The sequence below is a fragment of the Sphingobium cyanobacteriorum genome (assembly GCF_030580935.1).
Classification (GTDB): domain Bacteria; phylum Pseudomonadota; class Alphaproteobacteria; order Sphingomonadales; family Sphingomonadaceae; genus Sphingobium; species Sphingobium cyanobacteriorum.
This window is the reverse complement of the sequence record NZ_JAUQOM010000005.1, coordinates 112457-226085: the sequence shown is the minus strand read 5'-3', so window position 1 is coordinate 226085 and position 113629 is coordinate 112457. Positions and strand designations below refer to the sequence as shown.

General features: G+C 64.6%; 102 protein-coding genes and 1 tRNA gene (2 of these 103 cut by a window edge). 57 read left to right on the top strand and 46 right to left on the bottom strand.

All coding sequences use genetic code 11. The features are described 5' to 3' along the window. Nucleotides 1–1963, bottom strand: partial view of a ligase-associated DNA damage response DEXH box helicase gene (locus Q4610_RS12420; RefSeq protein ID WP_304536262.1) — the 5' portion only. 449 nt of this gene lie to the left of the window's left edge; only the first 1963 of its 2412 coding nucleotides appear in the window; it begins with the start codon at nucleotides 1961–1963; its stop codon lies off the left edge, out of view. Between the two features lie 158 nt (nucleotides 1964–2121). Between Q4610_RS12420 and Q4610_RS12415 the strand changes: the two genes are divergently transcribed. From Q4610_RS12415 to Q4610_RS12405, 3 genes are all read left to right on the top strand, one after another. Further along, entirely contained in the window at nucleotides 2122–2319 is a 198-nt protein-coding gene (locus Q4610_RS12415) for a hypothetical protein (RefSeq protein ID WP_304536261.1), read from the top strand. A gap of 146 nt (nucleotides 2320–2465) precedes the next feature. After that, entirely contained in the window at nucleotides 2466–3791 is a 1326-nt protein-coding gene (locus tag Q4610_RS12410) for a cystathionine gamma-synthase family protein (RefSeq protein ID WP_304536260.1), read from the top strand. 4 nt (nucleotides 3792–3795) lie between these two features. Further along, nucleotides 3796–4731: a 2-hydroxyacid dehydrogenase gene (locus Q4610_RS12405; RefSeq protein ID WP_304536259.1), complete on the top strand. Its 936-nt coding sequence runs from the start codon at nucleotides 3796–3798 to the stop codon at nucleotides 4729–4731. Nucleotides 4732–4887: 156 nt separating this feature from the next. On the opposite strand, the gene Q4610_RS12400 is transcribed toward Q4610_RS12405, so the two are convergent. Beyond that, entirely contained in the window at nucleotides 4888–5613 is a 726-nt protein-coding gene (locus Q4610_RS12400) for a hypothetical protein (RefSeq protein ID WP_304536258.1), read from the bottom strand. A gap of 232 nt (nucleotides 5614–5845) precedes the next feature. On the opposite strand from Q4610_RS12400, the gene Q4610_RS12395 reads away from it, so the two are divergent. The 6 genes from Q4610_RS12395 to Q4610_RS12370 all read left to right on the top strand — a co-directional run bounded on the left by Q4610_RS12395 (nucleotide 5846) and on the right by Q4610_RS12370 (nucleotide 13240). Next, nucleotides 5846–6292, top strand: a complete 447-nt coding sequence (locus tag Q4610_RS12395) for a DUF3576 domain-containing protein (protein ID WP_304536298.1) — start codon at nucleotides 5846–5848, stop codon at nucleotides 6290–6292. Between the two features lie 99 nt (nucleotides 6293–6391). Beyond that, nucleotides 6392–8920, top strand: coding sequence for a leucine--tRNA ligase (gene leuS / locus Q4610_RS12390; protein ID WP_304536257.1), 2529 nt, complete (start codon nucleotides 6392–6394; stop codon nucleotides 8918–8920). A 69-nt stretch (nucleotides 8921–8989) separates the two neighbouring features. Beyond that, on the top strand, nucleotides 8990–9487 hold the full coding sequence (lptE, locus tag Q4610_RS12385) for an LPS assembly lipoprotein LptE (RefSeq protein WP_304536256.1): 498 nt from the start codon (nucleotides 8990–8992) through the stop codon (nucleotides 9485–9487). Then, a complete protein-coding gene (holA, locus tag Q4610_RS12380) occupies nucleotides 9484–10512 on the top strand; it encodes a DNA polymerase III subunit delta (RefSeq protein WP_304536255.1) in 1029 nt (342 codons plus the stop codon). Before lptE ends, holA begins: the two co-directional genes overlap by 4 nt. A gap of 31 nt (nucleotides 10513–10543) precedes the next feature. After that, nucleotides 10544–10948 carry a peptide-methionine (R)-S-oxide reductase MsrB gene (msrB, locus tag Q4610_RS12375; RefSeq protein ID WP_304536254.1) on the top strand — a complete coding sequence of 135 codons (405 nt, stop codon included), beginning with the start codon at nucleotides 10544–10546 and terminating at the stop codon, nucleotides 10946–10948. A gap of 189 nt (nucleotides 10949–11137) precedes the next feature. Then, nucleotides 11138–13240 (top strand): transglycosylase domain-containing protein, encoded by a 2103-nt coding sequence (locus tag Q4610_RS12370; protein WP_304536253.1) that lies wholly within the window; start codon nucleotides 11138–11140, stop codon nucleotides 13238–13240. 6 nt (nucleotides 13241–13246) lie between these two features. Here the strand turns inward: Q4610_RS12370 and Q4610_RS12365 are convergent, their stop codons facing one another. Next, on the bottom strand, nucleotides 13247–14245 hold the full coding sequence (locus tag Q4610_RS12365; protein WP_304536252.1) for an aspartyl protease family protein: 999 nt from the start codon (nucleotides 14243–14245) through the stop codon (nucleotides 13247–13249). A 264-nt stretch (nucleotides 14246–14509) separates the two neighbouring features. Between Q4610_RS12365 and rho the strand changes: the two genes are divergently transcribed. Genes rho through Q4610_RS12350 form a run of 3 tightly spaced genes read left to right on the top strand, consistent with a single transcriptional unit; the run spans nucleotide 14510 to nucleotide 16788 of the window. After that, complete coding sequence (gene rho, locus Q4610_RS12360; RefSeq protein WP_304536251.1) at nucleotides 14510–15766, top strand: transcription termination factor Rho; 1257 nt, start codon at nucleotides 14510–14512, stop codon at nucleotides 15764–15766. Nucleotides 15767–15778: 12 nt separating this feature from the next. Then, entirely contained in the window at nucleotides 15779–16069 is a 291-nt protein-coding gene (locus Q4610_RS12355) for an antibiotic biosynthesis monooxygenase family protein (protein WP_304536250.1), read from the top strand. Continuing rightward, nucleotides 16066–16788 (top strand): YjbE family putative metal transport protein, encoded by a 723-nt coding sequence (locus tag Q4610_RS12350; protein WP_304536249.1) that lies wholly within the window; start codon nucleotides 16066–16068, stop codon nucleotides 16786–16788. Before Q4610_RS12355 ends, Q4610_RS12350 begins: the two co-directional genes overlap by 4 nt. 232 nt (nucleotides 16789–17020) lie before the next feature. Here the strand turns inward: Q4610_RS12350 and Q4610_RS12345 are convergent, their stop codons facing one another. Both Q4610_RS12345 and Q4610_RS12340 read right to left on the bottom strand, forming a co-directional pair. Next, entirely contained in the window at nucleotides 17021–17971 is a 951-nt protein-coding gene (locus Q4610_RS12345; protein WP_304536297.1) for a quinone oxidoreductase family protein, read from the bottom strand. A 14-nt stretch (nucleotides 17972–17985) separates the two neighbouring features. After that, a complete protein-coding gene (locus Q4610_RS12340) occupies nucleotides 17986–18684 on the bottom strand; it encodes a dienelactone hydrolase family protein (RefSeq protein ID WP_304536248.1) in 699 nt (232 codons plus the stop codon). 152 nt (nucleotides 18685–18836) lie between these two features. On the opposite strand from Q4610_RS12340, the gene Q4610_RS12335 reads away from it, so the two are divergent. The 7 genes from Q4610_RS12335 (at nucleotide 18837) to pepN (ending at nucleotide 27344) form a co-directional block, all read left to right on the top strand. Continuing rightward, a complete protein-coding gene (locus Q4610_RS12335) occupies nucleotides 18837–19088 on the top strand; it encodes a DUF6489 family protein (RefSeq protein ID WP_304536247.1) in 252 nt (83 codons plus the stop codon). Between the two features lie 5 nt (nucleotides 19089–19093). Beyond that, nucleotides 19094–20386, top strand: a complete 1293-nt coding sequence (gene mnmE / locus Q4610_RS12330) for a tRNA uridine-5-carboxymethylaminomethyl(34) synthesis GTPase MnmE (protein ID WP_304536246.1) — start codon at nucleotides 19094–19096, stop codon at nucleotides 20384–20386. A 59-nt stretch (nucleotides 20387–20445) separates the two neighbouring features. Then, nucleotides 20446–22296: a tRNA uridine-5-carboxymethylaminomethyl(34) synthesis enzyme MnmG gene (mnmG, locus tag Q4610_RS12325; protein ID WP_304536245.1), complete on the top strand. Its 1851-nt coding sequence runs from the start codon at nucleotides 20446–20448 to the stop codon at nucleotides 22294–22296. Further along, a complete protein-coding gene (rsmG, locus tag Q4610_RS12320) occupies nucleotides 22293–22937 on the top strand; it encodes a 16S rRNA (guanine(527)-N(7))-methyltransferase RsmG (RefSeq protein WP_304536244.1) in 645 nt (214 codons plus the stop codon). Before mnmG ends, rsmG begins: the two co-directional genes overlap by 4 nt. Next, nucleotides 22934–23716, top strand: a complete 783-nt coding sequence (locus Q4610_RS12315; RefSeq protein ID WP_304536243.1) for a ParA family protein — start codon at nucleotides 22934–22936, stop codon at nucleotides 23714–23716. The genes rsmG and Q4610_RS12315 overlap by 4 nt, the downstream gene beginning before the upstream one ends. After that, nucleotides 23713–24642 carry a ParB/RepB/Spo0J family partition protein gene (locus tag Q4610_RS12310; protein ID WP_304536242.1) on the top strand — a complete coding sequence of 310 codons (930 nt, stop codon included), beginning with the start codon at nucleotides 23713–23715 and terminating at the stop codon, nucleotides 24640–24642. Before Q4610_RS12315 ends, Q4610_RS12310 begins: the two co-directional genes overlap by 4 nt. Before the next feature lie 101 nt (nucleotides 24643–24743). Beyond that, entirely contained in the window at nucleotides 24744–27344 is a 2601-nt protein-coding gene (pepN, locus tag Q4610_RS12305; RefSeq protein WP_304536241.1) for an aminopeptidase N, read from the top strand. Nucleotides 27345–27386: 42 nt separating this feature from the next. On the opposite strand, the gene Q4610_RS12300 is transcribed toward pepN, so the two are convergent. The 4 genes from Q4610_RS12300 to Q4610_RS12285 are packed head-to-tail and all read right to left on the bottom strand — an operon-like array spanning nucleotide 27387 to nucleotide 30975. After that, complete coding sequence (locus Q4610_RS12300) at nucleotides 27387–27998, bottom strand: ABC-type transport auxiliary lipoprotein family protein (protein ID WP_304536296.1); 612 nt, start codon at nucleotides 27996–27998, stop codon at nucleotides 27387–27389. A gap of 17 nt (nucleotides 27999–28015) precedes the next feature. Continuing rightward, nucleotides 28016–28978: an MlaD family protein gene (locus Q4610_RS12295; RefSeq protein ID WP_304536240.1), complete on the bottom strand. Its 963-nt coding sequence runs from the start codon at nucleotides 28976–28978 to the stop codon at nucleotides 28016–28018. A 3-nt stretch (nucleotides 28979–28981) separates the two neighbouring features. Continuing rightward, the gene (locus tag Q4610_RS12290; RefSeq protein WP_304536239.1) at nucleotides 28982–29866 is read right to left on the bottom strand and encodes an ABC transporter ATP-binding protein; all 885 of its coding nucleotides are present in this window, start codon (nucleotides 29864–29866) and stop codon (nucleotides 28982–28984) included. Further along, on the bottom strand, nucleotides 29866–30975 hold the full coding sequence (locus Q4610_RS12285; protein WP_304536238.1) for an ABC transporter permease: 1110 nt from the start codon (nucleotides 30973–30975) through the stop codon (nucleotides 29866–29868). The genes Q4610_RS12290 and Q4610_RS12285 overlap by 1 nt, the downstream gene beginning before the upstream one ends. A 98-nt stretch (nucleotides 30976–31073) precedes the next feature. Here Q4610_RS12285 and Q4610_RS12280 point away from each other — a divergent pair, with 98 nt between their 5' ends. Beyond that, nucleotides 31074–31751: an HAD family hydrolase gene (locus tag Q4610_RS12280; protein ID WP_304536237.1), complete on the top strand. Its 678-nt coding sequence runs from the start codon at nucleotides 31074–31076 to the stop codon at nucleotides 31749–31751. A 31-nt stretch (nucleotides 31752–31782) separates the two neighbouring features. Here Q4610_RS12280 and Q4610_RS12275 read toward each other — a convergent pair whose 3' ends face one another. Beyond that, on the bottom strand, nucleotides 31783–32331 hold the full coding sequence (locus Q4610_RS12275; protein ID WP_304536236.1) for a thiamine phosphate synthase: 549 nt from the start codon (nucleotides 32329–32331) through the stop codon (nucleotides 31783–31785). A gap of 23 nt (nucleotides 32332–32354) precedes the next feature. Between Q4610_RS12275 and Q4610_RS12270 the strand changes: the two genes are divergently transcribed. Further along, nucleotides 32355–33092: a YggS family pyridoxal phosphate-dependent enzyme gene (locus Q4610_RS12270; RefSeq protein ID WP_304536235.1), complete on the top strand. Its 738-nt coding sequence runs from the start codon at nucleotides 32355–32357 to the stop codon at nucleotides 33090–33092. On the opposite strand, the gene Q4610_RS12265 is transcribed toward Q4610_RS12270, so the two are convergent. From Q4610_RS12265 to pdeM, 3 genes are read right to left on the bottom strand one after another with little or no spacing between them, the layout of a single operon-like run. Then, a complete protein-coding gene (locus tag Q4610_RS12265; RefSeq protein WP_304536234.1) occupies nucleotides 33070–35877 on the bottom strand; it encodes a TonB-dependent receptor in 2808 nt (935 codons plus the stop codon). The genes Q4610_RS12270 and Q4610_RS12265 overlap by 23 nt on opposite strands. Further along, a complete protein-coding gene (locus Q4610_RS12260; RefSeq protein WP_304536233.1) occupies nucleotides 35874–36014 on the bottom strand; it encodes a hypothetical protein in 141 nt (46 codons plus the stop codon). Before Q4610_RS12260 ends, Q4610_RS12265 begins: the two co-directional genes overlap by 4 nt. A gap of 51 nt (nucleotides 36015–36065) precedes the next feature. Next, entirely contained in the window at nucleotides 36066–36725 is a 660-nt protein-coding gene (gene pdeM, locus Q4610_RS12255; protein WP_304536232.1) for a ligase-associated DNA damage response endonuclease PdeM, read from the bottom strand. A 65-nt stretch (nucleotides 36726–36790) separates the two neighbouring features. Between pdeM and trhO the strand changes: the two genes are divergently transcribed. Further along, nucleotides 36791–37615 (top strand): oxygen-dependent tRNA uridine(34) hydroxylase TrhO, encoded by an 825-nt coding sequence (trhO, locus tag Q4610_RS12250; RefSeq protein WP_304536231.1) that lies wholly within the window; start codon nucleotides 36791–36793, stop codon nucleotides 37613–37615. On the opposite strand, the gene Q4610_RS12245 is transcribed toward trhO, so the two are convergent. Genes Q4610_RS12245 through Q4610_RS12230 form a run of 4 tightly spaced genes read right to left on the bottom strand, consistent with a single transcriptional unit; the run spans nucleotide 37612 to nucleotide 39662 of the window. After that, on the bottom strand, nucleotides 37612–37872 hold the full coding sequence (locus Q4610_RS12245) for a hypothetical protein (RefSeq protein WP_304536230.1): 261 nt from the start codon (nucleotides 37870–37872) through the stop codon (nucleotides 37612–37614). The genes trhO and Q4610_RS12245 overlap by 4 nt on opposite strands. A 5-nt stretch (nucleotides 37873–37877) precedes the next feature. Beyond that, a complete protein-coding gene (locus Q4610_RS12240) occupies nucleotides 37878–38612 on the bottom strand; it encodes a M48 family metallopeptidase (protein WP_425262561.1) in 735 nt (244 codons plus the stop codon). Continuing rightward, complete coding sequence (locus Q4610_RS12235; protein ID WP_304536228.1) at nucleotides 38569–39006, bottom strand: YcgN family cysteine cluster protein; 438 nt, start codon at nucleotides 39004–39006, stop codon at nucleotides 38569–38571. Before Q4610_RS12235 ends, Q4610_RS12240 begins: the two co-directional genes overlap by 44 nt. Further along, complete coding sequence (locus Q4610_RS12230) at nucleotides 38994–39662, bottom strand: SCO family protein (protein WP_304536227.1); 669 nt, start codon at nucleotides 39660–39662, stop codon at nucleotides 38994–38996. Before Q4610_RS12230 ends, Q4610_RS12235 begins: the two co-directional genes overlap by 13 nt. Nucleotides 39663–39703: 41 nt before the next feature. On the opposite strand from Q4610_RS12230, the gene Q4610_RS12225 reads away from it, so the two are divergent. Continuing rightward, complete coding sequence (locus Q4610_RS12225) at nucleotides 39704–40318, top strand: ankyrin repeat domain-containing protein (protein ID WP_425262563.1); 615 nt, start codon at nucleotides 39704–39706, stop codon at nucleotides 40316–40318. 126 nt (nucleotides 40319–40444) lie between these two features. On the opposite strand, the gene Q4610_RS12220 is transcribed toward Q4610_RS12225, so the two are convergent. The 11 genes from Q4610_RS12220 to Q4610_RS12170 form a co-directional block, all read right to left on the bottom strand. Beyond that, on the bottom strand, nucleotides 40445–40939 hold the full coding sequence (locus Q4610_RS12220; RefSeq protein WP_304536226.1) for an MmcB family DNA repair protein: 495 nt from the start codon (nucleotides 40937–40939) through the stop codon (nucleotides 40445–40447). Between the two features lie 116 nt (nucleotides 40940–41055). Further along, nucleotides 41056–41718 carry a cell wall hydrolase gene (locus Q4610_RS12215; protein WP_304536225.1) on the bottom strand — a complete coding sequence of 221 codons (663 nt, stop codon included), beginning with the start codon at nucleotides 41716–41718 and terminating at the stop codon, nucleotides 41056–41058. 180 nt (nucleotides 41719–41898) lie between these two features. Beyond that, nucleotides 41899–42240, bottom strand: coding sequence for a DUF1491 family protein (locus Q4610_RS12210; RefSeq protein WP_304536224.1), 342 nt, complete (start codon nucleotides 42238–42240; stop codon nucleotides 41899–41901). Beyond that, a complete protein-coding gene (locus tag Q4610_RS12205) occupies nucleotides 42230–42769 on the bottom strand; it encodes a PaaI family thioesterase (protein ID WP_425262560.1) in 540 nt (179 codons plus the stop codon). The genes Q4610_RS12210 and Q4610_RS12205 overlap by 11 nt, the downstream gene beginning before the upstream one ends. Then, a complete protein-coding gene (locus Q4610_RS12200) occupies nucleotides 42678–43145 on the bottom strand; it encodes a PTS sugar transporter subunit IIA (RefSeq protein WP_304536222.1) in 468 nt (155 codons plus the stop codon). The genes Q4610_RS12205 and Q4610_RS12200 overlap by 92 nt, the downstream gene beginning before the upstream one ends. Before the next feature lie 125 nt (nucleotides 43146–43270). After that, nucleotides 43271–43873, bottom strand: a complete 603-nt coding sequence (gene hpf / locus Q4610_RS12195) for a ribosome hibernation-promoting factor, HPF/YfiA family (protein ID WP_304536221.1) — start codon at nucleotides 43871–43873, stop codon at nucleotides 43271–43273. A gap of 74 nt (nucleotides 43874–43947) precedes the next feature. Then, on the bottom strand, nucleotides 43948–44640 hold the full coding sequence (gene dnaQ, locus Q4610_RS12190) for a DNA polymerase III subunit epsilon (protein ID WP_304536220.1): 693 nt from the start codon (nucleotides 44638–44640) through the stop codon (nucleotides 43948–43950). A 32-nt stretch (nucleotides 44641–44672) separates the two neighbouring features. After that, the gene (coaE, locus tag Q4610_RS12185; protein ID WP_304536219.1) at nucleotides 44673–45266 is read right to left on the bottom strand and encodes a dephospho-CoA kinase; all 594 of its coding nucleotides are present in this window, start codon (nucleotides 45264–45266) and stop codon (nucleotides 44673–44675) included. A gap of 13 nt (nucleotides 45267–45279) precedes the next feature. Continuing rightward, entirely contained in the window at nucleotides 45280–46107 is an 828-nt protein-coding gene (gene aroE / locus Q4610_RS12180) for a shikimate dehydrogenase (RefSeq protein WP_304536218.1), read from the bottom strand. Beyond that, nucleotides 46104–46709 carry a Maf family protein gene (locus Q4610_RS12175; protein ID WP_304536217.1) on the bottom strand — a complete coding sequence of 202 codons (606 nt, stop codon included), beginning with the start codon at nucleotides 46707–46709 and terminating at the stop codon, nucleotides 46104–46106. The genes aroE and Q4610_RS12175 overlap by 4 nt, the downstream gene beginning before the upstream one ends. After that, nucleotides 46706–47536 (bottom strand): pyruvate, water dikinase regulatory protein, encoded by an 831-nt coding sequence (locus Q4610_RS12170; RefSeq protein WP_304536216.1) that lies wholly within the window; start codon nucleotides 47534–47536, stop codon nucleotides 46706–46708. Before Q4610_RS12170 ends, Q4610_RS12175 begins: the two co-directional genes overlap by 4 nt. A 293-nt stretch (nucleotides 47537–47829) precedes the next feature. On the opposite strand from Q4610_RS12170, the gene hemE reads away from it, so the two are divergent. Next, nucleotides 47830–48885: a uroporphyrinogen decarboxylase gene (gene hemE, locus Q4610_RS12165; protein WP_304536215.1), complete on the top strand. Its 1056-nt coding sequence runs from the start codon at nucleotides 47830–47832 to the stop codon at nucleotides 48883–48885. A gap of 12 nt (nucleotides 48886–48897) precedes the next feature. After that, the gene (locus tag Q4610_RS12160) at nucleotides 48898–49338 is read left to right on the top strand and encodes a CopD family protein (RefSeq protein ID WP_304536214.1); all 441 of its coding nucleotides are present in this window, start codon (nucleotides 48898–48900) and stop codon (nucleotides 49336–49338) included. Nucleotides 49339–49481: 143 nt separating this feature from the next. On the opposite strand, the gene panC is transcribed toward Q4610_RS12160, so the two are convergent. Then, the gene (panC, locus tag Q4610_RS12155) at nucleotides 49482–50327 is read right to left on the bottom strand and encodes a pantoate--beta-alanine ligase (RefSeq protein ID WP_304536213.1); all 846 of its coding nucleotides are present in this window, start codon (nucleotides 50325–50327) and stop codon (nucleotides 49482–49484) included. 108 nt (nucleotides 50328–50435) lie between these two features. On the opposite strand from panC, the gene Q4610_RS12150 reads away from it, so the two are divergent. From Q4610_RS12150 to Q4610_RS12095, 12 genes are all read left to right on the top strand, one after another. Further along, a complete protein-coding gene (locus tag Q4610_RS12150) occupies nucleotides 50436–51242 on the top strand; it encodes a division plane positioning ATPase MipZ (protein WP_304536212.1) in 807 nt (268 codons plus the stop codon). Beyond that, nucleotides 51242–51676 (top strand): J domain-containing protein, encoded by a 435-nt coding sequence (locus tag Q4610_RS12145; protein ID WP_304536211.1) that lies wholly within the window; start codon nucleotides 51242–51244, stop codon nucleotides 51674–51676. Before Q4610_RS12150 ends, Q4610_RS12145 begins: the two co-directional genes overlap by 1 nt. Then, complete coding sequence (gene pgmG, locus Q4610_RS12140) at nucleotides 51673–53055, top strand: phosphoglucomutase/phosphomannomutase PgmG (RefSeq protein ID WP_304536210.1); 1383 nt, start codon at nucleotides 51673–51675, stop codon at nucleotides 53053–53055. The genes Q4610_RS12145 and pgmG overlap by 4 nt, the downstream gene beginning before the upstream one ends. A gap of 423 nt (nucleotides 53056–53478) precedes the next feature. Further along, nucleotides 53479–54867, top strand: a complete 1389-nt coding sequence (locus tag Q4610_RS12135; protein WP_304536209.1) for an OmpP1/FadL family transporter — start codon at nucleotides 53479–53481, stop codon at nucleotides 54865–54867. Between the two features lie 180 nt (nucleotides 54868–55047). Then, nucleotides 55048–56208 carry a flavodoxin-dependent (E)-4-hydroxy-3-methylbut-2-enyl-diphosphate synthase gene (ispG, locus tag Q4610_RS12130; RefSeq protein ID WP_304536208.1) on the top strand — a complete coding sequence of 387 codons (1161 nt, stop codon included), beginning with the start codon at nucleotides 55048–55050 and terminating at the stop codon, nucleotides 56206–56208. Nucleotides 56209–56289: 81 nt separating this feature from the next. Further along, the gene (locus Q4610_RS12125; protein WP_304536294.1) at nucleotides 56290–57132 is read left to right on the top strand and encodes a DMT family transporter; all 843 of its coding nucleotides are present in this window, start codon (nucleotides 56290–56292) and stop codon (nucleotides 57130–57132) included. Continuing rightward, nucleotides 57129–57623 (top strand): GNAT family N-acetyltransferase, encoded by a 495-nt coding sequence (locus tag Q4610_RS12120; RefSeq protein ID WP_304536207.1) that lies wholly within the window; start codon nucleotides 57129–57131, stop codon nucleotides 57621–57623. Before Q4610_RS12125 ends, Q4610_RS12120 begins: the two co-directional genes overlap by 4 nt. Nucleotides 57624–57857: 234 nt before the next feature. Next, complete coding sequence (locus Q4610_RS12115; protein WP_304536206.1) at nucleotides 57858–60176, top strand: FtsK/SpoIIIE family DNA translocase; 2319 nt, start codon at nucleotides 57858–57860, stop codon at nucleotides 60174–60176. Nucleotides 60177–60556: 380 nt separating this feature from the next. Further along, the gene (locus Q4610_RS12110) at nucleotides 60557–61198 is read left to right on the top strand and encodes a LolA family protein (protein WP_304536205.1); all 642 of its coding nucleotides are present in this window, start codon (nucleotides 60557–60559) and stop codon (nucleotides 61196–61198) included. 248 nt (nucleotides 61199–61446) lie between these two features. After that, nucleotides 61447–62244, top strand: a complete 798-nt coding sequence (locus Q4610_RS12105; protein ID WP_304536204.1) for an exodeoxyribonuclease III — start codon at nucleotides 61447–61449, stop codon at nucleotides 62242–62244. Between the two features lie 8 nt (nucleotides 62245–62252). Beyond that, nucleotides 62253–63329, top strand: coding sequence for a GTP cyclohydrolase II (gene ribA / locus Q4610_RS12100; protein ID WP_304536203.1), 1077 nt, complete (start codon nucleotides 62253–62255; stop codon nucleotides 63327–63329). 10 nt (nucleotides 63330–63339) lie between these two features. Further along, the gene (locus Q4610_RS12095; RefSeq protein WP_304536202.1) at nucleotides 63340–63843 is read left to right on the top strand and encodes a L,D-transpeptidase family protein; all 504 of its coding nucleotides are present in this window, start codon (nucleotides 63340–63342) and stop codon (nucleotides 63841–63843) included. A 36-nt stretch (nucleotides 63844–63879) separates the two neighbouring features. On the opposite strand, the gene Q4610_RS12090 is transcribed toward Q4610_RS12095, so the two are convergent. Both Q4610_RS12090 and mutS read right to left on the bottom strand, forming a co-directional pair. After that, complete coding sequence (locus Q4610_RS12090; protein ID WP_304536201.1) at nucleotides 63880–66642, bottom strand: [protein-PII] uridylyltransferase; 2763 nt, start codon at nucleotides 66640–66642, stop codon at nucleotides 63880–63882. A 9-nt stretch (nucleotides 66643–66651) separates the two neighbouring features. After that, entirely contained in the window at nucleotides 66652–69300 is a 2649-nt protein-coding gene (mutS, locus tag Q4610_RS12085; protein ID WP_304536200.1) for a DNA mismatch repair protein MutS, read from the bottom strand. Nucleotides 69301–69437: 137 nt separating this feature from the next. Between mutS and Q4610_RS12080 the strand changes: the two genes are divergently transcribed. From Q4610_RS12080 to Q4610_RS12065, 4 genes are all read left to right on the top strand, one after another. Further along, nucleotides 69438–71699 carry an NADP-dependent malic enzyme gene (locus tag Q4610_RS12080; RefSeq protein WP_304536199.1) on the top strand — a complete coding sequence of 754 codons (2262 nt, stop codon included), beginning with the start codon at nucleotides 69438–69440 and terminating at the stop codon, nucleotides 71697–71699. Between the two features lie 116 nt (nucleotides 71700–71815). Further along, nucleotides 71816–72310, top strand: a complete 495-nt coding sequence (locus Q4610_RS12075) for a flavin reductase family protein (protein WP_304536198.1) — start codon at nucleotides 71816–71818, stop codon at nucleotides 72308–72310. Between the two features lie 160 nt (nucleotides 72311–72470). Continuing rightward, entirely contained in the window at nucleotides 72471–73451 is a 981-nt protein-coding gene (locus Q4610_RS12070; RefSeq protein WP_304536197.1) for a polysaccharide deacetylase family protein, read from the top strand. Continuing rightward, nucleotides 73448–74662: a carboxylate--amine ligase gene (locus Q4610_RS12065; RefSeq protein ID WP_304536196.1), complete on the top strand. Its 1215-nt coding sequence runs from the start codon at nucleotides 73448–73450 to the stop codon at nucleotides 74660–74662. The genes Q4610_RS12070 and Q4610_RS12065 overlap by 4 nt, the downstream gene beginning before the upstream one ends. Here Q4610_RS12065 and Q4610_RS12060 read toward each other — a convergent pair. After that, nucleotides 74631–75182: an arsenate reductase/protein-tyrosine-phosphatase family protein gene (locus Q4610_RS12060; protein WP_304536195.1), complete on the bottom strand. Its 552-nt coding sequence runs from the start codon at nucleotides 75180–75182 to the stop codon at nucleotides 74631–74633. The two genes, Q4610_RS12065 and Q4610_RS12060, sit on opposite strands and share 32 nt — an antisense overlap. A gap of 494 nt (nucleotides 75183–75676) precedes the next feature. After that, nucleotides 75677–76456 carry a class I SAM-dependent methyltransferase gene (locus Q4610_RS12055; protein ID WP_304536194.1) on the bottom strand — a complete coding sequence of 260 codons (780 nt, stop codon included), beginning with the start codon at nucleotides 76454–76456 and terminating at the stop codon, nucleotides 75677–75679. A gap of 87 nt (nucleotides 76457–76543) precedes the next feature. On the opposite strand from Q4610_RS12055, the gene Q4610_RS12050 reads away from it, so the two are divergent. From Q4610_RS12050 to Q4610_RS12040, 3 genes are all read left to right on the top strand, one after another. Beyond that, a complete protein-coding gene (locus tag Q4610_RS12050; RefSeq protein ID WP_304536193.1) occupies nucleotides 76544–76987 on the top strand; it encodes an Rrf2 family transcriptional regulator in 444 nt (147 codons plus the stop codon). 407 nt (nucleotides 76988–77394) lie between these two features. Further along, the gene (locus Q4610_RS12045) at nucleotides 77395–77859 is read left to right on the top strand and encodes a nuclear transport factor 2 family protein (protein WP_304536293.1); all 465 of its coding nucleotides are present in this window, start codon (nucleotides 77395–77397) and stop codon (nucleotides 77857–77859) included. Between the two features lie 44 nt (nucleotides 77860–77903). Continuing rightward, nucleotides 77904–78437: a TetR/AcrR family transcriptional regulator gene (locus Q4610_RS12040; RefSeq protein WP_304536192.1), complete on the top strand. Its 534-nt coding sequence runs from the start codon at nucleotides 77904–77906 to the stop codon at nucleotides 78435–78437. An 829-nt stretch (nucleotides 78438–79266) separates the two neighbouring features. On the opposite strand, the gene Q4610_RS12035 is transcribed toward Q4610_RS12040, so the two are convergent. Continuing rightward, nucleotides 79267–81207 carry a glycoside hydrolase family 3 protein gene (locus Q4610_RS12035; RefSeq protein ID WP_304536191.1) on the bottom strand — a complete coding sequence of 647 codons (1941 nt, stop codon included), beginning with the start codon at nucleotides 81205–81207 and terminating at the stop codon, nucleotides 79267–79269. Nucleotides 81208–81295: 88 nt separating this feature from the next. On the opposite strand from Q4610_RS12035, the gene Q4610_RS12030 reads away from it, so the two are divergent. Continuing rightward, on the top strand, nucleotides 81296–82786 hold the full coding sequence (locus tag Q4610_RS12030; RefSeq protein WP_304536190.1) for a sulfatase family protein: 1491 nt from the start codon (nucleotides 81296–81298) through the stop codon (nucleotides 82784–82786). 103 nt (nucleotides 82787–82889) lie between these two features. Continuing rightward, complete coding sequence (locus Q4610_RS12025) at nucleotides 82890–83939, top strand: LacI family DNA-binding transcriptional regulator (protein ID WP_304536189.1); 1050 nt, start codon at nucleotides 82890–82892, stop codon at nucleotides 83937–83939. Between the two features lie 7 nt (nucleotides 83940–83946). On the opposite strand, the gene maiA is transcribed toward Q4610_RS12025, so the two are convergent. The 5 genes from maiA to Q4610_RS12000 form a co-directional block, all read right to left on the bottom strand. Further along, a complete protein-coding gene (maiA, locus tag Q4610_RS12020) occupies nucleotides 83947–84582 on the bottom strand; it encodes a maleylacetoacetate isomerase (protein WP_304536188.1) in 636 nt (211 codons plus the stop codon). Next, a complete protein-coding gene (locus tag Q4610_RS12015) occupies nucleotides 84575–85270 on the bottom strand; it encodes a fumarylacetoacetate hydrolase family protein (RefSeq protein ID WP_304536187.1) in 696 nt (231 codons plus the stop codon). Before Q4610_RS12015 ends, maiA begins: the two co-directional genes overlap by 8 nt. Beyond that, complete coding sequence (gene gtdA, locus Q4610_RS12010) at nucleotides 85267–86331, bottom strand: gentisate 1,2-dioxygenase (protein WP_304536186.1); 1065 nt, start codon at nucleotides 86329–86331, stop codon at nucleotides 85267–85269. Before gtdA ends, Q4610_RS12015 begins: the two co-directional genes overlap by 4 nt. 11 nt (nucleotides 86332–86342) lie before the next feature. Then, nucleotides 86343–88022, bottom strand: coding sequence for a glycoside hydrolase family 3 protein (locus Q4610_RS12005; protein ID WP_304536185.1), 1680 nt, complete (start codon nucleotides 88020–88022; stop codon nucleotides 86343–86345). Nucleotides 88023–88139: 117 nt separating this feature from the next. After that, nucleotides 88140–90515 (bottom strand): TonB-dependent receptor, encoded by a 2376-nt coding sequence (locus tag Q4610_RS12000; protein WP_304536184.1) that lies wholly within the window; start codon nucleotides 90513–90515, stop codon nucleotides 88140–88142. A gap of 337 nt (nucleotides 90516–90852) precedes the next feature. On the opposite strand from Q4610_RS12000, the gene Q4610_RS11995 reads away from it, so the two are divergent. From Q4610_RS11995 to Q4610_RS11960, 8 genes are all read left to right on the top strand, one after another. After that, nucleotides 90853–92112, top strand: a complete 1260-nt coding sequence (locus tag Q4610_RS11995; RefSeq protein ID WP_304536183.1) for a spinster family MFS transporter — start codon at nucleotides 90853–90855, stop codon at nucleotides 92110–92112. Nucleotides 92113–92137: 25 nt separating this feature from the next. Then, nucleotides 92138–93625, top strand: a complete 1488-nt coding sequence (locus Q4610_RS11990) for a sulfatase family protein (protein ID WP_304536182.1) — start codon at nucleotides 92138–92140, stop codon at nucleotides 93623–93625. Further along, the gene (locus tag Q4610_RS11985; RefSeq protein WP_304536181.1) at nucleotides 93625–95367 is read left to right on the top strand and encodes an arylsulfatase; all 1743 of its coding nucleotides are present in this window, start codon (nucleotides 93625–93627) and stop codon (nucleotides 95365–95367) included. The genes Q4610_RS11990 and Q4610_RS11985 overlap by 1 nt, the downstream gene beginning before the upstream one ends. 79 nt (nucleotides 95368–95446) lie before the next feature. Beyond that, complete coding sequence (locus Q4610_RS11980; protein WP_304536292.1) at nucleotides 95447–97135, top strand: sulfatase family protein; 1689 nt, start codon at nucleotides 95447–95449, stop codon at nucleotides 97133–97135. Next, a complete protein-coding gene (locus Q4610_RS11975; RefSeq protein WP_304536180.1) occupies nucleotides 97132–99039 on the top strand; it encodes a sulfatase-like hydrolase/transferase in 1908 nt (635 codons plus the stop codon). The genes Q4610_RS11980 and Q4610_RS11975 overlap by 4 nt, the downstream gene beginning before the upstream one ends. 28 nt (nucleotides 99040–99067) lie before the next feature. Next, entirely contained in the window at nucleotides 99068–99985 is a 918-nt protein-coding gene (locus tag Q4610_RS11970) for a formylglycine-generating enzyme family protein (protein ID WP_304536291.1), read from the top strand. Nucleotides 99986–101069: 1084 nt separating this feature from the next. Beyond that, nucleotides 101070–102011, top strand: coding sequence for a transglutaminase family protein (locus Q4610_RS11965; protein WP_304536179.1), 942 nt, complete (start codon nucleotides 101070–101072; stop codon nucleotides 102009–102011). Nucleotides 102012–102699: 688 nt separating this feature from the next. Beyond that, nucleotides 102700–103059 carry a hypothetical protein gene (locus tag Q4610_RS11960; RefSeq protein ID WP_304536178.1) on the top strand — a complete coding sequence of 120 codons (360 nt, stop codon included), beginning with the start codon at nucleotides 102700–102702 and terminating at the stop codon, nucleotides 103057–103059. A gap of 99 nt (nucleotides 103060–103158) precedes the next feature. Here the strand turns inward: Q4610_RS11960 and Q4610_RS11955 are convergent. Next, nucleotides 103159–103250 (bottom strand) — tRNA-Ser (locus tag Q4610_RS11955). A gap of 230 nt (nucleotides 103251–103480) precedes the next feature. Here Q4610_RS11955 and Q4610_RS11950 point away from each other — a divergent pair. Then, on the top strand, nucleotides 103481–104287 hold the full coding sequence (locus Q4610_RS11950; protein ID WP_304536177.1) for a DUF1134 domain-containing protein: 807 nt from the start codon (nucleotides 103481–103483) through the stop codon (nucleotides 104285–104287). A gap of 86 nt (nucleotides 104288–104373) precedes the next feature. On the opposite strand, the gene dinB is transcribed toward Q4610_RS11950, so the two are convergent. From dinB to Q4610_RS11935, 3 genes are read right to left on the bottom strand one after another with little or no spacing between them, the layout of a single operon-like run. After that, the gene (gene dinB / locus Q4610_RS11945; RefSeq protein ID WP_304536176.1) at nucleotides 104374–105456 is read right to left on the bottom strand and encodes a DNA polymerase IV; all 1083 of its coding nucleotides are present in this window, start codon (nucleotides 105454–105456) and stop codon (nucleotides 104374–104376) included. Nucleotides 105457–105501: 45 nt separating this feature from the next. Continuing rightward, the gene (locus tag Q4610_RS11940; protein WP_304536175.1) at nucleotides 105502–106044 is read right to left on the bottom strand and encodes a YceD family protein; all 543 of its coding nucleotides are present in this window, start codon (nucleotides 106042–106044) and stop codon (nucleotides 105502–105504) included. After that, a complete protein-coding gene (locus tag Q4610_RS11935) occupies nucleotides 106041–106580 on the bottom strand; it encodes a ubiquinol-cytochrome C chaperone family protein (RefSeq protein ID WP_304536174.1) in 540 nt (179 codons plus the stop codon). Before Q4610_RS11935 ends, Q4610_RS11940 begins: the two co-directional genes overlap by 4 nt. 165 nt (nucleotides 106581–106745) lie before the next feature. Between Q4610_RS11935 and Q4610_RS11930 the strand changes: the two genes are divergently transcribed. Further along, a complete protein-coding gene (locus tag Q4610_RS11930; RefSeq protein ID WP_304536173.1) occupies nucleotides 106746–107258 on the top strand; it encodes an outer membrane protein assembly factor BamE in 513 nt (170 codons plus the stop codon). 305 nt (nucleotides 107259–107563) lie between these two features. Here the strand turns inward: Q4610_RS11930 and Q4610_RS11925 are convergent, their stop codons facing one another. The 3 genes from Q4610_RS11925 to Q4610_RS11915 all read right to left on the bottom strand — a co-directional run bounded on the left by Q4610_RS11925 (nucleotide 107564) and on the right by Q4610_RS11915 (nucleotide 111382). After that, nucleotides 107564–108019, bottom strand: coding sequence for a MarR family winged helix-turn-helix transcriptional regulator (locus tag Q4610_RS11925; protein WP_336622868.1), 456 nt, complete (start codon nucleotides 108017–108019; stop codon nucleotides 107564–107566). A gap of 172 nt (nucleotides 108020–108191) precedes the next feature. After that, complete coding sequence (locus Q4610_RS11920; protein WP_304536172.1) at nucleotides 108192–108494, bottom strand: hypothetical protein; 303 nt, start codon at nucleotides 108492–108494, stop codon at nucleotides 108192–108194. A gap of 23 nt (nucleotides 108495–108517) precedes the next feature. Further along, nucleotides 108518–111382, bottom strand: a complete 2865-nt coding sequence (locus tag Q4610_RS11915; RefSeq protein ID WP_304536171.1) for a M16 family metallopeptidase — start codon at nucleotides 111380–111382, stop codon at nucleotides 108518–108520. A 220-nt stretch (nucleotides 111383–111602) separates the two neighbouring features. On the opposite strand from Q4610_RS11915, the gene clpB reads away from it, so the two are divergent. Beyond that, a protein-coding gene (gene clpB / locus Q4610_RS11910; protein WP_304536170.1) for an ATP-dependent chaperone ClpB crosses the window boundary here: on the top strand, nucleotides 111603–113629 show its 5' portion. It continues 553 nt past the right edge of the window; 2027 of the gene's 2580 nt are visible here — the first part of the coding sequence; its start codon is at nucleotides 111603–111605; its stop codon lies off the right edge, out of view.

Sequence of the window (113629 nt, the reverse complement as noted above, 5' to 3'; positions counted from 1 at the left end):
GATCGGTGACAGGCTTCACGCCATAGACCGCCAGCGCATAATCGTTGGACACGAAACCCAGCGGCATCAGCCCCTGGCTCTCCATCCGGCGGGTGAGCAGCATCCCCAGCGACTGGTGCGCGTTCCAGCCTTCGAAACTGTAGCAGACGAGATAATGGCGGCCTTCATGCGGGAAGGTTTCGATCAGGAGCTGGCCCGGCCGGGGCAGGGCGGAGCGCAACTTCTGCATCTCCAGCCATTCGCGCACATCGGCGGGGAAGCGGTGCCATTCCCCCGGTTCGGCCAGGAAATGCCGCACCCGGTCGGCCAGCCGGGTCGACATGGCCATGCGGGTGCCGCCCCAACTGGGAATGCGCGCCTGTTTCGACGTGGCCCGCACGGTCAGGTCGGACGTGTCCATCCGCACCACCTCCAGCGCCATGCCGGAAAAGAAGAAACTGTCGCCGGGGCGCAATTGCGCGGCAAAGCCTTCCTCCACCGTGCCGAGCTTGCGGCCATTGGCGAAACGGACGGCGAGCGCAGGCTGGTCGACGATGATGCCGGCGTTCAGGCGATGCTGCTGGATGAAGCGGGGATGCGACACGCGCCAGCGTCCGTCCGTGTCCTGGGTCAGCCGCTTGAACCGATCATAGGCGCGCAGGGCGTAGCCGCCGCCTTCGATGAAGTGCAGGACATGGTCGAACGCTTCGGCGCTCAGCCCGCTATAGGGGGTGGCGGACCGGACCTCTTCCAGCAGTTCCTCCGCCCGGAACGGCCCGGCGCAGGCCAGTCCCATGACATGCTGGGCCAGCACGTCCAGGCTGCCGGGGCGGAAATCGTCGGCGTCGCGCTCCCCCGCCTCGACCGCGTCCAGCGCCGCCCGCGCCTCCAGATATTCGAAGCGGTTGCCGGGGATCAGGATCGCCTCGCTCGCCATGTCGAGCCGGTGATTGGCGCGGCCGATGCGCTGGAGCAGGCGCGAGCTGCCCTTGGGCGCCCCCATCTGGATCACGCAATCGACATTGCCCCAGTCGACACCCAGGTCGAGCGAGGCGGTCGCCACCAGCGCGCGCAGCTTGCCCGCCGCCATCGCCGATTCCACCTTGCGCCGCGCCTCGATCGACAGGCTGCCATGGTGGATGGCGATCGGCAGATTGGCGTCATTGACGGACCAGAGTTCCTGGAAGATGAGTTCGGCCAGGCCCCGCGTGTTGCAGAAAACGAGCGTGGTCTGTCGCGCCTCGATCTCCGCCATGACCTGTTTCGCGGCATATTTGCCCGAATGGCCGGACCAGGGGACGCGGCCTTCGGGAATGAGGATGGCGACGTTCGGCGCCGCGCCGGCTTCGCCCAGCACCGGCGTTACCGTGTCGATATCGCCATCGGGCGCGAGCCAGGCGCGATAGGCATCGACATCGGCGACGGTCGCGGACAGGGCCACCCGGCGCAGCGCGGGGTTGATCGCCTGCAACCGCGCCATCGACAGGTTGAGCAGGTCGCCGCGCTTCTGCGTGGCGAAGGCGTGAACTTCATCGACGATCACGGTCCGAAGGTCCGAAAAGAGCAGGGCGGCGTCGGGATAGCTCAAGAGCAGCGACAGCGATTCGGGCGTGGTCAGCAATATCTGCGGCGGGCGCACCCGCTGCCGCGCCTTGCGATCGGACGGGGTATCGCCGGTGCGCGTCTCCACGCTGATGGGCAGGCCCATTTCCTCGATCGGGGTCAGCAGGTTGCGGCGGACATCGACCGCCAGCGCCTTCAGGGGCGAGACATAGAGGGTGTGCAGCCGATCGGTCGGATGGTCGATCAGGTCGGCCAGCGTCGGCAGGAACCCCGCCAGCGTCTTGCCCGCGCCGGTTGGCGCGACGAGCAGCGCATGTTCGCCACGTTTTGCCGCCGCCAGCATATCTATCTGATGCCGCCGGGCCCGCCAGCCTCGTGCCGCGAACCAGCTTTCGATCAGAGTGGGAAGGCAAGCGGGCATAGGGACGATGTAGGGAGCCGGAGCGTCGCTGTCACGGTCTGCGCTTTGCCATGACCTTGCAGCCATGATAGACCGGTGCATCTTCGTTCAGAACCCGCGCAACCCCGTAAGGGATCAGGCGTATAGTCGCCGCGCGGCCCAGCGCATGGAGAATCGCCATGACCCAGACAATCAGCACCCAGCCGATGCCCGACGTCTTTTTCGACTTTTGGTTCATGCCTGCTGTCTTTTGGACCCAATGGTGGGCATTTTATGCCGAGACATTGAATGTCGGCCGCTTTTGCATGTCGCATGATTTGGGCGGGCAGGACCAGGCGCCGGTCGAGGTCGAAGTAGAGGAGGGTTTGGTTGCCTGAAGCGCATCACCGAAGCCGCAGAATAATCATATAGCGGCATGAAATAATCTTACATGCCCCTCTGGCTCTTCGCTGCCGCCCTGCGTTACACTCCCGCCCATGACAGCGGCGCACCAGACGCCGCCGCACCGAGCAGGAGAAACGATATGACCGGCGAAACCGAAGCCGAGCTGACAGGGGTGGAAGTCCCTGGCAATCGCCGCCGCCCCAAGGCTCCGATCATGGAGATTGACGGCCGCAAGCTCAAGCCCGCCACCTTGATGATGGGCCATGGCTATGATCCGACCCTGTCCGAAGGATCACTCAAGCCGCCGATTTTCCTGACCTCTACCTTTGCCTTTGAAAGTGCAGCGGCGGGCAAACGCCATTTCGAAGGTGTGACCGGCATCCGCCCCGGCGGGTCTGAAGGGCTGGTCTATTCCCGGTTCAACGGTCCCAATCAGGAAATTTGCGAGGATCGCTTGTCGGTGTGGGAGGAGGCGGAGGACGCGCTGCTTTTTTCCAGCGGCATGTCGGCGATCGCCACCACATTGCTGGCGCTGGTGCAACCGGGGGATGTGATCGTCCATAGCGCGCCGCTCTATGCTGCGACCGAATCGCTAATCGGCCGGATATTGGGCAAGTTCGGGGTGCAATGGCTCGATTTCCCCGCCGGCGCGAGCGCACAAGAGATTGGTGCGGTAATCGAAAAGGCCAAAGGGCTGGGCCGCGTCGCCATGCTCTATCTGGAAAGTCCGGCCAATCCGACCAATGTGCTGGTCGATGTGGAGGCCGTGGTTGCGCAGCGCGACTTGCTGTTCACCGGTGAGGCGCACGTTCCGCCGATCGCGATCGACAACACCTTTCTGGGACCATTGTGGCTCAAGCCGCTGGCCCATGGCGCAGACCTGGTCATCTACAGCCTGACCAAATATGCTGGCGGCCATAGCGATCTGGTCGCGGGCGGGGTGCTGGGGTCCAATGCGCTGATCACCACCATAAGGCTGATGCGCAACACGATCGGCACGATCCTTGATCCGCATAGCGCCTGGATGCTGCTGCGGTCGCTGGAGACGCTGGAATTGCGGATGAGCCGGGCGGGCGAGAATGCGCAGAAGGTCTGCACCTGGCTCAAAGACCAGCCACAGGTCGAAAAGATCGTCTATCTCGGCTTCCCCGAAACCGAGCGGCAGGCGGATATCTACCGCCGCCACTGTAGCGGCGCGGGATCGACCTTTTCGCTCTATCTGAAAGGGGGCGAGGCGGAAGCGTTCGCCTTCCTTGATGCGCTCAAGATCGCCAAGCTCGCGGTCAGCCTGGGCGGGACCGAGACGCTGGCCAGCCATCCTGCCGCCATGACCCACTTGTCGGTGCCGGCCGAGCGCAAGAACGCTCTGGGGATTGGCGACAATATGGTCCGCATCTCGATCGGGTGCGAGGATGCCGACGATCTGATCGCTGATTTCGCTCAGGCGCTGCGGCAGATCGGCTAAAGCCATGGCGCGTCCCCTCTTGTTGGTGGGCCAGCCATTGCTGGCCCCGCTGCTGCCGCTGCTGCGCGTGGATCATGACGTCATCGCCCTGTGGGACGGGCCAGGCCCGGATGCACTGGCGGCCGTCGACGCGCTGATATGGGCGGGCGAGTTTCCGCTGGAGCGCGCGTTGATGGACGCGATGCCGCGGCTGACGCTCATCGCCTGCTTCACGGTGGGCTATGATGGCGTCGACCTGGCGCTGGCCCGCGCGCGCGGCATCGCCGTCGCCCATGGCGGCGCGGCCAATGCGGAGGATGTCGCCGACCATGCGATCGGCCTGATGATCGCACACCAGCGCTGGATCGTGGGGGGCGACCGTCATCTGCGGGGCGGCGGCTGGACGATCGAGGCCAAGACGCGGACCCGGTCGATGGCCAGTGCGCGGCTGGGCATCGTCGGGATGGGCGCGATCGGCATCGCCATCGCCGAACGGGCAGCAGTGATGAAGATGCCGATCGGCTGGTGGGGACCGCGCGAGAAGCCGGGATTGCACTGGCCACGCGCGGAGTCGCTGGCGGCCCTGGCGCGGGACAGTGACATATTGCTGGTGGCTTGCCGCGCGAACGAGGCGAATCGGGGCATGATATCTGCCGCGATCATCGACGCGCTGGGACCGGACGGATTGCTGGTCAATGTCGCGCGCGGCCAGTTGGTGGACGAGGCCGCGCTGATCGACGCGCTCAAGGCCGGGCGTCTGGGCGGCGCGGCAATCGACGTGTTCGATCCCGAACCGACCGATCCGGCGCGCTGGGCCGATGTGCCCAATTGCGTGCTGACGCCCCATACCGGCGGCGCGACCGAGGAAGCGGTGGGTCGCATGGCGGCGATGTTGCAGGCCAATTTGCAGGCACATTTCAGCGGCGCACCACTGCCATCGCCGGTGCCGGAGCTGGCATAGGATGGATGCGTGCGCGCTGATGCGGCGCCGTAGAGAGGCTGTTTCAAGGGGCGGGACGAGACAGGCACACAGGCGCGCTGCATATCGGAGCGCGCCTGATTGCCGCCCACGCCTTCCCAGGCGCAAGCGAACCGCGACGATCAAGCCGTCAACGCATCAGAATTTGAAGATGGTGCCCAGATAGACGGCCTGGCTGTCCTGCCGTTCGTCGGTCATCGGGGTCAAGCGGCCGGCCAGACTGTTATTATAGCGCACGCCCGCCGTGACGTTCAGGTTGCGCGTCAGCGAATAGGAACTGGCCAGATCCAGCGAATAATCCTTGTCCGCGGACGGATTGCGCACGGTCGCCGTGGCGCCGGGGTCGCGCCGTGTTTCCAGCAACACCTTGGTGCTGAAGCGGTCTTTGCGGCCTTCATCCAGCGCAAAATTCTTCGCGTCGACCATGGTTTCGACCGGCACCGGGTCCAGCGCCTTGCGGCCGACGGCATCAGGCAGGGCAAATTTGCGCCAGTTATGCGCACCGTTCAGGCTGAAGGCGACAGGCTTGATATCCACCGGCGTCGGCGCGCCGATCAGGCGATCATTGCTGGCACGGACCATGATGGTGATCGAGCGCTGGCCGCTCAGCGACCCGCTGGTCGGCGTGAAACGGAAACCCTGGCTGCCTGCCCGCGCCGCGACCCTGGCATAGGCCGCTGCAAGCTGCGGGTCCTTGATCGTCGGGGTGAAGGAAGAGATGCTGCCCAGCGCACCCAAGGACACGGGCGCTTCCGTGCGCAACCGAACGAAATCGGTTGCCGCGCCAATGGCCGGAGACAACATGAAGCCGGTCACGGCTGTCGCCGCACTTGCCCATGCCATATATCCCCTGCTCACACGCATGATCCCGACTCTATCCCCGCACACATATATTTGATCAACGCATTACACCCATAAAGCCGCCACTGGCTAGGGGCCGAACGCCTTTTTGTCGAAGCTGTTGCATCGAACACACAGGATTCATCGCCCCGTCGATCGTCCGCCCGTCGCGTCCCCCATCCGCGCCCCCTTGCCCCACGCGGCACGACCACTATAGAAGCGGGCAGTTTCTCGTTTTTCCCAGCTAGGACATGCCCTGATGGTCCGCCTTCCCGCCTCCCTTTCGTCCGGCCTGCTGCTGGCCGCCCTCCTGCCGCTTGCGGCCTGCGGCGGCGGTTCCAAGGAGCGGCCCAAGGCGGATATTGCCGCATCGAAAGTGACGACGATCGGCGTCAACGCCTATCTGTGGCGCGCTTCGCTCGATACCCTGTCCTTCATGCCGATGGTGCAGACCGATTCGAACGGCGGCGTCATCGTCACAGACTGGTATGCCAATCCCAACAGCCCCAATGAGCGGATGAAGCTGACCGTGTCGATCCTGGACCAGGATCTGCGGGCCGACGCGGTGCGCGTCGCCGCCAGCCGCCAGGTCAACCAGGGCGGCCAGTGGGTCGATGCCCCGGTCGCCGCCGCGACGGTGCAGAAGCTGGAGGAGATCATCCTCACCAAGGCGCGCGACCTGCGCCGCTCGGCGATCGGCTGAGCCACTTAACGTGTAGCGGGCGTTGCTGACGCCTGTTTTTACCGGAATCGGGGCTGGGCTTGGAAAGGCCCAGCCCGCTCGCATTTGTAAGGACATGACATGCAAAGGCGTTTCAACCCGCTGGAGGCCGACGCCCGCTGGCAGGCGACCTGGGACGAACGGCAGAGTTTCAGGGCGGACGACGCCTCGACCAAGCCGCGCAGTTACGTGCTGGAGATGTTCCCCTATCCGTCGGGGCGCATCCATATCGGCCATGTCCGCAATTACTCGATGGGCGACGTGCTGGCGCGTTTCCGCCGCATGACGGGCCATGAAGTGCTGCACCCGATGGGCTGGGACGCCTTCGGGATGCCGGCCGAAAATGCGGCGATGGAAAAGAAGGTCCATCCCGGCGCCTGGACCCGCGACAATATCGCCAACATGCGCGCGCAGCTCAAGAAACTGGGCTTTGCGATCGACTGGTCCAGGGAATTCGCCACCTGCGAGCCGGACTATTATGGCCATGAACAGGCGCTGTTCCTGGACATGCTGGAAGCGGGGCTGGTCTATCGCAAGGAGTCGGCGGTCAACTGGGATCCGGTCGACATGACCGTGCTGGCCAACGAACAGGTGATCGACGGGCGCGGCTGGCGGTCGGGCGCGCTGGTGGAAAAGCGCAAGCTGTCCCAGTGGTTCCTCAAGATCACCCAGTTCGCCGATGATCTGGTGGCAGGGCTGGGCACGCTGGACCAGTGGCCCGACAAGGTGAAGCTGATGCAGGAAAACTGGATCGGCAAGTCGGTCGGCCTGCAATTTCATTTTGAGCCGGTCGCGCCGTTCGACAGCCGGATCGAGGTCTATTCGACCCGGCCCGACACGATTTTCGGGGCGAGCTTCGTCGCGATCGCGGCCGACCATCCGATCGCGCAGGCGGTGGCGGCGACCAACCCCGACGCGGTCGCCTTCATCGAGAAGTGCAAGGCCGGCGGCACCACGGCGGCCGAACTGGAAACAGCCGAAAAGCTGGGCTTCGACACCGGCCTCAGCGTCGCGCATCCCTTCGATCCCGACTGGCACCTGCCTGTGTTCATCGCCAATTTCGTGCTGATGGACTATGGCACCGGCGCGGTCATGGGCGTGCCCGCGCATGATCAGCGCGACCTCGACTTCGCGCGCAAATATATGCTGCCGGTGGAGCGCGTCGTCGCGCCCGAAGGCGAAGCCGACACGCCGATCCATGCCGAAGCCTATACCGGCCCCGGCGTACTGGTGAACTCGCGATTCCTGGACGGCATGAGCGTGGACGCAGCCAAGGCGGCGGTCATCGCTCGCGCCGAATCCGAAGGCTGGGGCGCGGGCAAGACCGTGTTCCGCCTGCGCGACTGGGGCGTATCGCGCCAGCGTTACTGGGGCACGCCGATCCCGGTCATTCATTGCGATAGCTGCGGCCCGGTGGGCGTGCCCAAGGACCAGTTGCCGGTCGTATTGCCCGATGACGTGACCTTCGACATTCCCGGCAATCCGCTCGACCGCCATCCGACCTGGAAGCATGTCGACTGCCCAAGCTGCGGCAAGCCGGCGGTGCGCGAGACCGACACGCTCGACACCTTCGCGGATTCGAGCTGGTATTTCATCCGCTTCGCCAGCCAGCCCAAGGACAAGCCGTTCGATCGCGCCACGGTCGAACAATGGCTGCCGGTCGGCCAATATATCGGCGGCGTGGAACATGCGATCCTGCATTTGCTCTATGCGCGCTTCTGGACCCGCGCGCTCCAGCATATGGGGCAACTGGGCTTTGCCGAGCCGTTCACCGGCTTGTTCACCCAGGGCATGGTGACGCATGAAACCTATAGCCGCGAGCAGGGCGAGGGGCTGCCGCCGGTCTATTTCGCCCCCGGCGAGATCGACCGGACATCGGACGGCGCGACGCTGATCGCGGACAAGGCGCCGGTCGAGGTCGGCCGGGTCATCAAAATGTCCAAGTCCAAGAAGAATGTCGTCGATCCCGACGATATCATCGCCCAATATGGCGCGGATGCGGTGCGCTGGTTCATGCTGTCCGACAGCCCGCCGGAGCGCGACCTGCCCTGGACCGAAGCGGGAATCGAAGGATCGTGGCGCTTCGTCAACCGGGTCTGGCGGCTGTTCGGCGACTATGACGCTGCTGCCGAGGGGCAGGACAAGGCGCTGGACCGCAAGCTGCACCAGACCGTCGATGGCGTCGCCAGGGATATCGAGGCGCTAGGCTTCAACAAGGCGGTCGCCAAAATCTACGAACTGGTCAATGCGATCGAAAAGGCCAAGCCCTCCGCGTCGCGCAGCGCCGCAATCCGGGGCCTTGCGCTGCTGGTCGCGCCGATGACCCCGCATCTGGCCGAAGAGGGATGGGCCGAGATGGGCCAGCCCGGCCTGATCGCCGATGCCGCCTGGCCGCCGGTCGATCCCGCGCTGCTGGTGGACGATGAAGTCACCATCGCCTGCCAGGTGATGGGCAAGCTGCGCGACACCATCACCGTGCCCAAGGGGACGGCGAAGGACGAGCTGGAGAAGCTGGCGCTGGCTGCGCCCAATGTCGTGCGCACGCTGGACGGGGCTAGCCCCAAAAAGATCATCGTGGTGCCCGATCGTCTGGTCAATCTGGTGATCTGATGCCTGAACATGCGCCTGCCCCCGCAGGAGCATGTTCAACTTTGCGCCGACAATGCTAAGGTCCGATCCATGAAGCGCATCCTCCCCCTCATCGCTCTTGCTTTCCTCTCCGCCTGCGGGTTGCGGCCGGTCTATGGCGGGGGTGGGCATGGCGCCGTGAGCCAGGCGCTGGGCAATGTCGAGATCGCGCCGATCGAGGGCAAGGCCGGCTGGCTGGTGGGCAATGCGCTCAAGGACCGGCTCGCCGCGATGCAGGGTGGCAGCGGCCCGCGTTACAGGCTGGTGGTGAAGCTGGACGACAATATCAGCGGCTTTGGCCTGCGCGCCGACGCCGCCATCACCCGCGAACGCCGCACGCTGCGCGCCCGCTATCAACTGGTCGATCAGGCCACCGGCGCCCAGATATTGGACGACACCGCCGGGTCGGACGCGGGCATCGACGTGGTATCGAGCGAATATGCCACCATCGCGGCCGAGGACACGGCGCTGGAACGGCTGTCGCAGACGGTGGCGGACCAGATCGTCACCCGGCTCGCCCTGTTCTCGCGCAAGGCGGCCAATCCTTGAAGGCCAGCCGCGGCCAGATCGAAAAGGCGCTCGACGCGCCGCCTGCGGATGTCCGCTTCTTCCTGCTCTACGGTCCCGACGAAGCAAGCAGCCAGGCGCTGGCCAAGCGGCTGGAACGGGCGATGGGACCACAGGCCGAACGGATCGACCTGGACGGCCCGACGCTGAAGGACGACCCTGCCCGCCTGTCGGACGAGGCGGCGTCCTTTTCCATGTTCGGCGACCGGCGCTGGGTCCGCATCAGCGGCCTCGCGGAGGATTCGGTTCCGGCGCTGACCGCCCTGCTGGAGGGCGAGGTCGCCGGCAATCCGGTGCTTGCCGTCGCCGGCGCGCTCAAATCCACGTCCAAATTGCTCAAGCTGGCGCTGGACCACAAGGCGGCACTGGCCTTCATCTCCTACCAGCCCGACGCGCGGGAGGCCGAGCAGATCGCGATCGGCATCGCCCGCGAAGGCGGCCTGCGCCTGCCGACCGAACTGGCGCGCCGGATCGTGGCGCTGGCCAATGGCGACCGGGCGCTGATGGCGGGCGAGATCGAAAAGCTGATCCTCTATCTCGACGCTGCGCCCGACCGGCCGTGCGAGGCAAGCGCGGAGGCCCTGGATGCGCTGTCCGCCGACAATCCCGACACCGAAGTCGCGCCGCTGGTCAATGCGGTGCTGGGCGGCGACCTGAAGGCCATGCACCAGGAACTGGTCGGCCTGAGCGAAACCGGCGCGACCATGGCTTCGGTCATCCGTCCGCTGTTGAACCGCGCCATGCTGATCGCCACCATCCGCGACGCCTTCGACGCCAGCGGCCGGCTGGAGGCGGCGGTGGAATCGGCGGGCAAGGCAGTGTTCTGGAAGGAAAAGGGGCTGGTGTCGCGCCAGGTGCGGACATGGGACGCGCCCGGCATCGCGCGGGTCATCCAGCGCTTGCTGGAGGCCGAGCGCGCCACCCGGTCCGGCCGGGGCACCGGCGACCTGCTGGTGCGGCACGAATTGCTCGCCATCACCCGGCAAGCCGCGCGCGAGCGGGCTTGATAGCGCCGCCGGGCAGACCCATATTGCGGCCATGGATAAGCTGAACCTGACCGACGCGGAATGGCGGACACGCCTGTCCCCCGAACAATATCATGTGCTGCGGGAGGCGGGGACCGAACGCGCCTTTACCGGCAAATATAATGGCAACAAGGCCGACGGCGTCTATTATTGCGCCGGTTGTGGGGCCGAACTGTTCGACGCGCAGGAAAAATATGACAGCGGATCGGGCTGGCCCAGCTTCACCGCGCCGGTCGATATCGATGCGGTAGAGGAGATTCGCGACGCCAGCCATGGCATGATCCGCACCGAAGTGCGCTGCGCAACGTGCGAGGGGCATCTGGGCCATGTCTTTCCCGATGGGCCGGGGGTCAATGGCCTGCGCTACTGCATGAACAGCGCCAGCCTGGACTTCAAGCCGCGCGACGACGCCGAATAGGCTTCGCGTCGTCCGCTGCTGCATGGCGATTCCGCATCGCCTGCATCAGGGCTGCATGACTGCTGCACAGCGGCCGTTCATCCCCGGTAAAGCGCCGATCCGCATGGACGGCGTGACGGTCTTTTCCGCGCCGGTTGCATGATTTGCGCTGGCCGGGACCGGGATTAGCGCGTATCCGGGGCGGCACAGATGGCAGGATCAGGCAAGAGCAAGGGTGCCCCACGGGGCCGCGTCAGGACATGGGCGGTACGCGGGCTGAAGATCGGCCTGGCGGCCGCTGTCGCCGGCCTGCTGGCGGTCGTGATCGCGGTGGTGATCGCGATGCAGTCGCTGCCCGATTATGACAGCCTGAAATCCTCCCCCAACGGCCAGATGATCCGCGTCCACGCCGCCGATGGCAGCGTGATCGTCTCGCTGGGGCCAAGTTTCGGCCAATGGCTGCGTTACGACCAGATTCCGCAGGTCATGGTCGACGCGATGATATCGACCGAGGACAAGCGGTTCTACCTGCATCCCGGCGTCGATCCGGTCGGCATGGCGCGCGCCGCCTGGGTCGCGATCGAGCGGCGCGGGTCGGGTCGCCGCTGGCAGGGCGCATCGACCATCACCCAGCAGGTGACGCGCAACATCTTCCTCAACAACAGCTACAGCTTCGGTCGCAAAATCCGGGAAATCGTGCTGGCGCTGGCGCTGGAACGCAAATTTTCCAAGCAGCAGATCCTCGAGCTCTATCTGAACAAGGTCTATTTCGGCGGCGGCGCCTATGGCATCGACGCGGCCAGCCGCAAATTTTTCGGCCATCCCGCCACCAGCCTGCGCCTGCCCGAAGCAGCGATCATCGCCGGGCTGGTGAAGGCGCCATCCAGCTACTCCCCCACCGCCGACGCCGACGCGGCGATCGGCCGTGCTGGCGTGGTGCTGGACCTGATGCAGAGCAATGGCGCCATCTCCGCGTCGCAGCGCGCGGACGCCGGCCTGGACAGCGTCAGGATGGCGCCGGAGCCACCGCAAAACAGCGTGCGCTATTTCACCGACTGGGCATTGCCGCAGTTGGACGTGCTGATCGACGAACCCAATGAGCCGCTGGAGGTCTATACCACCATCGACCTGGGGATGCAGAATGCGGCGACCGCGGCGATCAAGGCCAATGTTCCGGCCGGCACGCAGGGCGCGCTGGTCAGCCTGGACCGCGACGGCGCGGTGCGCGCGATGGTCGGCGGCCTCGATTATGTAACGTCCAATTACAACCGTGCGACCACGGCGACGCGCCAGCCCGGATCGGCCTGGAAGATTTTCGTCTATATGGCGGCGCTGGAGGCCGGCTATACCCCCGACACCGGCGTCACGGACGAGCCGGTGACGATCAACGGCTGGTCCCCGCGCAACAGCAGCGGGCGGTTTTCCGGCGACATCGACGTGCGCACCGCCTTTGCCTATTCGATCAACACGGTCGCGGCAAAGCTGGGCGTGGAGGTCGGTTTCCCGACCGTCGCCGACATGGCCCGGCGTTTTGGCGTCACGACGCCGATCAACACCCATCCGTCCATGGTGCTGGGCACGTCGGACGTGCGCCTGATCGACATGACCCGCGCCTTCGCCTCGATCGCGCGCAAGGGGATTGCGGTGACGCCCTATGGCATCACCAGGGTGACGACCGCCGACGGCCGCCTGCTCTACAGCCATCAGGACGATACCAGCCGCGTGCTGGTCGCCCCCTGGGTCGCGGCGGGCATGACCGACCTGATGCAGACGGCGGTTAGCACCGGCACGGGCAAGGCGGCGCAGATCGGCCGTCCGGTGGCGGGCAAGACCGGCACCACCAGCAGCAACAAGGATGGCTGGTTCCTGGGCTTTTCCAGCGGCATCACCACAGGCGTGTGGATGGGGCGCGACGACGCCCGCGCCGTGGGCGTGTTGCAGGGCGGCCGCGCCCCGGCGCGCGCCTTTGCCGATTATATGAAGGTCGCGGTCGCCCGCCGCCCGGTCGAGAAGTTCGAAACCGAAGTGACCCTGCCCGAATGGCAGCTCGAACCCGATGCCGAAGCCTATTATGGCGGTCCCGATGCAGGCACCGATGGCGGCATGATGGTGGACGAAAATGGCCTGCCGATCGAGCGCGCCCGGCCCGAAGGATCGGATGCGCAGGATGACCCCGACCAGCAGCAGTTGGAGATCGACCCGCAGGACCGGCCGCAACCGCCCAGACTGGACCAGCAATGGATCGACAATGTGCTGGGCCGCGACCGTCAGCGCCAGCAACAGCCGCCAAACCGGACCATACCGGGTCAGTAACCCGGCTCAGGGCGCCGGCGGCCCCTTGCCCTGATCATTCGCGGCGAAGCGCGCCTTTTCCGGCACGCTGGCGTCGGGCAGCAGGAAATCGACCTTGCCCCGGCCGAAATCGATCGCCACCCGGTCGAAAATCCGCAGCGCGCTGATCCCCAGCAGCAACGCCGGCTTGTCCTCCATCCCCAGTTCCCTGAACGGGCTGGCGTCGGCGAACAATATCGGCACATCGATCAGGTTGACCCGGCCCATCCGCACCGACTTGATGCGCCCGACCTGCCCGGTCAGCGTGCCGCCGGTAACGCTGATCAAACTGGCATCCAGCATGTTGGGCGCGCGTTTCTTGGCGATCAGCCTGTCGCGCAGCGCCAGATTGCCGATGCTGAAATGGGTGCCGGTGTCGAGCATGATGGCGACCTGCATCCCGTTGACATCGGAATCGAGCAGGATCAACTGGCCGCGCTTGCGCCGCGCCTGCACCACGATGGTATCGGGATCGACCGACAGATTGCGCCGGCCGCTGCTGGCGATCTCCATCCGCCCGGTGCGGAAATTGAGCGTCACCCGCTTGGCGTGCAGGCTGTCCAGTCCCAGCAGGCCGGATGCGCCCAGATGCTCGCCCTCCAGCACCGGCGCTTCGATATCGTCCACCATATTGCCGCCAAAACCCAGCCGGGGCAGCGCCACGGTCTGTGCCTCCGACCGGCCGGTCATGCTGAGGATCGTCACCGTCGCGCGCGGCGGCAGCGCCAGTTGCTGCGCCAGGTCGCGGGCGATCACGGTGCGTTGCGATCCGGTGTCGATGATGAAGTTCCACGGCCCCTTGCCACCGATCGAGATCGGGATGGTGACACGCTGGTCCGCGTCGCTGGCGGTCCGCACCACCGCCGGCGGGGCATCGGGATCAAGCGCGGGGGCATGGGCCGGGGCCATCCGGGCGGCGAGGGGAGGGCCGCCGATCGCCAGCGCGATCCCGACCAAGGCCCTTGCCGAGACAGGTAGCCGTCTCATGTCCGCCTCCTCCACCTTATCATTCGCTTATATCATGAAGGCCGGTCATCGCGCCAGCGCCACCATTCACCCTGCACCTGCGCGAAAGCTCGATTTTCCGCAGGGTCGGCACTTATCCCGCCTTGACGAGAGGGGCGCCGGCTCGCTAAACGCCAAACATTCTCATCCTTGCCCGTCCGGAGCGAGGATTTCCGGCCTTCCTGTCCGGCTGTCACCTTCCTTTCCGGCCCATTTTCTCCTCCACCGCATCGGACCGACTCGCAAATGCACCTCAAGGACCTCAAGAAAACAGTTCCCGCCGATCTCGTCACCATGGCCGAAGAACTCGGCGTGGAGGGCGCATCGACGCTGCGCAAGCAGGATCTGATGTTCGCGATCCTCAAGGCCGAGGCGGAAAATGGCGAGCAGATCATGGGCGAGGGCACGATCGAGGTGCTGCCCGACGGCTTCGGTTTCCTGCGCAGCCCGGAAGCGAATTTCCTGGCCGGTCCCGACGATATCTATGTTTCGCCCAACCAGGTCCGCAAATTCGGCCTGCGCACCGGCGACACGGTGGAAGGCGAAATCCGCGCGCCCAAGGACGGCGAACGCTATTTCGCGCTGGTGAAGCTCAACACCGTCAATTTCGACGATCCCGATGTGGTCCGCCATCGCGTGAATTTCGACAATCTGACGCCGCTCTATCCCGAACAGAAGCTGACGCTCGACCCCTATGATCCGACCCAGAAGGACAAGTCGGCCCGCGTCATCGACATCGTTTCACCCCAGGGTAAGGGCCAGCGCACGCTGATCGTCGCGCCGCCCCGTGTCGGCAAGACGGTGATGCTCCAGAACATCGCCAAGGCGATTACCGACAATCATCCCGAAGTGTTCCTGATCGTCCTGCTGATCGACGAGCGGCCGGAAGAAGTCACCGACATGCAGCGCAGCGTGAAGGGCGAGGTCGTCTCCTCCACCTTCGACGAACCCGCCACCCGCCACGTCCAGGTGGCCGAAATGGTGATCGAAAAGGCCAAGCGCCTTGTGGAACACAAGAAGGATGTAGTGATCCTGCTCGACTCCATCACCCGCCTTGGTCGCGCCTACAACACCGTGGTCCCCTCGTCGGGCAAGGTGCTGACCGGCGGCGTGGACGCCAACGCGCTCCAGCGGCCCAAGCGCTTCTTCGGCGCGGCGCGCAATATTGAGGAAGGCGGCTCGCTCTCCATCATTGCCACCGCACTGATCGACACCGGCAGCCGCATGGACGAAGTCATCTTCGAAGAATTCAAGGGCACCGGCAACTCGGAAATCGTGCTGGACCGCAAGGTCGCGGACAAGCGCATCTTCCCGGCGCTGGATGTCGGCAAGTCCGGCACCCGCAAGGAAGAATTGCTGGTCGACAAGCCGATCCTCAGCAAGATGTGGGTGCTGCGCCGCATCCTGATGCAGATGGGCACGATCGACGCGATGGAATTCCTGCTCGACAAGATGAAGGATTCCAAGACCAATGAAGATTTCTTCGCGACCATGAACCAGTAAGGTTTTCGCGTCGTGATTATCGAACAGGCATTGCTTCAGGTCCGGCCCGGACAAGACGATGCCTTTCGGCAAGCCATGGCGACAGCTCGGCCGCTGATTGCCGCGTCCCCCGGCTTCATCGACCTGCAAGTCCGCCCAGCGCCGGAGGAACCAGGCTGCTACCTGTTACTTGTGCACTGGGAATCGATCGCCGATCACAGGGATGGATTTCGGCGTTCGGATCGCTATCAGCAATGGCGTGCGCTGCTTCACGGATTTTATGATCCGATGCCGCAGGTCCGCTATTTCGGAGACCCACTTTGATCGACTTGTTGACCATCGCCGCCGCTGCTGCCCAGGGCTTGGGCTCGCCCGCCGATATCTGGCAACATATAGTCCATGATTTCAGTAATATAACGTCCCCGTCCGCACTGTCGGCCTTTGTCCAGGTGCTGATGATCGACGTGCTGCTGGCGGGTGACAACGCCATCGTCGTCGGTGCGCTGGCTGCCGGCCTGCCGACTGAGCAGCGCAAGAAGGTGATCCTGATCGGCATTATCGCCGCGCTGGTGCTGCGCATCGCCTTTGCACTGGTGGTCAGCCAGTTGATGCAGATCGTCGGCCTGATACTGGCAGGCGGGCTGCTGCTGCTGTGGGTCAGCTTCAAGATGTGGCGCGAACTGCATCCCAAGCGCGGCGGGGATACGCCGAACGACACCAGCGACGATGACGTGTCGGGCCTGCGCCCGGCCAAGAGCTTCGCCGGCGCGGCCTGGGCGGTCGCGGTCGCCGACGTGTCGATGAGCCTCGACAATGTGCTGGCGGTGGCCGGCGCGGCGCGCGACCATCCCGGCATCCTGATGATCGGCCTGGTCCTGTCGGTCGCGCTGATGGGCATCGCCGCCAATGTCATCGCCCATTATATCGAGCGTTTCCGCTGGATCGCCTATGTCGGCCTGGCCGTCATCATCTATGTTGCGGGCAAGATGATCTATGATGGCTTCGTCGATCATCAGGTGGGCATATTGACCCTGTTCGCCTGATCGCGACCGGACGGATCAAAAAAGGGGGGCGGTGCCAATGGCGCCGCCCCCCTTTTTTTGTCTCGGCTTTCAAAGTGGAGATCATTCCATATCGTCCCCCCAGCGAAGGGTGGGATCCATCTTCCGCCTTTTCGACCTGTTGACAGGTTGGGAGATGGGTTCCCGCCTGCGCGGGAATGACGGGTGATTGGGCGTTTGCCCGGTTTCGCAAAAGACCGCCACCCAGCCGTGGTCAGGGGATCAGCACCGTCGCCCCGGTCGTTTCCCGTGCCTCCAGCGCACGATGCGCCTGCGCCGCGTCGCTCAGCGCGAAGCGCTGGCCGATCACCGCCTGCACCACGCCGCGCTTCATCCGGTCGAACAGGCGGCCTGCGGTATGCGCCAGTTCTTCAGCCGTCACGATATAGTCGAACAGGGTCGGGCGGGTGACATAGAGCGACCCGCCCCGGCTGAGGTCGAGCAGGCTGACCGGCGGCACCGCGCCCGACGCATTGCCATAGCTGACCATCAGGCCGCGCCGCTTGAGGCTGGCAAGCGAGGCGGTCCAGCTATCCTTGCCCACGCCGTCATAGACGACATCGACGCCCCTGCCATCGGTCAGGTCGCGCACATGCGCGGCCAGATTGTCGAACGGCCCGTGCAGGCTGTGGTCGGCCGCGACCGTCGCTGCCTTGGCCGCCGATCCGCAATGGGCGATCACGATCACGCCCTTGTCGCGCAGCCATGGCACCAGGATCGACCCAACCCCGCCGGCGGCGGCATGGACCAGCGCGACCTGACCCGGTTCCAGCGCGATACTGTCTTCGGCCAGATAGCAGGCGGTCATGCCCTTGAGCATCATCGCCGCCGCGTCCTCGCTCGACACGCCATCGGGAATCCGTACCGCGCGGTCGGCCGCGACGATCCGGTGGGTGGCATAGGCGCCCAGACCGCTGACGCTGCCGATCCGGTCGCCCACGGCGAACCCATCGACACCGGCCCCCACCGCCACGACCCGGCCCGCGCTCTCCGATCCCAAGGGAGTCGGGAGCGGGGCTGGGTAGAGGCCGGTGCGATAATAGGTGTCGATGAAGTTGAGGCCGACCGCCTCCTGTTCGACCAGCAGTTCGCCGTCACCCGGCTGGCCCGGATCGAAGTCCTCCCGCGCGATCACCTCCGGCCCGCCATGGCTGCGGGCCACCATGCGCCAGGCGGCCATCAGGCGAGATGCTCGGCAAAGAAATCGGCGGTGCGGCGATCGGCCAGTTGCGCGGCATCTTCGTCACGGCGCTGACCCGTCTCGGCCGCGAAGCCATGGTCCAGCCCCTCATAATCCTGGAGCGTCACATGGCGATTGTCCTTGAGGCCATCATGCATCGCCTTTTGCGCATCGGGCGGAACGAAACCGTCAGCGGTCGGGATATGCAGCAGGGTGGGCTTGCCGATCGCATGCTGTTCGCCCAGCAGCCCGTCAATGCCCACGCCATAATAAGCGACGAAGGCGTCGCCATCGGTGCGGCAAGCAGCCATGAAGGCCAGCCGTCCGCCCAGGCAATAGCCGACCAGTCCGACCTTGCCCCCACCCGCAGCGGCGCGCGCGGCCCTGATCGTTGCTTCGATATCGCGGATCGCCTGGTCCTGATTGAGCTTCTGCATATGGCCCAGCGCGGCCTGGAATTCCTCCGGCACGTCAGCGTCCAGTTCGACATGGGGCTTTTCCCGCCAGAACAGGTCGGGCGCATAGGCAACATAGCCGGCCTTCGCCCAATTGTCGCATTTGCGGCGGATGCCGTCATTCACCCCGAAAATTTCCTGGATGACGATGATCGCCGCGCTGGCTTCGCCTTCGGGCCTTGCGACATAGGCGTCGAACTGCGCGTCGCCCTCCAACGTGGTGACAGGGGTGAAAATGCCCATCCCGATATCCTTTCCGCCTTGAGTCCGGGCCGCATATTGGCTCATCCTCGCCAGCACGCAACCACCCGGATATTTTAAAAATTTGCGTTGGAAGCGTGATTTGCGGCATGACCAAGCGCACGCGCGCAACGCCAGCAAGGAAGGTCAGGGTCATGAAGGTTACTGTCGACGTGGACTGCACGCCTGCGGAGGCCCGCGCCTTTCTGGGCCTGCCCGATGTGACGCCCATCCACGACAAATATGTGAAAACGATGGTCGACAGTTTCGACGGCGTCGGCAGTGTCGAACAGATGGAAACACTGTTCAAGAGCTTTTCGCCGCTGGGCGACGCCGGGATGCGGCTGTTCCAGCAGATGATGAATGTCGGGCTGTCGGGCATGGGCGGCAAGGACGACAAGAAATAAGCATCGTGCAGGACGGCGACGACGACACGATTTTCGCCCTGTCGAGCGGCGCGCCGCCGGCGGGGATCGCGGTGATCCGTGTGAGCGGCGGACAGGCGCGGGCCGCGCTTCAATCGCTGGCACGGCGGGTGCCGCCGCCCCGCACCGCCAGCCTCGCCCTGCTGAAAGACCCGCGCGACGACAGCCCGCTCGATCGCGCCCTGCTGCTCTGGCTGCCCGGTCCCGGCACGGTGACGGGCGAGGATATGGCAGAGCTTCATTGCCATGGCGGGCGGGCCGTCGTCGCGGCGGTGGAAGAGGCGCTGGGTGCCATGCCCGGCCTACGCCGCGCGGAGGCGGGCGAGTTCACCCGTCGCGCCTTTGCCCGTGGCCGCATGGACCTGAACGCGGTCGAGGGCCTGTCCGATCTGCTTGCCGCCGAAACCCAGAGCCAGCGCCGCGCCGCGCTGCTGATGGCGGAGGGGCATTTTTCCCGCCGTATCGACGGCTGGCGCCGCAGCTTGCTCGACCTGTCGGCAATGGCCGAAGCGGCGCTCGATTTTTCCGACGAGGATGATGTGCCCGATACCGCGATCGAGGCGCGGATCGGGGCGGGCATAGCGGCGCTGGCGCAGGATGTCGCGACGATGCTGGCCGCGCCCTCGGCCGAACGGCTGCGCGACGGGGTGCGGGTCGTTCTGGCGGGGCCGCCCAATGCCGGCAAGTCGACCCTGCTCAATGCCCTGGTCGGGCGGGATGCGGCGATCGTGTCGGACATTGCCGGCACGACGCGCGACCGGATCGAGGTGCCCGCGGCCATCGGCGGCACCGCCTTCCTGTTCACCGACACCGCCGGCCTGCGCAGCAACGCCGGCGACGCGATCGAGGCGATCGGCATCGATCGGGCGCGCGCGGCGCTGGACGCGGCCGACATCATCCTGTGGCTGGGCGACGCTGCCGACCTGCCGCGCGACGACGCGATCCTGATCGCCGCGCAGAGCGACCGCAGCACCGGCGGCCGCCCCGGCCTGTCGCTGTCCGCCCGCACCGGAGAGGGGGTGGCGGCGCTGATCGCAACGCTGCGCGCCCGCGCCGCAACGCTGCTGCCGGGGGAGGGCGACTATGCCCTGCACGCCCGACAGAGACAGCGAGTGGGACAGCTATATCACCATCTCGAAGCCGCCCGCGCGACCGCCGACCTGCTGGTGGTCGCAGAAGAATTGCGGCTCGCCCGCGCCGCCATCGACGCGCTGACCGGCCAGGCAGGGACCGAAGATATGCTCGACCGGCTCTTTTCGGGATTCTGCATCGGCAAATGATGTTGTTCCACGTGGAACGCTTTTGACCGACCCCGTCCCTTTCTGATATGGGGCGGGCCATGCGAACAAGCTATGATGTGATCGTGGTCGGCGGCGGCCATGCCGGCTGCGAGGCGGCCGCTGCGGCGGCGCGCAAGGGTGCGGCGGTGGCGCTGCTCACCTTCGACAGGGCGACGGTCGGGGCGATGTCCTGCAACCCGGCGATCGGTGGGCTGGGCAAGGGCCATCTGGTCCGCGAAGTCGATGCGCTCGACGGGCTGATCGCGCGCGCGGCGGACGCGGCGGCGATCCACTATCGGATGCTCAACAGCAGCAAGGGGGCCGCCGTTCAAGGGCCGCGCATTCAGGCCGACCGCAAACGCTATCGCGCCGCTATCCATATGATGCTCGATGCGCAGCCCACCCTTACCATCGTCGAAGGCGAAGCCAGCGCGCTGGTGCTGGACGGGGAGGCGGTCGCCGGGATCGCCCTTGCCGATGGCCGCATTCTCAATGCGCCCGCCATCGTGCTGGCGACCGGCACCTTCCTGGGCGGCAAGCTGTTCCGGGGCGACGAGCGGGAGGCGGGGGGGCGCGTCGGCGAGCGGGCCGCGACGACGCTCGGCGTCCAGTTGCGCGCCATGGGCCTGCCGACCGCCCGGCTCAAGACCGGCACCCCGCCACGTCTGGACGGACGGACGATCGATTGGGCCGCGCTCGAAACCCAGCCATCGGACGGGGAGGGCTGGACCATGTCGCCGCTCACCCCACGCCGCATCCTGCCGCAACTCGCCTGCGCCATCACCCGCACCAATGATCGCACCCATCAGATCATCCGCGACGGGTTGGGCCGGTCGCCGCTGTTCAGCGGCGCGATCGAGGGCAGGGGGCCACGATACTGCCCGTCGATCGAGGACAAGGTGCTGCGCTTCGGCGACCGGGACGGGCATCAGATCTTTCTCGAACCCGAAGGGCTGGACGACCCGCTCGTCTATCCCAACGGCATCAGCACCTCGCTGCCAACCGATGTGCAGATCGCCATGGTCCGCTCACTGCCCGGACTGGCGCAGGTCGAGATCGCCGTGCCCGGCTATGCCGTCGAATATGATCATGTCGATCCCCGCTCGCTCGACGCCACGCTGGAGGTGCGGGCCGTGCCCGGCCTCTTCTGTGCGGGACAGATCAACGGCACCACCGGCTATGAGGAAGCCGCAGCCCAGGGGCTGGTCGCCGGCATCAACGCCGCCGCCCGCGCACGGGGCGAAGCGCCGATGATCCTCGATCGGGCCAGCTCCTATATCGGCGTGATGATCGACGATCTGGTGTTGCAGGGCGTGACCGAGCCCTATCGGATGCTCACCGCCCGCGCCGAATATCGGCTGCGGTTGCGCGCCGACAATGCGGAAACGCGGCTTGGTCCGATCGGCCTGACCCATGGCGTGATCGGCGCGGATCGCGCCGCGCGGCTGGCGGCGCGATCCGCACAGCGCAAGATGATCGAGACAGACCTTGCCCGCCCCATGACCGCCAGCGACATGGCGAAGGCCGGCGCATCGGTGCGGCAGGATGGCGCGCGGCGCAGCCTGTTCGACTGGGCGCGCTTCCCCGAAGTGGGCACGGCGCTGCTGCTCGACCTCGCCCCGGCGCTGCGTGATGCGCCCGCCGACCTGCGTGCCGAAATATTGGAGGATGCCCATTATGCGCCCTATCTCCAGCGACAGGACAGCGAGATCGCAGACCTGCGCCGCAACGAGCGCGTCCATATCCCGGCCGATTTCGACTATCGCCGCATCGGCGGGCTTTCGACCGAGATGATCGAACGGCTCGACACCGCACGGCCCGATACGCTTGCGGCGGCAGGTCGCATCCGGGGCATCACCCCGGCCGCGCTCGCCGCCATCCTTGTCCATGTCCGGCGGGAGGCCGCGTGACCGAAGACGATGCCCGCGCCTGGCTTCAGGCGCACTTCGACGTTTCACGTGAAACATGGGAGAGGCTGGAGCGCTATGTCGCGATCCTCCTGTCCGCCATGGATGAGCAGAATCTGATCGCGGAATCGACCCGGCCCCATGTCTGGGCGCGGCATATCGTGGACTCCGCCCAATTGCTGTCGCACACGCGGCAAGCCAAGGAAGGCGAGTGGATCGACCTTGGCTCCGGCGCGGGGCTGCCGGGCATCGTTGTCGCCTGCCTCTCCGACCGGCCAGTGATGATGGTCGAATCCCGCCGCAAGCGGATCGACTTTCTCAACGCGGTGATCGGCGACCTTGGCCTCGACCATGCCCGCGTCTTTGGCGGGCGGGTCGAAACGGCGCCCACCGCGCAGGCCGCCATCATCAGCGCGCGCGCCTATGCCCCGCTGCCCAAGCTGTTCGCGTCGGCGCTGCACCTGTCGCGGAAAAAGACCATCTGGGTGCTGCCAAAAGGGCGCAATGCACAAAATGAACTGGAGGCGGCGCGTCCCGCATGGCAAGGTGTGTTTCACGTGGAACCCAGTGTGACTGATGCCGACAGCGCCATCATCGTCGCGCAGGGTGTCGCACCCGTCGTCATGAAGAAAGGTCGCCGATGATCTGCATCGCCATCGCCAACCAGAAGGGGGGAGTGGGCAAGACCACGACCGCGATCAATCTCGCGACAGGTCTGGCCGCCACCGGCCTGCGGGTGCTGCTGGTCGATCTTGATCCGCAGGGCAATGCCTCGACCGGCCTTGGCATCGGCCAGTCCGAACGCGCCCAGTCCAGCTACGACCTGCTGGTCGGCAATTGCGCGCTGGACGACACGATCGTCACGACCCGCGTGCCCAAGCTCGACCTTGTCCCCGCGACGCAGGATCTGTCGGGTGCGGAGATCGAACTGATCGAATATGAGGAGCGCACCCACCGGCTGGAGCGGGTATTGGCCGAAGCGCAGCCGGGCCGCTGGGATATTTGCCTGATCGACTGCCCGCCCTCGCTCGGCCTGCTGACCATCAACGCGATGGTCGCCGCCCAATATCTGCTCGTGCCGCTCCAGTGCGAATTTTTTGCGCTGGAAGGATTGTCGCAACTGCTCCAGACGGTCGAGCGGATTCGGGGACGCTTCAATCCCGGCCTGTCGATCATGGGCGTGGCGCTCACCATGTATGACCGACGCAACCGGCTGACCGATCAGGTGGCGGACGATGTGCGCGCCTGCCTGGGCGACCTGGTGTTCACAACCGTCATCCCGCGCAATGTCCGCCTGTCCGAAGCGCCCAGCCATGGCGTGCCGGCCCTTATCTACGACTTCCGCTGCTCAGGATCGGAAGCCTATATGCGTCTGGCGCGCGAACTGATCGCGCGCCTGCCCCGACAGGAGGTTGCCGCTTGAGCGAAGAAATCACCGACAAGCCCAAGTCCGCCAGGCGCCCGCAGGGACTGGGCCGGGGTCTGTCCGCCCTGCTGGGCGATGTCTCACGCGAGGAACCCGTCGCGCCCAGCGCCATGCCCGCCAATGGCAAGGCGGTGCAGAGCATCGAAGTGGCGCTGATCCATCCGCATCCGGAACAGCCGCGCCGCCATTTCGACGATGGCGCGTTGCAGGAACTGGCCGACAGCATCGCCAAGCGCGGCATCATCCAGCCGATCATCGTCCGCCCCCATGGCGGCGGCTTCCAGATCATCGCCGGCGAACGCCGCTGGCGTGCGGCGCAGCGCGCCCAGCTCCATCGCATCCCCGCCATCGTCCGCGATTTCGACGAGCAGGAAACGCTGGAAATCGCGCTGATCGAGAATATCCAGCGCGAGGATCTCAATCCGATCGAAGAGGCGGAAGCCTATCGCAAGCTGATCGCCGAATTTCACCACAGCCAGGAAGCGCTGGGCCGCATCGTCGGCAAATCGCGCAGCCATGTCGCCAACCTGATGCGCCTGCTCGAACTGCCGCAGACGGTGCAGCAGCAGGTGATGCACGGCAAGATCAGCATGGGCCATGCCCGTGCGCTGATCGGCGCCCCCGATTGCGAACGGCTGGCGCAACAGATCGAGGACAAGGGGCTGTCGGTCCGCGATACCGAGCAACTGGTGCGCAAGGTCAAGACCGGCGCCGATGCGCCGGCCGCGCGCCGGACGCCGGGCGCTGCGGGTGCGAAAGATCCCGATATCGCCGCGCTGGAACAGCATCTGGCCGACATATTGGGCCTGAAGGTCGATATCGCCCATGATGGCGGCGCGGCCGGCGGCCTGTTGTCGCTGCGCTACTCCAATCTCGACCAGCTCGACATGCTCTGCCAACGCCTGTCGGGCGAACGGATTTAATCTCTGTCCTTGCGAGCGGCACGCCCCAAGGCTCCGCTCGCAAGGAGGATCTTGCCCAAGCCCACTGGCCTTTTCCCGGCCCCTTCCCTAGGTTGGGGCGCATGGCCGATATGCACTCCCCCACCGCCGCCGCTCCTTCCGTCATCCGCCGCGCCGACTATCGCGCGCCCGACTGGCTGATCCCCGACATTGCGCTCGATTTCGATCTCGATCCGGCGCTGACACGGGTGCACGCCACCCTGTCCGTCACCCGCAACGGCGATCATGAGCGCCCATTGCGGCTCGACGGCGACGGGCTGATCCCGCTGGAGGTGAAGGTCGATGGCCGCATCCTCGACCAGCAGCAATGGCATCTGGATGCCGGCGCGCTCATCATCCCGCTGTCGGGCGACGCCCATAGCGTCGAAACGCTGGTCGAACTGGCGCCGGAAAGCAACAGCAAGCTGATGGGCCTTTATGCCAGTGGCGGCCTGCTCTGTACCCAGTGCGAGGCGGAGGGCTTCCGCCGCATCACCTTCTTCTCCGACCGGCCCGATATCTTGTCGCGCTACAGCGTGCGGCTGGCGGCAGACAAGGCGCGCTTCCCGATCCTGCTCGCCAATGGGGACCCGATCGAACAGGGCGATCTGGACGGCGGGCGGCACTGGGCGCTCTGGAACGATCCCTTCCCCAAGCCCTGCTATCTCTTCGCGCTGGTCGCCGGCGACCTGGCCTGCAACGCCGACCGCTTCGTGACGATGAGCGGGCGGGAGGTCGCACTGGGTATCTGGGTCAAGGAAAATGACCTGCCGCGCACCGCCCATGCGATGGAAGCGCTCAAGAACAGCATGGCCTGGGATGAGCGCGTCTATGGCCGCGAATATGATCTGGACGTGTTCAACATCGTCGCCGTCGCCGACTTCAATTTCGGCGCGATGGAGAATAAGGGTCTCAACATCTTCAATTCGCGCTACATATTGGCCGACCCCGAAACCGCGACCGATATCGACTATGACGGGGTGGAGGGCGTCGTCGCCCATGAATATTTCCACAACTGGTCGGGCAACCGCGTCACCTGCCGCGACTGGTTCCAACTGTCGTTGAAGGAAGGCTTCACCGTCTTTCGCGACCAGAATTTTTCCGCCGACATGGGTAGCCATGCGGTCAAGCGGATCGAGGATGTCCGCATCCTGCGCGCCGCCCAGTTCCAGGAGGATTCAGGCCCGCTGGCGCATCCGATCCGGCCCGAATCCTATATGGAAATCAGTAACTTCTATACATCGACCATCTATAACAAGGGGGCCGAGGTCATCCGCATGATGGCGCTGATGCTGGGCGCGGAGCGGTTTCGCGCGGGCACCGATCTCTATTTCGACCGGCATGACGGGCAGGCCGCAACCTGCGAGGATTTCGTCGCGGCGATGGAGGAGGGGGGCGGCATCGACCTTGGCCAGTTCCGCCTCTGGTATGAACAGGCCGGGACGCCGCATGTGCGTGCGCTGCTGACCCATGATCCGTTGACCCAGAGCGTCGAACTGACGCTGGAGCAGACGATCCCGCCGACCCCCGGCCAGCCTGTCAAACAGCCGATGGCGATCCCCCTGCGCACCGCCCTGTTCGATCCCGCGACCGGGGGGCATCGGGGCGATGAGCTGCTGATGCTGACGGAGGCGCAGCAGCGCTTCACCTTCACCGACTTTGCCAGCACGCCGATCCTGTCGATCAACCGCGGCTTTTCCGCGCCGGTGATCGTGGAAACCAACCGCAGCCAGGCCGATCTCGCCTTCCTGTCGGCGCGTGATGATGATCCGTTCGCCCGGTATGAAGCGATGCAGCAGTTGATGGTCAATGTGCTGGTCGGCCGCATCGCCGGGCAACAGGTGGACGAAAGCGCGGTGGTCGCGGCGATCCGCGCCATGCTGACCGATCCGACGCTCGATCCCGCTTTCGTCGCCGAAACCATCCGCTTGCCGAGCGAGGCCTATCTGGGCGACCAGATGCCGGTGGTCGATCCCGACGCGATTCACGCCGCGCGCGATGCGCTCCAGGCGCGGATCGGCGCGGAATTGGAGCCGCTGTGGCGCGATGTCCATGCAAAGACGAAAGCCAATGCCTTCGCGATATCCCCGGCCGCCAAGGGCGCGCGCAAGCTGCATAACGCCGCGCTCCATTATCTGGTGGCGGCAGGCGCACCGGATGGCCCCGCCATCGCCTTCACGCAGTTTGGCGAGGCCGACAACATGACCGAGCGGCAGGCGGCGCTGGGGACGCTGGCCAATGGCGACAGTGCGGAGCGGGAAGCGGCACTCGACATTTTCTACAATCGCTATTGCGCCGATGCCCTGACGCTGGACAAATGGTTCCAGACCCAGGCCTTCGCGCTCCATCCCGATGTCGCCGATCAGGTCGAGGCGCTGGGCCGGCACAAGGATTTCACCCTGACCAACCCCAACCGGGTGCGCGCGCTCTATGGCGCCTTCGCGGGCAACCAATGGGGGTTCCACCATGAATCGGGCAAGGGATACCGGCTGGTCGCCGACTGCATCATTGCGCTCGACAAGCTGAACCCGCAGACCGCCGCCCGGCTGGTGCCGCCGCTCGGCCGGTGGAAGCGCTTCGACCAAGGGCGCGCCGCGATGATGCGGGCGGAATTGCAGCGCATCCTGGCAGAACCGGGCCTGTCGAAGGATGTCACGGAACAGGCGAGCAAGAGCCTGGAATGATCTCCGGCGCTCCCGCTTTCGCGGGCGTTCATGACATGCCGATCAGCCCTTCACCGCCATAACCCAGGCGGCGACATCGGCCGCCACCTTGTTCGCCGCTACATTGAGCGGCACGCCGACGGTGGTGGCGTCGATCTTGCCGTTGACCGGCGCGCTGGCAGTGAAGCGCTGGCGCGCCAGCGCCACGCCCGCCGGCGTCGTCAGCACCGCATCATAGGTCACGATCGCGCTCTGGCTGGCTTCATCGACCGTGAAGGCGACCAGCTCGCCCGACAGCCGCTGGCCACCGTCGCCGGAAAATTGCCCGGAATCCAGCACCACCCGGTCGGTGGTCGCCGAAATCGTCTCGGCCAGCAGCCGGCGGAACAGGTGGCGCGGCGTGTCGGCCCATTGCACCTTGGTCACATAGGCAACCGATGTCGGCGCCGTCTGCACCGGCACGCGCACCGTATCCAGCATCTTGGGCGCTTCGGGATCGGCGACGATCAATGTCCGTCCCCCACCGGCCATGCGCGCGGCGCCCGCCGGCACCTTCTGCACGGCGTCGAGCGTCAACAGTTGCGCCGGGGGCTTCGCGCCGATCGAGACGCAGCCCGACAGCAGCGCAGCGGCGGCAAGGGCGGCCAGCGCGCCCTGTTGTTTCACGTGGAGCATCATCCGCATCCTTTTCATCAATTCTTGTAGTCGGGCAGCTTGGGCGATCCGACCAGCGATCCCGCGCCCTGCTGGTCCAGCTTTTCCGCGACGCCGCGGAAGGAGCGCGACATTTCGCGCAGGTCGCGGACCAACTGGTTGACCTCCGGCATGGTCTGGTTGCTGAAGCTGCGGACGCCCGGCTGCGCTTCGGCAATCGTCTTGTCGAGCGAATCGATGCTGCGTGTCGCTGCCTGCACGCTCTTGCGCAGGTCTGCCATCAGCGGCCGCCCTTCATCGTTCAGCAAGGCGTCGGTCGTGGAAGCCAGCTTGCCAATCTGTTCGGCGGCGATGCCGGTGCGCTGCACGGCGATCCGCGCCTCGGCCAGCGTAGCGGCAATTTCCGGGCTGCGATCGGCCAGCGCGCCGGACACCCTCTCGACATTGGCCAGGATACCGGCGATCGACTGCTGATTCTTGTCATTGAGCAATTCGGTCAGCCGCTCGGTCAGGGTCGACAGCCGCTCCAGCAGTTGCGGCGCATTGTTGAGCAATTCGCCCAGCGCACCGGGCTTGGTCGGGATCACTGGTACGCCGTCGGGGCAGACAGCCAGCACGTTCTGCGCCGGGCATTCGATCGGCGGGGCGCCCTTGACCGCGCCGTCAAGGACCACTTCGCTGACCCCGGTGAAGCCGACCCCGGCGATGGTGGCGGTCGTACCGCGCAGCACCGGCGTGCCGTCCTTCACGGAAATCCGCACCTTCACGAAGCTGGGGTCACGTTGCCACAGTTCGATCTTCTCGACCTTCCCCGACGGCACGCCCGCATAGTTGACGCTCGATCCCTTGGCCAGACCATTGACCGACTGTTTGAAGAAGATGTCATATTCCTTGTTTTCGCCATCGGAGATACGCGAAAACCAGAAGGCGGCAGCCATGATCGCGGCCAGCAGCAGCAGCGTGACCGCGCCGACCAGCACATGATTTGATCGGGTTTCCATATCCTATCGCCTTCCGTCCGGCGGGCTGAGCGCCGCCCTTGTCTGTTCCCGGTCCTTTTCGCGCGTGACCGCCGCCGTGGCGGCGCGACCGCGCGGACCATTGAAATATTCCTGGATCCAGGGGTGATCGGTGGCCAGCAATTCCTCGATGGTGCCGATCGCCGTCACCTTCCTGTCCGCCAGCACCGCCACCCGGTCGCAGATGGAATAGAGGGTGTCGAGATCATGGGTGATGAGGAACACGGTCAGGCCCAGCGTCTGCTGCAACCGCCGCGTCTGGTCATCGAATGCCGCGGCCCCGATCGGGTCCAGCCCGGCGGTCGGTTCGTCCAGGAACAACAGGTCCGGATCCAGCGCCAGCGCACGGGCAAGGCCGGCACGCTTGCGCATCCCGCCCGACAGTTCAGCCGGATATTTGGGACCGGCTTCGGCCGGCAGGCCGGTCATGCGGATCTTGTAGGCCGCGATCTCGTCGCGCAGTTGCGCGCCGATATTGGGATAATATTCGCGGATCGGCACCTCGACATTCTCGGCCACCGTCAGGGTCGAAAACAGCGCGCCGCCCTGAAACAGCACGCCCCAGCGCTTGCGGATCGCCAGCGCTTCATCATCCAGCCGGCCGATCATCGATTCGCCAAATACGCGAATTTCCCCTTCATCCGGCGTCTGGAGTCCGATGATCGATCGCATCAGTACCGACTTGCCGGTGCCCGATCCGCCGACCACGCCCAATATCTCGCCCTTGCGCACGTCCAGGTCCAGCCCTTCATGCACCACCTGGTCGCCGAAACTGTTGCGCAGGCCACGCACCGAAATCGCGATATCAGCCGTCTCGACCGCCTGGTCGATGCGCCGTTCCTCGGCCTGCTGGATTTCTTCCTCGCTCATCAATTCCACCCCACCCAGGTGAAAAAGACCGCGAAGAACGCATCGAGGACGATTACCAGGAAAATCGCCTGCACCACCGCGGCGGTGGTGCGCAGGCCGACTTCCTCGGCATTGGCCTTGACCTGCATCCCCTGAAAACAGCCCGACAGCGCGATGATGATGCCGAACACCGGCGCCTTGATCAGGCCCACCCACAGGTCAGTGATCGGCACCACTTCGCGCAACCGCTGGATGAAGGTGATGGGCGGGATTTCCAGCGCGATCGCGCAGAGAAAGCCGCCGCCGATGACCGCCATGACCGACGCATAGAAACCCAGCAGCGGCATCATGACGACGACCGCCAGCGTGCGGGGCAGCACCAGCGCCTCCATCGGCGACACGCCAATGGTGCGCATGGCGTCGACCTCCTCGGTCAGCTTCATCGTGCCCAGTTGCGCGGCAAAGGCGGAGCCGGAGCGGCCCGCGACCATGATCGCGGTCATCAGCACGCCCAGTTCGCGGAAGGTAAGGCGGCCGACTAGGTTGATCGTCAGCATCTCCATGCCGAACTGGCGCAACTGCACCGATCCCTGCTGGGCAATGACGATGCCGATCAGGAAACTCATCAGGCCGATGATGCCCAGCGCCGACACACCGACAACCTCGAACCGCTGCACCACGGCATTGATGCGGAAACGATGGGGATGCCGGATGACGCTCCATGTCGCTATCAACGTGGCGCCAAAAAAGCCGAGCAGGCCCAGCAGGGTCGCGCCGGACGCGATCACCGCATCGCCGATCTGGCCGACGACACGGCGCAGGGGATGCACATAATCCGGGCGGATCGGCACCGGCTCGTCCAGTTCGCCGACCGCATCGATCAGCCGGCGGGCATCGTCGCTGGCGCCGGTAACGTCACAGCCCAGCCGCCTGACCGTGCGGTGCACGGTCCAGGCGCCGATCGTGTCCATATGATCGACCCCGGCCAGGTCGATGGCTTGCACCGGCCCCTGAACGGCATCCAGCCGGTCGGGCAGGTCACGAAGGCAGGCGATGGCGAGCGAACCGGAAAGCCGGATCACATTGCCGCCGTCGTTCCTATCCTCGACAAGATCAGCGGCTTTGTTCATGCGGGATGATTAGTGATCCATTATCGGTTGCACGGCAAGCCGAAACGGCCCATCCGCAAGGCAGAACGAAGGGCATGGATAAAAGTTTCGGATACGGCATGACGACGCACAGGCTGGCCATTTACGACATGGACCGGACGGTGACCTTCCGCGGCACCTATACCGGCTTTCTCATCCATGTGGCGCGGCGGATGGCGCCATGGCGGCTCGCGCTGTTTCCCGGCGTCATCCTGCTGATGCTCGCCTATGTGCTGAAACTCATCAGCCGCCAGCGGCTCAAGGAGATGAACCAGGCGCTGATGATCGGCCATAATGTCGAGCGCGCCAGGCTGATGCCCCATGTCGAAAGCTACGCCGATGCGGTGCTGGCGTCGAACCTGCGCGCGGGGGCGGTCGCCCAGATCGCGCAGGACCGGGCGGATGGATACCGGCTGGTGCTGGCCACCGCCTCCTACCGCCTTTATGTCGAGCCGATCGCCCGGCGACTGGGTTTCGACACGGTGATCGCCACCGATCATCTGAGCCAGGATTTGCGCTATGTCCGCGCGAAGATCGCCGGTGAAAATTGCTATGACACAGGCAAGCTGCGGATGATCAAGGCATGGATGGCGGCGGAAGCGATCGACCGCGCCCATGCCCATATCCGCGCCTATTCCGATCATGTGTCGGACGCGCCGATGCTGGAATTTGCCGACACCCCCTTTGCCGCCAATCCGCACACGCCGCTGGCGAAACTGGCGGCGCAGCGGGGCTGGACGCGGGTGGACTGGGCCTGAATCGCCCGCACCGGCCGGGGATCAGGCGGCGCTAATCCGTCAACCCGTCGATCGCCGCCCAGCCAGCCGCGCCGATCCCGCGCAGCATCCCCCGATGCGCCCGGCGCACCCCGCCCAGCGCCATCACCGGCGCATCGACCTGCCGCGCCAATGCCGCAAACCGCACCCGACCCAGCGCGGGCGCGCCGGGATGCGACCGGGTCGGGAACAGCGGGGACACGAAGCAGACATCCGCCCCCCGCGCCACCACCGCTTCCCGCCCGTCATGCACCGGGCGGCTGCGCAGCATCGGGCGGGTCGCGCGGCGCGGGTCGCGGCCATGCGCGCCGTCCGCCCGCCACGCCGCCGCCTGACGCGTCGATCCCGCCAGCAGCAGCAGCAACCGCCGCCGCCGCGCGATCCGCCGCAGCGCCCCGAACAAGGCGCGCCGGGTCGCCCTATCCGTCCGGTAATGGCGAAAGACGATGCCACCCGCGCCGCTGGGCAAGCGCGCCGCCGCCGCCAGCAGCGCCGCATCGGCCACCCGCTCGTCGGTCATCAGCCAGAGGGCGGGCAGATTTTTGCGGTGGCGGTGCGACATGGCCCTCGCCTATAGCAGCGCGCATGACCACAGACAGCATTATCGACGCCGCCCGGCGCCTCGCCACCCTGCGCGAATCCATCGACCGCGCCGCCCGCCTGACCGATCGCAGCGCTGCCGACATCAATCTGATCGCCGTGTCCAAGACCCATGACGCCGATGCGATCCGCCCGCTGATCCAGGCCGGGCAGCGCGTGTTCGGCGAAAATCGGGTGCAGGAAAGCCAGGACAAATGGCCGGCGCTGCGGGAGGAACATGCCGGCATCGCCCTGCATCTGGTCGGGCAACTCCAATCCAACAAGGCGGCCGAGGCGGTCGCGCTGTTCGATGCGATCCACAGCCTCGATCGCCCGTCGCTGCTCAGCGCGCTGGTCAAGGCGATGGATGCCGCCGGCAAGCGCGTCCCCTGCTTCATCCAGGTCAATATCGGGGCGGAGGAACAGAAGGGCGGCTGTCCCATTGCCCAGACGCCGGCGCTGGTCGCCGCCGCGCGCGCCGCCGACATTCCGTTGCTGGGCCTGATGTGCGTGCCGCCCGCCGATATCGAGGCCGCGCCCTTTTTCGCCCTGCTCGCGAAAATGGCGCGGGAGGAGGGCCTCCCGCGCCTGTCGATGGGCATGTCGGGCGACTATGAAACCGCCATCATGCTGGGCGCGACCGACATTCGCGTCGGCACCGCGCTGTTCGGGGATCGGACCGCGCCCGCTCGCCCCGTTCCGGCGAGCGGGCGCGGGATGCTCAGAAACTCCCGCGCAAAGTGATGCCATAGGTGCGCGGTTCCGCCAGATAGGCGGAGATGAGCTGGTTCGCCATCGGCGCGCCAGCCGCGAACTGGCCGGTCGTCGATGTCGCCGGGCTGCTCGACTGGAGCGGGCTGGAGAAGGCGACCTGGCTATAATCCTGGTTGAAGATATTCTGGCCCCAGAATTCGACCGCCCAGCGCTGGTCGGGTCCGCGCAGGCCCACGCGGGCGTTGACGATGGCATAGCCATCCTGCGCCTTTTCGGGGAACAGGTCCGACCCGGTATTATAGTCGCTGGTCATGCGGCCATCGACATAGAAGAGGGCGGACAGCCCGCTCGATCCGATCGCCGGGGTCCAGGCGAAGCTGGCGGTGGTGACGATCTTGGGCGCGTTGGAATTGATCGATCCCGGCAGCAGGAACAGTGCCGTGTCGAGCGGCACGCTGCCATCGCCACTGCCCACCAGCCGGTCGGCGAATTTGGCGCGGGTATAGGTCAGGCCACCCGACACCCGGACATTGCGCACCGGGTTCGCCGCCAGTTCCAGTTCCACGCCCTGACTGATCAGCCCCGGCCCGACATCGCCGCTGGCACATGTGCGCGCGGCGCTCAGGTCGCTGTCGCAGCCATTGATATTCTGCACGACGAAGCTGGTGCCGTTGAAGGTGTTCAACTGGAAATTCTTGAACTCCTGCCGGAAGGCGGCGATGTTCGCGCTCCATTTGGGCTGGCTGTATTTCAGGCCCACTTCGAACGCATCGACCTTTTCAGCCGCGAAGCGCAATGTCGACACATCGGCGTTGCTGCGCGGGCTGAATACGGCTGTGCCGCCATTCAGCCCGGTCGATCCGAGCTGGAAGCGATCCAGATTATAGCCGCCCGCCTTATAGCCCTTGGAATAGCTGCCATAGAGCAGCAGTTCGTCCACCGGCTTCCAAGACAGCACCGCCGTCCCGGAAAATTCGCCGTCGCTGATCTTGTCGTTCAGGTTCAGCGCATTGAGGCCGGTGGAGCCATTGCCCAGACAGCCCAGCGTCAGGATGCCGCCAGCCAGTTGCTTGACCTGCCGACCAGCGGCCGAAGCGTCGAACAATGGATTCGTCGCAATCCCGGCAAGCCCTGATCCCTGCAACGCCGCGCAGGTCGCATTATTATTGTTGAAATCAGACGAGAAGCGCTTGCTTTCATGGGTGTAACGCAGGCCCAGCGTCAGATCGAGCGTCCTGGTAATATGGACGATATTATGGGTGAACAGTGCCCAATTCTCGCTCTTCTGGCGATAGATCGACGCCACATCGCCGGTGCCGGACGGGATCGCCGCCAGCGCACGCAAGCCGTTGCCCAGCCCGGCTGAAATGATACCTGCCTGCGTAGCGCCAACAGCCGGGGTCAAACCTGCATTGAGCGCACTCTGCGTGCCGTTGATGAAAGTTTGCGTAGCAAGCCCGCTACCGCAGGCCGCCAGTTCCTGTGCTGTATATGACCGACCGGGAGGACCAGATGGAACCCCGCCAGCCCCCGCCATCAAACGGCAGGCCGCGAACCGGCCATAATCCGCGCCGAAACGGATATTATCCTGCAAGGTCAGCCGTTCATTGGCATAATAGCCGCCCACCAGCCAGTCGAGCATCTCGCCGAACGCCGATCCCTGCGCCCGCACTTCCTGGGTGAAGGTCTTGAACTGGCGATAGGTGTTGGGATCGCGGTAGAGCAGGTCGGCGCGATTATAGTCATAATCGCCATAGTCGCGGGACTTGTAATCGCGATAGGCGGTGATGCTGGTCAGCTTCGCGCCGCCCAGATCATAATTGATCTCGCCCGAAACACCCCAGTCGCGCAGCTTGCTCACATAGTCGCGGCCCGGCGTGATGCTGAGTTCGCGATCATAGGGATCGGCGGGAATCACGCTGCCCTGGCCCGCCAGGATCGCGGCGATGCGATTGAACGGCGCGTCGGTATAGCCGCCGCCCGCCAAAGGCCGCCGCTCGCGCGATTCGACATAGGCCGCGCCGCAACAGCTTTCGTCGCGATTGGTATAGTCCCCGATCAGCCGGATGGAGAGCGCGTCATTGGGTTCGATCAGCGCCTGTCCGCGCAGGAAATAGCGGTTGCGGTCATTGGTGTCGCCGACCTTCGCGCCGGTCCCGTCGACCAGTTTGTAGAAGCCGTCGCGCTTGCTCCACACCCCGTCCAGCGACAGGGCGATGCCGTCGGCCACCGGGCCGGTGACGCGGCCCGACAGGCGCCAATAGTCGTAATTGCCATAGGTGATCTCACCCTTGGCATGGAACGTGTCTTCGGGCGCCTTGCTGATGATGTTGATGAGGCCCGCCGAAGCGTTGCGGCCGAACAGCGTGCCCTGCGGCCCGCGCAGTACCTCGACCCGCTCGATCTCGCCCAGTTCATTGAGGCCCGCGCCGGTGCGCGACCGATAAACCCCGTCGATGAACACCGCGACGGAGCTTTCGAGGCCGGGATTGTCGCCGACCGTGCCGATGCCGCGGATACGCGCCGACGCATTGGCTTCGGATCCGGTCGAGGACACGAGCAGGGAGGGGGCCAACTGGTTGAGCGTGCGAATGTCGCTGGCGCCGCTATTCTGCATCGCCTGCGCGCCGACGGCCGATACCGCGATCGGCACGTCGGACAGGGGGCTGGCGCGCCGGGTCGCGGTGACGATGATGTCGGCGCTGCCGTCATCGGCGGCCTGCGGTACGGCCTGTTCCTGCGCCAGGGCGGCGGGGGCAATCAGGCACAGCGCCAGCATGCACACGCTCGTCAGCAAGGGACTCTTGTCTGTCATGATATGTCGATCCTCTCCTGCCCCGCCCGGCTTTTCGCCGTGTCGGGATGCGATTGATTATGCTGCCACAGCAGGGCGAAGGCAAGAGAGCCCAGCTTTTCTGCGCTTTTTACATGGCATAGCGGCCAGATAATCATGCCATGTTGCCTAATGGCAACGGCTTAATATCTGCTTTCCGTAACGTCGCTTTACGATAAGGGAAAGCGCAGCAATCGGTCCGCCACCGGCACCAGAGCGGCCGCACCCGGCCCCACCGCGCGCCGAATCTCTCCATGTCCCGCATCCAGTCCCCCTGTCAGTGCCCCCAATGCCGGCAGGATCAGCTTGGTCGCCGATCCCACGAAGCAGCGTCGCGACACATGCCGACCGCGCAGCGACAGGCGCAGCTTGGGATGGAAATGGCCCGAAATTTCGGGCCGGGCGTCGTCGGGCAGCGCCTCATGCCGCAACCAGATGCCGCCCACTTCCGCCTCCGCCACCCGACGCCCGCCGGGCATGTCCACGACAGCACCGTCATGATTGCCGGTAATCCAGGTCCAGTCCAGCCTTTCCGTAAGGGAAAATAATCGCGCCCGGACTTTGGGCTCCAGCCGCGCCGCGCCATCGGCATCATGGAAACTGTCCCCCAGGGACCAGACCGCCCGCGCGCCGGTGCGCGCCACCAGCGCCTCGATCATGTCCAGCGTCGCGTCGCTGTCATGCGGGGGCAGGAACTGGCCGAACCGGGCATACCAGCTCGCCTTCTCGAAATGCAGGTCGGCCACCAGCAACGCGCCCTGCGCCGGCCAGAACAGCGCGGCTTCGGGCAGCGCCAGAAACTCATGACCTGCGAACGAAAGGGGAACCATGCCCTGCCTATGCGCCTATGTGTCCCGGCTTTCAAGAGGCGGCCCGAACGCCTATAGGCGCGGGCATGGCCTATACCGTCGCTGCCCTCTACCGCTTCACAACATTTGCCGATCCAGCCGCGATCGCCGCCGACCTGCGCCCGGTCTGCGCCGATCTGGGCGTCTGTGGCACGCTGATCCTGGCGGGGGAGGGGATCAACGGCACGGTCGCGGGCAGCGCCGGGGCAATCGATGCCCTGATCGCGCATCTGCGCGCGCTGCCGGGCTGCGCCGACATGGACGTCAAATATGCGCAGGCACATGCAGCGCCCTTCGCCCGGATGAAGGTGAAGATAAAGCCGGAGATCGTGACCTTGGGCGCGGGCGACCTCGACCCCGCCCGTGCGGCGGGCACCCATCTCGACCCGGCCGACTGGAACGCCCTGATCGCCGATCCCGATACGATCGTGATCGACACGCGCAACGCTTATGAAGTCGCCTGCGGCACGTTCGAACGCGCCATCGATCCTGCCACCCGGTCCTTCCGCGACTTTCCCGCCTGGTTCGACGCCTTCGCCGCCGATCTGAAGGCGCAGGGCCGCAGTCCGAAAATCGCGATGTTCTGCACCGGCGGCATACGCTGCGAAAAATCCACCGCGCTGGTCAAGGCGCGCGGGTTCGACGACGTCTATCATCTGAAAGGCGGCATATTGCGCTATCTGGAGGAAATGCCGGAAGCCGACAGCCGCTGGCAGGGCGAATGCTATGTGTTCGATGAACGGGTGACGGTGGGCCATGGCCTCAAACCCGGCGACTATGTCACCTGTCGCGCCTGCGGCCTGCCGCACCCGCGCGACGCCCGGCATGACTGTGCCGGCGACGAATCGGGTGTCTGGCCGCATCGCGGCTAAACCGGCGTTTCGACCAGTTCGGCGATCTCGAACGCATAGCTTTTCCAGCCACGCATCTTCGCCCCATCGGCCGCCGCGCCGCGCTTCTTCTTCGCCTCGGCCAGCGACCGGACATGGCCCCAGAATATTTCGGTCCGGCCATTTTCCAGTACCGCCACGATCCGCCAATAATGGGTGAAGGGGTCTGCCGTCGGCCCGATCGTCTTGACATAACCATCGGGCATCGTCGCCGTCAGATAGCGTTTGCGCCGCGCCATGGCGGTCAGTCCCGGTATCGGTGCAGGCCCGCGCCATGGGTCCGCAGCCAGACCCGCGCCGGTCTGGGGTCCGCGCCATGGATACGCGCATGGGCAGCATGAAACGCCGGGCTGTGGTCCATGTGCAGCAGATGCGCCAGTTCATGCGCCACGGTCGCGCGGCGCACCTGTGGCGGGGCCAGGATCAGCCGCCAGCTATAGCGGATCGCGCCCGACGCCGTGCAACTGCCCCATCGGCTGCGCGGATCGCCCACGCCCACCGATGCGACGATCAGGCCATGGTCACGGGCCAGTTCCCGTGTTTCCGTCTCCAGCACCGCTCGCGCCCGCGCCACCAGCCAGCGCAGCACCCGCGCGCCGACCGATTCCGCCGCCCCGCCCAGCAACAGCCGGTCGCCCTCCAGCCTGATCGTCCGCGTCGCCCCCGCGACCCAGCAAATCCGCACCTCGCGCCCCTCCAGCGGAAACACCGCGCCATCCGCCAGCCGGGTGATGGCGGGCTGACTGGCCATCTGCGCCCGCACCCAGCCTTCATGATCCTGCGCCCAGCCCAGCGCCTTCTTCAGATTTGCCCGCGCCGGCAGCGACAGGCGCAATTCGCCCCGCGCGCTGTCGATCGTCAGCCGGAACGCCCGCGCCCGCGCCGACCGGCGCACCCTGACCGGCATCGCCACGCCATCGACCAGGATCGCCGCCTCAGATGTCTCGATCGACAAGATGATGTTCCCAGTCGCCCGCATCGGCCTCCGCCACGGTCCAGCCGCGCACCGACTCGCCCGCGCGATGCACCGCCTCCCGATCGCCGCAGATCAGATAATGCCAGGCCGGCAGCGGCTGGCCTTCTTCCCGCAGCCGATAGGCGCAGGTGCGCGGCAGCCAGCCGATCTGTTTCACCTTGGTCGGGGTCAGCCGCACGCAATCGGGCACGAATGTGCGCCGGTTCTTGTAATTGCTGCATTGCCCGCTCTGCCGGTCGAGCAGGCGACAGGCGACGTTGGTGGGATAGATCCGTCCCGTATCCTCATCCTCCGCCTTGTGCAGACAGCATTTGCCGCAGCCGTCGCACAGCGCTTCCCATTCGGCCTTGTCGAGTTTGTCGAGCGGCTTTTCCCAGAAAGGCGTCACTTGATCCATTTGTCCAGAAAGGCGAGCACCTTGTCGGGCGTACCCTCATCCACATCGGGCGTACCGGGATCGTCGACCGGCACCAGCGCCACCGGCTTGCCGTCGCCATCGAACAGATAGGGGGTCCGGCTGTGGCTGACCAGATAATCGGTCGCGCCCGGCTTGCCCTCCGCATTGAAGATGACGGCGAAATCCTTCGCGACCCTGGCGATCTGCTCTTTCGTGCCGGTCAGGCCGATCAGGCGCGGGTGGAAGGCCGCGACATAGGTTTTGAGCACGGCGGGCGTGTCGCGCTGCGGATCGACGCTGATCAGCATCGGCTGCACCTTGGCGGCCAGCGCCGGCCTCTGCTTTTCGAACTTCGCAAAGCCCTGCATGATCCGTTGCAAATCGACCGGGCAGACATCCGGGCAATAGGTATAGCCGAAATAGACGAGGCGATACTGGCCCTTATACTCGTCCCACCGGGTCGGCTTGCCGTTCTGATTGGTCAGCGTGAAGGGCGCGCCGATCCGTGCGCCGGTCAGTTCGCCCTGTTCGCTCTCACCGCTTGATGCATTGCCATCCGCTCCCATATTGCAGGCGGCCAGCAGGGCCAATAACGGCAGGGCTAGCAAAGGCAGGGCGGATGTGGCGGCGTCTTTGTTCATGGCAAGGCCAGCCATGCCTTGCTAGAAGGCGATTTGCAATTGGAACGGGGCGCATGATGAAGAAGAGCTTATGGTCCGCGATGCTGGGATCGATCGCCCTTGCGCTGGCGGTGCCCGGCCCGGCGCAGGCGCAATTTTCGGACAATTACAATTTTCTCAAGGCGGTGAAGGACAAGGACGGGCAGAAAGTCACCGACCTGATCCAGAAACCCGGCTCGACGGTCATCAACAGCCGCGACGTGTCCACCGGCGAAAATGCGCTGCACATCACCGTCGCCCGTCGCGACCCCACCTGGCTGACCTTCCTGCTGGCCAAGGGCGCCAATCCCAACCTGACCGACAATGACGGCAACACCCCGCTGATGGAGGCGGTGCAGGGCCGGTTCGAGGAAGGGGTCCGCACCCTGATCGCCTACAAGGCGCAGGTCGACAAGGTGAATGGCAGCGGCGAAACCCCGTTGATCCGCGCGGTGCAACTGCGCGACCTCGGCCTGGTCCGCCTGCTGGTGGCGCAGGGCGCCAACCCCGACAAGCGCGACACCATCGCCGGCATGTCCGCCCGCGACTATGCCGCCCGCGACGGCCGCACGCCCGGTCTGATGGAAGCGCTGGACGCCGCCAAGACCAGCACCGCCAAGCCCGCAGGGCCGGTGCAGGGCCCGGTATTTTGAAGGACTGACGGTAAGACTGCTTTGCAAGAGTCTTTCCGCAAGACGCGCGGTACAAATCCCGTCACCCCCCGCAGGCTGGGGTGATGGCCAAGGGGATGCGGTCTAAAACGCAAAATACATATCCGCCTACCACCCCAGTTCCGCCGCATGGTCCGGGTCGCTCAGCGCCGTCAACCGGCGCGCGGCGCGGCGGGCGAAGCGCAGCGTCTCCGCCTTGCGGCGCGCCGCGGCCAGCGGCTCGACAGGGGCAGGGCGGACCAGTTCGGCGTCATATTGGTCCGCGACGATCAGGCCGGTGCGGGCGGGCCAGAGCGCCTCGCTGTCGAACAGGCTGAGGTCGAACCCCATCGGCACCGCCCAATAATAACGGTCGCAATAGTCGAAATAGTCGGGCCATTTCATGTCGCCCAGCAAATCGGCGCGGCTGCACTTGATCTCCACGATGGTCAGCCGCCCCGCCCCGTCGATCGCCATGATGTCGGCACGCCGGCCATTGGGCAGCGGCACCTCCAAAATGCCGCTCATGTCGTGGCGGAAGAAGAGGCGCAGCGTGCCACGCGCCACCGCCAGCGCGGTGCCGTCGGTCAGGGGGGAACAGGAATCGGCGGCCAGGCTGGTCATGCCCCGACATTAGAACAAGTCAGGAACAAAAGAAAAGGCCGATTCGGACATTCCGAACCGGCCTTTCGATTTCCTGCGACAGGCGCCCGCACGCAACGGCGGGCGCTTCATGTCGCTCAGCGATAGAAGATATGATTGTCGATCGACGCCAGCCTGGCCTTGCCCCAGCCCGGCGCGACGCGGCGAGCGTGGAAGAAAAGCGCGCCTTCGGCCAGGCTATCCCAGCTATCCTGCGCCGCGATCTGGGCGATGGCGACGGCTTCGCGCCAGGCGCGGCTGTCCAGGCGGATAGGGGGCATGGCATGGCCGCGCACGAAGCTGAACTGGCTCGGCTGATAGACGACGCCGCACAGGCTGTCGGCGAACCGGCCGGACTTGGCGCGGTTGATGATCACGCGCGCGACGGCCAACTGGCCTTCCAGGCTTTCGCCCTTGGATTCGAAATAGACCGCTCCGGCCAGGCATTTCATGTCGCCATCCAGCTCCTCAGGCGCGCCTTGGGCGTCGACCAGAGCAGCGAGGCTGGTTGCCGGGACATGGGAGTCGGGGGAAATCATGGTGTCGCCCTTGGGGGCGGTGGCCAGCGGCTGCGTGACTTCACGCGGCGCGGCGAAGATGACGGCGGGCGGAGAGCCGGCTGAAGGCGCCTGGGAGGGCGCTGGAACAGAGGTAGCCGACGGAATCGATTCACCTGCGATCGACATGTCGGACGCCGTGACCGCAGCGGCGGCGGACAGGGCAAAGGCTGCGGCAATCGCAGCTTTCAGACGAAAACTCATTACAGCTCAAAAACATGCGGTTCTTGGCCAGGACGTCGTCTCTTTTAACGCATATTCACCGCGACGACCGGCCGCCCCCCGTCTGCGTGTTTACCCCGCCCGCCCCCCAATGGGCGAATGTGGCAACCTGCGCGTTGGCGTGCGGGGGCCTTTGCCCAGATCGGAACGATGAGTCAACGATCAGCAGATCGTTTCAGCGGCGAACCGTTCTGCTTCCGGGATGTCGAGTTCGATTATCCACAGGTCGGGGTCCGCCCTGCGACGACGCGCCACATAATGGGCCAGCGCCTCCTGACCGTCCTCCGGCGCGGGTCCACAGCGCATCAACGCATAACCGCCGTCCAGGTTCGGCACACGCTCAAAAAGACCGCAATCCTGCCCTTTTTCAAGCGCCTGGACCAAAATCACGCCGCTGATCTCGTCGCCCCTGACCAGGATCGTGGCAAAGCCCCCCGCCGCCGACACCCGCCGGCGCAACGCCCCGACCAGCATGGCGCTGGTCAGCCGCGCCTCAGCGACCATAGCCGGGCAGGGACGAGAGCGGAAATTGCGACCGCATGAAGGTGCCGGTGCCGCGCCCGACTTCCTCGCCATCCGCATCGATCAGGCTCGCTTCGGCCACGAACACGCGACGCTTGCCGCTGATCCACCGGCCCTCGGCACGAATCCGCCCCGGCCCGATCGGCCGGGTGAACAGCAGGTTGAACGCCGTGGTCAGCAGGAAACGGTCACTGACCAGGCTGTTGGCGGCATAGAAGGCGGCATCGTCCAGCATCTTGAAATAAACGGTGCCATGCACCGCGCCGGCGGCGTGGAACTGGCTTTCATCGACATCGAAATCGATGACCGAACGGCCGGCTTCGGTTATGGCCAGGTCCGACCGGAACAGCCGGTTGATCGGCGCTGACCTGTAAAGCTGCTCCAGCGCGCGAAAATGCGCCGCTTCGCCGCTGGGCGCGTCAGGCTGCGTCACGCGCCTCGCCGCCAGCCAGCAGCGCGTGGAGGGCGCCGGTCGACTTGGCGCCACGCAGCCGCGCGACCACAGTGTCATCGCGCAGGTAGCGCGACACGCGCGCCAGCGTCTTTAAATGTTCCGCGCCACTGTCGACCGGGGAGAGCAGGGCGAACACCACATCCACCGGCGCGTCATCGACCGCATCGAACGGCACCGCCGGGTCGAGCAGCACGACCACGCCGCACATCTTGTCAAGGCCGGGAATCTTGGCATGGGGAATCGCGACCCCGCCGCCAAAGCCGGTCGACCCCAGCCGCTCGCGCTCGAACAGGGCGTCGCCCACCTCATCGGCGTCCAGCCCATAGGCACAGGCAGCCAGCGCCGCGATCTTCTGGAACAGCGCCTTCTTCCCGTTCGCCGCCAACCCGGTGGCGAGCGCTTCGGGCGAAACGATGTCGTTGAAATGAACCATGGTCTATCCGAAACGGCCGAGCCGCGCGGGCATAGTCAGCGCGCGATCTTCGGACAATGAAAGCCCGGCCCCATAAGCCCCCTGCACCGGCAGGTCAAGGCAAGGGGCCGGGCGTCCTGGACAGGTCAGGCCAGCGCGCGCGGCTCGACCCAGCCGATCGTTCCGTCATGGCGGCGATAGACCATATTATAGGCGGCCGTGCCGGCGTTGAGGAACAACAGCGCGTTGGTGTTGCGCAGATCCAGCATCATCACCGCGTCCGACACGCTGGCCTCTGGAATATCGACACGGGTTTCCGCGACGATCAGGGGGGCGTCGGTCGGTTCATCCTCTTCATCGGCGGTCGCGGCAAAGATGGTGTAGCCCGCCCCGTCAATATCATCGACGCTGTAGCCATTGGCACGCTGCGCCTCCGCGGCAGCCGCCTGGACGCTGCGATCCTTCAGCCGGCGCATGTAGCGGCGCAGTTGTTTCTCGATCCGGTCCGATGCCTGGTCGAAAGCGGGATGCGCCTCCTGCGCTTCGCCTGCGCCCTTCAGGATCAGGCCGGTCATGACATGACAGACGATATCGCAGTGAAAGGCGCCATGGGGTGCCTTGCGAAAAGTCACCTGGGCGGAAATCGTGCGGGAGAAATATTTCTCGGCCACCGCCTCCAAACGGTCATAGACATGCTGCTTGAGCGCGTCGCCCGTTTCGACCTGATGCCCGGAAACACGAATATCCATATGCCTTCTCCTTGTTCTTGCCGGGTCGCCAGGAAAGCGGCCCGGTTGGCGTGGAGGCATGAGGCCAGTGCGGTCTATGCCCCCTGCAACCAGAGCGGCTCTTTCAGCGTCGCGACGAACGCTGCGTGCCGTTCCAGTTCTTCCGCGCTCGCCGCAAAGACGCGCGCGGGACGAACAGGGCGAACAACGGAACTATCCGACAGTTCCACCCTGACGATCGCTTTATCCTCCTCCTGTGCCAGACCCAGGCCGATCTGCCGGCCGCCGGTCAGTTCGATATAGAGTTGCGCCAGCAATTCCGCGTCGAGCAGCGCGCCATGCTTGACGCGATGGCTGCGGTCGATGCCGTAACGGGTGCAGAGCGCGTCCAGGCTGTGCTTGGCGCCGGGATGCAGCGTGCGGGCGATCGCGACGGTGTCGATCATCCGGTCCATCGACACTTCGGGATGGCCGCACAGCTTGAGTTCGTGATTGAGGAATCCGAAGTCGAACCGCGCATTGTGCGCGACCAGCGGGCTGTCCTCCAGAAAGGCCAGCAGGTCCGCCGCGCCATGGGCAAATACCGGATATTTGGCCAGGAAATCGGCCGATAGCCCATGCACATTATAGGCCGCCATCGGCATGTCGCGTTCGGGATGATAATAAGCGTGGAAGGTCCGGCCGCTTGGCACCCGGTTGATAAGTTCGATGCACCCGATCTCGACCAGCCGGTCGCCGGATGCCGGATCGAATCCTGTCGTTTCGGTATCGAAAATGATCTCGCGCATCGCCCTCTTCATTCGACTCTGTGGGCGATCCCTTATCTGCCTGTCTTGCGCGCAAGGCAAGCGACCAGACGCCTTACCTGTGCGCGGGTCGCGGCGAATGTCGTGCCCGTATGGATGATATGGTCGGCGCGAAGCCGCTTTTCTGCATCGGGGGTTTGCAGATGGACGATCTGGCGGAATTTTGCCGCGCTCATCCCCGGCCGGGCCAGCACCCGCTTGCGCTGTTTCCATGCCGGGGCGGTGACGACGATCACGCCGTCCAGTCCCTTGTGCCCGTGCGTCTCGAACAGCAGGGGAATGTCCAGAACCACGAAGCCGCGCGACCGATGCCGCCGCAGGAAGGTCTTGCGCGCGGCGCGCACGGCGGGGTGGACAATCGCCTCCAGCGCGCGGCGCTCGGCCGGATGGCCGAACACCGCCGCGCCCAGCTTCGCCCGGTCGACGCCCTGCGGCCCGGTGGTACCGGGAAAGCGCGCCTCGATCGCGGGCAACAGCGCGCCGCCCGGTCCCTGCAGGCGATGCACCTCGGCGTCGGCGTCGAACACAGGCACGCGCTCGCGCCGCAACATCGCCGCCACCGCCGACTTGCCCATGCCGATGGATCCGGTCAGGCCATAGATCTTCATCGCTTCCTTGCTCTCAATCCTGGGCCGCCAGCAACAGCGCGCGCAATTCCGCATCCAGTTCGCGCGGCGCCTGCGCATCGAAGAAGATGTCGAACGCCAGTGCCGCCTGCCCGATCAGCATCTCAAGCCCGTCGAGCGTCTTGAGGCCCCGCGCCCGCGCCGCCTTGAGCAGGCCCGTCTCCAGCGGCGCATAGACGATGTCATACACCGTCGCATCGGCGGCGAGCGGGGCCAGGTCCAGCGCCAGCGCCGGCTGGCCGACCATGCCCAGCGAGGTCGCATTGACCAGCAGGTCGGCGGCGGGCAACGCATCGCCCAGGCCGATCGCCCGGCCCTTCACCCCTGCCCGGTCGAGCAGTGCCTGCCCCTTGGCGCGATCCCGCGCCAGGATCGTGATGTCCGGCACGCCCAGGCTGGTGAGTGCGAACAGGATCGCGCGCGCCGCGCCGCCCGCGCCGACCAGCACCGCGCGCTGCCCCCTCCATTTGTCGCGCAGCAAGGGCTGGAGGAAACCCCCGGCATCGGTGTTGGTGCCGATCAGCGGCCCGCCGGTTTCGCTCGCGATCGTGTTGATCGCGCCGATCCGTTCCTGCACCCCGCCCGGATCGTCGACATAATCCATCACCGCGATCTTGTGCGGAATGGTGACGTTGCAGCCCAGCCAGTCGGGATCGGCGCGCCGCATCAGGAAATAAGCGGCCAATCCCTGCGGCGTTACATGGGTTTTCCTGTATTCCGCCTCGATATTGAGCGCATCGAGCCAGAAATTATGGATCAGCGGCGACTTGCTGTGGTCGATCGGATCGCCGATCACTTCGGCATAGGGGAGGCTGTCGGTCATGCCGCCAAAACGCCGCGCACACGCAGAAAGTCAAGCAAAGGCAGCAGCGGCAGGCCCTGAATCGCAAACTGGCTGCCCTCCACCTTGCTGAATATCTGCACCCCCGGCCCCTCGATCCGGTAACAGCCCACGCACCAGCGCAATGCGTCCCAGTCCGCGTCCAGATAAGCGGTGATGAATGCATCGGACAGCGACCGCACCGTCATCCGCACCCGCTCGACATGGCGCCAGATCGGCTCGCCGTTCAGCACGATCACCGCCGCGCTGTGAAGATGATGCACCCGGCCCGACAGCAGGCGCAATATCCGTTCGGCATCGGCCCGGTCGACTGCCTTGTCGATCATCGCGCCGCGCCCGTCGCCATCGCCGATGCTCAGCGTCTGGTCGCAGCCCAGCACCAGCGCGCCCGGCACCCGGCGCGACACCTTGAGCGCCTTCAGTTCCGCCAGCGCATCGGCCAGCGCGCGCGCATCCAGACCGTCCGAACGCAGCGCCTCTTTCGCCGCTTCCTCGTCCACGCCGGGCGACAGCGCCTCGAACGGCACCTGCGCGGCGGTCAGCAGCGCCCGGCGGCTCGCGCTTTGCGACGCCAGCACGATCATGCGCCCTGCCCTCCCTCGGCCAGTTCGCGGTCGTTGAACAGGTTGATGATGGCCGCGGCCGCTTCCTCGATCGACCGGCGGGTCATGTCGATCACCGGCCAGCCATTGTCGGCGAACATGCGCCGGGCGAAGGCCAGTTCCTCCTGCACCTTCTCATTGTCGACATAGGCCGTCTCCGGCGCCTGGTTGAGCGAGAGCAGCCGGTTGCGCCGGATCTGGATCAACCGTTCCGGGCTGACGGTCAGGCCCACCACCATGGGATGTTTCAACCCGTACAGATTGCGCGGCGGCGGCGATTCCGGCACCAGCGGGATATTGGCGGTCTTGTAGCCGCGATTGGCGAGGTAGATGGAGGTCGGCGTCTTGGACGCGCGCGACACGCCCGCCAGCACGATGTCGGCCTCCTCCCAATTTTCATGCCCCACGCCATCATCATGGGCGATGGTGAACTGGATCGCCTCGATCCGGGCGAAATAGGCCTCGTCCAATATATGCTTGCGCCCCGGCCGGGTCCGCGTTTCCTGCCCCAATATGTTGGACAGCGCATCGGCCACGCTGTCCAGCGCAGCGACATGGGGCAGGCCCAGCGCGCGGCAGCGCGTCTCCAGCCGCTTGCGCAACGGATGGTTGGTCAGCGTGAACAGCACCAGCCCCGGATTGGCGGCGATTTCCTCCATGATCCGGTCGAGATGGACATCGGACCGCACCATTGGCCAGAAATGGCGGATCGCTTCGACATTTTCAAACAGGCCGATCGCCGCCTTGGCGATATTCTCCAGCGTTTCGCCGGTGGAGTCCGAAAGGAGATGCAGGTGGATACGCGCCATGGGCATATCTCTGTTGGAGGGCTGTGGATAAATCAAGGGATGAATCCGGGGATGAAATCCCGCTTTTCTCCCGTCCCCGCTGGCCTGACTCTTATCCACAAGCCCTCAACAGACCCCTATTTCCATGCACAGCCTGTGGATAACGGGGACAGAAAGGCTGACTCGGACTGGTTTGCGTCACTCTTGTGAGTCAAGTTGTTGGCAAAAGCGGGCACAGCGCATAAACCCCGCTGCCAACCGCCCTACTATCTCCATCATCCTATGAATCTAAATATAATAGAGAGAAGAGTCTGATGCGCTTCGACGCCCCGGCCAGCCGGAATGACAGTCTGGCGGTAAAGCCGCTCCTTGCCGTCCTTGATGGCGCGCGCCCTGCCGTGCCGCCGATGTGGCTGATGCGCCAGGCCGGCCGCTATCTCCCCGAATATCGCGCGCTCAGGGCGGAAAAAGGGGGATTTCTGGAACTGGTCTATGACAGCGAAGCCGCCGCCGAAGTCACGCTCCAGCCGCTCCGCCGGTTCGGGTTCGACGGCGCGATCCTCTTTTCCGACATTTTGATCGTGCCCTATGCGATGGGACAGGATCTCTGGTTCGAGGCCGGCGAAGGCCCGCGCCTCGCCCCGATCCTTGACCAGACCGACCTGTCGGCGCTGAAACCCGATTTCAGCCGCTTCGAGGCGGTCTATGAAACGGTGCGGCGGGTGAAGGCGGCGCTGGACCCTGCCGTCACCTTCCTGGGCTTTGCCGGCAGTCCCTGGACCGTCGCGACCTATATGGTGGCGGGGCAGGGCAGCAAGGATCATGGCGCGGCCCGCCGCATGGCCTATCAGCAGCCCGACCGTTTCGCCGCGCTGATCGACGCGATCGTCGATGCGACCGTCACCTATCTTTCCGGCCAGATCGACGCCGGGGTGGAGGCGGTGCAACTGTTCGACAGTTGGGCCGGCAGCCTTGCCCCGCACCAGTTCCAGCGCTGGGTGATCGAACCGAACAAGGCGATCGTGGAGAGGCTCAAGGCGCTGCACCCGACCATCCCGATCATCGGTTTCCCCAAGGGTGCGGGCGCCAAACTTGCCGACTATGCCATCCAGACCGGGGTGGATGCGGTCGGCGTCGATGAAACGATCGATCCCCATTGGGCGAACCAGGCACTGCCGAAGGGCATGCCGGTGCAGGGCAATCTCGATCCGCTGGCGCTGATCGCCGGCGGTCGCGCGGTGGAGGAGGCTGTCGACACGATCCGCGCCGCCTTTGCCGACCGGCCGCATATCATGAACCTTGGCCATGGCATTTTGCCCGACACCCCCATTGCGCATGTCGAAGCGCTCATTAGCTATGTGCGGCAGTAGGGAGTTTTGACCATGGCCTATCTCGGCGCCGCCTATCTCTGGGTGAAGGCCGCCCATGTCATCTTCGTCATCTTCCTGATGGCGGGGCTGTTCATGATGCCCCGTTTCTTCGTCTATCATCAGGAAACAACGCCGGGATCGCCGGAGGACAAAAGCTGGATCGCGCGCGAGACGCGGCTGCTCAAGATCATCCTCAATCCCTCGCTGGTCCTCACCTGGCTGTTCGGCCTGATGCTGATGGTGGAGATCGGCGCGTGGCATTTCGGCTGGTTTCACCTGAAACTGCTCTTCGTGCTCGGCCTGTCGGGCTATCATGGCTGGATCGCGGGCTATACGAAAAAGCTGGCGCGGGGCCAGCGGCCGCTGACCGACAGGCAGTTGCGGATGCTCAACGAAGTCCCCGGCATCGCCGCGGCCGTCATCGTCATCGCCGTGATCGTGAAGCCTTTCTAAAATCGTTTGATTCGTCCTTGCGCGCGCAAGGACGCAGTGGATCAATCTGCCGTCATCCCGCTCCAGGCGGGTCGGCCGGGGCTATGGCCCGCGCACCTGGGCGGGCTGGGCGGTCGGCGGGCTGATCAAGCAGTTCGCCTGAATCAGGCTGGATCGACCGCGATGTTATCGATCAGCCGGGTCTTGCCCAGCTTCGCCGCGCCCAGCAGCCGGGCGGGCCGGTCCAGCACCTGCATCGGTTCCAATGTCGCCGCGTCGCACAGCGTCACATAGTCGATCGGGCCGAAACCATGCGCCGCCAGCGCCGCGATCGCCTGCGCCAGCACGCCTGCGACCGGCTCACCCCGTTCGATATGCCGTTTCGCCTCGCCCAGCGCGCGGGGCAGGGCCAGCGCCGCCTTGCGCTCCTCGTCGGTCAGATAGGCGTTGCGGGATGACAGGGCGAGGCCGTCCTCGGCCCGCTGGGTCGGCATCCCCACAATCTCTATGTCGAGGTCGAGGTCGGCGACGAAGCGACGGATCACCGCCAGTTGCTGATAATCCTTCTCGCCAAAGATCGCGACATCGGGCTGCACCTGGTTGAACAGCTTCGTCACCACCGTCGCGACCCCGTCGAAATGGCCTGGCCGCGCCGCGCCGTCCAGCCCGTCGCTGATCCCCGACACGCTGACAGTGGTGGCATAGCCGGTAGGGTACATGACCTCCACGCCCGGCGCCCACAGAATATCGACTCCCGCTGCGCTCAGCATCTGCGCATCCTTGGCTTCGCGCCGGGGATAGGCGTCCAGATCCTCATGTTCGCCAAATTGCCGGGGATTGACGAAGATCGACACGACGACATGGCGCCCATGTCGGCGGGCTTCTTCCACCAGCGCCATGTGCCCGTCATGCAGCGCGCCCATGGTCGGCACCAGAACCAGCGGCTTTCCGTCGCTTTTCAATATGTCGATGGCAGAGCGGAGGGCGGGCAGGTCACGCAGCGTTTGCACGGAAAGAACGGCTCCGATAAGGGCGACAGGATGATGCTGTCCTGCTAGGCTTCCGCTGGCGCGACCGTCAACAAACATTGCGACAATCAACGGGGTTATCAGGGTCCAATGGGCAATCCGCAGCCGCATCTCATCGTTTTCGCCAATGAAAAGGGTGGCACCGGCAAGTCGACCACGGCGGTCCACACCGCCATCGCGCTGTCCGCGCTGGGCCATCGTGTCGGCATGATCGACCTCGATCCGCGCCAGCGCACCGTGACCCGCTATATGGAAAATCGCCGCGAAACCGCGCGTCGCCGCGCCATAGAGCTGCCGACCCCCGATTTTGCGGTCTTTACCGGCGACAGCATCGCCGCGCTTGACGACCAGGTGATAGCGCTGGCGGTGGGCAAGGATTTCCTGGTCGTCGACACGCCCGGTCGTGACGACCTGTTCGCCCGTCATATCGCTCCGCACGCCAACACGCTGGTGACGCCGATGAACGACAGTTTCGTCGATTTCGACCTGATCGGCCAGGTCGATCCCGAAACCTTCAAGGTGCGCCGCCTGTCCTTCTATTCCGAACTCATCTTCGAAACGCGCAAGGCGCGGGCAAAGGTCGATGGCGTGTCGATCGACTGGGTGGTGCTGCGCAACCGCGTCCAGCATCATGACGCCCGCAACAAGAAGCGGGTTGGCGACGCGCTGATGGAATTGTCGCGCCGGGTCGGCTTCCGGGTCATTCCGGGCCTGTCGGAGCGCGTCATCTTCCGCGAACTCTTCCCCTCCGGCCTCACCCTGCTCGACAAGGGGCATCTGGGCGAACTGGGCGTCAGCCATATCGCCGCGCGGCAGGAACTGCGCGAAATGGTGTCTGGCCTGGCGCTGCCGACTGGCGAGGGCCTGGCGTCGCTGGACCTGCTCGGCGCAGCCTGATGGGCGCGCTCGCGCTGTTGCTCGCCGCGCTGGCGATCTGGCTGATCTGGACGGGAAGGCTGCAACGCATGACGGCAAAGGATGGCATGGCGCTCGGCGCGGCGCTGGTGGGCGCGGTGCTGGCGGCCAAGGGCAAGCCGGTGCTGGGCGCACCGCTGCTGATCGGCGCAGCGCTCTTCTTCGCCAGGCAGGGCAATCGCCGGGCCAAGGCGCGCCAGCGGCCCGCCGCCCCGATCGCCCCGCCACCCGCCGATGACGTGGCAAGGGCGCGCGCGCTGCTGGGCGTTGCGCCCGATGCCGACGCACAGGCGATCCGCGCCGCCCATCGCCGCCTGATCGCCTCGGTCCATCCCGACAAGGGCGGCACCGAAGCGCTCGCCGCCCAGATCAACGCCGCGCGCGACCTGTTGCTGGACGATCGGGCGCAGGGGTGAGCCATTGTTTCGACCCGATCCTGCTGCGCGACTATGATCTGCGCGGCACGGTGGGGGATACGCTCCACGCCGCCGACGCCTGGGCGCTGGGTCGCAGCTTCGGCACGGTCATCGCCCGCGCGGGCGGTCGACGCATCGCTGTGGGCCGTGACGGACGGCTGAGTTCGCCGATGCTGGAGGATGCGCTGGTCGCGGGGCTGGTGGCGACCGGCATCGCCGTGCTGCGCATCGGCCTTGGCCCGACGCCCATGCTATATCATGCCGAAATGACGGCCGATGTGGATGGCGGCATCCAGATAACCGGCAGCCATAATCCCGGCGATCAGAATGGCTTCAAGCTGGTGCACCGCCACGCGCCCTTCTTCGGCGCGGACATTCAGACGCTGGGCGCGATGGCGGCGGCGGGCGACTGGGAATCGGGCGCAGGCGCGGTCGACACCATCGCCATCATGGATGCCTATGTCGCGCGGCTGATGCAGGGCTTCGATGGTCCCGCCTGCCGCATCGGCTGGGACGCGGGCAATGGCGCGGCCGGGCCGGTGGTCGAGAAACTCGCGCAACTGCTCCCCGGTGAGCATCATCTGCTCTTCACCCAGCCAGACGGCCATTTTCCCAACCATCATCCCGATCCTTCCGAAGAGAAGAATCTGGCTGATCTGCGCGCGCTTGTCCGCGACAAGCGGCTCGATTTCGGTGTGGCTTTCGATGGTGACGGCGACCGCATCGGCGTGGTGGACGGGCGGGGACGGGTGATCGCCGGCGACCAGTTGCTCGGACTCTTCGCGCAGCATGTCCTGCAAAAGCGGCCTGGCGCGCTGATCGTGGCCGATGTGAAGGCCAGCCAGACCGTTTTTGACCGCATCACCGATCTGGGCGGACAGCCCGACATGTGGAAAACCGGGCACAGCCATATCAAGTCCAGAATGAAGCAGACTGGCAGCCCGCTGGGTGGCGAAACGACCGGCCATCTCTTCTTCGCCGACGATTATCCCGGCTATGATGACGGCCTTTACGCCGCTGTCCGCCTGATCCGGCTCGTTTCGGCGCTGGGCCAGAGCGTTACCCGGCTTTGTGATGGTCTGCCGACCAGCATCATCACCCCTGAATTACGTTTCCCCGTGCCTGAATCGCGCAAATTCGCGGTGATCGGGGAAGTGCTGGCCCGGTTGCGCGCGGCCGGTGCGGACATCTGCGCGATCGACGGCGCCCGTGTGCGCACACCCGTTGGCTGGTGGCTGTTGCGCGCGTCCAATACCCAGGCCGCATTGGTAGCGCGGGCAGAGGCGTGCGACGAATCGGGTCTGGCGTTGCTGCTGGGGCAACTGGATTCGCACCTGGCTGATTCGGGCGTATCGCGCGGGTCCGAATCGGAAATGTAACGATCGGCCGGATATTTTTCGGGATCGATACCGTTTTCTTGTGCAACTTTCCCTTAGGGAAAGCAGGAGTGATGCCCATGGTTGCAGAAAATGCAATCAGACACGCATCTTTCGCATTTGCGACAATTCTCGCTGCACCGCAAAAGGAACGGGCCTTTCAGGCATCCTCTCCTAAAACTTTACAGCCGCCTTCACAGGCGGCTTTTTTTTGCTTTTTTTAGCGTCGCTTTCGTGCGGGGCCGTAACGTCCACAGACTGCTAACCATCACGCGCAGCAGGAAACGCACCTTTTTACGGCCGTTCGATACTGGAAATTAACCGCATCTTTGGTAAGCGGCTTCGCGCATAAGCCGGTCCGCTCCCCTCGCAATGGCGCTGACCACCGGCAGCACAAGAGTCGCATGTCTAAGCAGAGGATATTCCATGTTCCCCAGCCGCCGTCTTGCCTACGCCCTGTTCGCCAGCGCGGTCATGGTCGCGCCGCTACCGGCCTTTGCCGGCGGATTCTATCTTCAGGAACAATCGCCGCTCGAAACCGGCCGCGCCCTGTCCGGCGGCGCGGCGGCGGGGGACGACCCCTCGACCATCTATTTCAACCCGGCGGCGATGACGCAGTTGGACGGCATTCAAACTTCGGTCGGTGGAATCGCGCTGTTCGCGTCGGCGCGCCAGAGCAATCGGGGTAGTAGCCGGACTCTGCCTCGGACAGTGCTTTTCCCAAATGCGAATGATCCGATCTCCGGCAACGATGGCGGCAATCCGTTCGAAAGCGTCATCCCCATCCCCAGCTTCTACGCCAGCGCGCAGGTCAGCGACCGTCTGTGGCTCGGTCTGGGCGTCAACGCGCCTTTCGGACTGAAGCTGGAATATGACGACGGCTTTTTCGGTCGCTATGATTCGCTCTACACCGACCTTAAAACCTACAATATTCAGCCGTCCTTCGCTTATAAGTTCACCGACAGCCTTTCCATCGGCGGCGGCGTGGACGTGCAATATGTGAAGGCTGAACTGACCAACGCCTTGCCACAATTATTCCCAAATCAGATTGTTGCTGTGCCAGGCGGTCCTTCTGGACCTTTTGCGCCCTCCGGACCAGCTTCCGGGTTAGCGCTTGTTGCGCTTCCTGACGGCTTTGCCAGCCTGAAGGGCGATGACTGGTCGGTCGGCTGGAATGCGGGCCTGTTCTACACCAGTGGCGACACCAACTGGGGCGTGCACTATCGATCGGGCATCAGCCACACGCTGGCCGGCACGCAGACCGTGTCCGGCCTGCTCGGCCCGATCGCGGCGGGCAATGGCGATTTCGCAGTCACCGCACCGCTGAACCTGCCTGATATCGCCACCATCTCCATGATGCACAGGCTGACGCCCAGGTTGCGCGTGATGGTCACGGCCAAATGGTATAACTGGTCGCGGTTCAAGGGCATCGCCGTCACTTCGGCGGCCGGCACGACCAACAAGGAACTGGATTATCGCGACAGCTATTCGGTCAGCGCCGGCGGCGAATATGATGTCAGCCCCGCGCTCACCCTGCGCGCGGGCACGATGTTCGATCGTTCGCCGACCAATCCGCAGCATCTGACCACCCGCGTCCCTGATGGCGATCGCGTCTGGCTCACCGGCGGGGCGACTTTCAACATCTCCTCGGCGGCGGCGCTGAACCTCAGCTACGCCCATATTTTCGTGGAAAAGGCGAACATCATCCGCCCGGACAGCTATTATCCGTCGCCGGCCACCGTCACCGCGACGACGCTGGCCCGGACCAGCGGCAATGCCGATCAGGTCGCCGCATCGGTCACGCTGCGTTTTTAAGTGTCGTCGCACCAGCCCGCACCACCCGGCCACCCATTCAGGATTGTCTGCGGTCGGTCGGGGGGGGGGGCGCGCGCTGGTGCGGCACGTTTCAGCAAAGCTGAAACACACAAGGACTCCTGCTTCTAACCGCCACAAAACATCCCTATAGAGGCTTCTTAGCTGACGGAGCCTCTTTTCATGTCTGACCATAATCCCGGCCTGCGCCCCTGGCGCGACATAGCGCGGCGGCAGTCGCGCCAGATCATGGTCGGCAATGTCCCCGTCGGCGGCGGTGCGCCGGTCACGGTCCAGACCATGACCAACACGCTGACCCACGATATCAAGGGCACGATCGACCAGATCCGCCGCTGCGAGGAAGCGGGCGTCGACATCATCCGCGTGTCCTGCCCCGACGAGGAATCGACCGCAGCCCTGAAGCAGATCGTCCGCGCGGCGCGCGTGCCGATCGTCGCCGACATCCATTTCCACTATAAACGCGCGCTTGAAGCGGCCGATGCAGGCGCTGCCTGCCTGCGCATCAATCCGGGCAACATCGGCAGCGAAGCGCGGGTGAAGGAAGTGGTCGACGCGGCCAAGGCCAATGGCTGCTCGATCCGCATCGGCGTCAACGCCGGCAGCCTCGAAAAGGATCTGCTCGAAAAATATGGCGAGCCATGCCCCGACGCGCTGGTCGAATCCGCGCTCGACCATATCAAGCTGCTCCAGGACCAGGATTTCCACGCCTACAAGGTTGCGGTGAAGGCAAGCGACATATTCCTCGCCGTCGCCGCCTATGCGCAGCTTGCCGATGCGGTCGACTGCCCGCTGCACCTGGGCATCACCGAGGCCGGCGGCCTGATCGGCGGGACGGTGAAGAGCGCGATCGGCATCGGCAACCTGCTCTGGGCCGGGATCGGCGACACGATTCGCGTCTCGCTTTCCGCCGAACCGGAGGAGGAAGTGCGGGTCGGTTATGAGATATTGAAATCGCTCGGCATCCGCACCCGCGGGGTCAAGGTCATTTCCTGCCCCTCCTGCGCGCGCCAGGGCTTCGACGTGATCCGCACCGTGCAGGCGCTGGAGGAACGGCTCCAGCATATCCACACGCCGCTCTCGCTCTCGGTGCTGGGCTGCGTCGTCAACGGCCCCGGCGAAGCGCGCGAGACCGATATCGGCCTGACCGGCGGCGGCGCTGGCAAGCATATGGTCTATCTGTCGGGCGTCACCGACCATATCGTGCAGGATGCCGACATGGTCGATCATATCGTCAGGCTGGTCGAAGCCAAGGCGGCCGAGATCGAAGCGTCGAACGTCGAAGCCGACATGACCGACGCGGGCAAGGCGGAAGCGGCGGAATAGGCCCCGCCATTGCGTGCACAATCCGGCGGGTTCGCCATTCCCTTTTTCGTCACCTGTGTGGGGGTCGCGCTTTTTTCCGTCATGGATGCGGCGATGAAGGGGCTTGGCCTCGCCATCGGCCTCTACAACGCCCTGTTCTGGCGCGCTGCCGCCGGAACGGTCCTTGGCCTTGCCCTGATGCTGCTCACCCGCCAGCGCTGGCCCGCGCGCAGGGTGCTGCGCATCCACCTGCTGCGCGGGACCGTGGTGGCGCTGATGGCCGGTTTCTTCTTCTGGGCGCTGCTGCGCATGCCGCTGGCAGAAGCGATCGCGCTCTCCTTCATCGCGCCGCTCATCGCCCTCTATCTCGCGGCCTTGCTGCTCAAGGAAAGGGTGGGGCGGCAGGCGGTCGTCGCTTCCCTGCTGGGCCTGGCGGGCGTCGGCATCATCCTGTCCGGCCGGGTGCAGGGGGGCTATGGCGCCGATGCGCTGCTCGGCGCGGGCGCGGTGCTCATGTCGGCGGTCCTGTTCGCCTGGAACCTCATCATCCAGCGCCAGCAGGCGCAGCTTGCCTCACCGATCGAAGTCGCCTTCTTCCAGCATCTCGTCATGCTGGCCATCTTTGCCATCGGCGCGCCCTTCTGGGCGGTCGTCCCGTCAGCAAAAGCCGTACCGCTGGTGCTGCTTTGCGCGACCCTGGCCTTCACCTCGCTCGCCGCGCTCGCCTGGGCCTATGCGCGGGCAGAGGCGCAGCGGCTGATCCCGGTCGAATATAGCGCCTTTCTCTGGGCGGCGCTGGTGGGCTGGGTGGCGTTTGGCGAGCGTTTGACCTTGGCCACGGTGGCGGGCGCAATGCTGATCATTGTCGGCTGCCTTATCGCCACGCGCACGAAACGGACCGACGCTTTTGATCAGGGTCCACATGTGGAGGCCGGCGCAGCATGAGCATCATCATCAGGGCGGCGGTGGCTGCCGACATCGATACCATCCACGCCTTCATCCTGGCGCTAGCCGATTATGAGCGGTTGTCCCATGCGGTGAAGGCGGATCGCGATATGCTCGCCCGCTACCTGTTCGGCCCCCGCCCGATGGCCGAAGTGCTGATCGCGGACCATGGCGGCGCGCCGGTCGGCTTCGCCCTCTTCTTCCACAATTTCTCGACCTTCGAAGGGCGTCCCGGCCTCTATCTGGAGGATCTGTTCGTCCTGCCGCAGGCGCGCGGGCTGGGCGCGGGCAAGGCGTTGCTCGCACGGCTGGCCGCGCTGGCGATCGACCGCGACTGCGCCCGGCTCGAATGGTCGGTGCTGGACTGGAACGAACCCGCCATCGCCTTCTACCGCTCGCTTGGCGCGCGGCCGATGGACGCATGGACGGTGCAGCGCGTCGATGGCGATGCGCTGGCGGCGCTCAGCGCTTCAGCCCGTCCTCGATGCTGACGAACAGCATGCCCAGGGCGAAGAGGCTGAGCGCGATGGCGACGAAGGTGGGATAATAAGTGGCGATCATGGCGGTGGTCCTTTCTGCCCGCCGCTTGTGCGACGCCGGGCCACGCCCGCGCCATAAGGGATGATACGGATGGCCTGGGACGAGCCGAGAGGGCGCGCTCTTGACCCGGACTCCCCGCTTGGCGCATTGTGCCGGAACGGAACATTGGGGGGACAAGCAATCATATGGCCGTCGGCCGCACCGTGAAACGCTCGCCGGAATGGCGCGAAATGCTCAAGCGCAGCCTGATCCGCAGCGGTGCGCTGATCGGCGCGATCGCGCTCATCGTCGCGACCCTGTTCCTGGCGCTGGCGCTGCTCAGCTACACGCCCAGCGATCCGTCGCTGATGACCGTGGCGGGGGACGGCGTGGCCAATATCATGGGTCCGCCCGGTGCCTGGACGGCCGATATCATGCTGCTTCTGTTCGGCGTGCCGGTGGTGCTTGTCCTGCCGCTGATGGCGATCACCGCGCGTCGCCTGTGGGGCGACCAGGACATGAGCGGCTGGAAAGGCCAGTTCGGCAAATGCCTGTTCGGCATCGTCCTGATCGGCATCGCGCTGGCCCTGTTTCAGCCCGAACCGCTGGTCGGCCTGCCGTCCGGGTGGGGCGGCATGATCGGCCTTGCATCGGCCAAGGGCATTTACAGCCTGCTCGCGCAGGCGCCCGTCGCCGCCCCGTGGATCAAGGGGGGGGTGATCGTCCTTGCCCTCATTCTCGGACTCTTCACCTGGTATCGCAGCCTGGCGCTTGAAAAGCCGATCATCGCGCTGCGTCGTCCGTCTTTGCCCAGGCTCAGCCTGCCGCGCCCCAGCCTGGCCTTCGCCAGCGGCGATGCGGCCGTTGACGAAAATGACGACGACACGGGCGAGCGGGTCATCGCCCCGCGCAAGCAGGTGTCCAACGAACCCAAGCCGCCCATCACCATCCAGACGCCCAAACCCGCCCCGGCCCAGCGCGCGATGGCGCCGGTCAGTCAGGACGACCTGTTCGGCAACAGTTCGCTGCCCTCGCCCGACCTGCTCAATCCCGTGCCCGTCAGCCAGGGCGGCAAGATCGACAAGGCCGCGCTGGAGCGTAACGCCCGGCTGCTCGAATCCGTGCTCGACGACTTCCATGTGAAGGGCAATATCGTCGAAGTGCGGCCCGGCCCGGTCGTCACCATGTACGAACTGGAACCCGCGCCCGGCATCAAGGCCAGCCGGGTCATCGCGCTGGCCGACGATATCGCCCGCAACATGTCGGCGCTCTCGGCCCGTGTCGCGACGATTCCGGGGCGCACCGTCATCGGCATCGAACTGCCCAACGCCCATCGCGAGGGCGTGTCCTTCCGCGAACTCATCACCAGCGAACAATTTGGCGGCGAAGGGACGCTGCCGATCATCCTGGGCAAAAATATTTCGGGCGAACCGATCATCGCCGACCTGGCGCCCATGCCGCATCTGCTGATCGCGGGCACCACCGGGTCGGGCAAGTCGGTCGGCCTCAACGCCATGATCCTGTCGCTGCTCTATCGCATGACGCCCGACCAGTTGCGCCTGATCATGATCGACCCCAAGATGCTGGAACTGTCGACCTATGACGACATTCCGCATCTGCTCTCCCCGGTCGTCACTGAACCGGCCAAGGCGATCCGCGCGCTCAAATGGGCGGTGGAGCAGATGGAGGACCGCTATCGCATGATGGCGTCCATTTCCGTCCGCAACCTCGCCAACTATAATGAGAAGGTGCGCGCCGCCAAGGCGAAGGGCAAGCCGCTCGGCCGCCGTGTCCAGACCGGCTACGATCCCGAAAGCGGCAAGCCGATCTATGAGGAGGAGCAACTCGACTTCCAGCCGCTGCCCCAGATTGTGGTGGTGGTGGACGAACTGGCCGACCTGATGATGACGGCGGGCAAGGAAGTCGAGTTCCTGATCCAGCGCCTCGCGCAAAAGGCGCGCGCGGCCGGCATCCACCTCATCCTCGCGACCCAGCGGCCGTCGGTGGACGTGATCACCGGCGTCATCAAGGCGAACCTGCCGACCCGCATCAGCTTCTTCGTCACGTCAAAGATCGACAGCCGCACCATTTTGGGCGAGCAGGGCGCCGAACAATTATTGGGCAAGGGCGACATGCTCTACATGCACGGCGGGAAGGGGTTGATGCGCGTCCATGGTCCCTTCGTGTCCGACGATGAAGTCCGCGTCGTCGCCGATCATTGGCGCGCACAGGGCCAGCCCGACTATATCCAGGCCGTCACCGAGGAACCGGAAGAAGGCAGCTTCGCCCTCGATGGCGTCGATCTGGGCGACGACAGCCCCGACGCGCAACTGTTCCGCAAGGCGTGCCAACTGGTGTTCGAAAACCAGAAGGCGTCGACCAGTTGGCTGCAACGCCAGCTTCGTGTCGGATATAATAGTGCGGCCCGCCTGATCGAAAAGATGGAGGAGGAAGGGCTGGTCGGCCCGCCCAACCATGTCGGCCGTCGCGAAGTGTTGCGCGATGAAAATGGCAATCCGCTCTGATGAAGGCACAGGGTATCGCGATTGCATATCGTGCAATCGCCCTTGCCCCCTTCGCATTTGCAGCATGAACGGGATTGGGCCAGTAGGGTCAGGCCTTTCAGGCATCCTCTCCTTAAAACTTTTCGGGCCGGTCTTTGGATCGGCCCTTTTTTTGGCGATATTCTTCTTCGCCAATTTTTCCCTGTGCCCGGACCAAAGGCCGCGCCGCGCCGACAGCATGGCGGGCGCGCCGCGCACATGGAGGACGCAGATGCCCTGTCAGGCGCGGATCGCACCCTCATCTGGTCGCAAAGCTTGCTATTTCGGAACAGGCGGGTTCACAGCGGGTTCAAGCCCGATCTTCTAGCCCCATCCTTCCTGAACAACCGGAGTTGAATGTCATGCAGCGCCGTCTTGCGCCCCTGATCCTGGCCTTTGCCGCCGTGCCGATCGCCCTGCCGGTCATCGCGCCGGCGGCTGCCCAGCAGGCGTCGTCCGACCTTACGCAGGTCAACGCCTATATCCGCGCCGTCACCACCATGACCGCCGATTTCAGCCAGACCGACCGCAATGGCCAGACCCTGACCGGCCAGATCACGCTGAAGCAGCCGGGCAAGATCCGCTTCCAATATCAAAAGGGCGTGCCCCTGCTGATCGTGGGCGACGGCAAGGCGCTGACCATGATCGATTATGAAGTGCGCCAGGTGCAGCGCTGGCCGATCGGCAATTCGCCGCTGGGCGCGCTGCTCGATCCCTCCAAGGATCTGGCGAAATTCGGCAAGGTCATCCCCAGCGGCGATCCGACGATCCTGAGCGTTCAGGCGCGCGATCCCAAACGCCCCGAATTCGGCACCATCACCATGATCTTCAAGCGTGACGCCGGCAGCCCGGCGGGCCTGCAACTTTATGGCTGGGTCGCGCTCGATTCGCAGAACAACCGTACCGCGGTGCGCCTGACCAACCAGCGTTATGGCGCGCCAGTGGCCGATTCGGCCTTCCGCTGGACCGATCCGCGGCCCAAGGGGCGCTCGGCTGGCGGTTGAATCGAGCGCCCCGCGCGACGGATGGACGGCTATTCAAATTCGTTCATCTGCCGCTCATATGCGGGGCGCTAATCAGAAATCCACGGCGCGAGGCCAAACCGGGATTTCCCCCCTGTTACCCGGTCCCCACCTCCCGTCGCGAAGCGCTTCAAGGGCGCGATCGAGACCCCCGTTCCACGCCCCCGGAGCGGGGGTCTTACCGTGTCCGCGACTTGCGCAATATCGCGCGCCCTCCTAGGGCTGGCGTCATGGCCGACACCCTTTCCATCTGCTCCTGGAACATCAACTCCGTCCGCGCGCGCATCGACATCGTCGAACAGTTGCTGCGCCAGGAAGCACCCGACATATTATGCCTTCAGGAAACCAAGGTGGTGAACGACATCTTCCCCACCGACATGTTCAGACGGCTGGGCTATGTCCATCAGGTGCTGAACGGCCAGCGGATGCACCATGGCGTCGCGATCATGAGCAAGGTGCCGATTCACGAGGATGACCGTTTCGACTGGCAGGCCAATGGCGAAGCGCGCCATGTCGGGGTCCGGCTCGACAATGGCGTGCGGATCGAAAATGTCTATGTCCCGGCCGGCGGCGACATTCCCGATCGTGACGTGAACCCGAAATTCGGCCAGAAGCTCGATTTCCTCGAACGCATGATCCAATGGTCCTCGGCTCTGGCGGACAAGCCGACCATATTGACCGGCGATTTCAATATCGCGCCGCTGGAATGCGACGTGTGGAGCCACAAGCAGTTGCTGAACGTCGTCAGCCACACGCCCATCGAGTGCGAGATTCTGGGCCGCTTGCAGGCGTCGAACGACTGGGTCGATATCGGCCGCCATTTCCATCCCGCCCCCGCGCGCCTCTACACCTGGTGGAGCTACCGCGCGAAGGACTGGGCCGAATCGGATCGCGGCCGCCGCCTCGACCATATGTGGATGACGCGCGACGTGGCGGACAAGGCGGTCGGCCACCGCGTGGTCGAACCCGCGCGCAACTGGGGCAAACCGTCCGACCATATCCCTATCATCACCGAATTCGCCTTCTGATGCCGGGGATGGTTCATCGGCCTGCCAACGGGCGTGACGCCGCCCGCGCGATCGATGCGCTGCGCCGGGGCTGGGCGATCCGCCTGCGCGGGGCGGACGGCGCGATCCGGCTGATGGCGATCGAGGGCGCGGACGCGGTGACGCTGGCCGGCTTCGATCCCGACGGCCGCGCCGATATCCTCATCTCTGCCGCCCGCGCCGACACATTGAAGCTCGCCAACCAGCTCGCCGCCGCCGATCCCGACCTGCCGGTGCTGGTCGCGCGCGCGCCCTGGATCGACGCCGATGTCGCCACCGCCATCTCCGACCCGGTGCTCGACCTCGCCTCGCCGTTGAAAGGTCCGTTCCGCGCCCGCACATTGCCCGCGCCGCAGGCGGCCAAGGCCGCGCTCCGGCTCGCGCGCCTGGCCGGCATCCTGCCCGCCTATTTCCTGTGCGAAGGCGACGGCCCGGTCGAAGTGGACCTCCACGCCGATGCTGTCGCCGCCTATGACGACGCGATCCGCCTCGCCATCGCCACCCGCGCCCGCCTGCCCGTGTCGGCCAGCGAAAGCGCGGAGATCATCGCCTTCCGCAGCCCGGACGAACCGCGCGAGCATGTCGCGCTGGTCGTGGGCAAGCGCGATTCCTCGCCGCCGGTCATCCGCCTGCACAGCGAATGCCTGACCGGCGACGTGCTGGGCAGCCTGAAATGCGATTGCGGCCCGCAACTGCATGAAGCGCTGCACCGGATCGCCGACGCGCCCTGGGGCATCCTCCTCTATCTGCGACAGGAAGGGCGCGGCATCGGCCTCGTCAACAAGCTGCGCGCCTATGCGATGCAGGACCAGGGGTTCGACACGGTCGACGCCAATGTGCGTCTGGGCTTTGCGATCGACGCGCGCGATTTTTCGGTCGCGGCGCGGATGCTCGACCTGCTCGGCGTGCGTGCCGTGCGGCTGCTGACCAACAATCCCGACAAGGTGGCGGGGCTGGAAGCGGCCGGGATTCGCGTGACCGAGCGGCTGCCGATCATCCTGCCGGCCAACCCGCACAATGAACGGTATCTCGCCACCAAGCGGGACCGCACCGGCCACCAGCTATGACCTTGAAGGCATGAATAGTCTCCGCGTCGATGGCGGCGCGGGTCGCCTGACCTTCGGCGACTGGGCGATGGAATGCACCATCGGCCGGGACGGCGTCTGCGCAGCCGGCGACAAGCGGGAGGGGGACGGCCGCACGCCGCTTGGGCTTTGGCCGATCCGGGGCGTGCTGCTGCGGCCCGGCAAGGTCGCGGCGACCGGGATCAGGCTCCCCTGGCGCTGGATCAGGGGCAATGATGGCTGGTCGGACGATCCCGCCGACCCCGCCTATAACCGCCCGGTCCGCCTGCCACGCGCCTTTTCCGCCGAAAGCCTGATCCGCAGCGACGATGCCTATGATGTCATCATCGTCCTGGGTCATAATGACGCGCCGCCGGTGCCGGGGCAGGGGAGCGCGATCTTCTTCCATCTGTCCGAAGGCCGACCCACCGCCGGCTGCATCGCGGTGGACCGGGCCGACATGCTGCGCCTGCTCCCCCGGCTCGCGCCGGGCGATGCGGTCGCGGTCATGTCATAGGGACATGCGCCTGCGAAAGCAGGCGCATCGCCGGCTTCACGCCATCTCCAGCGCTTCACCCACCTCGCCACCGGCCGCTTCCAGCAACCGCCGCTCCAGCGTCTGCAACCGCCCCTTGCTCTCGATCTTCCCGCCCAGCAGATCGGTGACATAGAAAGTGTCGACCGCGCGCTCGCCATAGGTGGCGACATGGGCGCTATGCACCGTCACCTTGGACTGGAACAGCGCATTGGCCAGGCTGAACAACAGCGCCGGCCGGTCGCGCGCATTGACCTCGACCACGGTGAAGCGGTTCGACGCCTTGTTGTCGATCAGCACATTGGGTTCGATGCGGAACGCTTCGGCGCGGGTCCGGGTTAGCGGCCGCGCCGCCAGCTTGGTGATCAGCCGGTGCCGGTTCGACAGTGAATCCTCGATCGCATTGCGGATGCGGGTCAGTTGGTCGGGACTGTGAAATGCCCCCCCCATCGGGTCCTGCACCAGGAAATTGTCGATCGCCACGCCATCGCGCGTCGTATGGATGCGCGCGTCGATGATGTTGCCGCCGGCCAGATGGATCGCGCCGGCAATGCGATAGAACAGCCCCGGATGGTCGGCGGCATAGACAGTCACCAATGTCGCGCCGCGCTGCGGATAATATTGCGCCGCGATCGACAGGGGCGCGTCGCCCGACGCCAATATATGTTGCGCGTTGTGGAACAGGATATCCTCAGGCTCTGCGATCCAGTAGGATTCAGGCAACCGCCGGCTGAACGCCGCGAAGGCGGCTTCGTCCATGCCCAGCGCCTGCCTCAGCCCCTGCTGCTTGGCGGTGACGCGCTCGCTGCGCCCCTTCTGCTTGTGGCCCAGGCGCAGCACTTCTTCGGCCGATTCATACAGGTCGCCCAGCAACTGGCGCTTCCAGCTATTCCACACCCCCGGACCCACCGCGCGAATATCCACCACCGTCAGGCACAGCAGCAGGCGCAACCGTTCCGGGCTTTGCACCACATCCACGAAATCCAGGATCGTCTTGTAATCGGCCAGGTCGCGCTTGAACGCGGTGGCCGACATCAGCAGGTGATAGCGCACCAGCCAGGCGACCGTCTCCGTTTCCGCCGGGCTCAGGCCCAGGCGCGGACACAGATGTTCGGCCACCTCCGCGCCCAACAGGCTGTGGTCGCCGCCGCGCCCCTTGGCGATATCGTGCAGCAGCACCGCGACATAGAGCACCCGGCGCGACAACAGCTTGCCCATCAGCTCGGTCGCCAGCGGATGATCCTCCGGCAGGTCGCCCTTCTCGATCCGCGCCAGCAGGCCGACCGCGCGGATGGTATGCTCGTCGACCGTATAATGATGATACATGTCGAACTGCATCTGCGCGACGACGCGGCGGAAATCGGGCACGAACCGGCCGAACACGCTCGATTCGTTCATCCAGCGCAGCACCGTTTCGGGATCGCGCGGGGATGTGAGCACCTCCATGAAGGCGGCATTGGCGCGCGGGTCGCGCCGTATCTTGGCATTGATCAGCCCGGCGTCGCGGCTGGCCGTCCGCATGGCGCTGGGATGGATCTGCAATCCATGCTTGTCCGCCACGGCGAATATCTCCAGCATCCGCACCGGGTCGGCCTGAAAGAAATCGTCGCTCGGCAACGACAGCCGCCCGCGATCCAGCACGAACCCGTCCAGCTTCTTGGGCCGGCGGAAGATGGCCGGGATATAGCGTCGCCCTTTCGACCCCATCTGGTCGTCCAGATGCGCCAGGAACACGGCGGTCAGGTCGCCCACGATCTTGGCGTTCAGGAAATAATAGCGCATGAAGCGCTCGACGCCCGATCGGCCGGCGCGCCCGGTAAAGCGCATCCGCGTCGCCGTCTCCAACTGAAGGTCGAAGGTCAGCCGGTCCTCGGCGCGGCCGGTGATGGTGTGCAGGTGGCATCGCACCGCCCACAGGAAATCCTCGGCCTTCTGGAACTGGCGCAATTCCACGTCGGTCAGCAGGCCGACATCGACCAGTTCGGCAAGTGATTTCACCCGGTTCACATATTTGCCGATCCAGAACAGGGTGTGCAGGTCGCGCAGCCCGCCCTTGCCCTCCTTCACATTGGGTTCGACGACATAGCGGCTGTCGCCCATCCTTTTGTGCCGCTCCTCGCGCTCCTCCAGCTTCTCGGTCACGAAGGCGCGGGCATTGCCCTGCATCACCTCCGCGTCGAAGCGGACCGACGTTTCCTCGTACAGTGCGCGATCGCCCCAGATATAGCGCGCTTCCAGCAGGGCGGTGCGCACGGTCAGGTCGCTCTTGGCCATCCGCATCGTCTCGTCGACCGAACGGCTGCTATGCCCGACCTTCAACCCCAGGTCCCACAGCGAATAGAGCATCGATTCGATGACCTGTTCGGTCCAGCCGGTCGGCTTCCACGGGGTGATGAAGCCGATATCGACATCGCTGTGCGGCGCCATCTCGCCCCGGCCATAGCCGCCCACCGCGATCAGCACGATCCGTTCGCCGGTGCTGCGATTGCCGGCCGGATAGAGATGATGGGTCGTCGCGTCATAGAGCAGGCGCAAAATCTGGTCGATCAGAAAGGCAAAGGCCGTCACCGACTCCCGCCCGCGCGTGGGCTTGGCCTCCAGCCGCCGCGCGACTTCCGCCCGGCCTTCGTCCAGCGCCGCCTTCAATTCCTTGACCACCGCCGCGCGCAGCCGCACGCCATCCCCCCGATGGTCTTGCGCCAGGGCGTTGATCCTGTCGGAAATCGCGCGCCGGTCGATGATCGCGCGGCGCGATCCCAGGGCGGGGAATTGCATGACCATCGGCCTTATCTAGTCATGCCGCGCGTCGGCGGCCAGTTGTTTCAATCGGTAAAGCTGATCGAGTGCTTCACGCGGGGACAGCGCATCGGCATCGATCGCGTCGATCGCCGCGCGCAGCGGGTCGACTGTCGCTTCCGCCTGCGCGGCGACGGCGGCGAACAGCGGCAGGTCGTCCAGCCCCGCGGCGATCCCGCCGGTCCTGGCCTTCCCCGCCTCCAGCCGCGCCAGCACGTCCTTCGCGCGCTTGAGCACGGCGGGCGGAAGCCCCGCCAGCCGCGCCACCGCCAGCCCATAGCTGCGATCCGCCGGCCCGTCGCTCAGCTCGTGCAGCAGGATCAGGTCGCCCTTCCACTCGCGCGCCCGGACATGGTGCAGCGACAGCGACGCCAGCGTCTCGGCCAGCCGCGTCAGTTCATGATAGTGGGTCGCGAACAGGCAGCGGCACCGATTGACCTCATGCACCGCCTCCACCACCGCCCAGGCCAGCGCCAGCCCGTCATAGGTGGATGTGCCGCGCCCGACCTCGTCCAGTATGACGAAGCTGCGCGGCGTCGCCTGCGCCAGGATCGCCGCCGTCTCGACCATCTCCACCATGAAGGTGGAGCGTCCTCTGGCCAGATTGTCCGACGCGCCCACCCGGCTGAACAATCGGTCCACCAGCGTCAGCGTCGTCGATTGCGCAGGGACGTAACCTCCAGCCTGCGCCAGGATGACGATCAGCGCATTCTGCCGCAGGAAGGTCGACTTGCCGCCCATGTTCGGGCCGGTGACGAGCCACAGCCGGTCATTGTCGGACAGGCGGCAGTCATTGGCGACGAAGGGCTGGCCTTCCTTGCGCAGTGCATCCTCCACCACCGGATGCCGTCCGCCCACAATGTCCAGGCATGGACCCGCGCCGTCATCGGCCACGAAATGGGGCCGCTGCCAACCGCCCTCCGCCGCCCGTTCGGCCAGCGCCGCGGCGACATCGAGCCGCGCCAGCGCCTGCGCCGCGCGGGCGATATCGGCCTTATGGTCCAGCACCGCGCCGATCAGTTCCTCCAGATGCGCGGCCTCGGCGACCAGGGCATGGGCACCCGCCTGGGCGACGCGGCCGGCCTCTTCATGCAGGTCGACTGAATTGAACCGCACCACCCCGGCCAGCGTCTGGCGATGGGTGAAGCCGCTGTCGGGCGCCATCAGCGTGTCGGCGGCGCGGGCGGGCACCTCGACATGATAGCCCAGCACGCCATTATGCCGGATCTTGAGCACGGAAATGCCGGTCTGTTCCCGATATTTCGCCTCCAGCGCGGCGATCGCGCGGCGACCGTCCCCCGCCATCCGGCGCAACTCGTCCAGCGCGGGGTCATAGCCGTCGGCGATATAGCCGCCGTTCGCCGTCTCGGTCGGCGGCGCAGGCACCAGCGCGCGGGCGAGCGCATCGACCAGCGCGCCATGCCCGTCCAGCGCCGGCAGCAACTGCTGCAACAGATGCGGCGCGTCGGCGATCCGCCCCAGCCGCTCGCGCAGGAGCCGCGCCTCGCCCAGGCCGTCGCGCAACTGCCCCAGGTCGCGCGGGCTGCCCCGTCCCACCGCCACGCGCCCCAACGCCCGGCCGATATCGGGCAGCGCCCGCAACACGCCGCGCACCTGGTCGCGCAACGTCGCATCGTCATGGAACAACTGCACCAGCCCCAGCCGCGCCTCGATCATGGACAGGTCCATCAGCGGCGCCGACAGGTCCTGCCCCAGCAATCGCGCGCCCGCGCCCGTCACCGTCCGGTCGATCGCGCCCAGCAGGCTGCCTGCCCGCGCGCCGCCCATGGTGGTCACGATCTCCAGGCTCTCGCGCGTTGCCGCGTCGATCGCGACATGGCTGCCGCTGCTCTGGCGCAACGGCGGGGCCAGGAAGGGCAGGGTGCCCTTGCCCGCATGGTCGAGATAGGCGATCAGCCCGCCCATCGCGGCCAGTTCCGCGCGGCCGAACTGGCCGAACCCGTCCAGCGTCGCGACCCCGAACAGGCGTTTCAATGCGGTTTCCGCACGGCTGCTGGAAAAGGCCGCGCGGTCGAACCTGTGCATGTCCGCCACGTCCAGCGTGGACCCGTCCGCCACCACCGTCTCGCTCGGCCGCAACCGCGCCAGTTCGGCGGGCAGGTCGGCGACCGGGCAGGTCATCGTCTCGAACCGGCCGGTGGAAATGTCGGCGGCGGCGATGCCGATCTCGCCCGCGCCGTCTCCGCTTACCTGCGCCAGCGCGACCAGCATGTTGTCGCGGCGGCTGTCGAGCAACGTCTCCTCGGTCAGCGTGCCGGCGGTGACATAGCGCACGATCGCCCGCGCCACGAGCGTCTTGCCCCCGCGCGCTTTCGCCTGCGCCGGCGTCTCGGTCTGTTCGGCGATGGCGACGCGATGCCCGCCCTTGATCAGCCGCGCGAGATAGGCTTCCGCGCTATGCACCGGCACGCCGCACATCGGGATCGGCACGCCGCCATGCTCGCCCCGGCTGGTCAGCGCGATGTCCAGCGTCGCGGCCGCTTGCCTGGCGTCATCGAAGAACAGTTCGAAAAAGTCGCCCATGCGGTAAAAGAGCAGACAGTCCTGCGCCTGGCACTTGAGCGCCAGATATTGTGCCATCATCGGCGTGGGTTGCGTGCTGCTATCGGTCGGACTGGCCATGGGCCAAGCGGATAGCCTGAACCCGGCGCCGAAACCAGCGCTTCGCAAAATGGTGGGAAAATTGCGTTTCTCGCACTTGCCCCCATGACAATCTTGCCGCTAGGGCCGCCCTGTTGTTCCAATCTATGGGTGCTGCGATGTCCGACAAATCGAATGTGGAATTTTCCGAGCGCGAGGCGCTGTTCTTCCACTCGACCGGGCGCCCCGGCAAGATCGAGATCATCGCGTCGAAACCGATGGCGACCCAGCGCGACCTCAGCCTTGCCTATTCGCCCGGCGTCGCGGTGCCGGTGCGCGCCATCGCCGCCGATCCGGCGACCGCCTATGATTATACCGCCAAGGGCAATCTGGTCGCGGTCATCACCAATGGCACGGCGATCCTGGGCCTGGGCAATCTGGGTGCGCTGGCGTCCAAGCCGGTGATGGAGGGCAAGGCGGTGCTGTTCAAGCGCTTCGCCGACGTGGATTCCATCGATATCGAACTCAAGACGGAGGATGTCGATCGTTTCATCGATGCGGTCGAACTGATGGAGCCGACCTTCGGCGGCATCAATCTTGAAGATATCAAGGCGCCCGAATGCTTCATCATCGAACAGACGCTCAAGGAACGGATGAACATTCCGGTCTTTCATGATGACCAGCACGGCACCGCGATCATCGCGGCGGCCGGCGTCATCAACGCGGCGATGCTGACCGGGCGGGAACTGAAAGACCTCAAGGTCGTGGTCAATGGCGCGGGCGCGGCCTCGATCGCCTGCACCGAACTGATCAAGGCGCTGGGCGTCGCGGGCGACAATGTCATCATGTGCGACAGCAAGGGCGTGATCTACCAGGGCCGTACCGAGGGCATGAACCAGTGGAAGTCGGCCCATGCGGTCAGGACCGATGCGCGCACGCTCAAGGACGCGATGAAGGGCGCCGACGTGTTCCTCGGCCTCTCGGTCAAGGGGGCGGTGACGCCCGACATGGTCAAGGATATGGGCGAAAAGCCGATCATCTTCGCCATGGCCAATCCCGACCCCGAAATCACCCCGCCCGATGCCAAGGCCGTGCGTCCCGAAGCCATCGTCGCCACCGGCCGTTCCGACTATCCCAACCAGGTCAACAATGTCATCGGCTTCCCCTTCATCTTCCGCGGCGCGCTCGATGTCCGGGCGACCACCATCAACGAAGCGATGAAGCTGGCCGCCGCCCATGCCATCGCCGAACTGGCGCGCGAACAGGTGCCCGAAGAAGTGGCCAAGGCCTATGGCCGCTCGCACAGTTTCGGTCCCGACTACATCATCCCCGCGCCGTTCGACCCGCGCCTGATGGAAGTCGTGCCCGCTGCCGTCGCCCAGGCGGCGATGGAATCCGGCGTCGCGCAAAAACCGATCGCGGACATGGCGGCCTATCGTCAATCCCTCAAGGCGCGGCTCAACCCGACCACCACCGTTCTCACCACCGCCTATGAAGTGGCGAAGGCCAATCCCAAGCGCGTCGTGTTCGCCGAAGCGGAAGAGGAAGTGGTGCTGCGCGCGGCGATCCAGTTCCGGGAACTGGGCTATGGCATCCCGGTGCTGGTCGGCCGTGGCGAGGTGATCGAAAAGCTCAAGGCCCTGGGTGTGCGCGATCCTGAAAGTTTCGAACTGCACAACAGCGTCAATTCGCCGCTGGTGCCCGCCATGGTCGACGCGCTCTATGCCCGGCTCCAGCGGCGCGGCTATCTGCGCCGCGATTGCGAGCGGATGGTCAATCGTGATCGCAACATCTTCGGCACGCTGCTGGTCAGGATGGGCGTGGCCGATGCGATGATCACCGGCATGACCCGCCCCTATGCCCAGACGCTGCGTGAAGTGAAGCGGGTGATGGACCCGGCGGCCGGCCGCACCCCCTTTGGCATCCATGTGCTGGTGGCCAAGGACAAGACCGTGTTCCTGGCCGACACCACGGTCAATGAACGCCCCACCGCCAGCGAACTGGCCGACATTGCCGAAGGCACCGTCGCGGTCGCCCGCCGCATGGGGCTCGACCCGCGCGTCGCCTTCCTTTCCTATTCCAATTTCGGCAATCCGCCCGGCGCCTATCTCGACAATGTGCGCGACGCGGTGAAGCTGCTCGACGAACGCGATGTCGATTTCGAATATGAAGGGGAAATGACGGCGGACGTGGCGCTCAACCCGGCGGTCATGAAAAACTACCCCTTCAGCCGCCTGTCCGGCCCGGCCAATGTGCTGGTCATGCCGGGGCTGCAATCGGCCAATATCTCGGCCAAGCTGCTGCGCGAACTGGGCGGCACGTCGATGATCGGCCCGGTGCTGGTCGGCATGGAAAAATCGGTGCAGATCGCCACCATGTCCTCCAACGCATCGGAACTGCTGACGCTGGCGGTGCTGGCGGCGGGCGGCATCGCGCTTTGACGGTCGCGTGCCGGCGGACGAAGATTGTCTTGTCGGCCCGGTGCGTTTTTTTCACTTGCAATGCCGCTTCCCGGAACGACAGGGACAGGCATGACATGGTTGGGGAGTGAGCAGCGATGAGCAGCGTCAGTTTCGATAATGCGACCTTTCGGCGCGTGCTGGGCCATTATCCCACCGGGGTTTGCGTCGTCACCGCGACGCAGGACGACGATACGCCGGTCGGCATGGTGGTCGGCTCCTTCACCTCGGTGTCGCTCGATCCGCCTCTGGTCGCCTTCTTCCCGGCCAAAAGCTCCAGCAGTTGGCCCCGCCTGCAATCGGTCGGCAAATTCTGCGTCAATGTGCTCGCCAGCGACCAGCAGCCGCTCTGCCGCCAGATCGCCGGCCCCGGCCCGGACAAGTTCGCCGGCATCTCGCACCGGGTTTCGGCCAATGGGTCGCCGATTCTGGACGATGTCGTCGCCTGGATCGACTGCGCGCTCGACGCCGTGCATGAAGCGGGCGACCATTATATCGTGCTGGGCCGGGTGGTGGCGCTGGAGGTTGAGCGGCCGGAACGGCCGCTGCTCTTCTTCCAGGGCAATTACGGCCAGTTTTCCCTGATCGAGTGACGGGACGGCGGACGGGGGCGTCCGGGCCGGGGCAGATGTGGATTGACGGCGGGTGGCCTGTTTTCCACTATGCCACCGGCCTGATCGTGCGGGGATATATTACCGCTCCTTAACCCCTGTCCTCTAATGCAGGCTTGTCGCCCCCTGACCGGACTGCTCCATGACCGCGCTGCTGATCACCGTCGATACCGAGCTGTCCTCCGCGCTGCACCAGCGCGGCCTCAGCCTGGCGGACAATGTGCGCCGCTCGATCTGGGCGGAAACGCAGGGGCAGGGCTATGGCATCGGCTGGCAGATGGACCTGCTCGACGCCCATGGCCTCAAGGGCGTATTCTTCCTCGATCCGATGCCGGCCCTGGTCGATGGCGCCGATTTCCTCAAGCCCGTGGTCGACGCGATCGTCGGCCGGGGGCATGAAGTGCAGATGCATGTCCATACCGAATGGCTCGCCTGGGCGAAGGCGTCGCCGGTCGGCGACCGCCGGGGCCGCAATATCGGCGACTTTGCGCTGGATGATCAGATCGTCCTGCTGACCCTCGCCAGGGACTTGCTGGAATATGCAGGCGCTCCCGCCATCACCGCCTTTCGTGCCGGCAATTTCGGCGCGAATGACGACACGCTGCGCGCGCTCGCGACGATCGGGGTGGCCTGGGACAGCAGCGTCAATCCCGCCTATCTCGGCCGCGAATGCGGCATTTCCCTCGATTCGGGGCAGATCGGCGCGACCCGCCATCTGGGCGTTGCCGAATTGCCCGTTTCCGGCATCGCGGATCGGCCCGGCCGGTTCCGCCCCGCGCAGATCTGCGCGCTGTCGGCGGCGGAGATGCGTGCGGGCCTGCGCCATGCCGTGGATGAAGGGCATGACGCCTTCTGCGTCGTCACCCACAGTTTCGAAATGCTCTCGCGCGATCGCCAGCGGCCCAATGGCGCGGTCATCGCCCGGTTCAGGGCGCTCTGCCGGGCAGCGGCGCATCTGCCCGCCCTCCATGGCGCGGGCTTCCATGACCTGCCCGCCAGCCTCGCCGACCAACCCGCCCGCGGCCTCAGCCGCGCCGCGCCCAGCCGGCTGCGCACCGGCCTGCGCATCGCGCAACAGGCATGGGCGACCTGGCGCTACGAACATCGTCTGGTTCCTGCGTGACGCGATACCCTGTCGCGATTGTCCTGGGCCTGGAAAACGCCATCGGCCTGACGGTCGTGCGCGAACTGGGCGCGCATGGCGTGCCGGTCCATGGCGTCGCCCATGATGCGCGCGCGATCGGCCTGGCGTCGCGCTATTGCCGCAGCGGATCGGTGCGCCCGGCCGGCCCGGTCGCGCAATGGCTGCCCGCCCTTATCGCGCGCACCGGCGCGGGCGCGGTACTGGCCATTTCCGAAGCGGACCTGATCGCCCTGTCGGCGCTGCCGTCCCGGATCGGCGACTGCCATATCCTCACCCCCCGCGCCGGTCCGCTGGGCAAGGTGGTCGACAAGCTGCGCACGCTCGAAGCGGCGGCGGCCGTCGGCCTGCTGGCGCCGCAGACATGGCAACCGCGCGCGGGCGATGATGTCGCGGCAAGGATGGCCGACCTGCCCTATCCGCTGGTGGCCAAATGGGCCAATCCACCCGAAATCCTGCCGATTCTGGACCGTGCCGGGATCGCGTGGGTCAAGGCCGACTATATCCGCACCCCGCAGGATCTGCGCGCGCTGCTGGACCGCTATGCGCCGATCGGTCGCTGGCCGCTGATCCAGCAATATTGCCGGGGCGTGGGGCTGGGCCAGATGCTCTACATGCAGGATGGTCGCGCCACGCTGCGCTTCCAGCATCGCCGCCTGCACGAATGGCCGCCCGAAGGCGGCGTGTCGACCTGCTGCCGGGCCGAGCCGGCGGATGCCCATCACGCCCAGATGGCCTTGTCGGAAGCGTTGCTGCGTGCGATCGGCTGGGACGGCCCGGCGATGGTCGAATATCGCTACGAACCCGACAGCGGCCGATATTGGCTGATGGAGGTCAATGGCCGCTTCTGGGGCAGCCTGCCGCTTGCCCGCTATTGCGGCGCGCATTTCGCCTGGGAAGCCTATCGTCGCACGGTGCTGGGGCAGGGCGATCCCGCCCCCGCGCCGCGTGACGATCTGCGCGCGCGCTATATGGTGCCCGAAACCAAGCGGCTGGCGCGCATCCTGTTCGCGCCCGGTCGCATCGGCGATCCTTTCTTCCGTCGTCGCCCGCTGGCTGATCTGGCCAGCTATCTGGCTGGATTTCTCGACCCGCGCGTCCGCTATTTTGTTTTCAGTCCGTCCGACCCGCGCCCCTGGCTGCGCGACATGGCGCAGATCGTCAGGAAAGCCGTGCGCCGGGGAAAGCGCTGACCAGCGCGCCCACCGCCCGCTCGATCCGCGCCAGGCAGCGCGCCATATAACGGTCGTCCAGCCCGTAGGGATCGTGCAGATGCGGCAGCATCGGCCGCGTCCAGCGGCCCAGCAACATGCGTGGCAGGCCGTTCAGCCGTGGATCGGCCGCCAGCCGGTGCAATTGCCGCACCTCCATCGCCAGCAGCAGGTCGCCCGGCTGCGGCCTGTAATCCTTCAGGTCGATCGCCCGATGCGCCGACAGGTCATGCCCCAGCGCCCGCGCGGCGGCGATGGCCGGGCCATGTGCCGCGCGGCCGGTGGTGGTCGACAGGCCAAAGGATGCGCTCTGCGCCCCGGCCCCCCGCGCGACGACATCGGCAAAGGCGCTGCGACAGATATTGCCCTGGCACACGAACACCAGCCGCCGCACCTGCGCCGGATCGCCCGCAACGCTGGCCGACCGGCCGAGCGCCAGTTGCGGATAGGACAGAGCCAGACGCACCAGCCCGCGCAAGGTGCCGAAACGGGATCGGATCATGAAGCGCCAGACGGAAAAAATGGCGGAGATGGGGGACTTGGAAGGTCCACAACTAAGAATTTGATATTAAAATCAATTCATTATGCAAAATGGTTGCTTCCCGCATCCTATACCACAATCATCCAGTTTCCATAAGTGTCCACCGACGTCCAGGTACATTGAAGAGATATATTTTGGTTGTCCAGTGTGGAATATTGTTAGCCCCAAGCCTCAGACTGGAATCATCACTTCAGTCGGATCTGACAGCTTTGGCTTGCGGTTTTGCAGTTATCGCATCGGTGCGAAAGAGGGCCTTGGTCAGACCACATTTCGCCGACTATGGAATATGAGGTTTGCAGCTCAGATTCTGGGGTAGCTGCTAGTTTGCAAGGTCGCCTGTCGACCAACTCGAGCCGTTCCCTGCCCGCGCCAGAACGGCTGCTCTTGCCGAAACGCACCATAGCCGATTCGAGGAAGGACATTGCCGCTACACACTTAGCAGAAAATATTCTGGTTCACCGCCGGGCCACTGCGATAAGCGCAGTCGAAGGGATAGGAAGGATCGCGCGATCGCCAGCCATAGCGCGCACTTCGGCGATGACTGCGCCTTTCTCCGCATCGCTCAGACTGGTCCAGTCGGGCGACATGCCGAACAGGGTATCGGGCTCGACAAGCAAGGCCATATCCAGCGGATATTCGTAGGTGACCTCTTCAATCCGTGGATCGTGATATCCCGCAAGGACCAGCTCGCGCGCGAAATCTGCCGGGTCGCTCAGCGTTCTGACCGCGTCCGGCATGGTCATGCCCCCAAGATCAGGAAACAGCTTGCGACGGATCTGGCCGAGCAGCAGGAAGGTTGCGGCGCCCCGATCCTGCCATGTCGCAACAACGCCCGTCCCGCCGATGCGCGTTACCCTTGCCATTTCGGCAAGGCCCTTGCGCCAGTCTGGAAACATGATGACGCCGAAGATCGAGAACACCGCATCGAAACTGCCATCGTCCAGCGCCAGCGCCTGTCCATCCATCACCCGCGTTTCGACATTTGGCATGTTCGCCGCCGCAATACGCTCCACCATGGCGGGCGAAAAGTCGGTTGCGAGCACCTGCGCACCGCTTCGTGCTGCGGTCAGCGCCAGCGCGCCGGTGCCAGCCGCGACATCAAGGACGCGGCTGTCCGGTGTCAGCGGAACGCGCGCCAGCGCGGCCTCGGCATAGCGCATGGTGAAGGGGTGCGCCGTCTTTTCATAATGCCGAGCGGCGGTGTTCCAATGATCTGGGTTCTCGAACTCCGGCATAGTCAACGCTCCACGAATCATGTAACATCATAAGTATCGTGATTAGATGCGCTTGCCAATCCCTTCACGTCCGGGAAAGATCATGTCGTGCGTAATGACAGCCGCCTTTCGAGAATGCTCCATGTGCTGCTCCACATGGCACGCCATGATGGCCCGATGACCTCCGAGGCCATCGCGCGGATGCTCGGGACGAATCCCGTCGTCGTCCGCCGCACGATGGCGGGCCTGCGCGATGCGGGATATGTCAGGTCCGAAAAGGGGCATGGCGGCGGCTGGGCGATCGCTGCGGATCTGGAGGCGGTTTCGCTGCTCGATGTCCACCGGGCGGTAGGTGGTCCCCGCATATTCGCAATCGGTAGCGAGCATAGCAATCCGGACTGCGCGGTCGAAAAGACCGTCAACGCTGCGGTAGAGGATGCGCTGCGAGACGCTGAAGCGCTACTGGTCGCGCGGCTGGGCGCTGTCAGCCTCGCCGAACTGGCGCGTGTGTTCGAAGGGCACTGCGCTCAGGCTGATGAGCGTCGCGCCTAAATAAGCGCCTGACCCTCTGGCTACATGGTGCGGACAGCAGGCAACCAGTTCCAGGCGCTGAGCACGCCGGTTGCGCGTGTCGGGCTGTCCTCAAAGCTGACGGTCGCGCTGCCCTATTCCATGTCACCCACGCTGCAAGCGGTGAGAGCCGATCACGGCGCATCCTTGCCCCGGCCGGTCCGTCCACCCTTGGAAATCCAGCCGACATTGCCAAGCGGACGACACGCCAGTCTCGCCGTACAGAAACAACTTGTACCTATCGGTAAATTATTGTACCTATAGGTACAAGGGAAGAGCCCTTCGAGGAGAATCGGATGAAACGACGCACCTTCATTGCTTCCCTTCCTGCCGTGGCAGTCGCGCTTCCTGCAATTGCCAAGGCCACTACCATCACGAAAGGAAATCCCATGTCCCGACCTCCCGTGCCTCCCTTCACCCTTGCAACCGCCATCCAGAAGGTGCGTTTGGCCGAAGATGGATGGAACAGCCGTGACGCAGCCAAGGTCGCATTGGCCTACACGCTGGATACGCGCTGGCGTAACCGCGTGGAATTCGCCACCAATCGCGAGCAGGCTCAAGCCTTTCTTGAGCGCAAGTGGAACAAGGAACATGATTACCGCCTGATCAAGGAACTCTGGGCTTTCACCGGCAACCGCATTGCCGTGCGTTATGCCTATGAGTATCACGACGACAACGGCCAGTGGTTCCGCGCCTATGGCAACGAGAATTGGCAATTTGCAGAAGACGGACTGATGTCGAACCGCCACGCCAGCATCAACGAGATGCCGATCAAGGAAGCGGACCGGTTGTTTCACTGGCCTCTGGGTTGCCGTCCGGATGATCATGCCTCGTTGAGCGACCTCGGCCTGTGAAAGCCAAACGCGCCCTCACCGATCGTGCAAGTGCAATACCGGCCTTGGCCGAAGCCTTCCGCGAGCACGGGTTCGAGGGCGCGACCCTGGCCACCCTGTCAAAGGCAACGGGCCTTGGCAAAGGCAGCCTCTACAACTTCTTTCCCGGCGGGAAGGAAGAGATGATGGACGCCGTTCTGGAGAATATCGATGGCTGGTTCGCCAATGCCATTTTCGCGCCGTTGGAGCAGGCCCTTGATCCTGTGTCGGCGATTGCGGCGATGTTCGACGATGTGACCGCCTATTTCCGCTCCGGGCAAAGGGTATGTGTCGTTGGAAGCCTCGGACTGAACTCCGCCGGCGATGCCTTCGCGGCCAAGGTGAAGGGCTACTTCGCGCGCTGGATCGCGGCCCTTGCCCACTGCCTTGAAGCGGGCAGGGTTCCGCCCGCCTTGGCCGCAACCCTCGCCGAGGAGGCCGTTTCCGGCATACAGGGAGCCATCGTGCTGGCCCGGGCGCTTGATGACGAAGCCAGCTTTCTGCGGATCGTTCAACGCCTCCGGTCGTCCTTGCTCGACGCAATCAGTCGCCACGGCTGACATCCCTCGTGATTGGCGGTGCATAGCGGCACTGACATCGACATTTTCATTTCCTTGACGTCGACGCTCAGTGACACGCTCCAGTGGGTTTATGGCACCCTGTTCAACGCCTTGTCGCAAACGGGCTATGCGGGGCGGCGTCAAAATGTCTCGATTGGCATCGCAGTTGGCGGTTGGAAGGTCGACGTGACACCGGGGTGCCGACAGGATCGGTATGGAAACTATCATAGCCTGTGGAGCAACAAGACCCGCGGTTGGCTCCAGACGAACATCAAACGAACATATTCGCGTCGTCTCCGGGCCGGGGCGGATCAACGAGATGCGCTTGATCAAGATCTGGCGCAATCGCTTCGGGCTGGACTGGCCGTATTTCTACCTCGAACTCTTCGTGATTGACGCATTAAAGGGGCGCGGGTCGGCGCCGTGCAGGGCAACGTCGTCACCGCCCTCCCAACTTCCTGGGAGACCGTGTTTCAATGACGTCAGCCTAGTCGCTCGCCGTCCTCGTCGCCGATTTCCACGACAAGATCGAACGCGAACTCGCGACCGCCCGAAACCCTTTACAAGATCAGACATCGCCCAGAAAACTTCGAACGGCAGCCTTGGCTCGAAGCTGCCACAAGAGCAGCGCTGGCGGCGGCGTGTAGTTTCATATCGACGGCTTGGCCATTGGCCTTCCTTACCGGCAACCATTACCCCGGCGAGGATCGTTCGATCAAATGTTGGCGACCTCGGACCAGGGCGCAGGGCCGAGGGTTCCATGACCGGCATAATGACGTGTGGAATATTTCACGCAGAGGGGCCGTTTCCTTCGTTTAACCTCGAAGGTTCAATGCGCGGCCTTGAGGCAGAGGCCCGCCCCCCGGCTGAACAGCGCCTGTCCGTCGTCGGAGAGGTCGGGGCGCTGGCTTTTTACCGCCATCATAGAGTATGGCAGTGCGAAGGGGAGATGGCCGCAAACATCGCTGCGGCCTGACAGGATGTCGAACAAGGCCGAATCGCTCGTTCCGAAATTGACGAGTACCGCCTTACTATAGGGCATGAGGTCGGTCAGCACTGCCGGACGATCCATCTCCATCGCGAGAATGACCGGCACATGCTTCGACGCGCGCTTGAGAGCGACGACCGCAGGATCGCCGGCAGGAAAATCGAGCCGCCCCTCATGCTGGCGCGATCCGAAGAAATGATAGGGATGCAGCCGCTCGAAGGGCGTCGCCGTGCGCACGAGCGCCACGTCGGCGTCCACCGGGTCGGCGACCACGACATAGCCCGCCGCCTGCGCTGCCGCCGCGTCCGCGCCATGCAGCCATATCTTGCTCCCGCCGCGAAGCGGGAGCAGCCCGGCGTCGTTGCGCAACAAAATCTGGCTTTCCCGCTGCGCCCGGTCCGCCTCCGCCTGCCAGCGCGCGTTGCCGACGAGCTTCGCTGCCGCCTGTTCATCGACATAAGGGTTGTCGAACAGGCCGAGCCGGAATTTGAGCGACAGAATGCGGCGTGCCGATTCGTCGATCCGCGTTTCGGAAATAGCGCCGCCGCGCACCGCCGCCAGAATGGGGGCAGCATCATCGACGCCACCAAACTGGTCGATCCCTGCATCAACGCCCTTTACGAAGCGGGCAGCGACGCTCAATTTTTCCACCCCCCATGGCATGCCGATCGCCTGCGCCGTCTGCGGATCAGCGGCAGCGGGCGCGACGCAACTCTGCGGGCAGTCGCGCGTGATCGACCAATCCGACACGATGAGGCCGCGATATCCCTTGCCCCCACGCAGCAAGCCAGAGAGAAGCTGCTTGCTGAAGCCTCCGCCCACCTTTTCCAGCGGGCGGCCGTCCACGGACGGGCCGTGCAGCACGACATAAGTGGGCATAACGCCTTCGCTACCGGCAGCGAGCGGGCCGTCGAACGCGCGGACATGGTCTGCAAAGGACGCATCGGTTAGGCTCACGTTGCGACCGTACCGGTTGTGGCCATCGAACCCGTCCGGCTCCGCGCCATAGCCGACCCAATGCTTGACCACGGTGGCGACCCCGTCGGACCGGACGCCAGACGCACCGCCCTGAAACCCCTCGACATAGGCGCCCGCCAGGCTCGAGATGGTCGCAGGATCCGACCCGAATGTCGCGGAAAAACGGGACCAGCGAGGCTCGCTGCCGACATCGGCCTGGGGTGACAGCGCCATGTGGATGCCGACCGCGCGATATTCCTGCCGCGCGATATCGCCGAAGCGGCGCACGAGGTCAGCGTCGCCCAGTGCCGCAAAGCCCAGCGTGTCCGGCCACAGGGTGAAGCCTCCCCCCGTCGTGCTGGCGCCCAGCGTCGCCTGAAAGTGGTGACGCGGGTCGGTACTGACGGTGAGCGGAATGCCAAGGCGGGTGTCCTCGGCGATCTTCTGGATAATGTTGTTTTGGCGCGCGAACTCGGCGGGCGGCATGACGAGGCGCGTGATGAAGCTGTTGACCTTCCCTTGCTCGATCATGGCGCGGACGCGAGGCACGTCATAGCCGATGGATGAAGCGCCGATCGGCGAGCCTTGGGCAGGCAGGCTCGCATGGACCATCAGGCCCACCTTCTCCTCGATGGTCATGCGCGCAATCAGATCGTCCAGCCGTCGTTCGACCGGCAGGCGCGCGTCCTCATAGGGATCGAGCATGTGGTTGCGGTTGAGGTCGCGCCATTGTGGCTGCGCATCGAGCGCCGTTGCCGACAGGAGCAACCCCGCCACTCCGATCAGGCTCCGTTGCCTGCGCGTCAACCGCTTCCAGTTCGTCATGTCCGTCCTTCCAGGAGGATTCCTGATTTAGCGCTATATTGATTATGTCGGCGGCTTGGGCAAGACTGTTACGCGAAGGAGAGCCGCCATGATCAACACGCGCAAACGTCGGTTTTTGCAGGCAGGTGCCGCGGTCGCGATCATGGGCGCGCTGCCGGGCTATGCCCGTGCGATCGATTATGTGAAACGGGACCCGCGCAAGCGCCATAATCTGCTGCTCATTACGTCGGACGATGTGGATTGGTCAGCACTGGGCTTCATGAATCGGCGCAGTGGCCTGACGCCTCACCTCGACGGCCTTGCCGCACAGTGCCATGTGTTCGAGCAGGTGCGGACCGTCGCTCCGATCTGCATGCCGTCGCGGCAGGCATTGATGAGCGGGCTGCTTCCGCACAAAAACGGCGGCAACGGCTTCTTTCCGATGAAGGAAGGCACGTCCACGCTCTGCACCGCCTTGTCGATGGAGGGCTATTATTGTGCGGCAAGCCACAAGATCGGGCATATGCAACCCGCTTCATCCTTCCCGTGGGACATGAAGCAGGAGGGGAAGGACCGACATCCCATGGTGCATGCCGACATGCTGCGGCTGGCGGTGACGGAAGCGCAGGCGCAATACAAGCCGTTCTTCATCAACTGCAACATCAACGATCCACACCGCCCTTTCTACGGCAGCGAGGACGCGCGGGAACTCGATCATGCGCAGGCCGTGCCTTATCGCATTGCCAGCCCGCTTAAGGCTGGTCAGGTGCCAATCCCGGACAATCTGGAGGATCTTCCTGACATTGCCGAGGAAATGGCGCAATATTGGAATTCGGTGCAGAGGCTGGACATGGCGGTCGGCAATATTCTGAAAGCGCTCAAGGACAGCGGCGCATGGGATGACACGATCATCCTGTTCGTGGCCGACCACGGAATGCCGATGCCCTTCGCCAAGGCGAGCGTGTACGATCATGGTATCCGCACCCCCGTTCTCCTTCGCTACCCTGGCATGGCAAGGCCGCGGCGATTCGATACTTTGACCACCAACCTCGACATCCTGCCGACGCTGCTCGATCTTTTGCAAGCCAAGCCCCTCGACGACCGGGATGGGCAATCCTGGGTTCCCATGCTTGAAGGTGCCGTGGCGCAGGACCGGCCTTTCATCATCTCCTATGTCGATTATGTGTCGAGTGGCTTCCTCTATCCTTCGCGCACCTTGCAGGACCGGCGCTACGCCTTTCATTATACCGCCTGGGCCGACGGAAAGACGCAGTTCAAGACGGAAAGCATGTGGGGCCTCACTTACCCCGCCATGGTGAAGGCCGCGGAGACAGACCCGCGCATCGCGATGCGTGTGCGGCAATATGTCATGGGCTATCCGATGGCGCTGTACGATCTCGCCGCCGATCCAGGCCAGCGTCGCAACCTTATCGACGATCCGGCCTATCGCGCAAAAGGTGAGGAGATGAAGCGGCTGATGCTGGTCGAGATGGAACGGACAGGTGATCCGCAACTCGGCAACTTCCGTCTCACGCTTTCGGGTGGCACGCCGGCGATCCGACAGGAACCGGCCAAGTACCGCATCCGGGGCGGCGACTGACCGGCGCGTGCGACCGATTGGATTGCAAACGCATCGCGGACGGATGGATTGTTCCGAGGTCCGAGGGTATGACCATGTTTCTCGCCAGACGATCAAGGACGACATGACGACGCAGGATAATGGCCGCAAGAGACGGCGCGGGTCGAAAGGCCCCACCATCACCGCCGTCGCAAAGCATGCAGGCGTATCGGCGATGACCGTTTCCAATGTCATCAATAACAAGAGCTTCGTCAATCCAGCCACCCGCGAGGCGGTTCTGGCGGCGGTCGAGGCGCTTAACTACACGCCCAATTCCGCAGCGCGCAGCTTGGCGGCAGCCAGGACGCTGCGCATCGGGCTGCTGCATCGCGACATCGACAGCGCGCTGCTGAGCGCGATGCTGGTTGGAAGCCTGCGCGCCACATCACGGCTGGGCGTGCAATTGATACTGGAAATCTACGACTTCACCGATCCCATCGGCAGCGTCGAGAAGCTGCTGCGCAACGGGATCGACGGGCTGTTGCTGCCACCGCCAATCTGTGAAGCGGCGAGCTTGGCGGGCCTGCCCGATCGGCATGACGTGCCAATGATCGGCCTCGCGCCCGGCGGCGACTTGCGCAACATGGATTGCGTGCGGATCGACGACGAGAAGGCGTCTTATGAGCTGACGCGGATGCTGCTCGACAAGGGGCATCGGCGGATCGCCATTGTGACTCTGCCCACCGCGTTGGTGGCTGCGTCGCGCCTCAGAGGCTATCTGCGCGCCTTGGGCGATGCAGGCGTCGTGGCCGATATGGAACTGGTGTGGGAGGCGCCGCCCTCGTTCGAGGCGGGGCTGGCGCTCGCCGAACAGGTGCTGGCAAGGCGGCCCGATTTCACCGCCGTGATCGCGGGCAACGACGACATGGCCGCCGCTTTCGTCAACGTGGCGCTGCGCAACAAGATCGCGGTGCCCGATGAATTGTCCGTCACCGGGTTCGACGATACGCCTATTGCGGTCAAGATCTGGCCTGCGCTGACCACCGTTCGCCAGCCGCTGGCGCTTATGGCGGAGAAGGCGGCCGAGCGGCTGGTCGCGACGCTACGCGACGATGCGACAAACGAGCCGCCGCGCGTCATCTATGTCGATCATCAAATGATCGAGCGCCAGTCGACTGGGCCGGCACCGGCTTGAGGAGCGATCATTCCGCGTCGGGCTGGCGCGCGGGATGCGCGGCGGCAAAGGCCGGGAGCGTGCTGCAAGCGGCCTCTATCGCCTCGATCCTTGGATAATCGATGCGCGCGCCGAAGCGGCGGGCGTTATGAAGCTGCGGGATCAGGACGACGTCGGCAAGCGTCACGCTGTCACCGAAACAGTAAGACCCATTCCGGTCCGCGATGAGGCGAGAGCAGGCTTCCAGCCCGCTTTCGATGACTTCACGCGCCCAGCCCTGCACCGTGTCCTCATCCAGCCCACGCTGCCCCAGCATCCGCAACACCTTGAGGTTCTGGATCGGGTGGATGTCGCATGCGATCGCCTGGGCGAAGCCGCGCACCCGCGCTCGATCGAGGGGATCGGCGGGGAGCAGCGGCGGATCAGGATACAGCTCTTCCAGATATTCGCAGATGGCAAGGCTCTGCGTCAGCACGGCGCCGTCGATTTCCAGCGCGGGCACAAGACCCTGCGGGTTGAGTGTCAGATAGGCGTCCGACCGCTGTTCACCCGCGCGCAGGCGATAGGTGCGGTCAGACCAGGATATGCCCTTCATTCCCATCGCGATCCGCACGCGCCATGATGCGGAGGATCGCCAAAAGCCATGCAAGATCATGTCAGTCATGTGCTGCGGGAGCGATGGTGACCTTGATGTCGGTCAAGCCGTCGATCGATACGACGATCTCGTCGCCCGGTACCACGGCCCCGACGCCCGCCGGTGTGCCGGTGTAGATGAGATCACCCGGCTCCAGCCGATAAGCGCGCGAAAGGAAGGCGATAAGCTCAGGAACCGAATGGATGAGATCGCGCAGGTCTGCCTGCTGCCTGATCACGCCATTGACGGTCAGAAAGATTGCGCCGGCCGTCAGTTCGCCGGTTTCGCTGATTGGATGGATAATGCCGAGCGGTGACGACTGCTCGACATTCTTGCCTGCGTCCCAGGGCCGACCCTTGCCGCGTGCCTCAAGCTGAAGGTCGCGGCGGGTCATGTCGAGACCGGTCGCATAGCCATAGATATGGGCTGTCGCCTGATCGGCCGGAATGTCACGGCCGCCTTTGCCGATGGCGACGACCAGTTCGGCTTCATAATGGTAATTGCCCGTCATCGGCGGGTAGGCGATCGGGCCGCTGGGCATGATCGTTTCGGCCCATTTGGTGAAGTAGAAAGGCGCTTCACGGTCCACTTCAACGCCCATTTCCTTGGCATGGTCGGCATAGTTGCGACCGATGCAGAACAGGCGGCGAACCGGATAGTCATGTCCGTCGCTAGTGGACGCCAGGACGGGAGGCTGAGGGTCGAACAAGAGGGTCAATGGTTGTGCTCCCGGTAGAGGTCGAGCTTCATCTGCGAAGCCTTGTCGGAATAGCCGAACAATATGGTCTGCGAGCGGCTGAGAAAACGGTGCGGCGTCCAGGAGGGTATGACGACGACGTCGCGCGGCCCTAGCTGTATTTCTTCATCGCCCAGCAGCAGGCTTGCCTCGCCCTCCACCACCACGAAGACGGTGCCGTCTGTCGATTGACGAGGCTTTGTCTCGAAGCCGGCGGGCAGCAAGCGGACATGTGCGGAAATGGTGGACAGGATCGGCCCGCCATCGGCGGGATTGAGAAATTCCAGCGCATGGCCAAGATGTGGGTCGATGTCAGCGCTGCCCGCCATCGCTTCCAGCGCTGGTCGCCAGTCGGCATAGCGATAGTGGAACAGCGGCCGACCGGCAGGGCGGCGATCCGCGGCGCTGCCCCGCATCGGACGCATATTATGGCCGTAGCGGGCGAGCGTATCGCCGGCCGGGACCGTTTCCGGGTGCGCCGCCACATCCAGCCTCTCGGCAAAGCTTGCGTCGAACAGGCGCACGGTCGGAATGTCCAGCCCGTCAAGCCAGATCATCGGCTGGTCCGTCTCATTGCCATGATCGTGCCACTGGCCCGCAGGCGTAAGGACCAGATCAAAAGGCTGCATGATCGCCTTTTCTCCGTCCAGCGCGGTAAACGCCCCGCTTCCTTCCATGACGAAACGCAACGCATTTTGCGTATGGCGGTGGCACGGCGCAACCTCCCCCGGCAAAATCAGTTGCAATCCGGCATACAGGCTGGGCGTGATGGCCGACTGCCCGGAAAGACCGGGATTTTCCATGATGAGCACGCGACGTTCGGCCTGTTGGGCACTGATGATGTCGCCCGCGCGCATTAGATACTCGCGCACCTCCGCATAACCCCAGCGCCAGGGTTGCGCCGGCGATTTCGGCTCGGCGAGCACCAGCGCATGCAGGCTTTCCCACAGCGGTAGAAGACCCTTTGGCGCCATCTGCGCGTAAAGCATCTCCAACTGGCTGCGCTGGTCGTTCCTGCCGCGGTTTTCAGGGGTGCTCGTCATGCAGTCCTCCTTCACCAACGCAGTTGCTCTCGTCCACAGAATGGATCAACCGGGCTGACCCCTGTAAACGGCGCTTCGCCAACCAGTCGCCGCACCGTCTCGCGCTGTACGGGTTCGATCGCGCTGTAAGCATTGACGCAGGTCATGACATGCGGCGCATCATAGAGATAATAGGGCTGTCCAAAGGACAGAAGCGCTGTGGGTATTTCCTGCGGCAATTGCGTCATCGCCTTGCGGTTCGACCCGTGAAGCTTGACAAAATCCAGGAAGATGCGCGACGCGCTAGGTGTCGCTTCCTGTCCGACCAGATACAGGACGAGATCGGTATCCTCCCGCGTGGGCCACTGTTCGATGTCCAGTATCCGCGGCTCAAAGCCTCGCGCGCGCAGTTCCTCCAGGAAGGGATCGTAGCTGCGCGACAGGGCGCCATCCCAGAAACTGAAGCCATCCTCCGCGATGATGACGACGCGGCGATGCTGCGCCGGGTCGAGCGGCAACAGGCTTTGCGTATCCTTGACCAGGGTGATGCTCTGGCCTGCCGCCTTTACCGCCACTTCGCCATGCGCCGGAGTCTGTAACGCATCGCGCATGGCGTCGAGCGGCATCATTCGGTCCGCCGGATTGACATCGTGCAGGCCAAGGCGGGCTTTGAGCGTCAGGATGCGCGTCACCGCTTCATAAAGTCGCGCTTCGGATAAGAGCCCTTTGCGCAGCCCTTCAAGCATGAAACCATGATCCCGCTCCGGCGCGCGGCTGAACAAGAACATGTCGCAGCCATTCTGGATTACCGCCGGGACGGTTTCCGACCGTTCCATCCAACTGGTAAGACCGCCCATGCCTGTGGCGTCCGAGACGATGAGCCCCTGGAAGCCCAGTTCCTCGCGCAGCAGCCGCTGGTTCAGCAGGCGGGATACGGTGGCGGGTTGAAATGCCTCTCGCCCTGCGTCCGGCATATGGGCACGAATATAGGCCGGGAAGGCGATGTGCGCAGACATCACCGTCATGACGCCTTCATCGATCAGCGATCGGTAGATTCGCCCGAACAGACTGTGCCACTCTTCAAGCGACAGCGAATTGACGCTGGTGACCAGATGCTGGTCCCGATCATCGATGCCGTCGCCAGGCCAGTGCTTAAGGCAGGCGGCAACCCCCTCCTCCTGAAGCGCGCGGACATAGGCGCTTGCCTGTGCCATGATGCGTTCCGGCTGCGATCCGAAGGATCGCGTGCCTACGATAGCGCTGCGGAAGGCACGGTTCACATCGACGACCGGTCCAAAGGACCAGTCATAGCCGAGTACCCGGCTTTCGCGCGCTACCAGACGCGCGATGGCCTCGGTTGTGGCGATATCGTCGCACGCGGCGATACCCATGATGTTGGGCACGGCGGTGGCGAAGGGATAGCTGATCGTGCCGCCCTCAATGTCGCCGGTAAAGATAGGCGGGACGTCAGACGTCTCGATTGCATGAACCGTCGCATTGCGGAACGCCGCCAAATCCGGGCTGGGAAAGCGGTTGATCCCACCGGGTTTCAACGACAGCAGCGGTGTCAGTTCCTCGCGGCTGTCCTGCGAAGTCGAAAAAATGAAAAGCTGCCCCACCAGCTCCTCGACGCGCATGGCATCGCGAGTCCGCTCCACCCACTGACGCGCCTGCGCATCGATGTGGAGCGGATCGGCCGTCGCCTCGGTCATGTCGCTCATCCTGCGGTGCGCGCCGGCATGGCGATCAAGGGGAGAAAGGTGGGCATGGTCATCCTTGATGCGGGGAAGAAGGAGGCCGGACGGCAACCGCCCGGCCCCAAGGAAGGATCAGAAGCGGGCGCTGAAGATCGCTCCGAAATAGCGGCTGCTGTCCTTGTTGTAGTTGGCGACCAGATCCAGCGGGTTGGCGGTCGTCGACATGATCGAATTGTGCCCGATGTTGGTCAGGTAATATTCGTCGAACAGGTTCTTCACGAACAGCGAGACGCCGTAGCGCTTGTCTGCCGTGGTGATGCCGACGGTGGCATCGACCAGCGTATAGGCGGGCTGGACGGTCAGCGGATCAAGCTCGGCCGTGAAGTTCTGTGCGCTGGTGAAATTGGCGCTGATCTGCGCGAAGGCGTTGAAGCTGTCGCCTTCATAGTCATAGCGCGGCGTCACGCCGACACGCCAGTCAGGGCTGGCCTGGAGCGCGCGGTTGCGCAGATTCTGGAGCGGCGCGGCGCCGGCCGCAGTGCGGTAGCAGATGTTGATCGGCGTGCCGGTCAGCACAGGCGCTGCCGCCTGCAACTGAATCGGGCAGTTAAGGCCGTCGATGTTGATGCGCGACTGCGCATAGGTCACGGCGGCATTGACGGAAAAGGAGTCGGACGGGCGCAGTGTCGCTTCGATTTCGAAGCCGCGGCTGCGCGACGAACCGGCGTTGGTGGTCACGAACTGGACAACGCCGGTGGCGGGATCGGACCGGTTGGTCTGTACCTGAAGGTTAGAATAGTCGGCCTGGAACAACGCGGCCGAGATGCTGAAGGTGCGGTCGATGGTGCTGCCCTTGAACCCGATTTCATAGGCGTTCACATGTTCGGGCTGGATGGCCTTCTGGTTGGCGAGGTCGCCGCTGATCTCCATTTCATAGCCCAGCCCCTTATAGCCGCGCGTGTAGCTGGCGTAGAGCTGCGCATTGCGGCTGAATTCATATTGCAGGCCAGCCTTGCCGGTCACCGCCATATCATGCGCAGAAAAGCTGCCGCTGACCGGCGGATTGGCCGGGAAAATGGCGTCGCCGGCAACGATCGGGGCGATGCGGGTGCCGCTGTTCGTGCCCTTTTCATATTGCACGCGAATCCCGCCGATCGCGCGCAGGCCGCCGACGATGCGATAGTCCGCCTGACCGAAGGCGGCGATGCTGTCCTGCACCAGCCGGATGCGGCTGGCCGACGATTGCCAGACGATATTCGCATTCGCGCACGGCTGCCCCACGACGCCAGCCGTGCAGCGCGCACGGCGACGGTCGAACGGGCGCAGGATGTAGCTGTGCATATAGAAGGCGCCAACGACATAGTTGAGGTCCGACGTGCCGTTATTGCCGATGCGCAGTTCCTGCGACCAGGCCTTGAGATCGACCTGCCCATGATTCTGGTTCCAGAAGGTATAGGGTGCGAACGCTGGCGTGCCGAGGAAGATGGGCGAAGTGGCGGGAATGCGGTCGATCGGCTGATTGACGTCCAGCTCATATTTCTGGAACGCGCTGATCGAGGTGACGGTCGCGCTGCCCAGGTCCCAGTCCGCCTGGAGCGAATAGGTCTGCGCCTTGCTGTTGGCGTAGGTGTCAGCATCGTCGGCGATCTGCCGATTCTCGCGCGAGGCGGAGATCGGTCCGACGAGCGACTGGAGCACGGGGTTGCGGATCTGGATCAGCGTCGAAGCGCAACAATCCGCGTCCGTCTTGCGATATTCGCCTGCCAGCAGGAAGGTCAGGCTTTCGGTCGCATCCCATTCGAGCTTGCCGCGCACGCCCCAGCTCTTGCTGCCGTTGACCCATTTGTTGGTCGTAATATTGCGGGTGATGCCCTGCACGTCGCTGTAGAAGCCCGACACGCGGGCGCGCAGCGTGTCGGAAATCGGACCCGATACGGTGCCGCGCGCGCGATATTCATTATGTTCGGCAATGGTGAAGTCGCCCTTACCCTCGAACTCGCGCGAGGGACGGGCGGTCGTGACGCTGATGACGCCGGCGGACGCATTCTTGCCGAACAGCGTGCCCTGCGGACCGCGCAACACTTCGACGCGCTCGACATCGGCCAGTTCCGAAAATCCCTGCGCGGAGCGGACCGCAACGACGCCGTCAACGACCACGGATACGGAAGGCTCGACCCCCTGGCCGAACAGGGCTGTACCGATGCCGCGAATGCGGAAGCTGGTGTTGGTGGGGTTGGCGCCCTGCTGGAACGAAAGCGACGGCACCGCCTGCACCAGCGAGTTGGTGTCGTTGATCTGACGCGATTCGAGCGTGTCCGAGCCAACAGCCGTGACGGCGAGCGGCACATCCTGAAGCCGCTCGGCGCGCTTTTGCGCGGTGACGACGATGTCGCCCGGCGCTGCTTCCGGTGCTGCCTGGTCCTGCGCCTGCCCCGGTGTTGCGATAAGCATCGCAGCGAGCGCGACGACCGAAGCGGACGATATCTGCGTAAATTTCTGGCTGGCCATCCCGGCTCCCCTCCCTGAAACTCTTTTTGTCGGTACGACGATGCGCCCTGTATCTGCGCCATCTGAATTTACCGCTACATTGGATAGTGAAGGTTTGTCAATCTGCTTTGGAACGTTCTCACAGTCCGGGCGAGAGCGATGCAGTTCCGCCACACCTATCTTCAATTCGACGCAAACATCTTCTTTCCGCACTTAGATCGCGTTGGCATCGCAATATATTGACACGAGCGACAACAGGGTCTTTTGTAGCGTTACATAGACGAGAGGGTGAATGATGGGAGAGTCGGCACGGCAGGACGCATGGCCCGCACCGCGACAGGCATGGTTTGCAGCCATCATGCTGGCTGCCGCTAATACGCTTGCCTTCGTTGATCGTCAGGCTTTGGCCCTGCTGGTCCAGCCAATCAAGGACGATCTCCAGGTGAGCGATACGGCCATGAGCCTGCTCTATGGCCTCAGCTTCACCATGTTCTACGTGCTGGTTGGCATCCCCGTGGCGCGCCTCGCGGATCGCGCCAACCGCCGCAACATCGTCGCTGCCGCGATTTTCATCTGGAGCCTTGCAACCGCGCTATGCGGTGTGGCGCGCGGCTTCGGCATGCTGTTCGTTGCCCGAATCGGCGTGGGCGCGGGCGAAGGCGGTCTAAGCCCGGCCGCCTATTCCATTCTTTCCGATTATTTTCCGAAGGAAAAACTGCCCGCCGCCATGGGCGTCTATCAGATGGGTATCTATGTTGGGGGTGCGGCAGCGCTGCTGCTCGGCGGCCTGCTTGCCAGTGTCGTGCCGCCCGCCAGCATCGTTGCCGTGCCGCTGATCGGCGCAGTCAAGGGCTGGCACCTCGTCTTCCTGATGCTGGGCATTCCCGGCCTGATCCTGTCGGGTCTGATGCTGCTGGTACGCGAACCCCCGCGCATGGGCGAAGGCGGGCATCAGCCCAGCCCGCCTTTCTCTCAACTGTTCGCCCATGTCGGCCGGCATTGGCAAGCCTATGTCGGGATCAGTTGCGGCTTTGCGCTGATGATCCTCGTCGGTAACGCGACGGGCGCGTGGATTCCCGCCTTCCTTGAGCGCAAGTTCGGCCTGACGACGGCGGAGATTGGCGGGCTTTATGGGTCCATCACGGCGGTCTGCGGGGTCAGCGGCACGCTGATCGGTGGGTTTGTCGCCACGGCGCTGCGACGGCGCGGTATCGCGCGTGGCAATCTATACGCGGCGCTGTTCGGGTTCACCTGCCTCATCCCCGTGACTATCCTGTTCCCGCAAATGCCGACGGCTGCGCTCTCGCTCGCGCTGATCGGCGCGATGAACTTCTTGGCCGGTTTCAATTTCGGCGGCGGTTTGGCCGCGTTGCAGGAAATCACCCCCAACCGCATGCGCGCGTCGGTATCGGCCGGCTACATGCTGATGGTGAACCTGATCGGTGCGGCGGGTGGGCCATTCGCCATCGCGCTGGTCACCGACTATTGGTATGGCGATCCGCAATCGCTTCCCGACGCGATCACGCTCGTCTGCGCCATTGCTTCACCCCTTTCGGTGGCCGCGCTGCTGCTGGGACTTAAGGGCTATGGCCGCGCCATCGCGCCCGCCGCAGCCTGACGCAGCCTTTCCAGGGAGGTTCCCCATGCCCCGCCGATCCCGCCGCCTTCTGTTCGCCGCGATCCTCGCCACCAGTGCCTTATCCTTCGGGCTGGCCGGTTCCGGCGCGACAGGCGCTGCAGCCCCCCGATCCTCCGGTCGCGCCATCGCTCCGGTTGCAAAGGGTAAACCCAACATCGTCGTCATTCTCGTCGATGACCTCGATTGGGCGGATGTCTCGACCTATGGCCGCAGCGATGCGCCGACGCCCAATATTGACCGGATCGCCCGCAGCGGCGTCGCGTTTTCGGACGGCTATGTCGCGGCTTCGGTCTGCGCCGTCAGTCGCGCCGCGCTGCTGACCGGCCGGATGCCGCAGCGTTTCGGCTTCACCTACAACATCAATGACGAGGGCGATCCGGGCGCGGGCCTGCCGGTAGATCAGAAGACGATCGCCGATCGGCTGCGACTGCGGGGCTATCGCACGGCGGCGTTCGGCAAATGGCATCTGGGTGCGGAGCCACAATTCTACCCGACACGTCGGGGATTCGACGAGTTTTTCGGCTTCCTCGCGGGCGAAACCAACTATGTCGATCCGGCGACGCCCGGCATCGTGACGACGCCGACGAAGGCAGATAAATATCCCATCGGTCCGCGCTCTGGAAACCACGCCATGGTCGAAGGACCGGACGCTAGCCCGGCGGACGATTTCAGCGGATACCTCACCGACCAGATCACCGGTCGCGCCGTCGACTTCATCAGCCGTGCGTCGGCGGAAAGGAGCCGGCCCTTCTTTGCCTATGTCGCCTACAATGCGCCACACTGGCCGCTTCAGGTGCCTCGGGCATGGTATGACCGGTTTGCGCACATCAAAGATCCGGTGCGCCGCACCTATGTCGCGATGATAGCGGCGATGGACGATGGCGTGGGCAAAATCCTCGACACGCTGGAACGGCGAGGCCTGCGAGATGACACGATGGTCGTCTTCCTTTCGGACAACGGGTGCCCGCACCGCTTCGGCTTCTGCAATCCCGACCATCCCTTCGGCGCCGGCAAGTTCACCTATCTGGAAGGCGGCACGCGGGTTCCCTTCATGCTTTCCTGGCCCGCGGGCATGAAAATCCGGGGGATCAGCGCCAGCCCGGTGTCGTCACTCGACATCGCCGCCACGATATTGCGCGCGGCTGATCCCGAACAACCGCTGCCCCGCGAACTGGAAGGTCGCGATCTCGTTGCGACCGCCCGCCGGCCACAGCCCAATCGGCTGTTGGTTTGGGGGCAGGAGCCGGTTTATGCCGCGCGGCAGGGCGACCGCAAGCTATGGCTCTCGCGCGACTGGAATCAATCGCACCTCTATGACGTTAAGCGCGATCCGGCCGAAACCCGCGATCTGTCCGGCAGCGATCCGGTTGGTGCCCAGCGTCTCGGCACCGCGATCGAGCGGTTCCGCACAAGCCTGCCCGCCCCCCTTTGGAAGCTGCACACGACCCGCAAGGTAACGGTCAACGGGCGTGAGACGGAGATGGTCTACTGATGGCAAGGCCCCCGTTTTTGCGATCGTCCCTGCTTACCGGCCTGTCGCTGTTCGCCGCAGGGCTGGTCTCGTCTTCTTTGTCCGCCAGTGAAGTAGCCAAGCCTCGGCCTGACATCATCCTGATCGTGCTGGACGATGTTGGCTATTCGGACATCGGTGCTTTCGGCTCCGAAATCCGCACGCCCAATATCGATGCGCTCGCGATGGGCGGTCTTCGCTACAATCATTTCGACAGCAAGGCGGTCTGTTCCCCGACCCGTGCCTCGCTGCTGACCGGGCGCAATCCGCAGACGGTGCGCATGGTCGACCTGCCGGCGCAAAAGGTCGATCCGACGGATCTGACCCGCGACCGGGGGGAGTTGCCGGCCAACGCCAGCACCATCGCCCAGGTTCTCAGGCGCGCGGGCTATGCCACGCATGGATTGGGCAAATGGCATCTCGCGCCAGAGGATGAAGACGGATCGCCCGGGCATAACGGCTCCTGGCCGCTTCAGCGGGGGTTCGACGACTTCTACGGCTTCTTCCTTGGCTGGACCGATCAATATCACCCGGACCTGATCGAGGGGAACCAGCGGCTGCCCAAGCCCGACACGCCCGGCTATCATTTTTCCGCCGACATTACGGACCGCGCGATCCGTGCGCTGGATGCTGGCAAGAGCAAGCCTCAATTTCTCTATCTCGCCTATGGCGCGGGCCATGCGCCGATCCAGGTGCCCCGTGCCTATATCGACAGCTATGACGGCGTCTACGCCAAGGGCTGGGACGCCCTTCGCGAGGAACGGCTGGCGCGGCAGAAGGCGTTCGGGATCATGCCATCCCACGCGAAACTGACGCCGCGCGCCGATGGCGACCGTGCCTGGAGCGACCTCACACCAACCGAAAAGATAGTGTTCGCGCGGTTCATGGCGACCTATGCCGGCTTCATCACCCATACTGACGCGCAGATCGGCAGGCTGATCCAGCACCTCAAAAATACGGGCCGGTTCGACAATACGCTGGTCGTCCTCGTCTCCGACAACGGTGCAGCATCGGAGGCCGGGCAGAAGGGCGCGTTCGATGTCATGTACAAGCCTAACCGGCTGACACCCGATCAGATGCTGGCGCGCATCGACGAGCTTGGCACCGACAAAACGCAAAGCGAATATCAACGTCCCTGGGCGTGGCTCGGCAGCACGCCTTTCCGCCGCTACAAGATCTGGCCGCAACTGGGTGGCGTGCGCACGCCCATGATCGTCAGTTGGCCGCGCCGGGTCGGCAATCCGGGAAGCGTCCGCCCGCACTATGTCGATGCCGTGGACATCGCGCCTACGCTGGCCGCGGCGGCCGGCACCGCTTTTCCCGCCGCACTGGCCGGAAGAGCGGAAATCCCGGTAGCGGGGCGAACCTTCCTGCCCACCATCGGCAACCCGTCCGCTCCGCCCCCACGCACCGTGCAATATTTCGAGCTGCGCGGTAATCGCGCGATCACGCAGGGCAAATGGCGGGCGATCGCCGTCCATCCCCGCGACGGCGATTTCGACAAGGATGTGTGGCAGCTTTACGATACGCAGGCAGACCCGTCCGAAAATCACGACCTCGCAGCCGTGATGCCGGCGAGACTGAGGGCGATGCAGGCGCTCTGGTGGCGGGAAGCACGCCGCTTCTCCACGCCCGCGCTTGCCGAGGCACCTAAAATCTACCGCTACCGCGAACGGTTTGATGGCAGCGGCGATCGCACCCCGCCTCCGCCTGGTCGGGAATAGACCGGTGGCGCATATCCCACATCAAAAGGACAGGAACGTGCCGAACAAGACCAACTGGGCCTCTACTCTGCGTCGCGCGATGACCGGGGCGGCCTGCCTGGTCGCCTGCGCCGTCGTACCCTCAGCGCTGGTTGCCGCCGCGCCCAAGCCTGCGCTTGCCGCCGCGCCGGCGCAACAACAGCGCCCGCGCAACATCATCTTCGTGCTTGTCGATGACCTGCGCTACGACGGCATGGGCTTCCTCCAGCCCGGTCTGATCAAGACGCCCAACATCGACCGGATGGCGAAAGAAGGCAGCTACTTCCCCAACGCTGTCGTCACATCATCCCTGTGCAGCCCCAGCCGCGCGACAATCCTGACAGGTCAGACCGCCCGCAACCACGGCATCGTGGATAACAATGACAGTAGCGAAGCGGGCCTCACCTATTTCCCCGGCTATCTGCAACGATCGGGCTACAATACCGCTTTCTTCGGCAAATGGCATATGGGCAGCGAAACGGACGGCCCGCGCCCCGGCTTCGACAAATGGGTGAGCTTCAAGGGACAGGGCAACTACTGGCCGGCGAAAGCGGAGAGCGCCCATAGCTCCCCCAACCTCAATGTCGATGGCAAGGCGGTGCCGCAGCAGGGCTATATCACCGATGAACTGACCGACTATGCGATGAACTGGCTGCAAAAGGAACGCGACCCGGCCAAGCCATTCTTCCTCTATCTAAGCCACAAGGGCGTCCATTCCGACCCCTTGCCCCCGCCGCGCTATGCCCGTCAATATGACCGCGCGAAGTTCGCACTCCCCGCCAGCGCAGCGGACACACCCGCGAACAGCGAAGGTAAGCCGGTCTGGGTACGCAACCAGCGCAACAGTTGGCACGGCATCGACTTTTTCTACAATGCCGACGTGCCGATGACGGATTATCTCAAATATTATTACGGCACCCTGTCTGCGATCGACGACAGCCTCGGCCGGATCATGGACTATCTGCGCCGGAACAAGCTCGACAAGGATACGCTGGTCGTCTTCACCTCCGACAACGGCTATATGGTCGGCGAACATGGGCTGATCGACAAGCGCAACGCCTATCAGGCGTCGGTGCGCGTGCCTCTGGTCGTATGGGAGCCGGGCACGATCCCAGCTGGCGTGGTCAATGAAGGCCGCATCCGCAATCTCGATTTCGCGCCGACGTTCCTTGACGTGGCCGGGGTCGCCCGCCCCAGGCAGTTCGAGGGCCAGAGCGCATGGCCGCTGTGGGAAGGCAAGCAGGCGGCCAAGGACTGGAAGCCCGGCGACTTCATCTACGAATATTATTGGGAATATAATTTCCCGATGACGCCCGGCACCTTCGCGATCGAGCGGGATAATGTGAAATATATCCAATATTATGGCGTCTGGGATACGGACGAACTGTACGACCTCAACACAGACCCGGACGAGATGCACAATCTTGTCAACGATCCTGCCTGGGCGACAAAGAAGCAGGAATTGCGCGTGGCGCTCTATCAACAACTCGCCGATCGCAATGGCCGCCATGTCATCCCCTACAGCGCGCGCCTGTCCATCGGTGCGGTGCGGCGCGATGTCGGTGGCAAGCATGCCGCTGACTTCCCCGCCGACTGGTATGTGAAGCCCAATCCCGCGGACCGGCTTGACCCCATCCTGCCAGACAGCCCGGCGAAGCTAAAGGCGCAGGCCGTCGGCAAGCCGCTCGTCCATACCCCACCCCTCAAGGATGAACTGACCCGTCAGGTCGAAGGAGCCGCCAAGCCATGACCCATGAGATTTCCCGACGCGCAATTCTGGGGTCGGCCGCCGGTCTGGCTGCCGCCGCTGGATCGGGCGCGCTTGCGAAGTCCGCGAAGGGCGAGCGCCCGAACATCCTGTGGATCGTGAGCGAGGACAATAATCCCTATGTCGGCGCCTATGGAGACCGGCTGGCGCGCACGCCCACCATCGACGGGCTGGCGAAAAAGGGCCTGCTCTTTCGCCACGTCTATTCGAACGCGCCGGTATGCGCACCGTCACGCTTCGGCATTCTCACCGGCGTCTATCCCGAAAGCTGCGCGCCGGCGAACCAGATGCGCGCGATTGGAAAACTACCAAAGGATTTCCGCACCTATCCTGAACTGATGCGCGGCGCGGGCTATTTTTGCACCAACAATGCCAAGACCGACTATAATTGCGATGTCGATCCGGCGGCGATCTGGGACGGGCAAGGCAAGGAAGCGCACTGGCGGGCCCGTACCGACAAGACCCAGCCCTTCATGGCGGTGTTCAACTATGAAACCACGCATGAATCGCGCATCTTCAAGCCTGTGCCGGGCCGCGTGACACCTGACATGGTGACGCTGCCCCCCTTCCTGCCCGACAGGCCCGGCATCCGGCAGGATTTTGCCAGCTACTACAACCTCATGGAGAAGATGGACGGCCAGTTGGCTGAACGTCTGGCCGAACTGGAGGCAGATGGCCTCGCCGACAACACCATCGTGTTTCATTATTCCGACAATGGCGGTGTCCTCGGCCGCTCGAAACGCTATTGCTATGAGGAGGGGCTGCGCTGCGAGATGGTCGTCTATGTGCCGCCCAAATGGCGGCACCTGATGCCGGCCGCGCCCGGCAGCGAGATCACCACCCCCGTCAGCTTCATTGACCTAGCCCCCACCGTGCTGTCGCTCGCCGGCGCGGTGCAACCACCGCAGATGCGCGGCACGCCGTTTCTGGGGCCCAAGGCGCGACCGCAGGCGCTGGCCTTCGGGATGCGCAACCGCATGGACGAACGCATCGACTTCCAGCGCACGGTCACCGACGGGCGCTGGCGCTACATCCGCAACTATATGCCCCACCGTCCCTGGGGACAGCATCAGGCGTTCGAGTGGCTCGCCAAGGGCTATCAGGACTGGGAGCAGGCACATATCGACGGCGGGCTCAATGCCGTGCAGGACCGCTTCTTCCAGACCAAGCCATTCGAGGAACTGTACGATCTGTCCGCCGATCCGCACGAAATCCACGATCTGGCGCGCGATCCGGCCTACGCGGCAACTTTGTCGAAGTTCAGCCGACTGCTGGACAAGCATATGATCGCCATCAACGACAATGGCTTCCTGCCCGAAACCATGGCGGGTGAAGGCTGGGGACCGTCGCGCGATCCCAAACTCTATCCGCTCAAGGACGTCATGACCCTCGCCCGCGTGGCGGCGGCGGGCGGCGAAGACGCCCTGCCGCGCCTGAAACAGGCGCTCACCAGCCCGGTGGAGGTCATCCGCTACTGGGCCGCGATGGGCCTTGTCATTCAGGGTCAGGCCGCCCGCGCCATGCAGTCTCTGATGGCGGAGCGGCTTGCGGCCGACCCGTCGGCCCATGTCCGCATCCAACTGGGTGAAGCGCTGGCCAAATGCGGCGAGACCGACCAATCCGTCCCCGCCCTGATCGGCCTGTGCGACGCGACCTATCCCTGGCAGGTCCGCCTCCACGCCATCAACGCGCTGACCTTCATCGGCGACGCCGCGAAGCCCGCGCTGGCGGTCGCAACCGCAGCCAGCGATGACCGTAATGGCTATGTCGCGCGCGCCGCCAAATATCTGGAACTGCGGCTTACGGGCCGTTATGCCCCCACCGTCCCCACTTTCGACATGGAAGCGATGATGGCGCGCATGAAGGCTGGCGGCGGCCCGGACTGAAGAAGGAAGCATGGGCTTGACAGAGGGAATGCACTGGATCGACGGCGGAACGTTCCAGATGGGATCGGACCGCTTCTATCCTGAGGAAGCCCCTGTGCGCACCGTGCGCGTCGATGGGTTCTGGATCGACGAAACGCCCGTTACGAACAGGGACTTCGCCGCCTTCGTGGCGGCAACCGGCCATCGCAGTTTCGCGGAAATTCCCCCCGATCCGAAGGACTATCCCGGCATGGATCCGTCGCTTGCCGTCGCCGGATCGCTGCTGTTCCAGCGGACTGCCGGGCCGGTCGATCTCGACGACTACAGCCAGTGGTGGACGTTCAGCACCGGCACCGACTGGCGGCACCCCCACGGTCCCGACAGCAGCATCGCCGGGATCGAGGATCATCCGGTGGTGCATATCGCCTATCAGGATGCGGAGGCCTATGCGAAATGGGCGGGCAAGAGCCTTCCGACCGAAGCCGAATGGGAATTTGCGGCACGTGGCGGACTGGATGACGCCGACTATGCGTGGGGCAATGCGCTTGCGCCGGGGGGGACGATGCTTGCCAATTACTGGCAGGGCGCATTCCCCTATGGCAACACGCTGGAGGATGGTTATGAGCGCACCTCTCCTGTGCGGACATATCCCGCCAACGGCTATGGCCTCTACGACATGATCGGCAATGTCTGGGAATGGACCGCCGACTGGTATGGCCAGCCCCGGATCGAGCGCAAGGGCAAGGGAAGCTGCTGCGTCCCGGCCAATCCGCGCGGCGCGACGAAGCGCGAAAGCATCGATCCTGCCACCCCCGCCGTCGTCATCCCGCGCAAGGTGCTAAAGGGCGGGTCGCATCTATGCGCCGCCAATTATTGCCAGCGCTACCGCCCCGCCGCGCGCCATGCGCAGGCGATCGACAGTTCGACCAGCCATATCGGCTTCCGCTGTATCATGCGCGCGCGTTGATGCCGCATCCGGCTACGGCTCGCCTGACCTCAAATCTGCGCATCCCGAACGGAGTACATGCCTTTGTCGTCTTGCGAGACGCTGACAATAATTTACGCGTTGTGATCGTAAGAGGTGGTCCGAATGGTGACTATGTAGGGAATTATCTTTCACCAGCCTCCGCAAGTTCTTCTGGCTCATCTTCCTCCCGCAGCAGCAGTTCATCCGCTAGCAGTTCTGGTATATCATCAGGAACTTCGGCTGAACGATCGCAAGGCAGCAGTAGTCGAGCAAGTGGAGGTACTGGCCTTCAACTGGTAGCTGAGACTCAGCCGGTTAGGACCAGCACGGATCGCGACATATATGGCGCGAGCAACACCGTAACCTTAGGTTCTTCAACGGTATCAGGAAACTTCTCAGACATCGTTGCATCTGCGAAAGGTTTTACCGATGCGGTTAACAATGCTGGCCTAGATTATCGCCTGCTACAGCAAAACTCCAATTCCGTTGCTGGAACGGCATATGAACAACTTACAGGACAGCCACGACCTGACAATACGGGCCTACCACTTCCAGCATATCCGGTTAACCTCTGTGAGCGCGGCGTTAAATGCTAATAAGATGGTTAGCGATTATGATGCTCCCTTTTCCGTGCGCATGTAATGCAACTGAGGGTGGCAAGGACAAGGGTAGTCCTCTAATGGAAAGTAAATTGTTCACCTCTAACAGTCATACTTATACTGATATTGATGAGCTAAAAAATGCTCTGGATAAAAACACTTATCCTTACGAGATTATTGACCATGATGGAAATAATTTAAATGTTTCTAGATTAATTGAAATTTGTAATAAATCGGATAGAAAAATTTCTGTGTACATAGTGATCAATGATGGAAACTCAAATTTATTTCAGAGGTACAAGATAGTTGACTTGTGCTCTAAAGAAATAATTGTGCTTAAAGATTTTGGATACAAGAACCCTTATCAATAATTATTTTCGATTCTGATAATAAAATGTGATTTTTTCTAGCGTTATCTCTGTAGATTGCATTTTTGTCTGACATATATCCATTCATCACCTTCAAGAAATATAGATAGATTTGGTATGATAGACCTGACGCGGCGTTCTTTTGTCTTGAGCGGCGCTATGACTGCACTTGCTATCCCTTGTCATACATCCGGGAAAATCCCCGAAACGATTGGACATGTTGTTTCGTCCATTCTCACATCAGCTATCGATAAAAGCTACCTCCAGTCGAAGCTTTCCCTTGATGCGTTAATAGCGCCCACGCCATTGAGCATTGGCCGCGAGATTGCCGTGCTGGCCGATGCAGCGAGGCAAATGGCAGGTCCTAGTCCAACTGACCCGTATAAGGTCGCCGCCATTCGAAAGGCCATCTACGATAGTGGCCCATGGAACGGCAATCGGCCATTCAGCTACGATCAGGCGGACCCGCTGGGGATGATAGTCGAGAACAAGCTGCTCGCGACCTATCTGGCGACGCGGCTGGGCAATTGCGTCTCGATGCCCGCATTGTTCATGATCCTTGCCGAGCAGACTGGATTGAACGCAAGCTTCGTGACAGCGCCTCTTCACGTTTTTGTGCGCTTCACTCACCCTGAGCGCGGGCCGACAAATCTTGAACCAACGAGCGGTGCTCATGTTGCCCGGGACGAATGGTATAGGACGACTATGCCGATTACCGACCGGGCTATTGAAAGCGGCCTCTACATGCGCGCCCTCACGAAATCGGAGGGCGTTGCGCTGCTGGCGACAACGGTGCTGGAGTATCTGGACCGGGAGAACCGCCAGCAAGATATTGTCGAGGTTGCTGACGTAATCCTTCAAGCCAATCCGCGCGATGCACTGACAATGGTGAAGAAGGGGACGGCCTTCGGTAAAATGATGCAGGCGGAATTCACGAATAAATATCCTACGGTGGAGTCCATTCCCGCGACGCTGCATCAGCGCTACCAGATGCTTGCGGATTTGAACCGCAAGGCCTTTGAAGATGCCGAAAATCTCGGCTGGCAACCGATAGAGTGAGTTGCCTTCAAACTGACGCGATCCAATCAGCGGGAATTGGTCGTCATCAATGGGCGAAACGATTGGTCCAGGTTCAGTGCAGGTAGAAACCGGAGCGCGTCCTTGCCAAATGCGAAGCGCATTTCGAGAAGCATCGAGAAACATGGATTGCTCGGCGCTACGGCGAACTGCTGTCGAAGGAGGGCGCGCAGCCAGCGTTGCGCCCATCATGGGCGCAGGAGGATCGCAAGTCGCATCTTTATCGCGCGGCGACCTTCATGGTGAATCGCAAGCAGCAAATGCGCATGCGGAATATCCGCGAGGCCGGATACCGAACGGGGCTGGATAGCTCCGCTCGCTATAGCTGAGGCGATGTGTCTAACCTGATTTCGATTGTTGAAGGAGGCCGCCAAAAACGCGGAAAAATATGCGCACTTCCGGCCACTATGATTACAAAGCTGCATCGAATTCTGGTGAAAATATCATGTTACCCTTGAACCCTCTCCCCATCTGGGCATAAATCAGCTCGTCGTTCCGATCTTGATCGGTAGGAGCGGCCCGCAATGTGCGGACGAACACAGGTCCTCGACTTCGGTCGGGCGGCCTGCCGAATATAATACCTCCGGGGAATACGCAGGGCGCGTGTTCACCTGTGTTCGACGTGCGATCAACCGTCCCGACTGCCGGGCGGCGCGGCGAACACGGGGACATGACGCTTATGGAAGTGCTGATAATTCTCGCCGTGCTTGGCGGCGTGGTCGCCATCTTGGCTAATTCGAAAGGTTTCGATACCTTCGGATGGTTTTTGTACGGGGCGCTGTTGTTTCCGATCGCATTGGCCCATGCGTTGGTAAAGCCACCTATTGATCGCAGCCCCATATCGCCGAATCAGACGGACAAGAAATGTCCCCAATGTGCCGAACTCATCAAGGTTGAGGCCGTGGTCTGCCGCTATTGCCAGAATCGTGAATTTCCGCCGGTGGAACCGGCTTTGGTCAGCCGGATGCGGCATCAGCCGACTACATGGCAAAGGCTATGGTGGAATCCGCACGATGATCGCCGCAGGTAGATACACTTGAACCTGAAACAGAGTGTGGGGTCAAATGTGGGGGCGCTCCAGCGCCCCTTTGAATTTGAGCAACTAATTCAGCTTATTAACGGGGAAAGTTGGCGGAGACGGAGGGATTCGAACCCTCGGTGGCCCCTTAAGGCCACGACGGTTTAGCAAACCGCTGGTTTCAGCCACTCACCCACGTCTCCGCACGAATTTGCCCACCTGGACAGGAGAGCAATGGCTGGAAGGGGCTATAGCGAGGGCTTTTCGGCATGGCAACGGTCCCGCGTGACGTTTTTTGCCTCCTGACGGACAAATCGGATTCGTTCCGGCCCGGAATCGACTCAGGTCGCCGTTCGTTCATTGGCCTTTCAGCTTCGGACGGGATAATCGCGTCTTTGGTTTCATAAGCGGCATGTGCGGGGAGTATCGGGCGATGATCGGGATCAAGGGGCGCATCACGCGCATGACGGCGCTGGTCGCGGCGCTGGCGGGCATGGCGCTGACGCCGCTCGCCGCCTCCGCGCAGGTCCGCACCATCGATCCCAACAGCGCGATCGATTCCGATCTCGCCCCGCCGCCGCCCGCCACCAGCACCCCCACCGATCCGGGCGTCGATGCCAGCGTCGGCGCCGATACGGGCACGGGCACGGGCGCGGCAAGCGACAGCGGCACCTACAGCCCGCCGCCCGCCGGCGGCAGCACCGCCACCGGCGCGCCGGTGGCGGCCAACTCCCCGCCCGCCGCGCTGCCGCCCGCCGAATCCTATCAGGAAGATGACCTGATCGGCGCGGCCGAAGGCGTGTTCGGCAAGGGGGCCGAGGGCCTGGCCGGTATCATCGAAAAGGTGCTCAAGGACCAGGGCCGCCCCAATGCCTATATTTCCGGGCGCGAAGCGTCGGGCGCCTTCGTCGTCGGCCTGCGCTACGGGTCGGGCACGCTCAACCACAAGGTGGAGGGCAAGCGCGAAGTCTATTGGACCGGCCCGTCGATCGGCTTCGATGTCGGCGGCAATGCGGCCAACACCTTCGTCCTCGTCTATAATCTCTACGACAGCCAGGATCTCTACCACCGCTTCCCGGCGGCGGAGGGCACCGCCTATCTGGTCGGCGGCTTCACCGCCTCCTACCTGCGCTGGGGCAATGTCGTGCTGATCCCGATCCGCCTGGGCGTCGGCTATCGGCTGGGCGTCAATGCCGGTTACATGAAGTTCAGCGAAAAGCGCACCTGGCTGCCTTTCTGATCGATTCGCCCCTCCCGGTCACGGGAGGGGCAGCGCGACTTGCGCGCGTCGCGCGTCGGTCGCAGCGGGGTGGGCATGGCGCTTTCCTACAAGCCCAGCGCCAGTTGCGCGCCCGGCTCGTCGCCCTCGTCCTCCCCCTCCAGATTATGCACGCCCAGCCCCAGCAGCCGCGCCCCCATGCGCAGCGGCAGTTGCGCGACCAGCAAGTCCCGCCCGGCCTGGCGCAGCAGCTCGGCCGACCGCACCGGCGCGGCAAAGCTGCGGGATCGGGTGATGATGCGGAAATCGGCGAACTTGACCTTCAGCACCACGGTCCGGCCCCATGCCTGCGCCTTCTCGATCCGTCCCCAGAGCGTGTCGGCGATCCGCTCGATCTGCGCCACCAGCGCCGCCTCCTCGACCAGGTCGTCCAGGAACGTGTCCTCCACGCTCACCGACTTGCGCCCCTCGCGCTCGCGCACCGGCCGGTCGTCCTCGCCCCGCGCCGCGCGATAATAATAGTCCGCCGCGCTGCCGAAATGCGCCGACAGGAACGCCATGTCCCGGTCGCGCAAGTCCGCCCCCGTCTCGATCCCCAGCGCCTGCATCCGCTTGGCCGTCACCGGCCCCACGCCATGGATGCGCCGCACCGGCATCGCCGCGATGAAGGCGGCCCCTTCGCCCGGCGGCACCACGCACACGCCGTCGGGCTTGTTCTGGTCCGACGCCAGCTTGGCGATCAGCTTGTTGTAGGACACGCCGGCCGACGCGGTCAGGCCGGTTTCCGCGCGGATCATCCGCCGTATCTCCTCGGCAATGCGGGTCGCTGACGCCATGCCGGGCTTGTTCACCGTCACGTCCAGATAGGCTTCGTCCAGCGAAAGCGGCTGGATCATGTCGGTGAAGCGACTGAAAATCTCGCGCACCTGTGCCGACACCGCGCGATACACCTCGAATCGCGGCCGCACGAAGATCAGGTCGGGGCACAGCCGCCGCGCCCGCGCGCCGGGCATCGCCGATCGCACGCCGAACCGCCGCGCCTCATAGCTGCACGTCGCCACCACCCCGCGCGGCCCGCCGCCGCCCACCGCGATCGGCAGGCCGCGCAGCGCGGGATCGTCGCGCTGTTCCACCGACGCATAGAAAGCGTCCATGTCGATATGGATGATCTTGCGCACGGCCGGGTCCATGGCCTGCTTTATGCCATGGACAGGAACGAAAGGGAAACGCTGGTGTCAGCTTTCGCCCCCGCTTTCCCCCTTCTCCTTGAGCGCCAGCAGCGCGGCGAACGGACCGGCCTGGTCCTCGCGCAGCACGCCTGCTTCCTTCAGATAGCTGTCGGCGTCGGGCGCGCGGGGAAAGGGCGTCATCGCCAGCGCGACCGTCTCGGCCACCGCCTCGCCCATGTCGATCACCTGTCCGTCATAGCCGATCGTGTCGCAATCCTCCGCGTCCAGCTCCAGCTCCTCGCCTTCGGGAACGCCCTCGCCCTCGACCACGAAGCGCAGCAGGAAGTCGCTGTCGATCTCCTCGTGCACTGGTGTCCCGGTCGCGACGCAGGGCTGGGCCAGCGTCGCGCGCACCCGGCCGCGCGCCATCACCGCGCCATTCTCCTCGGTCAGGCCATAGTCCGCCTCCAGCCGGTCGAGCGCCAGCAGCCCGAACCGCCGGGCCAGCGCCGCCCGCTCGGCCGCATCGGCGGCGATATGCGTCTGCGCGGTCATCCGCTTGATCTGGTCGACCTTCACGGGACGCGAAAATTCCACCGGCATGCTCATCCCAGATCCCCCGCCAGCAAAGCGTCGCGCGTCAGGCATCCCATCCGCGTCCAGCGCGCGCGCAAGGCGCCCTCGACATGCGCGACCGCTTCGTCGCCCACCGGCGCGCCGCGATACAGGTTGCGGCGCAGCGCCTCGGCCAGGTCGCCCCCCCCGGTCAAGGCATCGCGATAGGCGCTGATCCGGCCGCCCAGCGCGCTCATCATCCGGCCGATATGCTTGCCCACCACCACGTCGCCCACGCCTTCCTGCCGCAACTGCCCGTCCATGTCGTCGACGAACACTTCGGTCAGCCACACGCTGTCCTGCGCCGCGCCCTGCTGCTCCAGCCGGATCAGCGCCAGCGCCAGGATCGCCACGATCATGTCGAACCGCCCGTCCAGCGTGTCGGGCACGGCGCCCTCGACATACCAGTGCGGCTGCCGTCCTTCACCGATCACGGCCTTGTATAGCGGACGCAATCCCTCCCGCGGGTCGGTCCGGTTGAAAAGGCGCTGGAAGAAGGAGGGGGAGGAGGAAGAGGAAGAGGAAGGCATCGGGCTTCGGCTTTTTTTCAGACGGATCGAGCGGCGGCACGCCGCCCGATGCTTTGCGCCCCTTGCCGGGGCGCGCGCATTTCCATATTGATCGCTGCGTCGCCCAATGCAATGGCGACTTACGGTTTCTTGGGTTCGCGGGACATGCCCCCGCAGGAGAAGTTCATGCTTCAGTTCAGCCGCCACTCCCGCCGCGGGCGCGTGATGATCGCCATCGGCCTCAGCGCGCTGCTGCTTGGCACGTCCGCCTGCACCCGCATCCGCACGCACCAGGGCTATCAGGTCGACAAGCTGCTGGTGGATTCGGTCCAGCCCGGCATCGACAACCGCGCTTCGGTGGAAGGGACGCTGGGCCGGCCCAGCTTCGTGTCGCAATTTGGCGAGCAGGACTGGTATTATGTGTCGCGCAACATGCGCTCGCTGGCCTTCTCCAACCCCAGGCCGGTCGACCAGACGGTGCTGCGCGTGCGGTTCGACGCGGCCGGCAATGTCGTGGCGGTCGATCGCATGGGGCTGGAACAGGTCGCCAGCATCTCGCCATCGGGTGACAAGACCCCGACACTGGGCCGTCATCGCAGCCTGTTCGACGAGATTTTCGGCAATATCGGCGCGGTTGGCGCCGGTGGCATGGGCGGCGGTGGCGCCGGTCCCAATGGCGGCGGCCCCAACGGCAGCTAGAGCATCGTGGGCAATAATAGCATCCGCTTTGAGCTGGGCTGGCCGCCGGCTCCGCCAAGAACGATGCGAAAAGGAAAAAACTGGAGCGCGCGGCCCGCGTCCGATTAAGCGCAGCGTGCTCCAGGGCATCGTCTGGAGCGGGATGACATCAGCTTGGCCCGCTCCGCGCGCAAGGACGAAGCCTATCTATGCCGATCCGTCCTGACATCCGATGACGTAAATGGGCTTCGCCATTGTGTCGCCGTGCGCGCGGCGCCGGTTCCATCCGCGTCCTGCCGACCTGAAACCCGCTGCCCGGCACCGGCTCATATCCCGGCCCGCTTTTCCGCGATGCGCAGGCTCAGCAGGTCGAACAGCCACAGCACGATCTCGATCGCGCCTTCGGGCACATCCTTCAACAGGTCGGCATACAGGGCGTCCAGCCGCGCCTCGATCCGTTCCACCAGCACCTGTCCGTCCGGGGTCAGGCGGATGATGTTCGCTCTTTTGTCGTCGGGCCGGGCGCTGCGCGTCACCAGTCCGGCGGTCTGCGCCTGATGCAGGGTGCGGACCAGCGACGGCTGGCTGATGTCGAGCGATTGGGCCAGTTCCTGCTGCTGCACCGTACCGCCCAGCCGGTGGATATGGATCAGGCACCAGGCGGCGCTGGCCGACACGCCCAGGTCCGCCAGCGTCTCATCGGCCAATTGCCGCCAGGCGCGCGCCACCGGCGCCATCCTGTGCGCCAATGCGCGTTCGGGTTCGGGAAGGGGTATATTCATTGCTTAGCTAACTAATGAATTATGGCAAAAGCGATCAAGCTGTTCCACTCGCTGTTCCACTTTGCACCCGGTTATCGCCCTTGCGGGCGCGGGGAGGCCATCCACGCCTTTGTCCATGGATGGCTCGGCCGCGCCCGCAACGCCGCCTGCAACGCCATTGTGTCGCGGCGTCTTAGCTCCGCCGCGTGCCGTTGAAGGCCGACGCGCCGAACGCGCCCAACTGCATCGTGCCGGTGATGGCGTCACCCGTCACCTGCGCCTCGCATTCCAGCGTCATCGGCATCGGCATGGTCATTTCCATCTTCCAGGTCAGGCTGGTCCCGTCGACCTTGCCGTCGACCACGTCCAGCGACCCCATCATGCCGGCAAAGGTGCCGTTGAAGCGGTCGCCGCTGCTGATGACGGTGAACACGCCCTTCTGGTCGCCCATCGGCGTCTTGGCCACGCAATCATAAGCGCCATCGACACTTGCCATATCCAGTCTCCTTTACGTTGGCGTCAATCAGCCAATGTTCCCATTTCCACCGGCAGCCCCACCGCGTCAAGCTGCGGCCGCACCAGTTTCGCGTCGCCCACCACGACCCAGATCAGCCGGTCGGGATTGATCGCCTCGCGCGCCGCCTTGTCCATGTCGGCGGCGGTCATGGCGCGATAGACTTTGGGCAGCGTCTCGTAATAATCGTCGGGCCGGCCGACCAGGCTGTTGCGCATCATCGCCGACATCAGATCGGACGATGTTTCGAAACTGCCCGGCAACGACAGGATCTGGCCGTTGATCGTCTGGTTGCGCTCGGCCTCGGTGGTGCCCTTGGTCGTCAGATATTCCTTGATATCCTGCCGCGCGGCGATGATCGATTCGCCGGTCTTGTCGGTCTGCACCGGGGCATAGACCAGCAGCGGGATCGTCTCCTTGACGCCGGGCAGCGTCGTCCCCGCGCCATAGGCCCAGCCCTTGGTTTCGCGCAGGTCCATGGTCAGGCGCGACGTGGTGCTGCCGCCCAGCACTTCATTGGCGGTCAGCAGCGTCACCGGATTGTCGGTGCCCGCCTTGCTGGTCAGCACCCCGCCCAGGATCATCGACTGCGGGCTTTGCGGCTTGTCGATCAGGATGATGCGCGACGGGCGCATCATCCTGTCCATGCGGAACAGCTTGGCGCCTTTCGCGACGGCGGGGGCCTTCCAGTCGCCAAAGCGCTTTTCCAGCAACGGCATCAGTTCGCCCAGCGTCGTGTCGCCCGCCACGAAGATGGTCGCATTGTCCGGGCGCAGCCATGTGTCATGAAATGCCGTCAGGTCCGCCCGCGTCGCTGCCTTGACGCCGCTTTCCGTGCCGGACCCGGTGAAGGGAATGCCATAGGGGTGGGCTGGCCCATAGAGCAAAGGCGGCAACATCCGCTGGGCGATCGACATCGGCTCGGTCTTTTCCGACTTGATCCGGGTCAGCATCTGCCCGCGCAGCCGTTCGACCTCGGCAGGGGCGAAGGCCGGATTGCGGATGATATCGGCCAGCAGGTCCAGCGATGCGTCCAGATTGGGCTTCAGCGCGAACAGGCCGACAGAGGTGCGGTCCATGCTGTTGCCGGCGTTGATCGACGCGCCCAGCCGTTCCTGCTCCTCGGCGATCTGCACCGACGACCGGGTCGTCGTGCCTTCGCGCAGCAGCGCCGCGGTCAGCCCGGCCGTGCCCAGCTTCGCCTTGTCGTCGGCGGCATTGCCCGCGTCGAAGGCGACCGACACGCGCACGGTCGGCACCGCCGCCCGCCGCGCGAACACGACCGGGATGCCGTTTTTCAATGTCGCATGTTCGACAGCGGGAAAGTCCAGATCCTTGACCGGCTCGATCGGCGGCTCGGCGATCTTCGTGGGGGCAGGCGGCGTCGCCGCGACCGGCGCGGCCGCATCGGGATCGCGGAAATAGGCCGGCCTGTGGGTCGCGTTCCCTGCCAGCGCATTGTCCGCCGCGCTCCGCTCGCCGGGCGCGACCGTCAGGCGCAATACCGGCCGCCCCAGCCATTTGCGCGCCGCCGCCGCCACCGTTTCGGGCGTGGCTGCGGCATAGATGGCCAGGTCCTTCTTATATTTGGCCGGATCGTCGGAATAGACCGCCCCCTCGGCCAGCGTCACCGCCTTGCCCGAAAAACCGCCGACCTTTTCCAGCCCCGCAATCGTGCCGGCGGCCTGCCCGGTCGCGGCGCGCAGCACCTCGTCGGCGCCCGGTCCCTTGGCCAGATAGTCGGCCAGCAACTGGTCCAGCCGCTTGCCCACCGCCACCGGGTCCGCGCCCGGCTTCACGTCGACCGTGATCTCGGCCAGGCTCAGCTTCTCGAACGGCTGGATGCTGGCCTTGACCGCCACTGCCACCTTCTCGTCACGCACCAGCGCATTGTCGAGCCGCGACGAGCCAAGCCCGCCGAACACCGTCATGGCCAGGTCGAGCTGCTGCAACTCCGCCGAATTGACGCCCGGCACCACCCAGTTGCGATAGAGGCGGGTGGCCGCGACATTGTCGTGCATCACCACTTCGGCATCCTTCGCCAGCGTCGGCACGCTCGCGTCCACATCCCTGGGGGCGGGGCCGGCGGGAATATTGCCGAACCACTTCTCGACCTTCGCCTTCGCCGTCGCCATGTCGATGTCGCCGGCCAGCACCAGCACGGCGTTGTTCGGGCCATAATGGGTCTTGAACCACATCTGCACGTCGGCCAGGCTGGCCGCGTTCAGGTCCGCCATCGAACCGATGGTGCTATGGCGATAGGGATGCCCTTCGGGCAGCAGGGCGGCAAGCTGGGCATATTCGACCAGGCCATAAGGCTCATTCTCGCCCATCCGCTTTTCATTCTGCACCACGCCACGCTGGGTATCCAGCTTGGTCTGGGTGACGGCGCCCAGCAGATGGCCCATCCGGTCGCTTTCCAGGAACAGCGCCCGGTCCAGCGCGCCGGTCGGCACCGTTTCGAAATAATTGGTGCGATCAAACCAGGTCGTGCCGTTCCAGTCGGTCGCGCCGATATCCTCCAGCCGGCCAAAGAAGGGGCCGTCGGCATTTTCCGAACCATAGAACATCAGATGTTCGAACAGATGGGCAAAGCCGGTCTTGCCCGCCGGTTCGAAGCGCGATCCGACATGATACCAGACCGACACCGCCACCACCGGCGCCTTGCGGTCGGTGTGGACGATGACGCGCAGCCCGTTGGCCAGGCGGAACGTCTCATAGGGAATATCGACCTTCGCCACCAGGCTGGAGAGCGGCGCGGGGGCGAGGGCGGCGCTGGTCGCCGCAAACGCCTGCGTCATCGGCGTCAGGGCGATGGCGGACAGGCCGACCAGCAGGGACAGGCGGCGCGATAAGGGGGAAAGGGTCATGAAGGGCCTCTGGCAAGAGCGACGGACCATGCGGTCAGGGGTGAACCGCGACAGACCCGCACCATAGCGGGGCGTGATAGCCGTGCAATACGCTTGTGCGACGACCCGTTCGCGCCGAAGCTGCCCGAAGCGCGGGGATAAGGATAATTGCCTATCGCCTCTTGTGTTGCTTTTACGCAACACTACATCGCGAGCACGCATTTCGAAAAAGAGGACGGACATGAACCTCGAAAAATTTACTGACCGCGCCAAGGGCTTTCTCCAGTCGGCGCAGACCGTCGCGATCCGCATGAGCCATCAGCGGATCGGGCCGGAACATCTTCTCAAGGCCCTGCTGGAAGATAGCGAGGGCATGGCGTCCGGCCTCATCAAGGCAGCGGGCGGCTCCGCGCCAGTCGCGCTGCGCGACACCGACGCGGCCCTCGCCAAGGTGCCCGCCGTTTCCGGCAGCGGCGCGCAGCAGACGCCGGGCCTCGACAATGACGCCGTGCGCGTGCTCGATTCCGCCGAACAGGTCGCGACCAGGGCGGGCGACAGCTTCGTCACGGTCGAACGGCTGCTGCTGGCGCTGACGCTGGCGACCACCACCACCGCGGGCAAGGCGCTTGCCGCCGCCGGCGTGAAGCCCGAAGCGCTCAACGCCGCGATCAACGCCCTGCGCGGCGGCCGCACCGCCGATACGGCGGGGGCGGAGGATCGCTACGATGCATTGAAGAAATTCGCCCGCGACCTCACCGAAGCGGCCCGCGCGGGCAAGCTCGATCCGGTCATCGGCCGGGACGAGGAAATCCGCCGCACCATCCAGATCCTCGCCCGCCGGACCAAGAACAACCCGGTCCTGATCGGCGACCCCGGCGTCGGCAAGACCGCCATCGCCGAAGGCCTCGCCCTGCGCATCGCCAATGGCGACGTGCCCGATACGCTGAAAGACCGCACCCTGATGGCGCTCGACATGGGCAGCCTGATCGCGGGCGCCAAATATCGCGGCGAGTTCGAGGAGCGCTTGAAGGGCGTGCTGGACGAGGTGAAGGGTGCCGAGGGGCAGATCGTCCTCTTCATCGATGAAATGCACACGCTGATCGGCGCGGGCAAATCCGAAGGCGCGATGGATGCGGGCAATCTGCTGAAACCCGCCCTGGCGCGCGGCGAACTCCATTGCATCGGCGCGACCACGCTCGACGAATATCGCAAATATGTCGAAAAAGACCCCGCGCTCCAGCGCCGCTTCCAGCCCGTATTCGTCGGCGAACCCACGGTCGAGGATACGATCAGCATCCTGCGCGGCCTCAAGGAAAAATACGAACTGCACCACGGCGTCCGCATCACCGATGGCGCGCTGGTCAGCGCGGCGACGCTCTCCAACCGCTACATCACCGACCGTTTCCTGCCCGACAAGGCGATCGACCTGATGGACGAGGCCGCCAGCCGCCTGCGCATGGAGGTGGAGTCCAAGCCCGAAGAGATCGAAAATCTCGACCGCCGGATCATCCAGCTCAAGATCGAGCGGGAGGCATTGAAGAAGGAAACCGACAAGGCTTCCGCCGACCGCCTGACCACGCTGGAGAGCGACCTTGCCAATCTGGAGGAGCAGTCCGCGTCGCTGACCACCCGCTGGCAGTCGGAAAAGGACAAGATCGCCGGCGAAGCCAAGGTCAAGGAACAGCTCGACGCCGCCCGGCTCGAACTGGAACAGGCGCAGCGCGCCGGCGACCTCGCGAAGATGAGCGAACTGTCCTACGGCACCATCCCCGCGCTCGAAAAGCGCCTGGCCGAGGCGGAAACCGCGTCGGAAGGCGCGATGCTGCGCGAGGAAGTGACGGCGGAGGACATCGCCGGGGTCGTCGCCCGCTGGACCGGCATCCCGGTCGAACGGATGCTGACCGGCGAGCGCGAAAAGCTGCTGGCGATGGAGGATACCATCGGCAAGCGCGTCATCGGCCAGGCCGAAGCGGTGAAGGCCGTGTCGACCGCCGTGCGCCGCAGCCGCGCCGGCCTGCAAGACCCCAACCGCCCGCTCGGTTCCTTCCTCTTCCTTGGCCCCACCGGCGTCGGCAAGACCGAACTGACCAAGGCGCTCGCCGGCTTCCTCTTCGACGACGATTCGGCGATGGTCCGCATCGACATGAGCGAATTTATGGAGAAGCACAGTGTCGCCCGCCTGATCGGCGCGCCTCCGGGCTATGTCGGCTATGAGGAAGGCGGCGTCCTGACCGAAGCCGTCCGCCGCCGCCCCTATCAGGTCGTCCT

What these genes read in the sequence shown, in the direction of transcription:
- Q4610_RS12415 (WP_304536261.1), top strand. Translation starts at nt 2,122, where the DNA reads ATGACCCAGACAATCAGCACCCAGCCGATGCCCGACGTCTTTTTCGAC.
- Q4610_RS12410 (WP_304536260.1), top strand. Translation starts at nt 2,466, where the DNA reads ATGACCGGCGAAACCGAAGCCGAGCTGACAGGGGTGGAAGTCCCTGGC.
- Q4610_RS12405 (WP_304536259.1), top strand. Translation starts at nt 3,796, where the DNA reads ATGGCGCGTCCCCTCTTGTTGGTGGGCCAGCCATTGCTGGCCCCGCTG.
- Q4610_RS12400 (WP_304536258.1), bottom strand. Translation starts at nt 5,613, where the DNA reads ATGCGTGTGAGCAGGGGATATATGGCATGGGCAAGTGCGGCGACAGCC.
- leuS (WP_304536257.1), top strand. Translation starts at nt 6,392, where the DNA reads ATGCAAAGGCGTTTCAACCCGCTGGAGGCCGACGCCCGCTGGCAGGCG.
- lptE (WP_304536256.1), top strand. Translation starts at nt 8,990, where the DNA reads ATGAAGCGCATCCTCCCCCTCATCGCTCTTGCTTTCCTCTCCGCCTGC.
- msrB (WP_304536254.1), top strand. Translation starts at nt 10,544, where the DNA reads ATGGATAAGCTGAACCTGACCGACGCGGAATGGCGGACACGCCTGTCC.
- Q4610_RS12370 (WP_304536253.1), top strand. Translation starts at nt 11,138, where the DNA reads ATGGCAGGATCAGGCAAGAGCAAGGGTGCCCCACGGGGCCGCGTCAGG.
- Q4610_RS12365 (WP_304536252.1), bottom strand. Translation starts at nt 14,245, where the DNA reads ATGAGACGGCTACCTGTCTCGGCAAGGGCCTTGGTCGGGATCGCGCTG.
- rho (WP_304536251.1), top strand. Translation starts at nt 14,510, where the DNA reads ATGCACCTCAAGGACCTCAAGAAAACAGTTCCCGCCGATCTCGTCACC.
- Q4610_RS12345 (WP_304536297.1), bottom strand. Translation starts at nt 17,971, where the DNA reads ATGGTGGCCCGCAGCCATGGCGGGCCGGAGGTGATCGCGCGGGAGGAC.
- Q4610_RS12340 (WP_304536248.1), bottom strand. Translation starts at nt 18,684, where the DNA reads ATGGGCATTTTCACCCCTGTCACCACGTTGGAGGGCGACGCGCAGTTC.
- Q4610_RS12335 (WP_304536247.1), top strand. Translation starts at nt 18,837, where the DNA reads ATGAAGGTTACTGTCGACGTGGACTGCACGCCTGCGGAGGCCCGCGCC.
- mnmG (WP_304536245.1), top strand. Translation starts at nt 20,446, where the DNA reads ATGCGAACAAGCTATGATGTGATCGTGGTCGGCGGCGGCCATGCCGGC.
- Q4610_RS12315 (WP_304536243.1), top strand. Translation starts at nt 22,934, where the DNA reads ATGATCTGCATCGCCATCGCCAACCAGAAGGGGGGAGTGGGCAAGACC.
- pepN (WP_304536241.1), top strand. Translation starts at nt 24,744, where the DNA reads ATGGCCGATATGCACTCCCCCACCGCCGCCGCTCCTTCCGTCATCCGC.
- Q4610_RS12300 (WP_304536296.1), bottom strand. Translation starts at nt 27,998, where the DNA reads ATGCTCCACGTGAAACAACAGGGCGCGCTGGCCGCCCTTGCCGCCGCT.
- Q4610_RS12295 (WP_304536240.1), bottom strand. Translation starts at nt 28,978, where the DNA reads ATGGAAACCCGATCAAATCATGTGCTGGTCGGCGCGGTCACGCTGCTG.
- Q4610_RS12290 (WP_304536239.1), bottom strand. Translation starts at nt 29,866, where the DNA reads ATGAGCGAGGAAGAAATCCAGCAGGCCGAGGAACGGCGCATCGACCAG.
- Q4610_RS12285 (WP_304536238.1), bottom strand. Translation starts at nt 30,975, where the DNA reads ATGAACAAAGCCGCTGATCTTGTCGAGGATAGGAACGACGGCGGCAAT.
- Q4610_RS12280 (WP_304536237.1), top strand. Translation starts at nt 31,074, where the DNA reads ATGACGACGCACAGGCTGGCCATTTACGACATGGACCGGACGGTGACC.
- Q4610_RS12275 (WP_304536236.1), bottom strand. Translation starts at nt 32,331, where the DNA reads ATGTCGCACCGCCACCGCAAAAATCTGCCCGCCCTCTGGCTGATGACC.
- Q4610_RS12270 (WP_304536235.1), top strand. Translation starts at nt 32,355, where the DNA reads ATGACCACAGACAGCATTATCGACGCCGCCCGGCGCCTCGCCACCCTG.
- Q4610_RS12265 (WP_304536234.1), bottom strand. Translation starts at nt 35,877, where the DNA reads ATGACAGACAAGAGTCCCTTGCTGACGAGCGTGTGCATGCTGGCGCTG.
- Q4610_RS12260 (WP_304536233.1), bottom strand. Translation starts at nt 36,014, where the DNA reads ATGATTATCTGGCCGCTATGCCATGTAAAAAGCGCAGAAAAGCTGGGC.
- pdeM (WP_304536232.1), bottom strand. Translation starts at nt 36,725, where the DNA reads ATGGTTCCCCTTTCGTTCGCAGGTCATGAGTTTCTGGCGCTGCCCGAA.
- trhO (WP_304536231.1), top strand. Translation starts at nt 36,791, where the DNA reads ATGGCCTATACCGTCGCTGCCCTCTACCGCTTCACAACATTTGCCGAT.
- Q4610_RS12245 (WP_304536230.1), bottom strand. Translation starts at nt 37,872, where the DNA reads ATGGCGCGGCGCAAACGCTATCTGACGGCGACGATGCCCGATGGTTAT.
- Q4610_RS12240 (WP_425262561.1), bottom strand. Translation starts at nt 38,612, where the DNA reads ATGCGGGCGACTGGGAACATCATCTTGTCGATCGAGACATCTGAGGCG.
- Q4610_RS12235 (WP_304536228.1), bottom strand. Translation starts at nt 39,006, where the DNA reads ATGGATCAAGTGACGCCTTTCTGGGAAAAGCCGCTCGACAAACTCGAC.
- Q4610_RS12230 (WP_304536227.1), bottom strand. Translation starts at nt 39,662, where the DNA reads ATGGCTGGCCTTGCCATGAACAAAGACGCCGCCACATCCGCCCTGCCT.
- Q4610_RS12225 (WP_425262563.1), top strand. Translation starts at nt 39,704, where the DNA reads ATGAAGAAGAGCTTATGGTCCGCGATGCTGGGATCGATCGCCCTTGCG.
- Q4610_RS12220 (WP_304536226.1), bottom strand. Translation starts at nt 40,939, where the DNA reads ATGACCAGCCTGGCCGCCGATTCCTGTTCCCCCCTGACCGACGGCACC.
- Q4610_RS12215 (WP_304536225.1), bottom strand. Translation starts at nt 41,718, where the DNA reads ATGAGTTTTCGTCTGAAAGCTGCGATTGCCGCAGCCTTTGCCCTGTCC.
- Q4610_RS12210 (WP_304536224.1), bottom strand. Translation starts at nt 42,240, where the DNA reads ATGGTCGCTGAGGCGCGGCTGACCAGCGCCATGCTGGTCGGGGCGTTG.
- Q4610_RS12205 (WP_425262560.1), bottom strand. Translation starts at nt 42,769, where the DNA reads ATGACACTGTGGTCGCGCGGCTGCGTGGCGCCAAGTCGACCGGCGCCC.
- Q4610_RS12200 (WP_304536222.1), bottom strand. Translation starts at nt 43,145, where the DNA reads ATGGTTCATTTCAACGACATCGTTTCGCCCGAAGCGCTCGCCACCGGG.
- hpf (WP_304536221.1), bottom strand. Translation starts at nt 43,873, where the DNA reads ATGGATATTCGTGTTTCCGGGCATCAGGTCGAAACGGGCGACGCGCTC.
- dnaQ (WP_304536220.1), bottom strand. Translation starts at nt 44,640, where the DNA reads ATGCGCGAGATCATTTTCGATACCGAAACGACAGGATTCGATCCGGCA.
- coaE (WP_304536219.1), bottom strand. Translation starts at nt 45,266, where the DNA reads ATGAAGATCTATGGCCTGACCGGATCCATCGGCATGGGCAAGTCGGCG.
- aroE (WP_304536218.1), bottom strand. Translation starts at nt 46,107, where the DNA reads ATGACCGACAGCCTCCCCTATGCCGAAGTGATCGGCGATCCGATCGAC.
- Q4610_RS12175 (WP_304536217.1), bottom strand. Translation starts at nt 46,709, where the DNA reads ATGATCGTGCTGGCGTCGCAAAGCGCGAGCCGCCGGGCGCTGCTGACC.
- Q4610_RS12170 (WP_304536216.1), bottom strand. Translation starts at nt 47,536, where the DNA reads ATGGCGCGTATCCACCTGCATCTCCTTTCGGACTCCACCGGCGAAACG.
- hemE (WP_304536215.1), top strand. Translation starts at nt 47,830, where the DNA reads ATGCGCTTCGACGCCCCGGCCAGCCGGAATGACAGTCTGGCGGTAAAG.
- Q4610_RS12160 (WP_304536214.1), top strand. Translation starts at nt 48,898, where the DNA reads ATGGCCTATCTCGGCGCCGCCTATCTCTGGGTGAAGGCCGCCCATGTC.
- Q4610_RS12150 (WP_304536212.1), top strand. Translation starts at nt 50,436, where the DNA reads ATGGGCAATCCGCAGCCGCATCTCATCGTTTTCGCCAATGAAAAGGGT.
- Q4610_RS12145 (WP_304536211.1), top strand. Translation starts at nt 51,242, where the DNA reads ATGGGCGCGCTCGCGCTGTTGCTCGCCGCGCTGGCGATCTGGCTGATC.
- Q4610_RS12135 (WP_304536209.1), top strand. Translation starts at nt 53,479, where the DNA reads ATGTTCCCCAGCCGCCGTCTTGCCTACGCCCTGTTCGCCAGCGCGGTC.
- ispG (WP_304536208.1), top strand. Translation starts at nt 55,048, where the DNA reads ATGTCTGACCATAATCCCGGCCTGCGCCCCTGGCGCGACATAGCGCGG.
- Q4610_RS12125 (WP_304536294.1), top strand. Translation starts at nt 56,290, where the DNA reads ATGGATGCGGCGATGAAGGGGCTTGGCCTCGCCATCGGCCTCTACAAC.
- Q4610_RS12120 (WP_304536207.1), top strand. Translation starts at nt 57,129, where the DNA reads ATGAGCATCATCATCAGGGCGGCGGTGGCTGCCGACATCGATACCATC.
- Q4610_RS12115 (WP_304536206.1), top strand. Translation starts at nt 57,858, where the DNA reads ATGGCCGTCGGCCGCACCGTGAAACGCTCGCCGGAATGGCGCGAAATG.
- Q4610_RS12110 (WP_304536205.1), top strand. Translation starts at nt 60,557, where the DNA reads ATGCAGCGCCGTCTTGCGCCCCTGATCCTGGCCTTTGCCGCCGTGCCG.
- Q4610_RS12105 (WP_304536204.1), top strand. Translation starts at nt 61,447, where the DNA reads ATGGCCGACACCCTTTCCATCTGCTCCTGGAACATCAACTCCGTCCGC.
- ribA (WP_304536203.1), top strand. Translation starts at nt 62,253, where the DNA reads ATGGTTCATCGGCCTGCCAACGGGCGTGACGCCGCCCGCGCGATCGAT.
- Q4610_RS12095 (WP_304536202.1), top strand. Translation starts at nt 63,340, where the DNA reads ATGAATAGTCTCCGCGTCGATGGCGGCGCGGGTCGCCTGACCTTCGGC.
- Q4610_RS12090 (WP_304536201.1), bottom strand. Translation starts at nt 66,642, where the DNA reads ATGGTCATGCAATTCCCCGCCCTGGGATCGCGCCGCGCGATCATCGAC.
- mutS (WP_304536200.1), bottom strand. Translation starts at nt 69,300, where the DNA reads ATGGCCAGTCCGACCGATAGCAGCACGCAACCCACGCCGATGATGGCA.
- Q4610_RS12080 (WP_304536199.1), top strand. Translation starts at nt 69,438, where the DNA reads ATGTCCGACAAATCGAATGTGGAATTTTCCGAGCGCGAGGCGCTGTTC.
- Q4610_RS12075 (WP_304536198.1), top strand. Translation starts at nt 71,816, where the DNA reads ATGAGCAGCGTCAGTTTCGATAATGCGACCTTTCGGCGCGTGCTGGGC.
- Q4610_RS12070 (WP_304536197.1), top strand. Translation starts at nt 72,471, where the DNA reads ATGACCGCGCTGCTGATCACCGTCGATACCGAGCTGTCCTCCGCGCTG.
- Q4610_RS12060 (WP_304536195.1), bottom strand. Translation starts at nt 75,182, where the DNA reads ATGATCCGATCCCGTTTCGGCACCTTGCGCGGGCTGGTGCGTCTGGCT.
- Q4610_RS12055 (WP_304536194.1), bottom strand. Translation starts at nt 76,456, where the DNA reads ATGCCGGAGTTCGAGAACCCAGATCATTGGAACACCGCCGCTCGGCAT.
- Q4610_RS12045 (WP_304536293.1), top strand. Translation starts at nt 77,395, where the DNA reads ATGTCCCGACCTCCCGTGCCTCCCTTCACCCTTGCAACCGCCATCCAG.
- Q4610_RS12035 (WP_304536191.1), bottom strand. Translation starts at nt 81,207, where the DNA reads ATGACGAACTGGAAGCGGTTGACGCGCAGGCAACGGAGCCTGATCGGA.
- Q4610_RS12030 (WP_304536190.1), top strand. Translation starts at nt 81,296, where the DNA reads ATGATCAACACGCGCAAACGTCGGTTTTTGCAGGCAGGTGCCGCGGTC.
- Q4610_RS12025 (WP_304536189.1), top strand. Translation starts at nt 82,890, where the DNA reads ATGACGACGCAGGATAATGGCCGCAAGAGACGGCGCGGGTCGAAAGGC.
- maiA (WP_304536188.1), bottom strand. Translation starts at nt 84,582, where the DNA reads ATGACTGACATGATCTTGCATGGCTTTTGGCGATCCTCCGCATCATGG.
- gtdA (WP_304536186.1), bottom strand. Translation starts at nt 86,331, where the DNA reads ATGACGAGCACCCCTGAAAACCGCGGCAGGAACGACCAGCGCAGCCAG.
- Q4610_RS12005 (WP_304536185.1), bottom strand. Translation starts at nt 88,022, where the DNA reads ATGACCGAGGCGACGGCCGATCCGCTCCACATCGATGCGCAGGCGCGT.
- Q4610_RS12000 (WP_304536184.1), bottom strand. Translation starts at nt 90,515, where the DNA reads ATGGCCAGCCAGAAATTTACGCAGATATCGTCCGCTTCGGTCGTCGCG.
- Q4610_RS11995 (WP_304536183.1), top strand. Translation starts at nt 90,853, where the DNA reads ATGCTGGCTGCCGCTAATACGCTTGCCTTCGTTGATCGTCAGGCTTTG.
- Q4610_RS11990 (WP_304536182.1), top strand. Translation starts at nt 92,138, where the DNA reads ATGCCCCGCCGATCCCGCCGCCTTCTGTTCGCCGCGATCCTCGCCACC.
- Q4610_RS11985 (WP_304536181.1), top strand. Translation starts at nt 93,625, where the DNA reads ATGGCAAGGCCCCCGTTTTTGCGATCGTCCCTGCTTACCGGCCTGTCG.
- Q4610_RS11980 (WP_304536292.1), top strand. Translation starts at nt 95,447, where the DNA reads ATGACCGGGGCGGCCTGCCTGGTCGCCTGCGCCGTCGTACCCTCAGCG.
- Q4610_RS11975 (WP_304536180.1), top strand. Translation starts at nt 97,132, where the DNA reads ATGACCCATGAGATTTCCCGACGCGCAATTCTGGGGTCGGCCGCCGGT.
- Q4610_RS11970 (WP_304536291.1), top strand. Translation starts at nt 99,068, where the DNA reads ATGCACTGGATCGACGGCGGAACGTTCCAGATGGGATCGGACCGCTTC.
- Q4610_RS11965 (WP_304536179.1), top strand. Translation starts at nt 101,070, where the DNA reads ATGATAGACCTGACGCGGCGTTCTTTTGTCTTGAGCGGCGCTATGACT.
- Q4610_RS11960 (WP_304536178.1), top strand. Translation starts at nt 102,700, where the DNA reads ATGACGCTTATGGAAGTGCTGATAATTCTCGCCGTGCTTGGCGGCGTG.
- Q4610_RS11950 (WP_304536177.1), top strand. Translation starts at nt 103,481, where the DNA reads ATGATCGGGATCAAGGGGCGCATCACGCGCATGACGGCGCTGGTCGCG.
- dinB (WP_304536176.1), bottom strand. Translation starts at nt 105,456, where the DNA reads ATGGACCCGGCCGTGCGCAAGATCATCCATATCGACATGGACGCTTTC.
- Q4610_RS11940 (WP_304536175.1), bottom strand. Translation starts at nt 106,044, where the DNA reads ATGAGCATGCCGGTGGAATTTTCGCGTCCCGTGAAGGTCGACCAGATC.
- Q4610_RS11935 (WP_304536174.1), bottom strand. Translation starts at nt 106,580, where the DNA reads ATGCCTTCCTCTTCCTCTTCCTCCTCCCCCTCCTTCTTCCAGCGCCTT.
- Q4610_RS11930 (WP_304536173.1), top strand. Translation starts at nt 106,746, where the DNA reads ATGCTTCAGTTCAGCCGCCACTCCCGCCGCGGGCGCGTGATGATCGCC.
- Q4610_RS11925 (WP_336622868.1), bottom strand. Translation starts at nt 108,019, where the DNA reads ATGAATATACCCCTTCCCGAACCCGAACGCGCATTGGCGCACAGGATG.
- Q4610_RS11920 (WP_304536172.1), bottom strand. Translation starts at nt 108,494, where the DNA reads ATGGCAAGTGTCGATGGCGCTTATGATTGCGTGGCCAAGACGCCGATG.
- Q4610_RS11915 (WP_304536171.1), bottom strand. Translation starts at nt 111,382, where the DNA reads ATGACCCTTTCCCCCTTATCGCGCCGCCTGTCCCTGCTGGTCGGCCTG.